The 89,300-nt window shown below is 42.1% G+C and carries 76 protein-coding genes and 1 riboswitch (1 of these 77 only partly in view); of the genes, 23 read left to right on the top strand and 53 right to left on the bottom strand.

Translation table 11 applies throughout. The annotated features are described in order from the left end of the window. The first annotated feature begins 405 nt into the window (after positions 1-405). Together ID165_RS26475 and scpA are read left to right on the top strand one after the other, a co-directional pair. Positions 406-1,812 carry a methylmalonyl-CoA mutase family protein gene (locus tag ID165_RS26475; protein ID WP_192348374.1) on the top strand — a complete coding sequence of 469 codons (1,407 nt, stop codon included), beginning with the start codon at positions 406-408 and terminating at the stop codon, positions 1,810-1,812. Next, positions 1,809-3,929 carry a methylmalonyl-CoA mutase gene (gene scpA, locus ID165_RS26470; protein WP_192348373.1) on the top strand — a complete coding sequence of 707 codons (2,121 nt, stop codon included), beginning with the start codon at positions 1,809-1,811 and terminating at the stop codon, positions 3,927-3,929. Before ID165_RS26475 ends, scpA begins: the two co-directional genes overlap by 4 nt. 171 nt (positions 3,930-4,100) lie before the next feature. Here scpA and ID165_RS26465 read toward each other — a convergent pair whose 3' ends face one another. Together ID165_RS26465 and ID165_RS26460 are read right to left on the bottom strand one after the other, a co-directional pair. After that, positions 4,101-4,565 carry an RES family NAD+ phosphorylase gene (locus ID165_RS26465; protein ID WP_192348372.1) on the bottom strand — a complete coding sequence of 155 codons (465 nt, stop codon included), beginning with the start codon at positions 4,563-4,565 and terminating at the stop codon, positions 4,101-4,103. Further along, entirely contained in the window at positions 4,562-4,990 is a 429-nt protein-coding gene (locus ID165_RS26460) for an antitoxin Xre-like helix-turn-helix domain-containing protein (RefSeq protein WP_192348371.1), read from the bottom strand. The genes ID165_RS26465 and ID165_RS26460 overlap by 4 nt, the downstream gene beginning before the upstream one ends. Positions 4,991-5,183: 193 nt before the next feature. On the opposite strand from ID165_RS26460, the gene ID165_RS26455 reads away from it, so the two are divergent. Continuing rightward, positions 5,184-6,437 (top strand): AGE family epimerase/isomerase, encoded by a 1,254-nt coding sequence (locus ID165_RS26455; RefSeq protein WP_225586911.1) that lies wholly within the window; start codon positions 5,184-5,186, stop codon positions 6,435-6,437. A gap of 141 nt (positions 6,438-6,578) precedes the next feature. Then, positions 6,579-8,477 (top strand): TIGR00341 family protein, encoded by a 1,899-nt coding sequence (locus ID165_RS26450; protein ID WP_192348369.1) that lies wholly within the window; start codon positions 6,579-6,581, stop codon positions 8,475-8,477. A gap of 5 nt (positions 8,478-8,482) precedes the next feature. Here ID165_RS26450 and ID165_RS26445 read toward each other — a convergent pair whose 3' ends face one another. Together ID165_RS26445 and ID165_RS26440 are read right to left on the bottom strand one after the other, a co-directional pair. Further along, positions 8,483-9,226 carry a diphthine--ammonia ligase gene (locus ID165_RS26445; RefSeq protein ID WP_192348368.1) on the bottom strand — a complete coding sequence of 248 codons (744 nt, stop codon included), beginning with the start codon at positions 9,224-9,226 and terminating at the stop codon, positions 8,483-8,485. A gap of 190 nt (positions 9,227-9,416) precedes the next feature. Next, positions 9,417-10,949, bottom strand: coding sequence for a M20/M25/M40 family metallo-hydrolase (locus ID165_RS26440; RefSeq protein WP_192348367.1), 1,533 nt, complete (start codon positions 10,947-10,949; stop codon positions 9,417-9,419). Between the two features lie 212 nt (positions 10,950-11,161). On the opposite strand from ID165_RS26440, the gene ID165_RS26435 reads away from it, so the two are divergent. Next, on the top strand, positions 11,162-11,359 hold the full coding sequence (locus tag ID165_RS26435; protein ID WP_192348366.1) for a hypothetical protein: 198 nt from the start codon (positions 11,162-11,164) through the stop codon (positions 11,357-11,359). Positions 11,360-11,527: 168 nt separating this feature from the next. On the opposite strand, the gene ID165_RS26430 is transcribed toward ID165_RS26435, so the two are convergent. The 6 genes from ID165_RS26430 to ID165_RS26405 all read right to left on the bottom strand — a co-directional run bounded on the left by ID165_RS26430 (position 11,528) and on the right by ID165_RS26405 (position 16,582). After that, positions 11,528-11,974 (bottom strand): DUF4440 domain-containing protein, encoded by a 447-nt coding sequence (locus ID165_RS26430; protein ID WP_192348365.1) that lies wholly within the window; start codon positions 11,972-11,974, stop codon positions 11,528-11,530. Between the two features lie 331 nt (positions 11,975-12,305). Next, complete coding sequence (locus ID165_RS26425) at positions 12,306-13,055, bottom strand: hypothetical protein (protein ID WP_192348364.1); 750 nt, start codon at positions 13,053-13,055, stop codon at positions 12,306-12,308. A 202-nt stretch (positions 13,056-13,257) separates the two neighbouring features. Then, the gene (locus ID165_RS26420; protein ID WP_192348363.1) at positions 13,258-13,578 is read right to left on the bottom strand and encodes a 2Fe-2S iron-sulfur cluster-binding protein; all 321 of its coding nucleotides are present in this window, start codon (positions 13,576-13,578) and stop codon (positions 13,258-13,260) included. Between the two features lie 15 nt (positions 13,579-13,593). After that, positions 13,594-14,598: an NAD(P)/FAD-dependent oxidoreductase gene (locus ID165_RS26415; RefSeq protein ID WP_192348362.1), complete on the bottom strand. Its 1,005-nt coding sequence runs from the start codon at positions 14,596-14,598 to the stop codon at positions 13,594-13,596. Positions 14,599-14,655: 57 nt separating this feature from the next. After that, positions 14,656-15,105, bottom strand: a complete 450-nt coding sequence (locus ID165_RS26410; protein ID WP_192348361.1) for a MarR family winged helix-turn-helix transcriptional regulator — start codon at positions 15,103-15,105, stop codon at positions 14,656-14,658. A 214-nt stretch (positions 15,106-15,319) separates the two neighbouring features. Continuing rightward, complete coding sequence (locus ID165_RS26405) at positions 15,320-16,582, bottom strand: replication-associated recombination protein A (protein ID WP_192348360.1); 1,263 nt, start codon at positions 16,580-16,582, stop codon at positions 15,320-15,322. A gap of 412 nt (positions 16,583-16,994) precedes the next feature. Here ID165_RS26405 and ID165_RS26400 point away from each other — a divergent pair, with 412 nt between their 5' ends. Further along, complete coding sequence (locus ID165_RS26400; RefSeq protein WP_192348359.1) at positions 16,995-21,257, top strand: gliding motility-associated C-terminal domain-containing protein; 4,263 nt, start codon at positions 16,995-16,997, stop codon at positions 21,255-21,257. 38 nt (positions 21,258-21,295) lie between these two features. On the opposite strand, the gene ID165_RS26395 is transcribed toward ID165_RS26400, so the two are convergent. From ID165_RS26395 to ID165_RS26310, 18 genes are all read right to left on the bottom strand, one after another. Then, positions 21,296-22,033 carry a GNAT family N-acetyltransferase gene (locus tag ID165_RS26395; protein ID WP_192348358.1) on the bottom strand — a complete coding sequence of 246 codons (738 nt, stop codon included), beginning with the start codon at positions 22,031-22,033 and terminating at the stop codon, positions 21,296-21,298. A 6-nt stretch (positions 22,034-22,039) separates the two neighbouring features. Then, complete coding sequence (locus ID165_RS26390; RefSeq protein ID WP_192348357.1) at positions 22,040-22,489, bottom strand: DMT family transporter; 450 nt, start codon at positions 22,487-22,489, stop codon at positions 22,040-22,042. A 208-nt stretch (positions 22,490-22,697) separates the two neighbouring features. Beyond that, a complete protein-coding gene (locus ID165_RS26385; RefSeq protein WP_225586910.1) occupies positions 22,698-23,342 on the bottom strand; it encodes a Crp/Fnr family transcriptional regulator in 645 nt (214 codons plus the stop codon). A gap of 310 nt (positions 23,343-23,652) precedes the next feature. Beyond that, on the bottom strand, positions 23,653-23,844 hold the full coding sequence (locus tag ID165_RS26380) for a CsbD family protein (RefSeq protein ID WP_192348356.1): 192 nt from the start codon (positions 23,842-23,844) through the stop codon (positions 23,653-23,655). Between the two features lie 461 nt (positions 23,845-24,305). After that, positions 24,306-26,645, bottom strand: coding sequence for a TonB-dependent receptor (locus ID165_RS26375; protein ID WP_192348355.1), 2,340 nt, complete (start codon positions 26,643-26,645; stop codon positions 24,306-24,308). A gap of 61 nt (positions 26,646-26,706) precedes the next feature. Beyond that, positions 26,707-27,960 carry a HAMP domain-containing sensor histidine kinase gene (locus tag ID165_RS26370; protein WP_192348354.1) on the bottom strand — a complete coding sequence of 418 codons (1,254 nt, stop codon included), beginning with the start codon at positions 27,958-27,960 and terminating at the stop codon, positions 26,707-26,709. After that, entirely contained in the window at positions 27,957-28,640 is a 684-nt protein-coding gene (locus ID165_RS26365) for a response regulator transcription factor (protein ID WP_192348353.1), read from the bottom strand. Before ID165_RS26365 ends, ID165_RS26370 begins: the two co-directional genes overlap by 4 nt. Before the next feature lie 243 nt (positions 28,641-28,883). Continuing rightward, positions 28,884-29,243, bottom strand: a complete 360-nt coding sequence (locus tag ID165_RS26360) for an iron chaperone (protein ID WP_192348352.1) — start codon at positions 29,241-29,243, stop codon at positions 28,884-28,886. Positions 29,244-29,603: 360 nt separating this feature from the next. Further along, positions 29,604-30,143 carry a hypothetical protein gene (locus ID165_RS26355; RefSeq protein ID WP_192348351.1) on the bottom strand — a complete coding sequence of 180 codons (540 nt, stop codon included), beginning with the start codon at positions 30,141-30,143 and terminating at the stop codon, positions 29,604-29,606. Between the two features lie 3 nt (positions 30,144-30,146). Then, complete coding sequence (locus ID165_RS26350; protein WP_192348350.1) at positions 30,147-30,656, bottom strand: outer membrane protein; 510 nt, start codon at positions 30,654-30,656, stop codon at positions 30,147-30,149. 161 nt (positions 30,657-30,817) lie between these two features. Continuing rightward, positions 30,818-31,654 carry a hypothetical protein gene (locus ID165_RS26345; protein WP_192348349.1) on the bottom strand — a complete coding sequence of 279 codons (837 nt, stop codon included), beginning with the start codon at positions 31,652-31,654 and terminating at the stop codon, positions 30,818-30,820. Positions 31,655-31,674: 20 nt separating this feature from the next. After that, the gene (locus tag ID165_RS26340) at positions 31,675-33,270 is read right to left on the bottom strand and encodes a hypothetical protein (RefSeq protein ID WP_192348348.1); all 1,596 of its coding nucleotides are present in this window, start codon (positions 33,268-33,270) and stop codon (positions 31,675-31,677) included. A gap of 237 nt (positions 33,271-33,507) precedes the next feature. Next, positions 33,508-34,302, bottom strand: coding sequence for a hypothetical protein (locus tag ID165_RS26335; protein WP_192348347.1), 795 nt, complete (start codon positions 34,300-34,302; stop codon positions 33,508-33,510). A 119-nt stretch (positions 34,303-34,421) separates the two neighbouring features. Beyond that, a complete protein-coding gene (locus tag ID165_RS26330; protein ID WP_192348346.1) occupies positions 34,422-35,024 on the bottom strand; it encodes a hypothetical protein in 603 nt (200 codons plus the stop codon). Between the two features lie 6 nt (positions 35,025-35,030). Beyond that, positions 35,031-35,537, bottom strand: a complete 507-nt coding sequence (locus ID165_RS26325; RefSeq protein ID WP_192348345.1) for a hypothetical protein — start codon at positions 35,535-35,537, stop codon at positions 35,031-35,033. A gap of 142 nt (positions 35,538-35,679) precedes the next feature. Then, on the bottom strand, positions 35,680-36,258 hold the full coding sequence (locus tag ID165_RS26320; RefSeq protein ID WP_192348344.1) for a hypothetical protein: 579 nt from the start codon (positions 36,256-36,258) through the stop codon (positions 35,680-35,682). After that, entirely contained in the window at positions 36,249-36,956 is a 708-nt protein-coding gene (locus ID165_RS26315; protein WP_192348343.1) for a hypothetical protein, read from the bottom strand. The genes ID165_RS26320 and ID165_RS26315 overlap by 10 nt, the downstream gene beginning before the upstream one ends. Positions 36,957-36,967: 11 nt before the next feature. Continuing rightward, positions 36,968-37,750 (bottom strand): DUF4412 domain-containing protein, encoded by a 783-nt coding sequence (locus tag ID165_RS26310; protein WP_192348342.1) that lies wholly within the window; start codon positions 37,748-37,750, stop codon positions 36,968-36,970. Positions 37,751-38,021: 271 nt separating this feature from the next. Here ID165_RS26310 and ID165_RS26305 point away from each other — a divergent pair, with 271 nt between their 5' ends. The 3 genes from ID165_RS26305 to ID165_RS26295 are packed head-to-tail and all read left to right on the top strand — an operon-like array spanning position 38,022 to position 45,540. Beyond that, entirely contained in the window at positions 38,022-38,576 is a 555-nt protein-coding gene (locus tag ID165_RS26305) for an RNA polymerase sigma factor (protein WP_192348341.1), read from the top strand. Continuing rightward, positions 38,576-39,325, top strand: coding sequence for a hypothetical protein (locus ID165_RS26300; protein ID WP_192348340.1), 750 nt, complete (start codon positions 38,576-38,578; stop codon positions 39,323-39,325). Before ID165_RS26305 ends, ID165_RS26300 begins: the two co-directional genes overlap by 1 nt. Positions 39,326-39,354: 29 nt before the next feature. Beyond that, on the top strand, positions 39,355-45,540 hold the full coding sequence (locus tag ID165_RS26295; protein ID WP_192348339.1) for a CHAT domain-containing protein: 6,186 nt from the start codon (positions 39,355-39,357) through the stop codon (positions 45,538-45,540). Positions 45,541-45,745: 205 nt separating this feature from the next. On the opposite strand, the gene ID165_RS26290 is transcribed toward ID165_RS26295, so the two are convergent. Next, entirely contained in the window at positions 45,746-46,174 is a 429-nt protein-coding gene (locus ID165_RS26290; protein WP_192348338.1) for a hypothetical protein, read from the bottom strand. 97 nt (positions 46,175-46,271) lie between these two features. Continuing rightward, on the bottom strand, positions 46,272-47,711 hold the full coding sequence (locus tag ID165_RS26285) for an OmpA family protein (protein ID WP_192348337.1): 1,440 nt from the start codon (positions 47,709-47,711) through the stop codon (positions 46,272-46,274). 287 nt (positions 47,712-47,998) lie between these two features. Between ID165_RS26285 and ID165_RS26280 the strand changes: the two genes are divergently transcribed. The 4 genes from ID165_RS26280 (at position 47,999) to ID165_RS26265 (ending at position 54,253) form a co-directional block, all read left to right on the top strand. Then, the gene (locus tag ID165_RS26280; protein WP_192348336.1) at positions 47,999-48,388 is read left to right on the top strand and encodes a hypothetical protein; all 390 of its coding nucleotides are present in this window, start codon (positions 47,999-48,001) and stop codon (positions 48,386-48,388) included. Positions 48,389-48,536: 148 nt separating this feature from the next. Further along, positions 48,537-49,625: an efflux RND transporter periplasmic adaptor subunit gene (locus ID165_RS26275; RefSeq protein WP_192348335.1), complete on the top strand. Its 1,089-nt coding sequence runs from the start codon at positions 48,537-48,539 to the stop codon at positions 49,623-49,625. A gap of 28 nt (positions 49,626-49,653) precedes the next feature. Further along, a complete protein-coding gene (locus ID165_RS26270) occupies positions 49,654-52,821 on the top strand; it encodes an efflux RND transporter permease subunit (protein WP_192348334.1) in 3,168 nt (1,055 codons plus the stop codon). Continuing rightward, positions 52,814-54,253: a TolC family protein gene (locus ID165_RS26265; RefSeq protein WP_192348333.1), complete on the top strand. Its 1,440-nt coding sequence runs from the start codon at positions 52,814-52,816 to the stop codon at positions 54,251-54,253. Before ID165_RS26270 ends, ID165_RS26265 begins: the two co-directional genes overlap by 8 nt. 90 nt (positions 54,254-54,343) lie before the next feature. Here the strand turns inward: ID165_RS26265 and ID165_RS26260 are convergent, their stop codons facing one another. The 6 genes from ID165_RS26260 to ID165_RS26235 all read right to left on the bottom strand — a co-directional run bounded on the left by ID165_RS26260 (position 54,344) and on the right by ID165_RS26235 (position 61,222). Beyond that, positions 54,344-55,456 (bottom strand): Fic family protein, encoded by a 1,113-nt coding sequence (locus tag ID165_RS26260; protein ID WP_192348332.1) that lies wholly within the window; start codon positions 55,454-55,456, stop codon positions 54,344-54,346. Positions 55,457-55,695: 239 nt separating this feature from the next. Next, positions 55,696-56,391, bottom strand: coding sequence for an ABC transporter ATP-binding protein (locus tag ID165_RS26255; RefSeq protein WP_192348331.1), 696 nt, complete (start codon positions 56,389-56,391; stop codon positions 55,696-55,698). Next, positions 56,388-57,881, bottom strand: a complete 1,494-nt coding sequence (locus tag ID165_RS26250; RefSeq protein ID WP_192348330.1) for a DUF5687 family protein — start codon at positions 57,879-57,881, stop codon at positions 56,388-56,390. Before ID165_RS26250 ends, ID165_RS26255 begins: the two co-directional genes overlap by 4 nt. A 187-nt stretch (positions 57,882-58,068) precedes the next feature. Beyond that, complete coding sequence (locus tag ID165_RS26245; RefSeq protein WP_192348329.1) at positions 58,069-59,040, bottom strand: ABC transporter ATP-binding protein; 972 nt, start codon at positions 59,038-59,040, stop codon at positions 58,069-58,071. A gap of 3 nt (positions 59,041-59,043) precedes the next feature. Beyond that, positions 59,044-60,075 carry an iron ABC transporter permease gene (locus ID165_RS26240; RefSeq protein WP_192348328.1) on the bottom strand — a complete coding sequence of 344 codons (1,032 nt, stop codon included), beginning with the start codon at positions 60,073-60,075 and terminating at the stop codon, positions 59,044-59,046. After that, positions 60,062-61,222 (bottom strand): ABC transporter substrate-binding protein, encoded by a 1,161-nt coding sequence (locus ID165_RS26235; RefSeq protein WP_225586909.1) that lies wholly within the window; start codon positions 61,220-61,222, stop codon positions 60,062-60,064. Before ID165_RS26235 ends, ID165_RS26240 begins: the two co-directional genes overlap by 14 nt. A 99-nt stretch (positions 61,223-61,321) precedes the next feature. Further along, positions 61,322-61,524, top strand: a riboswitch (cobalamin riboswitch). A gap of 115 nt (positions 61,525-61,639) precedes the next feature. Between ID165_RS26235 and ID165_RS26230 the strand changes: the two genes are divergently transcribed. The 3 genes from ID165_RS26230 to ID165_RS26220 all read left to right on the top strand — a co-directional run bounded on the left by ID165_RS26230 (position 61,640) and on the right by ID165_RS26220 (position 66,950). After that, positions 61,640-63,499, top strand: a complete 1,860-nt coding sequence (locus ID165_RS26230) for a TonB-dependent receptor (protein WP_192348327.1) — start codon at positions 61,640-61,642, stop codon at positions 63,497-63,499. A 131-nt stretch (positions 63,500-63,630) separates the two neighbouring features. After that, a complete protein-coding gene (locus ID165_RS26225; protein ID WP_192348326.1) occupies positions 63,631-64,680 on the top strand; it encodes a YncE family protein in 1,050 nt (349 codons plus the stop codon). Between the two features lie 485 nt (positions 64,681-65,165). Beyond that, positions 65,166-66,950 (top strand): carbohydrate-binding domain-containing protein, encoded by a 1,785-nt coding sequence (locus ID165_RS26220; RefSeq protein ID WP_192348325.1) that lies wholly within the window; start codon positions 65,166-65,168, stop codon positions 66,948-66,950. A gap of 77 nt (positions 66,951-67,027) precedes the next feature. Here the strand turns inward: ID165_RS26220 and ID165_RS26215 are convergent, their stop codons facing one another. From ID165_RS26215 to ID165_RS26205, 3 genes are read right to left on the bottom strand one after another with little or no spacing between them, the layout of a single operon-like run. Then, the gene (locus ID165_RS26215) at positions 67,028-67,768 is read right to left on the bottom strand and encodes a DUF4163 domain-containing protein (RefSeq protein WP_192348324.1); all 741 of its coding nucleotides are present in this window, start codon (positions 67,766-67,768) and stop codon (positions 67,028-67,030) included. Positions 67,769-67,771: 3 nt separating this feature from the next. Next, positions 67,772-68,767 (bottom strand): methylmalonyl Co-A mutase-associated GTPase MeaB, encoded by a 996-nt coding sequence (gene meaB, locus ID165_RS26210; protein WP_192348323.1) that lies wholly within the window; start codon positions 68,765-68,767, stop codon positions 67,772-67,774. Then, entirely contained in the window at positions 68,764-69,171 is a 408-nt protein-coding gene (locus tag ID165_RS26205) for a hypothetical protein (RefSeq protein ID WP_192348322.1), read from the bottom strand. Before ID165_RS26205 ends, meaB begins: the two co-directional genes overlap by 4 nt. A gap of 52 nt (positions 69,172-69,223) precedes the next feature. Between ID165_RS26205 and ID165_RS26200 the strand changes: the two genes are divergently transcribed. The 3 genes from ID165_RS26200 to ID165_RS26190 are packed head-to-tail and all read left to right on the top strand — an operon-like array spanning position 69,224 to position 70,853. Continuing rightward, a complete protein-coding gene (locus ID165_RS26200; RefSeq protein WP_192348321.1) occupies positions 69,224-69,760 on the top strand; it encodes a CopD family protein in 537 nt (178 codons plus the stop codon). A gap of 5 nt (positions 69,761-69,765) precedes the next feature. After that, positions 69,766-70,416, top strand: a complete 651-nt coding sequence (locus ID165_RS26195) for an SCO family protein (RefSeq protein ID WP_192348320.1) — start codon at positions 69,766-69,768, stop codon at positions 70,414-70,416. Further along, positions 70,413-70,853, top strand: coding sequence for a cytochrome c (locus ID165_RS26190; RefSeq protein ID WP_192348319.1), 441 nt, complete (start codon positions 70,413-70,415; stop codon positions 70,851-70,853). Before ID165_RS26195 ends, ID165_RS26190 begins: the two co-directional genes overlap by 4 nt. Here ID165_RS26190 and ID165_RS26185 read toward each other — a convergent pair whose 3' ends face one another. Continuing rightward, the gene (locus ID165_RS26185; protein ID WP_192348318.1) at positions 70,854-71,273 is read right to left on the bottom strand and encodes a hypothetical protein; all 420 of its coding nucleotides are present in this window, start codon (positions 71,271-71,273) and stop codon (positions 70,854-70,856) included. 218 nt (positions 71,274-71,491) lie between these two features. On the opposite strand from ID165_RS26185, the gene ID165_RS26180 reads away from it, so the two are divergent. Beyond that, the gene (locus ID165_RS26180) at positions 71,492-72,313 is read left to right on the top strand and encodes an aminotransferase class IV (RefSeq protein ID WP_192348317.1); all 822 of its coding nucleotides are present in this window, start codon (positions 71,492-71,494) and stop codon (positions 72,311-72,313) included. Positions 72,314-72,353: 40 nt separating this feature from the next. Here the strand turns inward: ID165_RS26180 and ID165_RS26175 are convergent, their stop codons facing one another. From ID165_RS26175 to ID165_RS26160, 4 genes are all read right to left on the bottom strand, one after another. Beyond that, positions 72,354-72,755, bottom strand: coding sequence for a hypothetical protein (locus ID165_RS26175; RefSeq protein WP_370539769.1), 402 nt, complete (start codon positions 72,753-72,755; stop codon positions 72,354-72,356). A gap of 66 nt (positions 72,756-72,821) precedes the next feature. Continuing rightward, positions 72,822-74,087 (bottom strand): ABC transporter permease, encoded by a 1,266-nt coding sequence (locus tag ID165_RS26170; RefSeq protein ID WP_192348315.1) that lies wholly within the window; start codon positions 74,085-74,087, stop codon positions 72,822-72,824. Then, the gene (locus ID165_RS26165; protein WP_192348314.1) at positions 74,084-74,716 is read right to left on the bottom strand and encodes an ABC transporter ATP-binding protein; all 633 of its coding nucleotides are present in this window, start codon (positions 74,714-74,716) and stop codon (positions 74,084-74,086) included. Before ID165_RS26165 ends, ID165_RS26170 begins: the two co-directional genes overlap by 4 nt. 2 nt (positions 74,717-74,718) lie before the next feature. Continuing rightward, complete coding sequence (locus tag ID165_RS26160; protein ID WP_192348313.1) at positions 74,719-75,894, bottom strand: ATP-binding protein; 1,176 nt, start codon at positions 75,892-75,894, stop codon at positions 74,719-74,721. 285 nt (positions 75,895-76,179) lie between these two features. On the opposite strand from ID165_RS26160, the gene sucD reads away from it, so the two are divergent. Beyond that, positions 76,180-77,061 carry a succinate--CoA ligase subunit alpha gene (sucD, locus tag ID165_RS26155; RefSeq protein WP_192348312.1) on the top strand — a complete coding sequence of 294 codons (882 nt, stop codon included), beginning with the start codon at positions 76,180-76,182 and terminating at the stop codon, positions 77,059-77,061. Between the two features lie 297 nt (positions 77,062-77,358). On the opposite strand, the gene ID165_RS26150 is transcribed toward sucD, so the two are convergent. Both ID165_RS26150 and ID165_RS26145 read right to left on the bottom strand, forming a co-directional pair. Then, positions 77,359-77,658, bottom strand: coding sequence for a helix-turn-helix domain-containing protein (locus tag ID165_RS26150; protein ID WP_225586908.1), 300 nt, complete (start codon positions 77,656-77,658; stop codon positions 77,359-77,361). Further along, a complete protein-coding gene (locus tag ID165_RS26145; RefSeq protein ID WP_192348311.1) occupies positions 77,639-77,968 on the bottom strand; it encodes a type II toxin-antitoxin system RelE/ParE family toxin in 330 nt (109 codons plus the stop codon). The genes ID165_RS26150 and ID165_RS26145 overlap by 20 nt, the downstream gene beginning before the upstream one ends. A gap of 180 nt (positions 77,969-78,148) precedes the next feature. Here ID165_RS26145 and ID165_RS26140 point away from each other — a divergent pair, with 180 nt between their 5' ends. After that, positions 78,149-79,780 (top strand): ABC-F family ATP-binding cassette domain-containing protein, encoded by a 1,632-nt coding sequence (locus ID165_RS26140; protein WP_192348310.1) that lies wholly within the window; start codon positions 78,149-78,151, stop codon positions 79,778-79,780. A gap of 489 nt (positions 79,781-80,269) precedes the next feature. On the opposite strand, the gene ID165_RS26135 is transcribed toward ID165_RS26140, so the two are convergent. From ID165_RS26135 to ID165_RS26125, 3 genes are read right to left on the bottom strand one after another with little or no spacing between them, the layout of a single operon-like run. Then, a complete protein-coding gene (locus ID165_RS26135) occupies positions 80,270-81,565 on the bottom strand; it encodes a TRAP transporter large permease (protein WP_192348309.1) in 1,296 nt (431 codons plus the stop codon). After that, positions 81,565-82,053, bottom strand: a complete 489-nt coding sequence (locus ID165_RS26130; protein ID WP_192348308.1) for a TRAP transporter small permease — start codon at positions 82,051-82,053, stop codon at positions 81,565-81,567. Before ID165_RS26130 ends, ID165_RS26135 begins: the two co-directional genes overlap by 1 nt. Before the next feature lie 23 nt (positions 82,054-82,076). Next, on the bottom strand, positions 82,077-83,063 hold the full coding sequence (locus tag ID165_RS26125; RefSeq protein ID WP_192348307.1) for a TRAP transporter substrate-binding protein: 987 nt from the start codon (positions 83,061-83,063) through the stop codon (positions 82,077-82,079). Between the two features lie 293 nt (positions 83,064-83,356). Here ID165_RS26125 and ID165_RS26120 point away from each other — a divergent pair, with 293 nt between their 5' ends. Further along, positions 83,357-85,003, top strand: a complete 1,647-nt coding sequence (locus ID165_RS26120) for a UxaA family hydrolase (protein ID WP_192348306.1) — start codon at positions 83,357-83,359, stop codon at positions 85,001-85,003. A gap of 33 nt (positions 85,004-85,036) precedes the next feature. On the opposite strand, the gene ID165_RS26115 is transcribed toward ID165_RS26120, so the two are convergent. From ID165_RS26115 to ID165_RS26100, 4 genes are all read right to left on the bottom strand, one after another. Next, entirely contained in the window at positions 85,037-86,077 is a 1,041-nt protein-coding gene (locus tag ID165_RS26115) for a Gfo/Idh/MocA family protein (protein WP_192348305.1), read from the bottom strand. Further along, entirely contained in the window at positions 86,074-87,087 is a 1,014-nt protein-coding gene (gene yiaK / locus ID165_RS26110; RefSeq protein ID WP_192348304.1) for a 3-dehydro-L-gulonate 2-dehydrogenase, read from the bottom strand. The genes ID165_RS26115 and yiaK overlap by 4 nt, the downstream gene beginning before the upstream one ends. A 74-nt stretch (positions 87,088-87,161) precedes the next feature. Then, complete coding sequence (locus tag ID165_RS26105; protein ID WP_192348303.1) at positions 87,162-87,545, bottom strand: VOC family protein; 384 nt, start codon at positions 87,543-87,545, stop codon at positions 87,162-87,164. A gap of 173 nt (positions 87,546-87,718) precedes the next feature. After that, positions 87,719-89,300, bottom strand: the 3' portion of a protein-coding gene (locus ID165_RS26100) for a pectinesterase family protein (protein ID WP_225586907.1). It continues 380 nt past the right edge of the window; only the last 1,582 of its 1,962 coding nucleotides appear in the window; the start codon falls outside the window, past its right edge — the gene reads right to left on this strand; it ends in the stop codon at positions 87,719-87,721.

Below are 89,300 nucleotides of genomic sequence, written 5' to 3'. Positions count from 1 at the left end.
TAGAGAAGATTTCTGAAAAACAAAGATTTTGCAGTAGGTGCAAGGGTGTCAAATTTGATGAAAATTAACTTAAATAAAAAATGGATTTCCTCTTGAAATATTGAGTTTTTGGACATCTACATATTTCCAACCGAAAGAAATTCTGTGACAAAATCCTTTTCGGTCCGAAGCATCCACATTCTTGGAATATAAAGGGCTTATTGGTCTATAATGGTAACTATTATAGTTTTCAATCTATTGAAAAGAAGTCTGAAACTAATCGGATTTTCAAAGCAGTTAATTTAGAATCTGGATTTCCCCGGCATTTTCCTAATTTTGATAAAGACCATTTTGATCAATAGCTAGCAATAAAGTAATGGTTTTTATTTACATAAACTCAAGTTCAGTGAAATTTTAAACCCAACTATGACAAATCAGGACTTCTATACTTTCACTCCAACCGGTAAAAACGACTGGATTGATCAGGTAAAACAAGACTTAAAAGGAAAGGATTTTGACAACACACTTACTTCCACACTTTGGGAGAAAATCAAAATTCAGCCATTCTATACTTCAGAAGACATAAAGGATCTTGCGCCGGAATATAAATTTCATCCTGCCCCGAAAATCCCTGGAATGTCATCCAGAATATGGACTAATTTGGTTTCTTTTTACCCTAAAAATGAAAAGTCCTCAAACGAGGAAATTCTGAACGCGCTTAAAAATGGAGCAGATGGACTTATCCTGCATCTGGAAGGAACCCAAAATCTAAATAGGATTCTCAAAGGAGTTCACACAGAATATATCACAACAATTTTCTCTCCTACGGCAGACACGGCTTTGTTTATCCAATTGATTCAAGAATGGATAGGATCTCTGAATTTGAAGCCTACTATGCTGAGGGGGGCCATTCATTGGAACCCCTGCGATGAGTTATTTGGAAGTGGAGAAAATTTCAATTCTGGAATTGATCTGGCAGCACAGGCAATAAATGACTTTAGGGAGTTTAGAGAGTTCTATCCGCTGACTATTGACTTATCCCGCTATACGAATGCAGGTGCAACCGGAATCCAAGAACTGACCTACGGTCTGGGAGAAGTCATTGAACTGATAGATAAGTTATCAAAGAAAGGCATCTCAGCTCGTCAAATGTTTGAAAATATGGCTTTCCATACCGCTATAGGCGATTCACATTTCGCAGAAATTGCGAAAGTGAAAGCTTTGCGTAAGCTGATCGTAGAGTTAGCAGGTAATTATGGTGTGCAAATAGACGTGGAAAACGTGTACATAATCGCTTCCACCGGTGTTTGGAGCAAATCCCTTATGGATAAAAACACCAGCCTGATTCGTCAGACCTATGAAGCAATGGCAGGAATCCTCGGAGGAGCAAATTCACTCTGGGTAAATCCTGCAGAAGGCAAAAATGCTTCCCTATTGGAAAAGAGAATTGCCCGGAATGTTTCTTCTATTCTAAAAGAGGAAAGTTATTTGGACAAGATCATGGATCCCGCAGCAGGATCATATTATCTGGAAGTGCTCCAAGCAGAGATCGAAAAAGCGGTGACTTCAGGTCTGCAAGAATTGGAAGAACATGGTGGTTGGCTGAAAAGCTTCGAAGACCGCACGCTACATGCTGAAATCCGGAAATCCCGTGAAGCTGCCCAAAAGAAAGTTTTGTCTGGTTCAGCGATAAAAGTTGGCACCAATAAATACCTCACCAAAGACAAGCTCGAAAACCAGCTACCTTTTGAACCTTTAACAGAGAAAGACTTTGAGTTACTTCCAAGTCGGATGACATACTTTGTGGAACAAAATAACCTGAACAACTTATGAGGCCGGAATTGAAAAATTGGAAATCATCGAAAATTCAGTCGGCCCAACCGGAAGATCAGCCCAACTGGGAGTCAGCTGAGCAAATTTCCATTCCCCCATCTTTCGATGCTCAACAGATCGCCAAGCTTTCTCATGTGAATTATGCGGCAGGAATTCCTCCTTATTTACGTGGACCATATAGTACCATGTATCGCATGCGACCTTGGACTATCCGTCAGTATGCGGGCTTTTCTACGGCCGAAGAATCCAACGCATTCTATAGAAAAAACTTAGCAGGAGGGCAAAAGGGACTTTCCGTAGCTTTTGACCTAGCGACTCACCGGGGATATGATTCTGATCATCCAAGAGTGGTTGGAGATGTAGGAAAAGCCGGCGTGGCAATAGACTCCGTCGAAGATATGAAGTTGCTTTTTGACCGGATCCCCCTGGATCAAATGTCTGTATCCATGACTATGAATGGAGCTGTGATTCCGATTTTAGCCTTCTATATAGTAGCTGCAGAAGAGCAGGGCGTAAAAACGGAACAGCTCAGTGGCACGATCCAGAATGATATTTTGAAAGAGTTTATGGTGCGAAACACCTATATCTATCCACCACAGTCGTCGATGAGGATTATCGCAGATATCTTCAAATTCACCTCGGTCCGAATGCCCCGGTTTAATTCGATCTCCGTTTCCGGCTATCACATGCAGGAAGCGGGAGCAACTGCAGACATAGAATTGGCCTATACGCTTGCTGATGGTCTGGAATATTTGAGGACAGGGATGAAAGCCGGTTTGGACATCGATGAGTTTGCTCCCCGCCTTTCATTTTTCTGGGGCATTGGAATGAACTATTTTATGGAAATCGCCAAAATGCGGGCAGGCCGCTTGCTGTGGGCAAAAATTGTAAAGCAATTCAATCCAAAATCTGACAAATCACTTGTGCTTCGAACACACTGTCAAACTTCCGGCTGGTCACTGACCGAACAAGATCCATATAATAATGTGACACGGACTGCTGTGGAAGGGCTAGCCGCCGTCATGGGACATACCCAATCCTTGCACACAAACTCTTTGGATGAAGCTATTGCTTTACCTACAGACTTCTCAGCAAGGATTGCCAGAAATACCCAGTTGGTTCTACAGGAAGAAACTGACATTACAAAAGTCGTTGATCCTTGGGGCGGATCGCATTATGTGGAGTTTTTGACAGATCAGTTAGTACGGCAGGCTTGGAAACTGATCGAAGAAGTAGAAGAACTGGGTGGAATGGCTAAAGCCATAGAAGAAGGATTGCCTAAACTCAGAATCGAAGAGGCGGCCGCCAAGAAGCAAGCCCGAATTGATAGTGGACGTGACATTATCGTAGGAGTGAACCGCTATCAAGTAGATGAAGAATCTGAAATTGAAGTTCGGGATGTCGATAATCAAGCTGTCCGGGAATCCCAAATTGTCAGATTGAAAAAAATCAAAGAATCCAGAAACCAAGAGAACGTGAATAAAAGCCTCGAAGCTCTTACTCAGGCAGCAAAATCAGGAGAGGGAAATCTACTTGAATTAGCGATTGATGCAGCTAGAAAAAGAGCTACTTTGGGAGAAATTTCAAATGCAATGGAAGAGGCATTCGGTCGACATCAAGCTCAGACCAAATCTATCACCGGAGTATATGCTGCAGAAGTGAAAAATCAAGACTCATTTAAAAAAGCAATCGCTTTATCTGACGAATTTGCAGAACTGGAAGGTCGTCGTCCAAGAATACTGGTAGCCAAAATGGGTCAAGACGGTCATGACCGCGGTGCAAAGATCATCGCAACCGGTTTTGCTGACATGGGTTTTGACGTGGATATAGGACCTCTTTTCCAGACTCCTGAAGAAGTGGCTCAACAAGCTATCGAAAACGACGTGCATATCGTCGGTGCTTCCTCGTTGGCAGCCGGCCACAAAACACTGGTTCCTCAATTGATCGAAGCATTGAAGGCACTGGGAAGACCGGATATTATGGTGGTAGCAGGAGGAGTAATTCCCGCAAAGGATTATCAATACTTAAAAGACGCCGGTGTATTTGCAGTTTTCGGCCCGGGAACGGTTCTATCAGAAGCTGCGATTGAGATTTTGGAGAAATTGATTGAAGAATGATCTTAATAGTTTTATATGTATATCCGCTTTTCTGCCAGTAAAGAGACTAAAGCATTATAGGATTTGGAAAACACTAGTGTCGAGGCCACTTCGGTCTTCTGTCATCGGTCTTCCTGCCGTTATACCAAAGAAAATGAGGCTACTGGCATCATTGCGGATAATCACATAATTTTATTTCAAAAACAACCGCACATCAAACTCAAATGGATCAATTGAAGTGATTTCCACCTCATTAAATCTTCGATGAGCAGGGTTAATCAAAAAGTTGAACTCTCCCAGTACGACCACAGACGGCACTTTGAATACCAAAAATTTATTCTCAGAAAGAAATTTATCTCCAATCTCTTGACTAGCATGTGAATGGGGAATTGATTTCCAATCTATAGGCAACTCAGTGATTTCAATTTCATCTATAGAAAGAATGCTATCAGGAACATTAATCTCCACAATTTCATAATCTCTGGGAATATTACCCAAGGGTGTATGGACTGCGATCTCTGCAGTGCACAGGGCCCTTGATTGGCTGGTATAAAGCACAGCCTTTCCTTTACTATTCCATCTCCCCCCTGCTAATTCTGCTCCTTTTCCCGATAAATCGTGCGAGAACTTCTTTTTGCTAAGACTAAAAACTCTCATGCCAAAACACCATATTCAATTCTAGTCAGCTCATCTTTCAAAAGGGTAATTCCAAAACTGCTGTCCAAAAAAGATTTTGGTTCTAAATCTCCCAAAGCCAAGCATGGCGTTTCAAGCCAATTCTGAAATTTTGACTTGTTGCCGAACACTTCCACACCTCTCTTTTGAAGTAATGCTATTTCGATTATCTTTTCTGATTGTAAAGAATCAAACGACTTTTGTTCTTTATGGTATCGTTGCATAGTACGCTCTGAGATGTGCAAATATTCTGACCATTCTGACAATGAAAAGGCGCTCTTTGATGCGAATTTGTCAAAATCTTCAAATGAAACACCTTGCCTGACTAGTGAAATTATGTTGTTTATAAACAAGTCATCAGTAGTATTATAAGCTACTTCCGGATCGAAAATGGCATATTGAGTCATGGCACGTCAATTAAAATTATACAATTGTCATTAATATAACGACAATTGTCTAGTTTAGTTCATGACAACCAGATTTTTATCACATAGAAACAAATTCTCCATGTCAATCAGATACTCATATCTTTTATTAGTGCCGGTATTCGTTGGATGTGTCCGAGCAGAAAAAAACGAAAAAATAATTATAGCAGATAAGATGGAGCATCATCTTAAAACGGAAGTGCTGGACAAATGGTATCCCCTGTCTATTGACACTGTGGACGGTGGTTTTCTGAGTAATTTCTCCTACGATTTTCAGCCTGCTGAAAAGCAGGAAAAGATGATTGTAACCCAATCCCGCCACGTATGGACGAATGCTAAAGCCTCCTTAAAATATCCTGAAACTGAGTACTACAAAGAAGGATCAAAGCATGGTTATGAATTCCTAAGGAATAAAATGTGGGACTCTGAAAATGGGGGATTTTATTGGCTGGTGGACAAGCAGGGAAACCACATGGGCGACCCTATGAAAACAGCCTATGGAAATGCTTTTGGAATTTTTGCCCTCGCCGCTTACTATGGGGCATCCGCTGATACATCTGCTTTGGAACTGGCTAAAAAAGCTTTTCACTGGCTAGATCATCATGCACATGATGCTATAAATGGAGGATATTACCAGCATTTAAATCCTGATGGAACCCCAATTTCCAGACCTGCTTCTGCCCCCTCAACTTCAGACTTAGGTTATAAAGATCAAAATAGCTCCATCCACATACTTGAAGCATTTACTGAATTGTATCAGGTATGGCCTGATCCGTTGGTAAGAGATCGATTGGAAGAAATGTTGATTCTAATCAGAGATCAAATCGTGAATAAAAAAGGCTACTTAGCGCTTTTTCTCTACCCTGATTGGAGACCTGTGACTTTCGCAGATTCCACTGAGGAAGTTATTCAAGCTCATCATCAATTGGATCATGTTTCATTTGGTCATGACGTGGAAACAGGATATTTGATGATAGAAGCATCAAAAACATTAGTTTGGAAAAATGACAGCACCACTCATAAAGTCGCTAAAAAAATGATCGATCATGCGTTGGAAAATGGCTGGGATAAAAATGCCGGCGGTTTTTATGATGAAGGCTATTATTTTGAGGACGGTTTCCGAATTACCCACGATACTAAAAACTGGTGGGCACAGGCAGAAGGAATGAATGCGCTTTTGCTTATGGCGGAGCTATATCCGGATGACACACAGGACTATTACGGGAAGTTTGTAAAACTCTGGAAATACACAGACACTTACTTAATTGATCATGAAAATGGTGGTTGGTATTCGGGCGGGCTGGATAAACAACCTGAGTTGAAAACTGTAGGAAAAGGCAATATATGGAAGGGAATCTATCATCATTACCGATCTTTGGATCATTGCATCGACCGCTTGAGGGAAATGAATGCGTATTCTGAGCAATAATATATATTGATGAAATTTATTTAATCAGCAGGCAAAAGACTTCGATCCCTATCAGTCTGATTACTAAAAGGCTAACATTTCAAGCAAAGTTGAAGACATAGACCCGCAATCATCCCAGTTTGGACATTATAAAATTCAATAATGAAGAAAATCACTTTTGTATATGATCCGGAAACAGAACAGGAAAAACTGGATGAGTTAGTAGAAAGGCTCGATCCTAAGCCTGAAAACCACGTCTCTTTTGCAGAACTTGACCCCACTGAGTATTCATCAGATGATTGGCTCGCCTGCTCTCTGCCGGACTTCCTTCTAAAAGAACTTGTTGAACTAGTAAAAGACAGTGAAGTCAACATAGGGCTGCTCCCCCACCCGAAGATGGAACAGGGAAAGAAAGGCTTTGGCATCAATGCCACACTGGAAAAAGCTTGGCAGGAAATTCAAGAAGCAGAGGGAATTCCTAATGTAGACCTGATGCAGGTAAATAAGGAGTTGACCTTTAACTCTTTGGTAATAGGATCCTCGCTTAGTATTCTATACACCAATTCTGCCAGTAATTTTTTTGAAGGGTTAAAAATCCGCTTCATGCAACTTCTGAAACTTTTCCGCAAGGTAAAACTCAAGCCCTACACAATTTCATACAAAAATGGCAGCAATGACGAAAAAACGATAAAAACTGCCGCGATGGGAATTCTCGCCGTGGCACATTGTGAAAGCAACTTGATTTTCCGAAGGGTAATTCAAGGATCGGGACTTGATGATGGACGGGTTCACCTCTTGATTTTGGCACCGAAAAGCCTATTTTCTCTTATCCAATTTGGGCTACAAAATCTATTTTTCCCTATCAAGGGAGGTGCTCTCCCACAGTTTGTAGGATACATTTCAACGAGTGAAGCTATAGTTTCCTCCTCAGAAACTATAGATTTTGCATTAGACGGCGAAGAAGGTAAAAAGAAAGAATTGACCATTAGCCTTGTAGAGAAAAAAGCCAAACTGCTCCTAGGAACATCTCTCATCAAAGCCGAAGAAATAAATGGACCCGCTGAAATCAACACCAATTTACTGCCGACAGGAAGGCTAAAAGAAGAACTGCTTCATTCCTATCTGCCTTGGGTTAGACATGCCACTACTGATGAATTTAAGGACTTATTTTCTCTACTGAGAAAAAACGCACAGACAGGTTCCAGCTATTTGGTTTTGATGGCTTTGTCGACCATGATTGCGACATTTGGGCTTTTCGGGGATTCAGCCCCTGTGGTGATTGGTGCGATGATTCTGGCTCCACTGATGGGGCCAATTATCTCCTTGGCCATGGGTGCACTTAGGCAAGATACGCTGCTGATAAAGAATAGTATGGTCACTATATTCTGGGGAATTGTATTGGGTTTGATATTTTCAATCCTAATCACTTGGATCACTCCACTTGAAGATCTCAATAATCAGATCACCGCCAGAATCCGTCCAAATCTCCTTGACTTAGGAATTGCCATTGCCTCAGGAATAGCGGGAGCCTATGCCTATTCAAAAGAAGAAATATCCAAAACGCTGGCTGGAGTTGCGATTTCGGTTGCTTTAGTACCACCCCTTGCTGTTGCAGGAATTGGTATTGGATGGTTAGATTGGAATGTGTTTTGGGGGGCGATGCTTTTGCTGGGAACAAACCTTGCAGGAATCGTGATGGCTGCCTCCCTGACTTTTCTTATGCTAGGCTTCAGTCCATTTCGGCTTGCCAAAAGAGGTTTGCTCATCAGCCTTGGAATTCTGATCGCTATCGCATTGCCGCTAGGCTTGACTTTCAATAAAATGGTGGAAGAAAACGAAATCATCCAAGGACTAAGCGGAAAAGAAATCCCACATGGCTTACTACGGCAAGTAAAAGTAGTCCAGATGCAACCGCTCAAATTATCTGTTACAATCCTATCAGAAAAAGCGCTCGATGAGCAGGATTTTTTAGAAATTCAGCAGGAAATCGAAGAAGAAATCGGACAATCTATAGCATTAGAGCTTACTCTGGGAGTAAAGATCGATAGTGTTGAAAAGTAAAATGTCTAAACAGGAATCAAATCACAATACCAAAATCCATACCTTGCGGGATCTTCTTTCTTATCGGAAAAACATTGGTCAGCATCATCTTCGCTTTTGGGTGCTTCGTATTTTCTGAGAACAATCTCTCCCTTTTTAAAATTTATAGGCTTGCTGAAAATCGGCCCATCATATACAAACGTGTGAAATTCGCCATTCTCTCCGCAGGGATCCACATCGTCGGGTAGATCTTTCAAAAATTCTTCGTCAATCACCCTCCCCACAAAGCTTTTATCCAAATACTTTTCATTCACGCAAGTAGTGATTGTCTTGAAACCCAAATCCAGAAATTCTCGAATCAGTAGATCTGTTGGTCGCTTCCAAAGAGGAAATACACCCTTTAAATCCAACTCCGCCAATTTACCCTCACGATAGGTTCTCAGATCTTCCAGAAAAATATCACCAAAAACAGAGGCAGTGATTCCTTCTTTCTTCAATCCGGAAAGCATATTCCGCATGGTTTCTTCATAGACAGCCATAGACGGCATATCGGGAACTTCCATTTTCACCAGAGGAATTCCAATATGTTCAGCTTGTGCTTCCAATAAGTCCACCCGAACGCCATGCATAGAGATCCGTTGATACTTCCCGCTGATACTCGTCAGCAAACAGGCAATTTCAAAGTCTTGTGACTGCTGTAATTTGTATAGGGTAAGTGCGGAATCTTTACCTCCGCTCCAATTGAAAATTGCTTTTTCTTTGGTCAACATTCCGGATTTTGTTTTGCTAAAAATAAAGGCAATTGAGCAGAATCAATGCTTCTTCCTAAACTAAAAAAGGAGATCTGTTTCAAAAACCGAAATTATTACATCAAGCGAAGTAGAAGTACACCTACATTCCGCAAAAAAACCGGATACAAATTGCTTCGTATCCGGTTACATTTGGTTGATTGTAGGTTATTTATTCAGTTTTTGTTAATTCTTTTCTGGGAAGAATCCCGTCTCTTTGGGCAGTATTGAACACAAAGGAAGCGATGACTACTGACATTTGCTTCAAATCATCCAACTCCAATCGCTCAAATGTGTCCATGTTGGTATGGTGGGTTCTCGTACGGTACTCGATAGGATCCTGAATAAACTGGAAGCCTGGGATACTTAAGGCATCAAAACTCTGGTGGTCTGTGCCCCCTGTGTTGCTGATCGTAATGGTACGGTCTTCTACAATATCATCCAGAGAAGTAAACCATTCATTGAAAATAGGTTCTACAGCTGCATTTCCCTGCAAATAAATCCCACGAATCCGTCCAGTTCCATTGTCAATATTGTAGTAGGCAGAAATCTTCTCATATTCAGGCTTTAATTCCATCGTCTCCCGGTCTCCGAAATGGTTTTTCACATAGCCTCTTGAGCCATGCAACCCCTGTTCTTCTCCACCCCAAAGCGCAATGCGAACCGTTCTTTTGGGCTGAAGACCAGTTGCTTTTAAAATCCTTACAGCTTCCATCATTACAATACAGCCGGCAGCATTATCAGTAGCCCCATTTGCCCCATGCCAGGAATCCAGGTGTCCACCAAGCATCACAACCTCTGACTTCAATGAAGGATCAGAACCGGGAATTTCTGCTATCACATTATAGCCTTGCAGATCTTCAGTTCTATACCGGGTCTTAACCTCTGCCTCTACCTCGACTTTCACCCCATTTTCGCTTAATCTTGCCATAAGATTCACATTTTCCGGCGCAGTTTCCAGTTCAGGGACACCGACAGGCGTATCTTTCAAATAGCCTCTTGGGCTACTTGTAAATAGCGTGCCATGACGACCATTAACCCCTTTGATGATCAATGCAGCACCTTCTTCAGCGATAAATAAATTGACTTTGGCAGCAAATTCACGTGCCGCCCTGAATTGGGCGAGCATTTCCGGCGTATAGCCGCTATTTCCCCGAGGTGTTGGATGCTCCATGCCATGCAATTGCTCGACAGTGTATCTGACCGCATCCGGTTCAAATGTTGGTTCCTGTGTGCCGGTAGGCTTGATGGCAATGATAGCCCCTTTGAGTTTGCCCTTGTATTCGGCAAAGTCCTCTTCCTTTTGGATATCCAAAAAAATAACTTTACCGCTTACTTCACCCTTCGTGCTTTCTGTCCAAGCCTTTGGAATGGCAATGAAAGGCATGTAATAGGGTTTAGTCATTGCGATGTAACTTTTCTCCATTTCCCAACCACGTCCAAACTCACCCCAAGGCTCTGCAGCAGCATTTTCCAAACCCCAATCCGACAATTGTTTGATGGCATATTCGGTAGCCCGCTCGTAACCTTCCGAGTTGCTAAGTCTTGGCCCTGCTTTATCCACTAGTTGAAATGCTATTTCCTCTACTTTGGAATTTCCCAAGCCTTCTTTTTTGATTTTTTCAATTGCCTCAAGATCTACTTCTTGGGCAAAAGTCATCCCAGCCAAAAGTAATGCCGGCAGGACAAATAATTTTCTATTCATAATATAGGGGTTCTGTATCGCTCAAAATGAGATAAAAATCTGTTTAAAATTAATCTTTCGGGTAAATTTAAACCAAAAAACAAAATCATTTTTGCTATACAAATAAAAATGCGTTTACTCGACATTTCTACTTTTAAAAAATTGGTTAGAAAAAAGAGCCTTCAATTGCAATAACACTGAGCTTTTCTAAACAGATCAGCACAAACCGCCTAATGAACATTTTAATAAATTACCTTAATCAGATGACCATGGAAATCCCAAAGTTTATTGGACAACGGCTGTCCGATCAAATTGGAAAACAAAAAGTTCTGATACTGTACGGAAGCAGAAGAACCGGCAAAACCACTATTATCGAAAATATCCTTGAGGACAATGAGCATGATTCACTTATGCTTTTGGAGGACGTATGACGGACAAGAAATTGATCTGCTCGAAATCAACAGCAATCAGCAAATACAGGCAATTGAATGTAAATGGGGAGCTTCAAAAGCGAAAATCCCGGCAGCTTTTGCAAAAGCTTATCCAAGTGCCAAATGGGCTGAAATAAATAAAGACAACGTCAGTGAATGGATAATAGATTATTCCCCCGTCGGAAGCATATTTCGGATAGCCGAAATTTTCCACTGTTCGGTTTCCGTCACCACTACGAAGGTACTCCACATCTTGCGAATAGTTCTATCGGCATTTTTGATCTCATAGCGGCAATCCACAATTGCAGCATCGGGATTGAGAAACCGGATAGACTCCACTTTTAGAATTCTATCACCTGGAATTGAGACAGAACTTTCATTCATTCCTTTTACGGCTTCGCCCAGTCCTTTGCGCCACTCACCGGAAGAAACGAGCTGATCAATATCCTCAGTCAAGATCTCTTTCAGCAATACAGTATCTCTTGTGTCCCGGGCTTTGGAATATGAACCGATCAAATCAATAATCTCTTGGGATTCTCCCTTTGTATTCAAAGGATTCTGGCAAAATGCCGCTGAGCTGATCAGGAGAAAGAATGGGAGAAGGAGGGTTTTCATTGCTATTTGGCATTGGTCACAATAACTCTTCAATTTGAAGTAATTTACACTTTTTCCCTAAAAACATTTGTGAGACAAACCCTATCTTCCTTGTAAACAAAAATAAATCCAGCTTCAGAAGAAGCAGGACAACTGTGTGAAAGGCAAGAAACTGGATACTTTTTTATCAAATTATTTAAAATTATATGTATATCAGCTTTTCTACCAATAACGGAAGAAAGGTGCCATAATATTCGAAAAACACTAGCGTCACGGCCACTTCTGTCACCCTTCATCGGTCTTCCGTCCAGTAAAACAAGGAAAATATGGCTACTGGAATCATTGCAGATAATCACATAAAATTATATTCATTAAGCATATACGAGCCACTCATTTGCCAATAATCATTTTCAATTACAAGGAAGAATTTTGCAAGTATAGGAATTGGATCCTCCGAGTAATAGTTATCTAAGATCCACTCAGATTCTTTAATTAATTTTAATATTTTCAGATCAATATCTTCCTGAAATCCTTCGATCACATTAACGTCTGTCCAATAGTTTAATCTGTCCAACTGTACTTCGAAAATTCCAATTTTAGGAATAGAGCCATTTGATTCTATTCTGGATAGCTTACTGAAAAAATCATTCTGATAAGTATCAACAGCAAACCTAGAAATATAACTAAGGTCATTCTCCTTAATTTTTCGAAGTATTTCCAATTCTAGAGGATACTTATCCATGTATTTGAGAGGGAACATTCTTGAACAATAACTCGTCATCGTCAAGCCATTCTCATATTTCTCTAGATAAACAAGAATCTCTTCGCCCTTGTGCATATAGACATTACACATGCCATCTGCTTTCTCTGGATCGAAAATGTAAAATTCTTTTAGACCCGAGCCTTTAAATTCTTCATACACATCCATTGTAATCCTCAATAAAGCTTCATCCTTTTCATAGGTCGAAACTCCAATGATTTTTCCGGAAATCACATTTGACGCGAACCTGTAAGAGTCTGCAAGCCTAGGATAAGAGCAACTACAAGCAATGGCCTTTGAAAAAACAGGCAGCAGAAAAAAGAAAGTGAACAGATATTTCATAATGCTCTAAAATAGCAAAAGCTACTCATCTCAAAATAGCATTAAGGATTTTTAAGACAACCCCTATGGTTTAACAAGTCCAGCTTCTGGAGAAGCAGGACAACTGTGACCTTTGCGATACCTTCGTGACCTTTGCGGTTATAAAAAATAAAGCCACCCATTGCTGAGTGGCTTTTTATATTTACGAGATATTTACGACTGCTTACTGATCTTCTCCGCGGAGCTTCAGAACAGCACCCTCCAATACATCTCCTATTCTAATTTGACAGGCCAACCTGGAAGTCGGATAATACTCCGGTAGATTTTCCAGCTGATCCAATTCAGGATCAGTAGCCTGTCCAAGCTCATCTTTACCTTCCAGCACTTCTATATGGCACGTGCCACATAGTGCCATGCCTCCACAGGTAGCCAAAATCGGATATTCGTATGCTTTTAGGATTTCCATCAGATTGAAGCCCATGTCATCCGGCGCTTCGCATTCTTGACGATTTCCATCCTGATCTTCTACAGTGAAATTAACCATGCTGCAAAACTACTATTAAAATGAATTTACACCATTGACAGTCGTGTATTTAAAGCTCAATTTTTGATCCGGGTACACATACTTAAAGGCAGAGTGCATCATAATCGCAGCTTCGTGGAATCCACAAAGTATCAGCTTCAACTTGCCCGGATAAGTATTGATATCACCGATCGCATAGATCCGCTCCACTCCGGTAGAGTAATCACGGGTATCTACTTCTATCGCATTTTTGTCGATGCTCAATCCCCAGTCGGCAATCGGCCCCAACTTAGGACTCAGCCCAAACAAAGGAATCAGGTAATCTGCCTCCAATTTTATTTCGATTTTGGATTTATCCACGAAAGTCACTGAATCCAATTTTCCGTTTCCTCCAAGTTCTTTGAGGTTTGCAGAAAGGATCAGATCAATTTTCCCATTATTTGCCAGATCAAATACTTTGGCCGCAGAATCAGGTGCTCCGCGGAAAGTTTCATTTCTGTGAACCAAGGTCACTCTTTTAGCCACTTTCGAAAGGAAAATAGTCCAATCCAAAGCAGAATCTCCACCACCCGCAAGAATGACATTCTTATCACGGAAGGTCTCCGGGTTCTTCACCATATAGGTAACTCCTTTACCTTCAAAAATCTCCAAATTCTCCACAACAGGCTTTCGAGGCTCGAAGCAACCCAAACCACCTGCTATGACAATTACCTGCGCATGGACTTTGGTTTTGTCGCTTGTCGTCACTATATAGGAACCATCTTCCTGCTTGTCCAGATGATCCACACGCTCACCCAAAGTGAACGTAGGAGAAAAAGGCTTAGCCTGCTCCATCAGATTGTCCACAAGATCCTGCGCATTCACTTCTGGATAGCCCGGAATATCATAAATAGGCTTCTGCGGATAGATTTCCGAAAGCTGGCCTCCCACCTGAGGCAGAGCATCGATGAGGTGGCAGCGCATTTTCAGCAAACCTGCTTCGAATACTGCAAATAGGCCTACTGGGCCGGCTCCGATAATACAAAGGTCTGTATGGATCATGGTGAATGAAAATTTGGGGATTCCCCTGGTTAAAAATTCTCTTTTTTGATTAACTACTTATTGGTCGAGTGATTCGCCATTTAGATTTTGGTAAATCGTATTTAGAATCCGCTTGAATTCTTCGAAATCACGGGGGCTCAAATTCTCCCACGCTTTCTCTCTAATCTGATGTATTTCAGGTCTCAAAGAAGAGACTTTGGATACTCCTGTCTCTGTCAAATGCAGCTGAAAGCTACGTCTGTCCTGAGGATGTGGCACACGTTCTACATAGCCTTTTTTGCAAAGCAAATCAATAATACGAGTAAGCGTAGGATGGTCCTTGAAAACCAAGTTTGCCAATTCCGTCTGACTTAGCACGTCGTTTTCTGACAGATTCTTCAATACCAACCACTGGTCAACAGTCACATCAAAATCGCCTGACTTGAACTGCTGCTGAGCATATTGCTTCACTTTTCGGGCTGTGCGGTCCAATAGAAATGAATACTTGGAATATTGCTCTTGTGTCATACCAATAGTTAGTGTGACAAATATATGAAAAATCTGAATGAAGAATACAATTCTCTATTATTTTTATGGGGTTTGTAGGTTTATAGCATTGATGATAAAAAAGATGAATGGCATTCCAAACTTCAGCATTCAACGTTTGCCATTCAGCATTCTTAATTAACCAATTGAAAATCAGAATAATTGAAAATTGAAAAATTTTGATTTCAGCTTTCCATCAATACCCATATTTCCCCTGCCACTTCGAACTTAAATATCTTCTAAGTTCATTTTCCCGTGCGTTTTCTCCAGGATCATAGAGTTTTAAACCTTTGATTTCATCAGGTAAAAACTCCTGGTTCACAAAATTACCGGAAAAGTCATGGGAATATTTATATGCTTTGCCATAGTTCAAATCCTTCATGAGTTTCGTTGGGGCATTGCGTAGATGAAGCGGTACAGACAAATCACCCTTTTCCCGAACCAAAGCCTGAGCCTGATTAATTGCCATATAGGCAGCATTGCTTTTCTGGGAACTCGCCAAATAAGTCACGCACTGCGAAAGAATAATCCTGGATTCAGGATAGCCTATAATCTTCACCGCTTCAAAACAATTTGTAGCCAAAAGCAAGGCATTGGGATTGGCATTTCCTATATCCTCAGACGCTAAGATCACCAAGCGTCTCGCTATAAACTTGACATCCTCTCCCCCTTCTATCATTCGTGCCAACCAGTATACGGCAGCATTGGGGTCCGAGCCGCGGATGGATTTGATAAAGGCAGAAATAATATCGTAGTGCTGCTCGCCGGACTTATCATAAAGCGCTACTTTCTGCTGTGCAATTTTCATGACTTTTTCGTCAGTTATCACACAGGGATCCTCATTGATCCCATCGATCACAATCTCCAGCAAATTCAACAGCTTACGCCCATCTCCACCCGAAATGCGCAGGAGTGCATCACTCTCTTTAAGTTTTACGTCAAGCTTTTTCAGTTCAGCATCTTTTTCCAATGCCTGACGAATCATTCCTTCCAGCTCAGCTTTGCCCAATGAATTCAATGTAAAAACCTGACATCTGGAAAGTAAGGCAGCATTGACTTCAAAGGATGGATTTTCTGTAGTGGCTCCGATCAGACGGATTACCCCCTTTTCCACTGCGCCCAGAAGCGCATCCTGCTGGGATTTATTGAATCGGTGAATTTCATCAATAAAAAGCACCACACCCTGCTGGAACTTTGCTTTCTCAATCACTTCCCGAATATCTTTCACACCGGAACTGATCGCGCTGAGGGTATAAAACGGTGCTTTGATTTCATTGGCTATAATATTGGCAATAGTCGTCTTCCCCACTCCGGGAGGCCCCCAGAGAATCAGAGACGGAACATTTCCTGATTTTATCGCTTTGAAAAGAAATGAGGTAGACGAAGACAAGTGCTCCTGTCCGATCAGGTCTTCTAATCGGGTGGGCCGCATTCGTTCTGCAAGGGGAGTATTATTCATTTGCTGGCTAGACTTACTTCTGCAAGATACTAGACAAAAGAGAAAGGCTCATAAAGGACTTTCTAAATTTGACAAAGCATGTCGTAAAGGGTTTTATCGTACAGTTATATCTGAAAAAGGAATGATTGTCAGAAAACCATAGACGATAAATAATACACTTTGTTTGGCATCTTTTCGCACTGTCTCCCACTGCAAAAACAATCCTTGAAACTAAGGTTGATTCTGATTCAATATCAGATTCAAGGCGATTATCCTCGTTTGAAATTTACTTTTTCATTGGCAGCGTTATAAATGTTATTATATTTTATGTCCTCTAAAGAAAAACTAAGTTTTAATTAAACCTCTATTTTTCCGATTGAAATTTATTTGCATATTTAGATGCCCATTTCCAACACTTTTCAATTGCCACTTCATGTTTTTCGGGAAATCTTCATTCCTACTATTCGTACTGACTTGCATAAGCCTGCTTGCTCTGGTCACTTCTACCAATGCACAAAATGACAATAGGGTACCCTTTCGGCATCGGGTAGGATACCCGGCACCTAAGAATAATATTTTTCATATCAGAGGTGATTTCACAACCATCGGCAACACCAACCTCACCATGGAAAATTACCAAGATGACGTGCAGAATGCAATGGAGGAAATGAAATTTGTAGACGTAGACGACGACCAAGAAACATTTAACTCTTCTTCCGCTACCCTCCTGTTTTCTGAGGAAAATGGAGCAGACCCAAACTGTTCCGAAATTCTATATGCAGGACTATATTGGTCAGGCAGGACTGAGCTTGGCAAAGGGTTGACCTTTGAGACAACCAAAAAAAATAAGCTTGCCCCAGTCACATTAGACAAAAAAGAGGCAGTAATCACCACTGCCGAAGAAGTAGATTATTTCCCCTACACCTTTAATATCTCTTATGCCTCTGACCACGATGATTTATACTTCCCCGTCTACGAACTTTTTTCTCATGACGGATCGCAAACTATAACTTTCCAGTTTGCGAATGATGGTACCATTCTATATAGTTTAGATCATCTGTATGGATTTATGTATGTTGAAGACTTAGAGGTTTCTACTTCAAATGGAAAATCTAAAGCCACTTTTAAGCCCATTACTTTTTCATTTGAAGGTCTATCTTTTTCCATCGGCGAATTGACTAGATCGGTACCTGCCATCGTAAATGAGACTGATGACACCAACAACTCTATCAAATTGGTCACCTCAGGCACCTACACACCTTATATTTATCAAACTGCACAATTCGACAGGCGGCGGGTAAAATTAAAAGCACCGGGCGCAACTGAATATGTAGAAGTGACTGCAGCGGGCAACGCCATACTTTTTCCACAGGAAGAGCTGGGCGAAATGTATGTAGGTTACGCCGATGTCACCCAACTCATCAGAAGCCATGGCAGTGGACAATATACAGTGGCAGATATTGCACTCACGGAAGGCATGTCAGACAATACCGGCTTTTACGGTCATTGGGGATTAATCGTAGTTTATCAAAATGCCAAAATGAACTTCCGTGATGTCACCATATTTGACGGATACACATTCGTAGAAGCTAAAAACGGAGCTGAGACAGTTGGTGAAATTGAAATAAAAGGATTTGGAACAGTAAAAGAAGGCCCTGTAAGCCTTAAGCTGGGGCTCATGGCCGGAGAAGGGGATAAACCCACTTCCGGGGATTTTCTGGAAATACTGGATCAAAAAGGGGTATGGACACGCTTGTCCCACCCCAAAAACACGCCCGACAATTTCTTTAATTCATCGATTTATACTCCTGTAAAGATGGCAGACGGAAGCTTAAAGGAGAATCCCAGAAACCCTTTTCTGAATAATAACACAGGAATAGACATCGTACAATGGGACATTCCCAATCCCCAAAATTCGATCATTGCAAATGATCAAACTTCAGCCCGTTTCAGGTATGGGACTAACCAAGACCTGTATACACTCTACTCATTAGCTTTTTCGGTTCTTTCTTATTCTCTAGAAATACAAGCCCACAACCAAATCATATCAATAGACGGAGAAATCCCGACTGATTCTCCATCCGCTAGACCCGGTGAGGAAATTACCTACCAAGTGGACATCAGAAATGCAGGTTCCGAAACCTCAGAACAAACCCGAATTGTCATTCCGGTTCCATATACTGCTATTTTCGTTAATGCAGAGGTGATACCCAACACCTATGGCAACGTGACATTCGATCCTAACCAGGGTTTGTCAGGAGCTATCATATGGGAGCTCGGCACTGTTCCTTTGACAGAAAATCCAGAAGAACTAATCGCTTCCCTACAATACACCTTGAAGCTAACGGAAGATTGCTTTGTACTTGCAAGCGATAATTGTGATGCAATAGTCTCCGTCAATGGCAGTATTTCGGGCATTGGAGGCATCTCCAAGCAAGCATATTCCGATATTCCCTTTATTAAAGGGTTTATGGATGATGACTGTTCCGGCTATGGAATCTACGGTCCTTTGGAAGTCCCTATCACAGGGAAAGCTGAATTTGCAGCGACCCATTGCTCCGGATTCGAATTATTTACCGACCTTACCCCTATTGACCTTCCTGAATTCTGTCTGGGAGACACTCCCGCTAATCTGGCCGAGCTTATCCTTCCCAGTGACGAAGGGTATCAAATCTATTTCTTTTCAGACGAGATGGGTGGCACACCCTTGCTGGATTATTATGTAAACACTTCTTTTGCAGGAACCGAAAGAGTGTGGGTATCCGAGGGTCCTATCGGCTCCTGTACAGGCATGCGGATACCGGTCGATTTAAATGTCAGACCCAGAGCTCCACAACCGATAACGGAAGATATAATTATGTGTATGGAACAGGCTTCCACACAATTCGATGTGGAAGCAACGCCTGGATTCACGGTATTTTATTATGAGGATAATGATCCTCTGACTTCACCGCTCTCCACTGCTCCCCATATTGACCTATCAGCACCGAAAGAGCTCTCTATATGGGTAAGTCAATTTAAAGAAGGCGAATGTGAGAGCTTTCGTAAGGAAGTTAAATTCCTAGTGGAAGACTGTAGCCTCAGACCTAAGATCCAGCTGTCTCTCACCGCAGATCCGGATAGTTATAGCGGGGAGCAAGAACTTATCACGTTTACCCTCGTGGTGAAAAACACCGGTGGGGTCAGACTGGAAAACATAGTGGTCAATGAACATCTAACCTACAACAACTGGAATATCCCGAATTTAAACCCCGCTGAAGAAAAGACTTTTACCTTCTCCTATAACGTAACCTTATGGGACTTACAATATGGCTTTATCTTACTTAACGCTAGCACAAATGGTGCAGACCGGTATGGCGAATTCGTCTATGACGATCAACTGTTAGAAGTACCGGGAGTTATTTTCTCACCCGGATTTTTAGAGTATGAGCTCGTTACATCCCCAGTAGCCTGCCAGTCAAACGGCATAGCACTTGGACCTATCACTATCTATTGGCAACAACTGCAGAGCGGCACATACACTATTCAAAACCTTGAAGACGGCAAAGAATACCATGGCAAATTTGAAAATAAAAACCAGATTCAACATCAAGTTCCTGCCGGAGATTACATGCTGGATATTTGGGATTCGGAAGGGCAGTCCCACTCAGTACCCGGAATAATCAGTATCGAAGAAAGAGGTGATGTAGAATTCTCAATTCCCGCTCAAGTAGAAGCATGTGGTGAATATTTGCTTGCCCCAGAGACTGGGCAAGAGCTGGTATTTACTCTTATAGCACCTGATGGATCTGTAATAAATCCTGATTACGATGGCTACTTTTCCATAATACAGACAGGAACTTACAAGATTACAGGAGCTGATCCTCAACAAGTGCTGTGCCCTGTGGAAAAACCCTTTCAATCAGACATTCTCCTCCCTGCACCGCTGGAGCTCGAAGTAATGCCTTACTGTAGCGAAGATACTTCCACTTCCATATTCTTAAAGGATGATGTAACTGAGCATGAAGTAAAATGGTTCAGCATCAATTCAGAAGGAGACGAACATCTTGATGCATTCGACAACAGTACAATGCTGATTGTGCAGGGAGAGGGCCTCTATCGTGTTACCATTACAGATAAGGATGGATGCAGGGTGGGGCTCGGCGAGATCCAGATTACACAATCTTTTACTGAGCCTCCCGCACTTAGCAGTCTGTACACGATCTGTGCAAAAAAGAATGTCTTGGCTGCTATAGAACCGGGAAGCAGATTTACTGAATACAGCTGGATTCTGGACGGAATTGAGGTTAGTGATTCTCCTGTATTTATCCCTACGCTGGCAGGCTCTTATAGCCTAATAGCAAAAGACTGGTTGGGATGTGACTTTTTTGCCGATTTTGAAGTGGAGATCAAATGTGACCCTGAGGTGATCCACCCTACCGCTATTCGACCGGGTGATCCAGAAAGAACCTTTGAAGTCTATCCTGATAATTTGACAGATGAGCTTGAGTTGTCTATCTATAATCGCTGGGGACAACTTATTTACTATTGTGAGGATAAAAATTTAAAAAACGAGGTGAAATCGTCCTGCATATGGGATGGAACATTTAATAATTCCGCAGCCCCTAATGGTTCGTATCTTGTGCTGGTCCGTATTAAGAACAGAGAACAAAACCTCATTATAGTCCGGAGGTCATCCGTTTTGGTGTTTGATTAATCTGACCAATGCGCTAATCCAATATTTTCCATAATTGTTTATTTGCCGGTTATCAATCTATAATTTGTCATTAGAAAATCTTCGGAAAAACCCATTTTTTGATAGATATTTTTTCCCATTGCAGAAGATTGAAGCGTCACAAATTCTACATGGTCATCGATGGCATTATTGATCAGATGTGCCATTACTTCTTCTGCCAAACCTTGCTTCCTGAACTCAGGAATAATCCCCAATCCGTGTACTCCCAATACATTTTCTGTTTTGTATGCGATAACTGTCCCGATTATCTGATCATTGAAGCGAACAAGGTAATAGGGAATTAAATGGCTGGTCTTATTGAGAATTTCTGCGGAGATTTTGTACCCGAAACTTCTTGGATATAATGCGCTCCAGTCAGTTACCTGACTCTCTTCCATCACTTTTTCCAGAGTTACACGATTGGAGTGATTGTGCTTATCCTGAAGCTTAAGAGACATTCCGATTTGCTCTGACTTCGTGCCAAAGCGAAATTGCTCAAAAATAGGATGAAGCTCGTTTTCAAAATCACTCCAATGGCTTAGGGTCAAGGGTATCGACGAGCTCCAAACAATTTCTATCGCTGTCTCCAACGTTTCTTCCGTAACTTCTGAAGTAAACCATACCCGATTGGGCCATTCAGAACCGGTGACTTGACAATGGCTTATAGTATTTTGAGAAAATTGCTTTTGAAATGAGTTTCCTATAGTTTCCCATAAGGAAATCAGGTTGTTGATATTTTTCTCTTTGACAGTATTCATTGTATGCTAGTTTGAGTTGATAAAAGCTATTCCTAAAATCATTGCGGATACCCCAATCATCTTTTTCAATGTGATGGGTTCGAAAGGTAAATTCAGCCAGCCGAAATGCCCCGCTACTACAGAAAATACAAGCTGCCCGCACAATCCCATAGAAATCATTTTAGAGATACCCAGTTTGGGAATTGTAAAATAGTACAAGGTAATTCCTATTATACTAAACAAGCCTCCGGCAAACCACAGATACCAAGGAACCTGTTTTGCTGTTTGGATAGTGGGTATATCTTTCGAAAAGAGCAAAACAAAGACGAAGGCAAACAGGACTCCGCTGATTGATGTCGAAATGGATGCAAGAATGGGTTTTTTAACCAACACACCCAATTGGGTGTTAAAACCTGCCTGTATAGCTAAGCAAACTCCGCCTATGAAAGCTATTATGGATAATAATGATTGATTCATATGGTAAAATTATCCCAAAGAATCCAAGGCACTCTTTACATATGTTGAGACGGACATTTTTTTTAGGCATATCCGATTTTAATCCGGGGAGTGACGTGAAATCAGCATGGGATTTATTCAATATGAATGCTATTTCTGTCCCGCCTGAATGTTAAAAAATAAAGCGAATTGACCTCATCCGATGGCTATCGGATAAGGTCAACCAGATTTACTTCAAATCTTTCCTTATTCTGCTCAATTGTGTGGGAGTAATTCCCAAATGCGATGCGATGTGCTGCAAGGGAATTCTCGTGTCTATGTTGGGATATCTATCCAAAAACTTTAAATATCTCGTTGTGGCATTTTCCATTACCAAGGAAATTTCCCGTTGTTCTTTATCAATTACCCAATTCTTTTCGAGGTAGGAAATGTAAAAATTTTTAACCTCATCGTTTTTGGAAATAAGCTCCTTGTATCGATAATAATCAACGCTTATCAGGGTGGTTTTTTCTATGGCCTGCAAGGTGAATTCAGAGGGAATCTTCAACAATGCCGATACAGTAGAACCCGCAAACTGCTTTTCCAAAAAGATATTCTTATTGTATGTATTCCCTTCACTATCTGTGAAAAAAGCTACTATGGCACCTTCACAGACAAAATGAATATGCTTCGCCACATCGCCAATATTTAGAAGTATTTGATCTTTTTTCAGCGTTTGAAAGTTAATAATAGCTTCAAACAAGGAAAATGACTCGTCAGAAAGCGGAGAATATCCCAGCACCGTTTCTTTAAACTCAGCTAAGTATTGATCAGTTATGCACACTTGTTTTTCACAGCTTGGTTTGATATTGCCCGATGATTTGTGGCTTTGCACTGGGGAAAGATTCCAGCTCTAAAGTTTAATCGAAAAGGTAAAGGTACACGTTGCATTTTCCTTCTGTCTAGAGTTAATCAGCCCAACTATTGTCAACACGCCCACCAATTGTACTTGCTCAGTGTAAAATTAGGTAATTTGATTCTGAACTATTCCTTTTATAGGAAAATGATAAAATGGAGATTTTGAACATAATTAGCTTCAGCCCTGCAATTAGCCCGTCTATATTCCTTTCGATATTATGATTCGGGCAAAAAAAAGGAAGGCTCGAAATTGAACCTTCCTTTTCTTACTTTTTATAGGTCTCGACTTAAAGGCCATCAATGAAACCTTTTACTTCTTCTTTAGTTTTTCCTGTTTTCTTTTGAATTTTCCCCAATAGTTCATCGGATTTCCCTTCGCTATACATCAAATCATCATCGGTCAAATCACCGTATTGCTGCTTTAATTTACCTTTGATTTCATTCCAGTTTCCTTTTACCTTATCTTCAAATGCGCTCATAATATTTATATTTTGATTAGTTGAATTTGTTAATCTGTAGGATGTAATTCCAATTTAATGCCAGCAAGACAAAACAGATCAACTCGATGCTAATTAAGCACTTACAAAAATCAAGCTTAACAGTTAAGCTCCATTAAGGCTTCCCGGTGGGGAATCCATTTCATTATCGGGGGAAAATAAACACATCCACTTGTGTTGGGGTAGAGATACATTTGTGCCTCATAGCTAGGTTGTCCAACGGGTATCTAATATAGGACATGCTGAAAAACACCGGTGGTAGATCAAAAGCTTTCATTTTGATGATTAACTTATTTTCCTCCGAACGGTTTTTTCAGCAAACCCTAATATTCAATGCTGCTATTGTCCCTGCCGCTTGGTTTTGTCTTTCGAACGTGCTTGCCCACTTTCCAATGACAGCCAGGATAGAAGTGCGAGACAGAAACTATTCCTCCAATTGGAAATCAGAAATTATAACGGGCAGTTACTAACATAATTCTCGTTTCCCGCTTTGCCCTGAATTCCTGTGAGAAAGTATTAGTGCGAGTCTCTCCCGCAAATCTGTCTGTATTAAACACGTCCCTAACACTAAGCAATACGCTTGCTTTATCGCTGAAGAACGACTTCTGAATACTTGCATCCATAGAATATCGTGCAAGGTCTCTTCCCTGGGCTTCTATTTCAGGAGAATCATAGTTACCAACCACCTGCAGGTTTATTCCTAACGGAAATTTGAAATCCTGAGTCAGCTTTGCATTCCATGAAAATCCGGAATTGGTAAATTCTTCGCCGATATTAGATCCATCTACTGCTATTCTGAACAGGGTGACCCCTCCATTCAACGAATACCAATCACTGACTTCAGCCACTCCTATAAATTCGACTCCATAGGATTGGGAGGACAGTAAATTGGCAGGTTGAGAATAGGAAATCCCATCCTCCACCAAGGTAATAAAGTCTAATTGCCCATTAACCTTTCTATAAAACAGGTTGGTGGCGAAGCTGGATTTGTCAAAATTAGCCAAGTGTCCCACTTCAAATGAATTGATCATTTCTGGCTCCAAATCGGGATTTCCCCGACGGATATTCAATGAGTCAGTAATGTCAGGAAAGGGATTCAATCTCCAGGCGGTAGGCCTATCGATTCTTCTGGAATAAGTGAATTTGAGTGAATGGTTGTCATCTAAATTATACATTCCCTGCACACTTGGGAACAGGTTAAAATAACGCTGCTGATTTTCCTCATCCGTATTCTTAAGATAAGTGTCCACCTGAGTATACTCTCCACGTAGGCCTAATGCGTACTCAAATTTTTTCACTGTAGAAGAAAAAATAGCATACCCTGCATGGATCTGATCCTGATAGAGAAACCGGTTACTTATTGACGGATCTTCTACAAACGATCCTTCAGCCTCTTCATATCTCAGGTATTGATAATCATTGTCAAATTTCCTGATATTAGATTTCAGTCCTGTCTCAAATTTCCCGGTTTCCCAAGGTTTGATGTAGTCTGCCTGAAGTACAGTTATATTTCTCACCTCATCAGTAAATGCCTGCTCTTGTCCTGAGAGATTCCCGGGAAGGGGAGCCAACGTATTGCCGAAGATCTCAATGTTCTGTGTTTTAAACTGATTTCGGTAGGAATGACTGGCGGTAAACCGAAGCAAATGACCTTTCCCTTCAAAATTATGTTCAAAAATCAAGGCATTGTCCAGTCCTTCATCAGTTTCATCTTCATTGTTTCTCCGGACGTAATCGAATGAGCCGTCCATACCTGCAGGATCCAAACTAGTAAGCTCCGAATACAGGGTATTGACCTGAAATTGATGACCATACTGATATACTCCCTCATAGCTCAACATACTATTCCCAAAGTAATAATCAGCCCCAAGGTTAAGATTGTGGCTTTTCTCCCGCTCAGACCCATTTGTATTCTGTGCAAGTCTTTCCTGATCTTCAAAGATTTCCCGTATTGAGCTTCTCTTGCTTACCCCTTTCCAGTTTCGATAATTATACCCCCCAAACACATTGAAAGTAGCATTACGATGATTAATCCTCCCTCCAATATTGGATCTTCCCCTAGTTCCATAAGTCCCTTCCACTCCCCCGTGGGTTCCTAGATCCTGTCCTTTTTTCAGTACAATATCGATTACTCCACCCTCCGCGGCGGCATCATAGCGGGCATTTGGATTGTTGATCACTTTGATTTCCTCTACTGCACTTGCCGGAAGCTGATCTAGGTTTTGAGTCAATGAGGAATTTCTTCCGTTGATTAAAATGTTGGTTCCATTACTTCCCCTAAGAGAAATAGCCCCGTCTTCGGACACTGATATGGAAGGAGTATTCCTAAGCACATCCAGCAAGGTGCCTCCGGCATTTGCCAGATTATTCTCAGGTGAAATAGTGATGCCCTCCAAACTTGAACGAACAGGCATTTTGCTGGTCTGAACAACTATCTCTTCCAGTTTTTCGGCTGTCCCGATCATCTCCAGATCACCCAGAGACACCTGGCCATCCACAGTCACATTCTCAACAACAAGATCTTCATAACCGATAAAGAATGCTTTAAGAACATATGAGCCTTTTTCCACTTCAAGTACAAACTTCCCATCCTCATCAGTATCAGTATAGGTAATGGGATCAGCAGCGGTAAGAGATTCAAATAATGCCACTTGAGCGAAACCAAGTGACTCATCTCTATCCCCATCTTTTAGTATTCCATGAAGCTGAAAAGTTTGCGCCCAGCCAATCAAGGGGATGCAAAAAAAGAATAGGAAAAGAATAGCTTTCGGGTATAAGTTCATTAGATGGATAGCTGGTTTTGACATAAGGATAGGGAAACAATCTATATCAAATTTGAAGTACCTAGCTAAATCGTATTTCTATGCAATGAAATGGCTCCTCAAAAGTATATTTCAAGCTGAAACCATAGTTTTTACAAATTTGATTTACAATCGCAAGCCCCAGTCCCACAGAATCTTGGCTATCACCATCTTTTCTGAATCGTTGAACCATTTCTTCAGGAGCATAAGAAGGTAACTTTCCTGTATTTTTTATTTCCAGCGTAGTATTGTCCAGATCTATTTGGATTTTCCCACCTTCTAAGTTATGCTTGATAGAATTACTCAGTAAATTATGAAGTAGAATTTCGGCCACATAGGGGTGAATAGGTAATTTTACTTCCTTTTTGATATTCCTGTTGAGGTGGATTGAATGGATCTCGATCACCTCCTCTAAATTCCTCAACATTTTTTCCAAGACCTCGCTGAAATCTATAGGTTTGGGAGATTCAAACTCCTCATTTTCCAGTTTAGCGAGGATGGCAAGAGATTTTACTATTTTTCTGATTCGCTCATTGTTATCAAATGCGGATTGGATCAATGCTGCCTGTTGCTCGTTTATAGTTTCATTCATAAGCAATTCCAATTTACCTCTCACCACTGCCGAGGGAGTTTGAATTTCATGGGAAAGATTCTCGGAAAACTCTTTGATCTTTCGGTAATCATTAAGCAATTTCTCAGACATTTTTTCCAGAAAACTATTCAATAAGTCAAATTCAAAAACACCGCTCTTTGAAAATTCCAACGGTTTATTTTTTTGAAAAGAAAATTGCTGCAGCCGGTTTAAGCTTTGATGGAAAGGATTGAATATTTTTTTGGAAACGGCGCGCAGAAAAAAGCCGATAAACAACAATTGAGCAAAAAACACGGTTAGCATGGTAATCACAATAGTCTCGGTGATATCATCTGCTTCGATCACCAGATTATAATAGGATATTCTATAATGGTTGCCATTGATCTTAAACGAACGACTGGCTTTCAGCTGAGTCTCGTTTCTGTTCATCGGATCATGATAAGCCAATGTGTCTCTCAGCCAAATCTCCTCGAGAGGCCATTCCATGGGAATCTCTTTGATCTCAAGTCTATCATATACCAGTTTCTCTACCGGAGCACCCTGTTCTATCCTATTGGCATATGATTCAATTTGCCTGTTAAGTTCCATCCCCAACTCAAAGTCTATCTCAGCTCCAAGCTTTTCATAGATTACTATTGTCCCTATCAGCAAAGCTGCTACGGTAATTCCCAGAAACCAAAGGCTGACAATGTTTATTAGTTTCATGAGACAGTAGTATCAAATTTATACCCAAGTCCATACACCGTGTTAATGTAATCCTTGCCACCGGCAGCAGATATTTTCTTTCTCAGATTTTTAACGTGCTGATATACAAAATCAAAGTTTGAGAGATCATCTGTATAATCCCCCCACAAGTGATGTGCAATGGCATTCTTTCCCACTACTCTGTCTTTATTAGTCAAGAAGAAAAGAAGCAGATCGTACTCCTTCTTGGTAAGGTCTAATATATGGTTATGGATCAAAACCTGAAACTGTGAGTTGACCACTGTAATCTCATTGAATATCAACTCATCAAACCCCTGCATTTTAGTTCTTCGGTAAACGGCTTTTAGCCTTGCCAGGAGCTCTGACAAATGAAAAGGCTTCGCCAAATAATCATCAGCCCCCTGATCCAATCCGGACAATTTATCATCCAAGGATCCCTTGGCTGAAATGATGATAACTGTTGAATCCAATTTGCTTGACTTAATCATTTCCAGAAGCTCAAGACCACTTCCGTCAGGCAGCATCAAATCAAGCACAATACAGTCGTACCCGTAACTCAGTATTTTATCTTGCGCTTCAAAAAGAGAACTCGCACATTCACATCTGATTCCTTCATGAAGCAGGTAATTATTGATATTTTGGGTCAGTTCCGGATTATCTTCTACTAGTAAAATCTTCATGAATCAACTTTTCAAGGATTATTTAATAAGCATTACATTATACTATTTCCGTAAAAAGCTAGGCATTTCTCTTGAAGCAATTCTGAAGTTGTGCTACTCTATCAAGTAAAAATTAACCTTACCGTATATAACTTAACTAAGGCAAGTAATTGAAACACCCTTGATTTCAACATCAAACTAGTCTAAACAATTGACTTAAAAAAAACAAAGCGCTATAAACTTAAGGATTGCCAAACTCTAATTTCACCCCACTTCATTTAGCCTGGCTTGTTCTTTAATCAGTCGTACTAGTTCAGTCTTTGGGACTTTTTGGCCTGGCTTAATCTGAATAGTTTTCTTACCGGTCTTATATCCTTTTCCATGAAGTACTTCACGTACTTCATCATCCAATGCATCAATCCCAAAGCTCACGTGCTTTTTGGCGGCATCAAATCCTGCAAGAATCCCGTGATAGTTATATATGGGAACATTCCAGCTTATTCGGCCTTCCGCCTTCGGAATTGCGGAATTTATGATCTCAACGAGTTCGTACATGATCCCCTGAAATTCCTGAGGTGCGGAATCTATGTATCCTTCAATTGTGGTAGGTTTTGTGTCCTTCATCTATTGAATGGGATAGGTAGTCCCAATTTAAGCAGACAAAGGATTTAAAAAAATAGGAGCGGCAGAAAACATTTGAGAACTTCCTATTCACACACGCTTGAAGTCGTTCGCCCACTTAAGGCTCTCTGCAATCAGGGGATACGAAAAGACATTTTCTGATTCGTTTATTACGGCTAAAATTTTTCTTTTGGCAAGCGTATTTCCCATGGTTAAATCAAGGTCTGTTTGAAAGCAACACGGCTTCAATAAGTCAATGAGGCCTTGCAGATGTAATGTTATTGCAAGTCCATATATAAAGTATTCAGGCCGGGATGAACATAAAAAAACCCGACCTGATTAACCAAAAGGCAAATAAAATAGTTAGAAATATCGCTTAATAGATATCTCGCCGGTTCCGGATATCTTATTGCTATCACTATCAAAATCCTCTGCTCTTTGAAACTGGCAGTTGAAACTGAATTCCCCCATTGCCAACCCTGTGGAAGCTCCCACGCCGGGTGTTTCCTGATAATTCAGCCCAGTAGCTGAAACACTTCCCGAAACACTTCCAAACCGGGTAAAAATATCTGTTCCGGGAGGTGTAATCACAATAAATCCCCCATCAGCCTCGTCTGATTCAGGATCACGGATTGGCAATACTGTATTGCCTTGCATCATTACCTGAACCAGCATTTCAAAATCCCCATCCACAATATTAAAAGTAATCATCCTATAAGCCGGGTCGCCGGGGATATCAATGTATTGTGCTATCAATTCTTCATTGGGAATAGTGCCTGAATAAGACTCCCCATTTGACAAATTGACATGGTAGGTATGTTCTTGGGGAACTTCAGATCCGCTTCCACAGGAAATAAGACCTAAAAGCATCAAAGCTGAAATAAACAAACTTAGTGTCCTCATAGCTCAAAAGTTGAATTTCATCCCACCTGCCAATACCAATCGGTCGAAGTCACTAATAATGTATTTCACTTCAGCGAAGGGGAGAAAGCTCTTTGCCAAATCAAAATTTACACCTGCTCCCAAATTTAGTCCGATCCTTCCTTCACTGACTGAAAAATCTGTAGTACCCCCAATGATGGATAGGTCTGTTTTTACTTTCATCTGGGTATAATTTAATCCTCCAAGTCCGTACAATTGAATCATCCCCTCCTCAAGCAGCATATAATTCAAATTGCCATTGATTTCAAAGGCACTGGTTTTCACAATTGTTTCATCTTTTGGGAAATAAAAAGAAAAGCTTGGCGAAATGATCATTTTCTCAGCAATTGGAAATTCTGCAATCGCCCCGATGCCCAATGAATTGATGTTGGTTCCGTAGATCAGTTGTCCACCGATCCGCTTGGAATCCTGAGCCGAAACTTGGTCTATTCCTGCGATTAGTGTAATCACAAAAACAATTAGTAATTTTTTCATTTGATTGTAATTGGTAAATGATAGATAAAACAAGGTCATATGCGACCGTCTTTAGTTAGTATAGAAAAAGAAAAAAAGGTAAACGATGTTATTGAAATTTAGTTATAAAAAAACCTTCCCAATTTCACAAATCGGGAAGGTAATGCTCTGAGAATACTTACTTAATAGCAGTCCCCGAATAGCTCAATAGATTCGCACAAAGTTGAAGAAGAGAGGCCGCCGTCGGAATTTCTAGTCCTCAACGTGTAATCTTTGATGGGTGCCCAGTAGGTGGTCGGATCAACTGTTTCCAGTTTCATTTTGCTCCAATACACTTGACCTTTAGCGTCAGTATAGGATGATTCCATCTTTGTCACCAGCTGATCATACCCCAGCCCGAAAGTTTGTCCTAGGATCTCTGGTAACCGAAGCTCTTTTGCCTGCTGATTAAACAAGTAGATCAATCGTGTATCAAAATCTACTGTAGCGAGGTGGATTTTTTCTGAAGCATTGGCATCTTTGAGTTTCCTCACTTCATATGCTTTGCTCTCCAGTCCCGCTATTACTTCATTGGACTCAGGAATAGCAGTAAACTCGATGTACTCGTCCTTGGAAGGGATAGCAATAAGATTATCGTTAGGCTCCAGATATACCGAGTCCACCGTGACTACCCTGCCGTTGCCCGGACCTTCGGCTTCTGTCCCAAAGGTCAGGTAACTGCCATCAGGCTGGGCAATGACATAGTGGATCATCTCGTCTTCCCTACCCCATGCGGCATGGTCAAAAAGGAAGCGCTTGCTACAGGTACTGTAATAGATCCACACTTCCCCAGACCTACCCGTGTGATCCGAATAGGAGTAAATAATAGCCTGATCAAAATAGAGTCCGCCCTCTTCGCTGTCGTAGGTGGTGAGATCTATATCTTGTGCATTAGTGAAGGCTCCCCATACCATAGCCCCTCCTAAGAAAGCCAGCTGCTTAACCCTATTTATCCAAAGATTTTTTAAAGAGTTGTTCATTAAATGATTGAAAAGAATGGTTATTCAACGATTTCTACAGTAAATGCCACAAAAGTCACTAAGAATGGCCCTTTAGTAACACTAGCTATAAAATAAATAGGATTTTTGCTGATCCTTTTTTCATGCATCACATAGTTGATCCTTTTTTCATCTTCTGTTAATTTACTTTCCAGTCCCAATTCATGGAGATAAACTTTTCTGCGCATGTTTCCAAAAGTGATGTCTCCTGTACCGGCCGCGTTAGACAAGTGGACACTGACTTGTATTCCCACTCTCTGATCTTTGCCCTCCAGAGCTGCCCTTGGAACTTCAAACTCCCTTTTGTAACCTACTTCTATTAAGAATTCCCCTGTGTGTGTATTGTTCTGGGGCTTGGGAAATTCAGCATCTTTGGCAAACTTATAGAAGCCGTATCCACTTCCTTTCCCACGACCCCATGCCAAGTTGTTCTTTTTTTCGAAGTAATAACTCTTATATCCTTTCGAAACAGGTCTTGATTTTGGAGCATCAAATACACGGTCGGAAAGATTACCAACGCTCTTCACTGGAGTTGTAGAAGATGATGTTTCTAAAGTAGCTTTAATACTACCTGTTCCATAAATCGCCCTATCGAAAGAAGAGTAGAAAGCCTGAGTTGAATTAAGTGCAGATTTAGGCCATTCGAAGGAATCATTAACATAGATAAACTTATACTCCACCCTCACCTTTACCGTAGCACTTAGCTTCTTACTCTCCCGCTCTGCTTCCGCCTGGCTGATTTTGATCATTTTGTATCCCAATTTTGGAGCTACGAGATACGTGCCATTGCTCCCGATTGCAATCCGACCGTTGGCTTTGGTATTCTTGGTGTTATTTTCATAGATCGGATCAAACATCACGGTTACATCATCCTCATTGGTCTCATATCCAAACAGCCTTCCTTCTGTAGAACCGATACCATAGGCATTCCCCAAGATCAGTGCTTCTCCATAAGCCTTGCTTCTGTCTTTGCTGTCAGGAAAATTCCTAACATTCACAAAGAGGTTCCTTTTCGTGCCGCTAGCATCGGTCATACCTTCGATGCGGTAATAGCCCCCAATGTTTCTAGCTGTTTTCTTAGGTGTCGTCGCCATCTGAACTCCTACTTTGGGTGTCCCTGTAGCTTTCTGGACTACCGTACCACTTCCTGTAGAAAATGCGCCTTTTTGAAGTGATGTCGCTGCTTGAGCTTTATTTGCCTGCTGGCTCGTTAAGGTTTGATTCTTGAATATGGGGCCTCCATAAAAGCGCGCACCTTTGGTGCTCTCGTGCATAAACATGGTGGCATTATCATTGGCTCTGATGAAAATCCTGAATTTCTGATCCAAAGAAGCCCATTGGTTTTTGTCATATTTCAGTGTACCCGTGACTTCCTTATTAGCCATGGTACCCGTAAGCGTAGCCCTCATATTTTCTTTTTTGTGAATAATCTCTCCGGTGATCGTACTTCCATTTTGGGTCAAATGGTACTCGATATTAGGATCCACTTTTGATTTGTCATTCACCATAGATGCATTCCATACGCCGGTGAAATTTTGCGCCTGCGACCATCCTGCCAAGAAAAGTAGGATTAGCTGTATATAAATTTGTTTTTTCATCTGTTTATATTTTGTTTTAAGAGGTCAGATGGAATCTCGCCAGGTGAATAATCATCCCTCTGTGCCGTCTTCGGCATGCTCGATTTCATGTGTTTCTAATTTGTTTTTCAGTGGCCATATAGCCTGTCCCGATTTTTCATCGGGAGAATCTCGCATACATTATAATCATCCCAGTGTGTGACTTTTGAGTCATGCTCGATTCCATGATTTATTATTTTGGATAAAAGTTTAGATGACTTAATCTTCGCTTAATAGTCGATTCACCAAGTGCTTTGCCCCAGTGGAAGTCAGCACCGGTAATTTAGAATCGGTACGTACTCCTCCCCACTCAGTCCATTCGGTCTGTAATCCCCATCTGTAAGTTCCTTCAAATTTGGTTTCACTCATTCGTGTGATCTTGAAGTAACCGTCCCCTTGGGTAGCAGAGGTGAATTCACCTTCCACTTCATTACCCTCAAAATCGATTATCTGAATAACACCGGTATCTTTAAAATCCCCGACCACAAATACATTTCCAGTAACTATATCATTGATCTGGATCAATCTGATCATTCCCTGATGCGTCTTCCAGGTCCCTGTCCATGAGCCCTTCCCGAAGAAGGGTTCGTTGCCCTGTTCTGCACTATCATTAGCGCAATCAAAAGCCAGGGTAGGTCTTGTTTTTCCTTTTCGTGTACCTACCGCTTTTCTGTCATTTGGGGCTTTTCCAAAGTATATTTCTGAAGCATCGGCATTGTCTCGGGTGAAGTAAAAAACCAGCCTTTCCTTTTTGCCATTGCAATAGGTAAGCTGCCCATCCACCTTTCCTGTGCTTTTTTCGTAAGCACCCTCGAAATCTGCCAGTTTTTCCTTACTCGGTTTAGCATATATGCCTTCTACTTTTGTAGATGGGAGGTTCTGGAGCAAGCGAAGTTCATTCCCAATATCCAGAGTAAATATTCCGGTGGCCTGGACTGGAAATGTCTGCGCAGAAACAAAGCTGCTTAAGGCCATCAGAACTGACAGAACGAGAGTTTTGATGTAGTTATTCATGTTGTGTGTAGTTTGGAAAGGCCGTAGGAATCCCGGGCATAGAATGATCATATACCTCAGATCTATTTTCCGTGATTAAAATTGATTGTTTTGTAAAAGCTCTGGTTAAGATTAAGCCTCTACCGTGGGTCGAAGCCTTTTACCCAGCCTTTGATCTTGACTTTTTCTCCCGAAGTAGCTTCGGTAAAATCCCCCTCAAACTCAGCTTCTATATCCAGGATTGGATACTCATCTTTAGTGATCTGATCCACCCAAGATTTTTTGTTTTTAGATACTATTTGGTAAGAGCCGCTATCGGACAAGAAAACATATTTTTTATCGTTTTTCTCCACCTTCAGCTCTATAAAAGAATTCTCTCCAAAGGGGTTTGCTTCTGCCTTGAGCGGGCTGATCTTATCACCATCCCAGATCATTCTAAAGGTACTGTTGCCCTGTGGCGGATCTACGAAACCAACTGTGGATGCGCTGATTTCTCTGTTCTCGTTCCATCTGGAATCAATGCCTCCCTGTGCATACACCGGAGTGGTGAACGTTTGCCCGTCCAGCGAACCGCCGGAGATTTTGAAGGAATAGAAGGATTTGCTTTTTAGCTTCTCCTTGTCAATTCCCAAGTCTTTGGCAACTTTCTCCAGTGCCTGATCTTCGTTTGAGGCACCACAGGCAAAAGCGAGTAGTAATATGCCCGCAAGCAGTATTATCCGGTTAACTATGTTTGATTTCATAAATAGCTATTGAATGTTAAATGAAAATGTTGCCGGTCGGATCTGCCCCTTTGATTCTAACGGTCTGGCAAGTAGTTTGACCTGATAGCTTCCCTGAGCAAGTTTGCCTGGAGTCTCTTTCATTGTAGCCCGGCTTTTCTCATTATAGCTCAGCATGGAAATAAAGTCAAAACCTTCAGTTCCGATGATCATGTCTCCGGGGATGTAAGGCATGGGGTTTCTGGAAGTTTTTCCTACCAGTTTACCATTATGGTATACTTCGGTAATAAACTCAAAAAAGATAATTTCCCTACCTTCTTTGGATTTGATTCCGTCTCCCTGAAAGGAAAACAAGATGGGGTATCTTTCTTTCCTGAAATCGATGAATAGATCTATAAGGTTGTCCGACTTGGTTTCCAGCTTCAGTTCAGAGCTTTTTCCTACAGTAATAGCTCCTTTGACAGTTTGGGCTTCGGATTCTACAGAAAACAGGCCGATCCATACCAACATGATTGTACTTATTAGTGTTTTCATATGATTATAATTTGAGTTTAACCGTGTTGAATTCATATTTTTTAGTGGTTTCATTTTTTTAAAATTTGATCATCAATATTTTAATCATTCAATGCAGAATTCTTTTTTAAGACCTCTCAACCGCTACTGAATCAGTTGGTTTTCACATATCAAATTGCTGGTAGTTGATTGCTTTTACCTTACCGGAAAATGGCACCCAATGCTCAGGGCTATCTACGGCCTCTTCTTCGCCCAACTTTCCTTCGAATTCCAAGACAAATTCATTCGGTGTCCAGCTGATCACTTTTAGCTTTCCTTCCATGATGTTTTGCGGGAAAGAATGGTCGTACTTAATCTGCCCAGACTCCCGATCTGGGGCAAACTTCCCAAATGCAATAAAAAACACATCGCCTGCTTCACTGTATCCGTGGAATAACCCCGGCTCATCGAATATCAGCTCTTCTGGTCTCCGCTTGGAAATATCCTTGCCGGCAAATGTCAAGGTCACACTTTGCCCTTCACCATCCATTAGTGTAAACAGCAATTGATTAGGATAAGCTGTTAATGTTGAATAGGCCATTTTGGTAGAGTCAAACACCGTTTGACCGCCCACTTTGAGATAGGCTATATTCTCTATAGCAGTGGTATTTACCCGAACTTCAGGATCTAAATCAGCCAATGGACGTAAACTCTGGCACATGATTACAACCAGTAGGTTGCAAAGCCAAATCATCAGTTGCATACTCCTGCCACTTTATCAGCCAACTTCCTGGCCAGTTCAATACTTTTCCCCTCATCCACAGATCCGTAAGGCCCTACCTGGGCGCTGAGCGAGAGCAATACCTCACCTACCACAACATATACTCCAAAGCCTTTCCTGTTGTAAACCGCATAATCAGCCTTTGTATCCAATGGGATATAGGCGTTCTGCTGCATATCCATGACCGTGTTTTGAAGAGTTCTATTGGAGGATGCATTGGCATTGGAATCTTTGGATTTTTCAAGCTCATCATTGATTAGTTTATTCAATTTTGCTGCTTCTTCGGGAGTTTTGTCACGGTAGGTGTTTCTCGTATAGTCCACGACCAGATTTGGAATATCCTTATTCTTATCTGTTCGCTTAAGTCGAAGTTTCTCCGCCGTCTCCATTTCATCAAATCCTATGAAATGGATGACACCATCTTCCTTCCAGGAATATCGATACATATGTCTTGGTTCATAATGGTCTGGTTTGATCGGATTGCCGTTGGCCAAATCTTTGATTAATTCTTCGGTGAAAAATTTCCCTTCATTTTCACCCGTATAGTCCATCAGACAGGAATCATTCACTTTTTTGGAGCTGGTATTGTTACCCAAGAGACTTTTCTCCTCAGTAGATGAACTGCACATAGATGCCGCAAGGAGCAGTAGCAGATTGAATGCGATCGCAAGTAGTTTCATGATTCAGCGGTTTAAAAGGCCATCCCATTCTTGTATTGACTCATATCTATCACTTGCTCGATCTCGCCAAGTTGTGTTACTTTCATATGAGAAGTGACTTTACCTTTCTTGTCAAAAGCCGTCATTTCCATCATAAATCCCTGCATTTTTTCCGGTAAGGGCACAGACTTTTTAGAATAAGATCCGAGGGATTTGGCAAAGGCGGTCTGATCAAACTTCACTTCAGGAGCCATCCAAAATTCTCCTTTCAAATCTTCATCCTCCATGATGTATTTGGTAGCGGTGTAGCCCAAAATCGTTTTGGTTTCGTTAGTCTTGACTAGTTGAGGCATGCTTTCATCCACCTGTTCATCAGCGGCATTGCCAAACATTCCCATCATGGAGGTGGACATAGCTGAATAGGTTTTGTCCTTGGGATTGAGTGTCACCATTACATCGCTGTCGAGGTCATAAATTATGAGCATACCGGCCGTTTCCATCCCAAAATAGCTCTTAGCCACATTGTACTTCCATACTTGGGTCATAGGTTTCCCCTTTTCCATATTCATTTCCATGGTGACTTGAAAATCAAAACTGTACTCGGAAGGAGCTTTAAAATCCTTAGACTGCCCCATCATACCGGCTAAGTCTAGTCCCCCCATCCCTTTTCCTTCATTGGATTGGTTATCTCCTGAAATGGCTTTGGTTGCCATCTGGTCTTTGAGTTTCTTCAAGACTTGGGATTGTCCTTCGATTACCATAAAAAACAGGCAGAAACACAATGGGTAAATCTTGGAATTAAAATATCTTTTCATAGCATTTGATTTTTGATTGCTATGACTTAGTCTGTTGTGATGAAAAATGGTAAACAAAAGGCACAAAAAACTTTTTATAAAAAACTTCTATCGCCCCTTAAGATGCTGCTGCGATCTGCTTTACGCATTAAGTGCATTTTTCACTTCCTTCGATCTATATTGTCTAACCTTAAACTCATCACAACTAACACACTGATCTTGAACTAAGTGTATGTATAAAGAAAAATTATATATATGTTTACCTAATTACAATTTTTAAGACTAAACGTAAATGAGTGATATTCTTATAGAAAGGCTAAAGTCCGGGGATAAGGCGGCACTGGGAGAAGTATACAAATTATACAGGGAGCCATTTCTACAGTTTGCAAAGCGTTATCACCAGGATGTAGAACTTCTACATGACATCTATCAGGATGTAAGCATAGCCTTATTCGACAGAGCTGTAAGCGGAAAACTCGAACTGGAAAAAAGCAGCATTAAAACCTACCTCTTTTCCATGGGTAAATTCATGCTGTTTACCAAACTGAAAAAAGAACGCCCCAACTTTGAATTAAAAGAAGATCAGGAATGGAATCAGGGAATGTATGAAGAAGCCAAACTCTTTATAGAAGAACCTGATTCAAGGGTGACTTTCCTAGGGAGATCACTGGCCAATCTCGGGGAAAAATGCCGAAAAATCCTGGAGCTTTATTACTACGAAAACAAAAGCATGAAGGAAATCCAGCAGATAATGGATTATAATCACCCGGACGTGGTCAAAAGCCATAAATCCCGATGCATGAAGACACTCAAGGAGTCGTTTAAACACAAAAAATTTGAATATTGATGGAAGGTAATGAACTGCTTGACCGCTTCTTTAAGGGAAAGCTGACTGAGGAGGAAAAACTGAGATTTGAGAATTTACTTCAGTCAGATGAGAATCTGAGGGAGGAATTCGAGTTTCAGCAAACTGCACGTGAAGCGATCGTGAGAAATAAGCACCGTGAGCTGAAGGACTACTTGCAGGAGGTTGATCAAGAGCTAGACTCAAAATCTAAAACAGGTAAAATTCTACCGTGGATACCACTTTGGAAGATTGCCGCAGGATTTGTGTTAGTCTTAGGGGCAACATTTTTATTTCTGAAACTCAACGATTCGAAAACAGATTCCAAAGATCCGGATTCATTTCTCGCCTATTACAATGCGTATCCCAATGTAGTATCTCCCATCACGCGCGGAGAAGAATTCAATCCCGAAGACCAAGAGAAAGCTGCTTTCATAGCTTATGAAAGCAAAAACTATCGCCTTTCTGACAGTTTGTTCACTAGTATTTTGCCGTATCAAACTGATTATGTCCATTTCTATAAAGGCATCTCCAAGTTTGAACTGGGACAATACGACAGTGCAATCCATTATTTTGACAATTACCTATATAGCGACGGTATACAACTACGGGATCAGGCCAAGTGGTACATGGCATTGAGCTTTCTGGTAAAAGGTGACACGATCAAAGGAAAAGAAGAAATGATCCGCCTTAGAAAAAGTAGTGGCTATAAAATGGATGAGGTGGAGCGGATTCTGTTGAGTTTGGATTGACAATTCTACGCGTTAACTCTTTAAATACTATGATCAGATTTTTAGTAATTTTTATTCTCCTATATTCTTCGAACCAGCAGGCACAAGCACTTCAACAATCTACCGTTGACAGTACAGAATACTGGCAGAAGTCAAACCTTCTGGACACCACAGCCGTCCATCTTTCCAGACAAAAAATTGATACGGAAGAGGCTAGGGAAACTTTTAACTCTCTTGCATCCTATTTTGAAAAGGTAAAAGCAACGGATCGTCTCGCCTATACTTATACTCAATTGGGAACAAGTTTTCACCGCCAAAACAAACTGGATTCGGCTGATTTTTATCATGCAAAAGCAAATGTAGTATTGGACAATAACCCCTCCACCAATATGCGATTGGTCAATATGGTGCGGAGTACCTATGCTGTGGTGTTGGCAGGAAAAAACGAGTACAATAAGTCCGCATCGTTCTTCTTGAAATCACTCAACTTCCTCAAAGAAAACAATCAGGATAACCAAAATAGCGGGCACATTGCGCGAACTTATAACAATGTAGCAACAGTCTATAAAAGCATCAATGACAACGACCAATCCTTGCGCTATTATGATAGTTGTCTGGTAATCCTGCGGCAGGACAAGGCAGAAATGAATACCATGATCGGAGAGATGGTGCATTCGAATATTGCATTGATCTATAGTATTCTCGGGGTTCACGAAGAAGCCATCAACCATCTTAAGCAATCTGAAACCATCCGAAACAATATCCCGGAGCAGTACACCCATATTATGGATAGATTTCCTTTGGATTTGATATTCGCCGATGTTTATTCCACACGAAACCACAGTCCAGAGGATGGCAGAATAGCCTTATCCTACTTAAAAAGAAATTACGATGAATTTCAAAAAAAGTACCCTGACGACCCCAAATTACTGGAGTTTTACAATGAATTCACCAACGCATACCTTGTAGCAGGAGATTATGACTCAGCACTGGTATTTGCAGAAAAGGCAGAGAAATTCCAATTAGCTGCATATGGAGAAGATCGTCCCCATCTCGCCGATACCTATTTGAAATATGCCAAAATTTATAAGGCAAAGGAAGATCTACCCCAACAGTTAGTGTATCGGGCAAAAGCCATAGAGCAGTTTGAGAAAAGTCAGGATAATATTCGGGATTCCTATGGTCTATTGCTTTTTGATCAGGCAGAGTATGAACTACAACAGAACAACCCAACTTCTGCGGAGGAACAGATTCAGAAAGCTACCCGTCTATTTTTGGGGATTGAAGGAAAACCCATAACCTACAATCCATCATTCCAAGAACTATCAGGCAAAGATTTTCTCACGGATTTTTTCTCCCGAAAAGGCTATTTGTTGACAAGATTTTATGAGATCAATCAAGATCAAAGCTACCTGGACGCTGCATTGGACTCATACATTCTATCCATTCGACAAGCTTTGAAAACCAAGCAGGGGATCTATAGCCTTCGCTCCAAATCCAATATTTATGCTTCTAACTATGATCTGGCACAGGAGGCAATTTTGGTCAGTAATCAGCTTTACGACCTCACGAAGAGTAGTGAATACCTGACTAAAAGTATTCTCTTATCCGATTTTTCAAAATCACTGCCTCTAAGGGAATCCTTCTTCACAGCCAGCCTGGATGTGACCGGTATTCCTCAAGAGCTATTGGATAAAGAATATGAGCTTAAATCAAAATTGCTGGAATTTGAAGCGGTAGGCTATCAGGATACAGAGCAGCAAAGCGGAGACTTAACGGAGGAATTCTATCTGGTGAATCCCAAAAATGAGGCTTATTTCCAGACAAAAGCTGACTTAGAGATGTTGATATCCTCCTATAAGAAAGACTATCCAAACTACTACGCTATTAAATACGGTGAAGTCTATGGTGTAGAAAATAAACTGCTCCCGGCAACGCTACCTTTGAGTATCAGCAAGTCAGACCATCTTCTGATCCAATACCAGGATTTTGGATCTTACTATTTGGCCTTCTATACTTTCAAAGGCAAATCAAACTATTTGAAAATCCAAAATACGCCTGCCCTTAAAAAGGAAACGCAGGGATTTTTAAGTTCTATCCAATCGAAAACCAATGATTTCAAAAATCATGGATATAACTTGTTCGAAATCCTTCTCAAGCCGATTTTGGATCAGTTTAATGCCGACAAAGTAATCATCATCCCGGATGGTGATTTGGCATTGTTGCCTTTCGAAGCCTTTCTGAGCGAACCCGCCAAGCCAGCCCAGAGTCTAAAGGATTTACCCTATTTGATTAAGCATTACCAGATTTCTTATCATTACTCCGCTTTTTTATTAAACAAGAACCGAAAGAAGATAAAACCTGAGAAAGAGGTGAAATTTCTAGGCATAGCTCCGGCGTATTCCGGATTTCAGAATGAGGTTCGTAATGCCTCAAATGAAGTTACCAGAGCTACTTTCGCATCCCTACCCAACAATACTGCGGAAGTCAGGGAAATAGCTGAAGGATTCAATTCAACAATTCTGCTTGCTACAGATGCACTGGAAAGCAGGTTCAAAGAAAGTGCCGCCACCGCAGATATCATACATCTTGCGGCGCATAGCCAAATAAACAATACTAATCCGCTGCTTTCCAGTCTGGTGATGCAGGAAGACGAAGCAGAGGATGGCTTCCTCCACAGTTTCGAATTGTTCAACCTTCAATTAACCGCCGATCTGGTCACGCTATCAGCCTGTAATTCAGGCATAGGAGACTATCAAAAAGGGGAAGGGATTATGAGTCTTGCCAGAGGTTTTATGTATGCCAATATATCAAATGTACTCATGAGCATCTGGGCAGTTCCTGACCTCTCCACCAAAACTTTAATGACTGGTTTTTACAACCAAATAAAAAAAGGGGATTCGTACGAATCGGCAATCCGCCATTCGAAGCTGGATTATATCGCCAATTCAGATGAAAACACAGCACATCCCTATTACTGGGGAGCATTTATCTATGCGGGTGATGTAGCGGAGGATCGCGGACGGAAGGGCTGGTGGATTGTGGGAGCAGTATTAGCTCTAGCGTTGTTAAGTTATTATACTATCAAAAGAAACAGAGGCTTTGCCGTCATTCTACTCTTGATAATGGCTTCTTGTGGAACTGAAAAAGAGCTAGAGACTGACACTCAAAAAGAGTCTGAATCTCTCGCCGAAAGCATATTGGATCTATATGGTGATTCGGCATGGGGCGTCTTTTCAAAAAAAGCTGACTCGCTTCAGAAGCTAGGGTTGCATACCGAATCTGTTTCCTTTAGAGATAGCGCATTGGAGTCCTACACAGACGGGGTGACTGAAATCCGGAATTATCTGCAGGTAAAAAGAAATCACTCTTTGGCTCTTTCGTACAATTACGCAGCGGAAGGCATTCCCCTTTTGGCATCCGCTTATGAGCTGATGGACAGCACTAATCTTCCTTTGGAAGAGAAGATCTCCCTCCTCAATACCTACTATCATTTTCTTGGATACAACGGAAAATGGCCCGAGGCGCTTCCGGTAGCCAAAAAAATCCACAGAACCCTTATTACCACAGCCGATCCTGACCCGGAAAGTTTATCGAGTGTTCTTTTTGATATTGCCTATATCCAAAACAAAATAGGCAATTACCCGGAAGCTGTGGAATTTTATGAGCAGGCGCTTGACAAGCAAATTTCTTTCTATGGAGAAAGCCACCAAGAGGTAGGACTAACTTATAACAATCTGGCATTTAACTATGGCTTACTGGGCCTGGCAAATAAGCAGTACCAAACTTATCAAAAAGCGGTAAAAGCCTGGGAAGAAGCTGAGGAATTGGACCAAAGCTATCTGATGACGGTTTACGGGAATTTGATCAATTGGAATTTACGGTATGGTGACCTCAATGAAGCGGAAGGATTATTGGCTAAAATCAGAGAACTAGTTGTCAATAAAGATGAAAATTGGGGGAAGAAAAATCAGTTGATTTCCCAGAAAAAAGATGATCCGAACCTCCACTTGATGTTGAATTATTGGAACAAACACTTACATGTACTGACACAAAAAGGGCAATTGGATGAGGCCATCAGCTACAGAGATTCAATCGCATCTCTGGTCTCATCAATAGACCAATCCCGAATTCAAGAGTTCCTAAAATATCTGATCAGTTCTGAGGAAGAATTGGCAGAACTCCATTTTTTGAAAGGGGACCTTGATGGTGCGATTTCCTACTATGAAAAAGCATTGAAAATTAAAGACAGCCACGGGCACTCCTCTTTAGTAGCTGACACGTATGCAAAACTGTCCTTGATTTATCTAGATAAAAACAACCCTGCGAGTGCCGAAAAATATATTGATTCTGCCATGTCCGTCTCCCAGCATAAGGGAGAAGTGATTGACTATATTATTATTGCAGCTAAAATCTCCAACGCAAAACATGATCTAAAAAGCGCAAAACACTACGGAAGTAAGACATTGGCAATGTTGACTGGATCAGATAGTCTGTCTAACTCACCGCAGTCTATTCGGTTAGTCGATTTTGGTGGACGGGTACATTCAAATTACATCTCAGGACTGACCATCGTTGGAGAAACTTATCTTTCGCTTTTTGACAGTACGGCTTCATCCCACGATTTGGAAACCGCGAAGCATCTTTTTCAATTGGCCATGGAAATGCTGGACAGCTATTACCTGGGTGGTGCATATACTGATGCCTTAGCATCGCTGCAGTCAAAGATCCAGCATGGGTTGTTGGAATGCCATCTTAGATCAGAACATCCGGAAGACGAGGTCGCTCTAAGCCAGTTATTGGGTGTCTTGGAAAACAATAGGAGCAGTCAGGATTGGAAGAAGTTCATGAAAAATGCACGCCAAACAGCCATTCTTGTTCCCGATTCTATTCAACAGAAGGAAGATGAGCACCGCAAACTGATTGTCCACTACAAAGAACAGTTGCTAAGCCTGCAAAAAGATTCCGCTCAGATCGGGCAGCTGGACTTCTTGAGATCCAAGCTCCATCATCATGAGCAAGAGCTCGGGATTCTGGAGCGTATGTTGGAAGGACTCACTCCCCAATATCTGAGACTGAGTCAAAGCAATGTAAAACTATCCCATGTTCAAGAGGCAATAGACAAGCAAACGACCCTTCTGAGATATCTAGTGACAGACTCTACTGCTTATCTGTTTGAAATTTCGAAGGACAAAATCCTCCTGCATAGCCTCGGCTCTACCTCCAAGCTAAGATCTTTAGTATCCATGGCAATGGATCGATTGAAGAGTAGAGATATAGCTTTTTATGAATCTTCCACGGAGTTGTTTGCATATCTCCTTCCTGATGGAATAGATTCTGATTTCCAGAGGCAATTATTGATCATTCCCGATGATATAGTAAACTATGTGCCTTTTGAAGCGCTGACACCAACCGGTAAGCCCGACGGATTTCTGGTAACACAGCATGACATCAGCTACTCCGGTTCGCTACCGCTCTGGTTGCTACAGGAAGGAATGGAAAAAAACAGCACTGCTTCCTTTGCTGCATTTGCTCCGCAATATTCCACTACTCAGGAAAAAGAATTGCTACGGGGCAATTCAGCCATTGATTTACCGGGTGCCGCCTCAGAAGCTATCCGGATTTCCGAATTACTGGAAGGTGAAATCCATCAGGGAGATAAGCTGGATAAGGGTTTCTTCATAGCAAAAGCCAAAGATTATTCAATTTTGCATCTTGCCATGCATGCAGAAGTCAACGACCTTGAAGGAGAGCAATCCAGTTTTGTATTTGCCGATGACAGTAGGCTTCATGCTTATGAACTTTATAATATGCGGCTTCAGGCGGATCTCGCTACCTTGAGTGCTTGCAATACAGGATATGGCCCGATCAAGAAAGGTGAAGGGGTAAAAAGTTTGGCCACCGCATTTTCATATGCCGGCGTACCAAGCTTGATCATGGGACTTTGGCAACTCCCCGATCAAAGTTCAGAATCGCTTATGGTCTCTTTTTATCAATCTTTATTGGAAGGAAATAAAAAAAACACTTCACTGGCCAATGCTAAGCGGGAATATCTAAAAGCCAATCCGGATGCGGAGCTGAGTCATCCATTTTACTGGGCAGGGCTGGTGGTCTCCGGCAATACCGATCCTATCAGGCACGCTGGAATACCCAATTGGATGATAGCAATTGCCTTACTTTTAATCGTGGGGGGAATAGGAATTAGCTGGAGAGTCAGAGCTAAAAGGACCAGTTAACAACTAACTAAAACATACACGCTTAGATAAAAGGCAAAGCTGGTTGATTCTAGTCTAAGACTGAAACACAAATACCACTTTGACACAGAAGCTGTTGAGATAAAAGCCAGATAAAATTGCCTTTGACAGAAATAAAGAAAAGCACCAAGGTTACCCCTGATGCTCCTCCTAACTATTTTCCAAAGTTATATACTGGGATTTTAGATCACCTCACCAACACCACTATCCCAAACTCTTCTTCGTCAAAAGTAAGCTTTGCGGAACTGTTACTGATTTTTTCCAGAGTGGCATTTCCCAGCTCACTTTCCATTCTATTCCCTGTAATCAAGTAATTTACATCCACTCCCAAGCCGTCATTCAGCACTGCTGCACAATAAGTGCTGTTTCCATCACTTGCAGTTGCACGGGGATTGACATTAAGTACTCCACCTGCCATGAAATTATAGGTAGTTTCGCGATTGCAATCATCGATAATTTCGGGCTCACCAGACAACGTGAAAATCTCAGAGATGGTCCATTCTCCCATCATAAACTGGGAATAATCAGTGACAGGCTCCTCCTTTTCTTTGCAATTGGATAAAATCAGGAGAGTTGATAAACTTAACAGCGCAACTACTATTTTTTTATTTTTCATTGGTTTTAAAAGTTATTTACAATAATCACTTAAGGTTGATTAGGCGAACATGTATAATTTGAACATCGGAGCTTAGATCTATTGGAAGATAATGGAATCAGTTAAGGATAAACTCAACCCGTCTGTTATTCGCTTTGCCTGTCGGTGTATTGTTCTCAGCTACTGGCTCCGTAGCACCTTTTCCGGACGTTTCCATAGTATTGCTTACACCAAATTCATTTTGCAATGCCATCCTTACAGCAGCTGCACGTTCCTCAGAGAGACGCTGGTTCAGTTCCGCTGATCCATCGCTATCGGTATGCCCGATGATTGACACGGCTTTACCAGATTCGGATTTCAAAGCATCTGCGATTTCTTTAAGAATAGCATAGGATTCAGGTTTGATATCCGCCGAACCTGAGTTGAACGTAATTGCAGAGGTACTGTAAGTCCCACTGTCCAGAAGTTTGTTTCGGGTATCCGGTTGTCCTACCGCATATCGGATATTGCTGAGGTAGTAATTGTCCCCATCAGCAGAATTTGCAACAAAGAAGCGGGCGCTGCTGAGTTTTACATCTTTCTGAAATGCTGCTGTCAGATCAAGTACTTTCTCTTCATTGGCAAATACCTGAACACGCCTGCCCATACGGGAAATAGAGATATGGATTGGTTTGTTGGCTCCTTCGGCATTGATCAGGTGCTTAGCATTGAAATCATTTCTGAAATTCAATCCCTTTTCGGTATGAACTGCTTTCTTAGCAATTATATAGGGGCCACCGTCATGACTGTTGCCAGAAAACTGAATTCCCAAATAGTTGTCCGATAATTTCTGTAGATTAAAATAATCCCCATTTCCATTCCAGCCAATATTTGCTTCAGGGTTGACGATATCCGTGAAGACCAACATTAGGTTTCGGGAAGAACTAAATGTCCCAAAATCAAAGTCATACATCAGGTCAAACTCCAAGGTGAAGTTTTCAGGAAAATCTTTCAAATACTCTGGAATAAAGTTTCCGGAGGTTTTGCTAAACCATACCCAGTTGCCTTCCAAGCTGTCAAAACTGACAATTTCCGCCGTTCCTGTGGTAATCCATGAAGCAGGTAGATCCCCTACTTTGTCCTGCATAAAATCATCATAAGCGATGATTTCTTCACCCTGCACAAAGGAAAATTTGGTATATTTAGACAAACTCGGGGAACCTTCTGAGTGCATCTCCGAATCCATCTCCCCCCGGCTTTGCTCATCCACCCAATCTTCAGCGCCATACTCACCGTTCATCCCCTGCCCATCGTCAGAATCCATCCCACTAGACTGATTATCATTGTTGTTTTTATTCTTTTTACCTTTTTTAGTAAAAATCCCCTTTACTCCATTGACGATCCCGTCTCCAACAGATTCAATGGTTTCATCCACTGTCCGCTCGGCTTTATTGGTGGTAGATTCCTTTGCACGCTCTACTACTCTTTCCTTTATTTGTGCGCGGATCGGAGAAACAAATCCCCCTACAAGCAGGATAGCAGCTGTCCATACTATCTTCTTTATCCTTAAAATGTACATAGCATATTTTCGTCTAGTTAAACTTGATTCTGCTACTTAGTCTTGGATAAATAAAAAAGGTAAACAAATAAATTACCGGGTCTGTGGGGAGATAAGCCGATACACCAACCTTTTATAATGGTGTTCAACTGTTTGAAAACAGTCTTACCTCAGATTAACAGGTAGCTAGACTAGTCAATCCAAATTGACAACCCCATAAGGGGAGAATTTGTAGTTCATCCCAATTTCACAAAAATTAATAAGCTTCTCTTGTCTATCAATTGTAGATTGTATTATTTCGCACTCTAATGACACAATTGATAACCAGACTTATACTAGCACTATCTATCCTCTTCTCAAGTGGATATAGTCAAGTATATGCCTTGGATGATGTGTCCGCTACGGATTCCGGTTTGTTTAGCTCAAACGGCCACCACGAATCCGTAATCAAAAAAGGTTCTGCAGGTCATACATCGGAGAATGAGAACTTAAACATCTTCGAAATCGAAGAGAAGGACGACGCTCTTGTCCCCTTCAAGAAATTCGTAGAATACAGCAACTACTTTACTGCTATTTTTTGTACCCTTTTATTGGGCTACCTATTTCATATCGCAAACATCCGCTTGCTTTACCGTGGGCGCTTTTCAACTATTTCGCCAAATCGATTACATCTTGTAATTCAGGTTTTCCGAATATAATAACATCCAATAGGCTTCCCTTTTTGCCTATACCACTGTTTACTTACTGCTCTTGACAACCTAGCGAATAGCTATTAGAGCTTACGTGTATCTGCTATACACTCCCAAAATCACCCAAAAGCAATATTCGTTTCTAAAAAATCAACCTATGAAAAATCAAATTTTCATGCTCTTAAGCCTGTGTGGCACTTTGTGGATTTCAAGCTGCAATTCACACGGAGAGGAGCATAAAGAGAGTGAAACCACTTTTCTGGTAACCGGCCCTCTTACCATGGACACATTAATCACCAAAGATTATGTCTCCCAAATACATTCTATCCAACATATAGAGCTGCGCGCCCAAGAAAGAGGCTACCTGCAGAAGATCTATGTAGATGAAGGCCAACTCGTTAAAAAAGGGCAGCTTTTGTTCAAAATTATGCCCAAGCTCTATGAAGCGGAACAGCAAAGTGCGGCAGCAGAAGTTGAGTTTGCTGAGATCGAATATCAAAACACCAAAACTTTAGCTGACAGAAACATTGTCGCCCCCAACGAATTGGCTATGGCAAAAGCCAAATTGGCGAAAGCAAAAGCGGAACTGTCTCTTGCAGAAGTTCATTTGCAATTCACAGAGATCAGAGCCCCTTTCGATGGAATTATCGGTCGGTTCCGTGTAAGAGAAGGGAGTTTGCTGGATGAAGGAGAATTGCTTTCTGAATTTTCAGACAACAGCAAGATGTGGGTTTATTACAATGTGCCGGAAGCAGAATACCTGGAATACCAAGCAGAAGTAAAGAGTGATGATGATGTAATAGTCAACCTTCTGATGGCAAACAACAAGTATTTCAGCTATCCCGGTGTAGTGGAGACAATTGAGGCGGATTTTAACAACGAGACTGGAAATATTGCATTCAGAGCTACATTCCCGAATCCAGACGGGCTATTAAGACATGGAGAGACAGGCAATATAGAAATGAGAATTCCACTCAAGGATGCGTTGCTAATTCCTCAAAAAGCAACTTTTGAAGTACTGGATAAGAAATACGTATATGTCGTGGACGAAGAAAATAAAATCCGCTCCAGAGAGGTAACTATCGCAGCCGAACTTCCGCACATTTATGCCATTTCGGGTGGGTTGGAAAAGACTGATAAGATCCTTTTGGAAGGTCTTCGACTGGTTAGGGAAAATGACGAAATCCATTACGATTTCGTCCAGCCGCACACCGCCTTGTCTCAGTTAGACTTGTATGCAGAGTAGTCAGTTCTCCTAAAAACCAGAAGAAAAAATGTTTACTACATTCATAAAAAGACCGGTTTTTGCGATTGTGATTTCAATCATGATCGTATTTATAGGTTCGCTTGCCATTAAGCAGCTCCCTATATCCCAGTTCCCTCAGATTGCTCCTACTACTGTGAGTATTTTCATAGCATATCCTGGATCAAGTGCAGATGTGTTGGTGAAATCAACCCTAATTACACTGGAAAACTCCATCAACGGGGTAGAAGGCATGCGCTACATGGCTACAGATGCTACCAGTGCGGGCGAAGCAACGCTCAATATCATCTTCGAACCGGGTACAGATCCCAATCAGGCCGTTATTCGGGTCAAGACTAGGGTAGATCAGGTAATGCCTCTCCTACCCGAACTTGTACAGAGAGAAGGTGTCGTAATTACACCTATTCAGCCAAGTATGCTGATGTATGTCAATCTGTATTCCACAAGTGAAAACATGGATGAAAAATTCCTGTACAATTATGCTAACGTGAATATGATCCCTGAAATCAACAGGATAAAAGGAGTAGCAAGATCACAGATATTAGGTAGCCGAACCTACGCTATGCGTGTTTGGCTAAATCCCGATCGCATGCGTGCCTACAACGTCTCTGTGGAAGAAGTCATGGAAGCATTGGGAGATCAGAGTATTGTAGGACGCCCGGGTAGAATTGGACAAAGTTCAGGTATTGCCGCACAGTCACTTGAATATGTACTTACTTATAAGGGGCGGTTTAGCAAACCGGAAGAATATGACAACATCATTATCCGCGCAAACGCAGAAGGTGAGAGTATCAAACTGAAAGACATTGCCAAAACCGAATTGGGAAGTGAATTCTTTGATATTTATTCCAATTTGGATGGCCACCCATCTGCTGCGATAGTACTGAAGCAAAACTATGGCAGTAATGCAAGTGACGTAATCGAAGAAGTAAAAGCAGAATTGGAAATAATGAAAGCTTCCTTTCCTCCAGGAATGGATTACAAAATCAGCTATGACGTATCCCGGTTCTTGGATGCATCTACCGAACAGGTGATCCATACGCTTCGGGATGCTTTTATTCTGGTGGCCTTGGTTGTATTTATCTTTTTAGGGGATTGGCGTTCTACCTTGATCCCCATCATAGCGGTGCCCGTATCGTTGATAGGAGCATTTTTTGTCCTTCAGATGTTCGGACTATCTATCAATATCATTACACTCTTTGCCTTGGTGCTCGCGATCGGTATTGTGGTGGATGATGCGATCGTAGTGGTGGAAGCCGTACATGCCAAAATGGAGGAGTTCCCTTATTTGACTCCCTATCAAGCTGTAAAACGGGTACTTGGTGAAATCAGTGGAGCAATCATCGCCATCACTGCGGTAATGGTCTCTGTGTTCTTGCCCATCTCATTTATGAGTGGTCCAGTGGGCACATTCTATCGGCAGTTTTCCATCACCATGGCCAGTTCCATAGTGATTTCCGCCATCATTGCGTTGACGCTTACTCCTGTGCTATGTGCCATGCTTTTGAAAAACAATCATGGGAAAGAGAAGAAGAGAAATCTACTGACGAAAGGGCTGGATAGTTTCAATAGCGGTTTTGATAAATTGACCGGGAAATATGTAAGCTTGCTCAGATCCATGGTAAGTAGAAGGTGGCTTACATTCGCCATCCTTTTACTCTTCGGTGTAGGGATCGTTTTCGAAAACCAAATTTTGCCTTCGGGATTTATTCCAAGTGAGGATCAAGGAACCATCTATGCCATTATCCAAACACCTCCCGGTGCCACACTGGAAAGAACCAATCAAGTTTCGCAGAAGCTACAGAAAATCTGTGAAGAGATAGACGGTGTAGAATCTGTTTCTTCTTTGGCGGGCTACGAAATCATGACTGAAGGACGTGGCTCCAATGCCGGTACTTGTTTGATCAACCTAAAACCATGGAGCGAAAGAAAGCACAGTGTGAAAGAAATCATGGAAGAACTTGAAGAAGAATCCAAAGGTCTTGGTGCAGTGATAGAATTCTTCGAGCCACCGGCAATCCCGGGGTTTGGTTCGTCAGGAGGATTCTCTATGAGGCTTTTAGACCAGACCACAACAACTGATTATCAAGAGTTTGACAAGATCAACAAACAATTCATGGATGACTTGGCCAAGCGAAAAGAGATCACCGGCCTATTTACCTTCTTTGCGGCAAACTATCCCCAATACGAATTGGAAATCGACAACGACAAAGCTATGCAGAAAGGTGTATCCATAGGAAAAGCGATGGAGAACTTAAACATCCTTATCGGAAGTACATACGAGCAGGGATTTATCCGATTTGGCAGATTCTTCAAAGTCTATGTACAGTCAGACCCTGCCTTTAGGAGACTTCCTTCCGATGTCTTGAATCTGTTTGTGAAAAATGAAGCAGGGGAAATGGTTCCTTATTCAGCTTTCATGAGCATGAAGAAAACTCAGGGACCAAATGAAGTAACCCGCTTCAACATGTACAATTCCTCATCCATCCGTGGACTTCCGGCACCGGGGTATACGACTGCTGATGCGATTCAGGCAATCAGAGAAGTATCTACCCAGACGCTTCCAAAGGGCTACGACATTGCCTGGGAAGGACTCTCATATGACGAATCCAACAGAGGAAATGAAGCGCTTTATGTATTCTTGATCGTACTGGTATTCGTGTATTTCGTGTTGGCAGCACAGTATGAAAGCTTCATTATTCCGCTTGCCGTGGTTTTCTCGCTTCCTGCGGGAGTATTTGGCTCCTTCTTCTTGCTAAAATTGATGGGACTGGACAACGACATTTATGCACAGATTGGCCTCATTATGCTAGTCGGCTTATTGGGTAAAAACGCTGTGTTGATTGTGGAATTTGCAGTTCAGAAACGTCAGGAAGGAATGAGCATTTTTGAAGCGGCAATAGAAGGGGCCAAAGTCCGTTTCCGCCCAATCCTAATGACGTCATTCGCCTTTATCGCAGGTTTGATCCCATTGATTATGGCATCTGGTGCAGGGGCAATCGGCAACCATACCATCGGAGCTTCTGCCCTTGGAGGTATGCTATTCGGTACTGTATTCGGGGTAATTATTGTCCCGGGACTGTACTTCATATTTGGCAGTCTGGCAGATGGTCGCCATCTGATCATGAATGAAGATGAAAGTCCATTATCCGAACCAAAACACCAATCACATGCTTAAGCAAACAATAAATATCTGCCTGGTTTCAATCACTATGGCTTTAGCCGTGACTGGGTGCAAAACCCCGGAGTTGATACAGAAAGACATAAATAACACAGTACCTGAGCGCTATACAGACAGTACTCAGGACACTACAAACACTGCGTCAGAAATAAAATGGCAAGAATATTTTGCTGATCCGTACCTAAAGGCGCTGATCGACACTGCGCTAACCAACAACCAGGAACTGAATATCACTTTGCAGGAAATACAGATCGCCCAAAACGAAGTGAGAGTCCGCAAGGGCGAGATTTTACCATCAGTGGGGATCGGTGCCGGAGCAGGAGTAGACAAAGTAGGCCGCTATACCAGCCAGGGGGCTAATGATGCCAATACGGACATTAAGCCAGGTAAAGAGTTCCCCGACCCTTTACAAGACTATATGCTGGGAGCCTATGCTACCTGGGAAGTTGATATTTGGCACAAGCTAAGAAATGCCAAAAAGGCCGCAATGACACGGTATTTGGCAAGTGTGGAAGGCAAAAACTTCATGGTGACCAATCTGGTCTCCGAGATTGCTAATTCTTATTACGAATTGCTGGCACTGGACAATGAACTGGCTATAGTAAAGCAGAATATTGAGATTCAAAATAATGCCCTAGAGATCGTGAAATACCAGAAAGATGCAGCCCGGGTGACGGAGCTGGCGGTTCGTAGATTTCAAGCGCAGGTACTCAATACCCGAAGTCTTCAATATGGTATTCAACAAGATATTATAGAGGTAGAAAATCGAATAAACTTCTTGGTTGGTAGATTTCCGCAGCGGGTAGAGAGAAATTCAGACGCATTTGGAGATCTGATCCCTGAATCCATTAATGCGGGAATTCCTTCCCAGCTACTGGCAAACCGGCCTGATATCAGACAGGCCGAACTCGAATTGGCTGCTTCTAAAATTGATATCTCGGTGGCAAAGGCCGACTTCTATCCTTCGCTGGCAATCACAGCCGGACTAGGATTCAACGCATTTAATCCCAGCTACATTTTCACAGCACCTGAATCTCTGATCTATTCTGCTGCAGGTGAATTGGTAGCTCCGCTGATCAATAGAAATGCTATAAAAGCAAGATACATGACAGCAAATGCCAAGCAGATTCAGGCTATCTATGACTATGAAAGAGCAATCTTGAACGCATACATAGAAGTAGCCAATCAACTCTCCAATATCCAAAATCTGGATCAAACCTATAATCTGAAGTCGCAGGAAGTTCAGGCACTTACATCTTCCGTTGACATTTCAAATGAATTATTCAAGTCTGCAAGAGCAGATTACATGGAAGTACTTTTGACACAGAGAGATGCACTGGAATCCAAATTCGAATTGATCGAGACTAAGATGAAACAAATGAATGCCAAGGTAAATATATACCAAGCCCTTGGCGGTGGTTGGAAATAAATTGGTTGATTAAAGGTTGAACGGCTATCCATTCAATGGTATGGATAGCAATGTGGAAAGTCCCTCCGAGCGTTTGGAGGGACTTTTTTTTCAATCTCCCAAAATGCTGACAAGCTCTTCATTCACGTAATACACTTCTTTGCCGTCTTTTTTAGGGAAAAGAATTTTTGCCTCAACCAACTCAGAGAAATACTTCGTCAACGTTGTTCTTGAACTCACTCCCATCAATTCCCCTAGCGTTTTGGGTTTAAGATACGGCTGGGAAAAAACCAGTTCATTGACCTCTTTCGAATACCATTTGATTTTTGATTTCCCATACTCAAGTGTGGCATTCATTTGGACAATAATTTGACGGATCAAATCCTCCGTGAGAATAGAAGTCTTCTCCACCGCTTCCAGCATAAATAAGATCCAAGTCTTCCAGTCAGCCCGTTGTGTAACTCCACCTAGATGGTAATAATAGTCTTCCTTGTAGGTGATGATATATTTTGACAGATACAGCACGGGAAGATCAAGTAGTTTTTTATTGACCAAATAGAGCTGATTCAATATTCTGCCCGTTCGGCCATTTCCATCTGCAAATGGGTGAATCGCTTCGAATTGATAGTGGGAAATGCACATTTTCAGCAGCGGATCAGTCGGGAAATCATCGTCATTCCCGAGATATTCCGTCCAGTTATCCATCAAGTCCTGAAGCAGCTTCTCTCCCCTGGGTGGAGTGTAAACTGTCTCACCCGACCGAAACTCACTATTCCCCCGCTTGATAATCGTCTGCGTGGCAGGAGATCTAAAACCTGCATTCGTATTTTTCACTTCTCTGAATACTCCCAAGATCACATCTTGATTAATGCTAGACTTATCTTTCATGGTTGCATATCCTTCCCAGAGTGCTTCTCTATACCGCAGCACTTCCTTTGTCGCCGAATCCGCTCTTTCCTCTTGAATCAAGTCTGAAACTGCTTTGTACAATTCATCTTCTGTAGTGAAAATATTCTCAATAGCAGTAGAGCTCTTGGCCTCCTGAAGGGCGATGGTATTTACCAGCATCGTTGGATTTGGCAAGCGAAGTACGCTGGCATTCACAGAAGCCAGTGCTCTTGATGAAGTAACCAGTTTTTTTAGAATCGTAATATCTTCTTCCACTTCCCTGGATAGAGGAAGTAAAGGCAAGTCATTAAAGGGAATATTTCGATCGTAAGGCATAGAACACGTTCTTTATCGTGTCCAAATTTACCGATTATATGAACATGAAAAAATAAACGTGTTCATATTTCACATAAATCTGGACACATACTGATTATGCGTCCATTTGCTGAAAATATATCGACTATATGTCCAGATTCTACCAAATTATGAACACGTATACAAAACCTGTCCAGAAAAACTCACCTGTTCTACAACATATTCATTTTTTGATATAAAGTGAACATGTTATCAACGAATCAGCCTGTAAAATAAGCATCCAGCTCGGTCAGCATCGCGGATTTATCTCTCAGGTCATTGATGATCTTGCCTTTTTCAAGTAAGACAATACGATTACAAATATCCGTCACATGGTTCAAATCATGGCTGGATATCAAGAAGGTAACCTGAGAATTCTCCTTTTCCTGAAGGATCAGCTTCTTCAACCGGATCTGAGAGCTGGGATCCAAGTTCTCAAATGGCTCATCTAGAAACACTACCTCAGGATTTCCCATCAGGGCAGCCGCGATCCCCACTTTCTTCAAATTACCTTTCGATAGATCACGGATATATTTCTTCTTCCCCACGATCTCATCATTGAACAGCTCTGTAAACTTGCTCAGATGAAGCTGCAAATCTGCTTCGGATAGGCCATATATTTTACGAAGCGTCTGGAAATATTCATCGGCGGTCAGGTAAGACAATAGCATATGCTCGTCCAAGTATGCTCCAGTGGTGGACTTCCAGTCTTCTGATTTACTTACGTCCTTAGAATCAATCTCTACCCTTCCTTGCGAGGCTCTTACAAGATCGAGCATAATTCTAAACAAAGTCGTCTTGCCAGCGCCATTGTTTCCAACCAATCCAAAGCACTCAGATTTGGGAATGGTCAGATTGGCCACATCGAGGACTACGGCTTCCTTGTATTGTTTTTTGAGATCAGTAACTTGGATCATAACTCTTGACGGAATGAAGATGAAATTTCGTATCGGTTTTTCAATACCCGATTTACATTAATAGTTGAAAGCTTGTTGAAGAATAAGATTCCCACCACGCCTATGGTTCCCAGAGCCAGCAGTCCCACATAGGAATTGAAAAGCAGGGCAAAAGGAACGTATATCACATAGGGAGCAACCATCATCGGGATAATCATCAAAAACTGGGCTGCTCCCACCCCTTCGTAATTGAACATTGCCCCCTTATTCAGATCCATTGGTTTTGGCTTCCAAATAGCCAGATAGATAATCAAATGAATCAGAATACCCGCATTGAACAGGAAGGTGGCCAAGTGGATCAATAAGAATTTCCACCCAAAATAAACATAAGGAATAGACAGCAAAAAGCATAACAGGGAGATGGATAGCAGCAGCAAGTATTTCCCTTTTACCAGATTTTTTACACCATCTTTTCGATTAAGGAAAAAATCAAAATAACCAGAATTCCAGCTTAAGAACAGCTGTCCATACTGGATCATGAATATTCCTGTAATAAAAATCCCCACAAAAATAAAGATGAAACTAAACCCGCCATCTCCAGTATTATTATACTGAGGATTATCGTAGAAAATCATCCCATACAATAAGAAAAAGGCACTCAGCATCAAGAAACTTCTGCTCTTTTTGTGCCGTATGATCAGCTTCCACTCCAGATTGGCAAGCTCTCCAGCCATTCCAAATCTCGAAAAGAATCCAACCGATTGATTGACAAACCGAGCCTCCTCTTCCTTCGCCAAATCCTCCAGATAAGCATTGTTCAGATAATAAGAGAAAGCGAGATAATACCCCACTAAGCAAACGATCAGCATCGCAGCCAAGGGAAGAAAACTACTCATGGCAAATGTGAAAAACGGAGCTACCAGTTCTCCCAGATTGAACCAGCCCATATAAGTCGACCCACCGCCCAACAGAAGGACGATAAATACAATCACTACACCGATCAGGCTGTCCTCAAAACGCTGTTTGAACCAAAGCATAAACCAATGCAAAGACCAACTGATCAACACTACCGTTCCCAACCAGGTCACCGCCCCCGAAACGCTGTACTCAGCAGCTATTTCGGTAAATGCAAAAGGAGTAAAAAGCACCAAAGCAATGACGCTTAGCATAGAAAAGAACGATCTTCCCAGCAGCATATGCATGATTTTTTTCTTCGAAATGGGAAGATGCAACAGACTTTCCAACTCAATGACAGGAAGTTGCTGTAGAAAATATCTATACATAAACTCCACCAAAAAGAAGAAAATCAAACCCGAATTCAGCACCTGAATAGGGTCTTGGCCTTCGGCAAGTTCTGCCAAAATTCTACTAAGGAAAATCCCTGCCATCAACAGGTATCCCAAAAGCATAACTGCCAGAAAACCGAGAAAAATAGCTACCATCAGGCTTTTGGCAAATGCCGTAGATCGGAAGCTTTTTAGGAGTTCCAGACGGATCAGTTCAACTAGCATACGATTTCAAAGTAATTAAAAGTCTAAATTTCAACCCAAAATATAAAAAAAACCTTCAGAAAATACCGTATTGGGGCTTACTAAATCTGTTTTCTAGAAATCTTCTGCTTTTTTTGGAACCATCTCAAGATTTTTAAACTGTGAATCTCTGCAAAAATCTCCGTGCCCCCGTTGCTAAAAAAGAAGGTTAGTCATGCATCAAAAAGTCCAAAAACCCTTCTACACTATGGAATTTTTTGCCCATGTATTTGAGGTAAAAAGGATCGCTTTTCACTTCAACAGCTTCTGCCAACTCCTTGAAACCAGCCTTTTCAAGTGCTTTTGAAACCCAAGTCACCAATTCTTTTGGGCCAAAAATCTCAAATTTCAACTCTTCCCCTTTCGATTCAATTCTCCCTTTTGCCACACTAAACCGAAAATTCTCTCCGGGCAATAACTGATTGATTTGCCCGGAAATCACCAAATCCTCCGGTAAACCTGAAATCAGTGGTGTGCCACAATTGAGTAACCAAAATCTATCGGCTGTTTCCAGTGCAATCTCCAAATCATGTGTCACCACCAGAATTGACTTTCCCTGACTCTTGGAAATATCCCTTAGCAAGTGCATGATTTCATAGCGATTCACCAAATCCAGATGAGCGGTGGGTTCATCCAATACCATCACCTTTCCATCTTGTGCCAGCGCCCTGGCGATCAATGCTTTTTGCCGCTGACCATCGCTTATTTCGGAAAGTCTCTCATCACGCAGGTAATCTATTTTCGTAGCCTCAAGTGCGTTTTCAACTACTTTTCGATCACCGTCAGTCAGCTTTCCCGTCCAATTTGTATGAGGAATCCGCCCCATCGCCACCAATTGACCCACTGTCATATTACCGGGTAGAAAAGGTTCAGTCAGTACCACTGAAAGCCCTTTGGCCAAGACTTCCTTAGCGTAGGACAAAACAGGTTTTCCATTCAGCAACACTTCCCCTTTGAATGGCTGCAACTGTCCCAAAACAGCTTTTACCAAAGTTGATTTCCCTACCCCGTTCGGCCCAAGCAAGCAGGTCATTTCACCTGCCAAAAGCTCAAAATTCAATCCACTCAAAATCTCTTTCTGAACTTTCCCTTTGGTATATCCTAGACTGAGATTTTTACCTATGATTGATGTCTGCTTCATAGCCTAAAATTCTTTGCTGAAATTTTTTCGAAGCACCAAACTAATCACTATCGGGGCTCCGACCAGTGATGTCACTGCATTGATAGGCAGCGTCTGAGCCGATCCAGGCATCTGACCCATAGCATCGCACAAGAGTAACAAACTTGCTCCAATCAGCCCTGAAGCAGGAAAAAGAATCCGGTGATCTGAAGTCTTACAAACCATCCTTGCCAAGTGTGGTACTGCAATCCCTATAAATGCAATTGGTCCGCAAAAGGCCGTAATACTTCCGGCAAGTAAGCCTGTGCTGAGAATCATCAACCAACGTAGACGATCAGGGTTGATCCCCATACTTTTCGCATAGCTTTCACCCAGAAGCATTCCATTGTACGATTTGACCGAAGCAATCACGGGAATAATCCCTATAAACATCACCAGTCCCAACGCCCAGACCTGATTCCAAACCAAGCCACCCAGACTACCCATCGACCACATGGTAAAAAGCTTCAATGCTTCCGCTCCCGAAAAATAGGAAAGAACAGAAATAATCGCAGATACAGTAGATCCAAACATCAAACCGACAATCAGAAGAGTCATGCTATCTTTGACCTTCCATGCTGCGAAACTCACGGTGAGTAATACCAAACTTGCCCCTAATGAGCCTGCAATCGCAATTGCCCAAGGATTGATAGCTCCGCCAAAAGTGGACAATCCAAAGGCCGATCCGGCCAACATCAATATCGCCACGCCAAGCCCAGCTCCTGAACTAATTCCCAACACATAAGGGCCTGCAAGTGGGTTTCTGAAAAAAGTCTGCATCTGAAGACCACTGATGCTGAGTCCTATCCCTGCAAAAATTGCGACTAAAGCTTTGGGAATTCTATAGTTCAGAATAATCTGCTCGCGCGATGCCTTTGTCCATTCACCGGTAAAAACCCCAGAAAGAATTTCACTTGGAGAAATAGACACCGACCCCAAGCTGACATTAAGCAGAAAGCTCATAAGCAACAAAATCAGCGTGGCAGAAAGAAGAATAAGTGGACTACTTTTTTGCATCGAGTTGTTTATAAAAATACAACTGATAATCTGAAAGTAATTCAGGATGAAGGATTTTGATCAGATCTTTGAGGATCAGATCCGGCCGCATGTATCCCAGCTCAAAATATTCCAGTCCACCCGCTCTCCCCCGCTTCTGCGTATAAGAAAACACATTTCCTGACTGATAAGCTCTAAAAGCTTTGTAGCGTGGCTCCGACTCACCCATAGCCTGCAAATCAGGAAAATCAGCAGAACCTATCCAGAAATCAGCTTCCAGTGCATTTTCAAGGACAAACTCATAATTCAACTGTGCGCTTCCTGTTCCTTTCTGATCTGAAAAAATATAATTCCCCCCCGCATTTTCGAGGATATTCGCTCCCCAGCTCTCGCTCCCCGGAGCATACCAAACATCCTCATAAAGCACGCCGCTAAGGACAGAAGGGCGAAGCGAATCAATAATCAAATCACTCAATTTCTCAGCTTCCAAATAGTCTTTTTCAACCTTATCAAAAGCCACTACAGCTTCCTCATATTTCCCCAACAGTACACCCGTAAACTTGATCCACTCAGCTCTCCCAAGCGGATGCTGCTCCACATATTCTCCATTGATCACGGCGGGAATCTTGGCTTGCTCCAGCAAATCCAAGTACTTCAGATCATCACCCTGAGTAGAAATCATAATCCAATCAGGATCCAAATCAATTACCATTTCTGTATTTGCCGAAGGCCCCGCCCCCAAGTCCTCCACTCGTCCGGCATCAATTTGTTCCCATGTTTTCTCCGAAGAAATCAATTCCAAATTCGGAAACCCAATCAATTTTTCTGTCACATTCAGTATATCCAGATGTGGAATGTGGGTGGTCGATGTAAGGATTATTTTTCCCACCGGGAGTTGAATGACTGCGTCGAAATCACCTTCAGGTTTTTCGGTATTTTCTTCCAAAACCAAGTAGGTAAATACCCTGTCAGTACCAGCCCATGCCTGAGTCACTTCCAACTCCCAAAGACCATTCCCACGTGAAATTGTAAATCCTGAAGCATAGCTCAAGTCTATTTTTCCCGGTTTGCCCTCATACGTTGCATTCTTCTCATTACATCCTGATAAAGAAAACATTACAAACAACAAAAAAGAGGCGAATAAGGCACTAAACAAGACGTTTTTCACAGGATTTCTTGATGATTTTGAAATCCAAAATAAGCCCGGGATTTTGCCACTTCCAAAATTTGTCTCTAAAGAGATTTTTTTTCTAAGCTTCAACCATCTACTTTTGCAGCCGAAATTGGTTCCCAATCTCGTATAAGAGCTCTTGGGATTAAAAGGGAATTTGGTGTAATACCAAAGCTGTCCCCGCAACTGTAAGCCGAGCGGAATTTTCCGCAAATTTGTCAAAACAGCCATTGTCCTGAAGACGAGAAGGCGACAAATCCAGGCAAGCCAGGAGACCTGCCCATTTCTGTTGATTCTGTGCTTTCGGAGGAAAAGCGACGAAGAAAGTACCTGAATCGGCAGTAAGCCGATTCCGATCCCTTCTTCCCATTTCTCTACAAGCCCGAATCGAATTTACTACTAATTCGATCAGGCATGACTTTGCTTTTGTGGGTTTACACATTTGTCGGCTTTAGCCCGATCAGTCAGGATACGATTCCCTTGGCTGAGGTGGAAGTCTATGCACCGGCTTTGGATAAATTTGCCCAAGGACAGAAAGTAATCAATTGGACAAAAAATGAATTGGTGGCTTACCAAGGCCGCTCACTGGGTGATATCCTTCAAGAGCGATCCCCGGTTTTTGTACGGCAATATGGTGCGGGAATGATAGCCTCCCCTTCCTTTCGCGGCACTTCAGCAGGCCATACGGCAGTATTCTGGAATGGACTGCCGATCAACAGCCCCTCTCTCGGACAAAGCGACCTGTCCATTTTACCTATTTCCTCCATCGATCAGGTAAGTGTACAGTTTGGAAATGCCGGAGCACTTTTTGGAAATGAAGCCATAGGTGGAAGTATTCACCTAGGCACTGGCTCTGAATTTGGAAAAGGGCTTCAAGCAGGAATTTCACAGCAAATCGGCAGCTTTGGTCTACTCAAAACCAGTGGATTTGCAGGTTTCTCATCGGAAAATTTCAGCAGCAAGACAAAAATCTATCGAGAATTTTCAAAGAATAATTTCCCCTACAAAGACCTAGGTCAATTCGGCACCCCGGAAGTGAAAGAAGACCATGCTCAAGTAGAGCAGATTGGAATTGTTCAGGATCTGGCATGGAATCTTAGCAGGACTCACCAGCTCAAAACCGCTTTCTGGTGGAATAAAACAAATAGGGAAGTCCAGCCGGTAATGGGTTCGCAAACCAAGGACAGGCAGGAAGATCAGGCCTTCAGGGCGGTCATAGATTTCTTTCATTTTGAGGAGAAGTCGATATGGAATCTGAAAACAGGGATTGTCCGAAACGAGCAGCTCTTCAATGCCAGCCAAAACAACAGCACACAATACTTTCTTGGGGGAGACTGGGATCAAGAGGTTTCCGGCAAATGGTCCTCAAGACTAGGTGCGAGATACACGCTGACAAAAGGAGATTTGAGCACCTATCAAGCGGATGATAAACGTATCGAATTATATCAAAGCACGAAATTCTCCGCTACGGACAAGCTATCTTTTGCCTTAAACCTCCGTCAGTTGGTTTATTCCGGCACTTTCGCGCCTTTCACTCCAAATCTGGGGGCTGAGTGGAGCTTTTGGAATGCAGGTTCCCAAACCTTACAGTTGAAAACATCCCTGGGAAAAGGCTTCAAAGTCCCCACGCTGAATGACAGATTTTGGAATCCCGGCGGAAACCCCGACCTGCTTCCTGAAGAAAGTCTTAGCGGTGAAATTGGCTTGACTTGGAGCAATAATGGAAAACTCAACTGGAATCAAGGATTGACCTATTACAAAATGTCCGTGGACAATTGGATCATTTGGCTACCTAAAGGAAGTTTCTGGACTCCTGAAAATATCAAAAAAGTCAGCAGCCAAGGATTGGAATATCAAGGTAATTTGGCAGGCAATTTTCTCTCTTGGGAATGGGAATTGACGACTTCATACACCTACTCCAAAGCGATAACGACCAAAGGTCAAAACGAAAATGATCAGTCCGTAGGAAAGCAGCTTCCTTACTCACCGCAACACCAAGCCAATGGTAAAGTTCAGGTAAAGAAATCGGGATTCACCACCTCCATTGGAACCTATTTCGTGGGCGAAAGATCCGTCACTGCTGACAATCCCCGCATGATGTCCTCATTTCAGCTCTTCAATTTCGGGATGGGCTATGACAGACTTGAGCTTGGAAAAGTTCACTTCCCCGTAAGTTTTCAAATCAACAATCTACTCAATACCGACTATCAAGTACTCTATCTAAGAGCAATGCCGGGAAGATCTTATCAATTCAACTTATCTATATTATTATGAAATCGAGCTTGCCTGAGGCCAGACAGGCATATAGTAAGCTACATACGGAGGTATAATTATCGTAATGCAGGCTCAGTACCGTTTCCTTTGTCGCGGGACAGGCTATAACCTAAAAACTAAATTACAAACATATGAAATTAAAACAACTACTCTGGGCGTCCGCCTTGCTTTCAGTCTCTTTTGGCTGCTCTGACAGCGGCGAAGAAAAACCTTTAGGCAAGTATGACAATGGCATTCTGATCATGAACGAAGGCAGTTTCGGAACCAATGACGGTGAAGTATTTCACCTGAATCCAAACACGGAAGAACTTCTTCCCAATATTTTCGAAGCAGAGAATTCCCGTCCTTTTGCCGGTTTGATCGAGGATATGATACTTGAAGGGGACAGGTTGTATTTGGTCGCCAACACAGGTAAAGTAGAAATTGTAAATCCCGGTGATTTCAAAAGCCGTGGAGCGGTGGCAGCAGAATTGGATCAACCACGATCTCTGGCTGTAAATGGAAGCAAACTTTTCATCAGTGACTATGGGCCTTATGATGACAACTATGGCACCCCGGATTCTTATATTGCTGTAGTGAACGGGCTTGATGGTGGGGTAGTTTCAAAGAAAATTGCTGTTTCTAATAAACCTGAAGCTCTTTACTCTCACGGAAACTATATTTTAGTGACTGGTTCTGAAGAAAATAAAATTGAAATCATTGACGCAACTCAGGAGGCGGTAATTACCACCATCGATCTGGATGCCTCTCCAAAGCAGTTCTATGCGGAAGACGGCATACTTTGGATTTATGCCACAACAAGTGAAGAGGTCATATTCTACACTTTAAATCTTAGCAGCCTTACTTTAGGAAATACTTATTCTATTCCCGTTGCTAACGCCACTAAAAGCATTGCTTTCGATGGCGATGATGAAATGTACATTTTGACTAGTTCGGGATACCCAGCTTACAATGATGCTGTATATTCAATTGACATCCAAGGAAACACTGCTACGGCTATGGAACTGATGACTGGCTCGGGATTCTACGGAATTGGTTATGATGATAACTTAGATCAAATCTATGTTGCCAACTCCAATGCCTTCCAAGGAAATGGAACTGTAACCGTTCTTTCCGAAACAGGGGCTGTGATCAGAAGTTTTGAAGTAGGAAGGGGACCGTCAGGATTCTTATTTTACTGAAATTGAGAAATTACAAGATTATAAAATTGAACAATTAGCGGCTAGTAAAAATAAAGTTTAGCTTTCCGCTTGCCTTGTAATTGAAAAAGCCGCTAAGAAATCGTTCTTAGCGGCTTTTTCAATTAGATTTTTAAAAATATAAACCCACAAAAAGACGGGAAATTGAACGCATATGAATTCAAGTGGAATCCTGATGCTAAATTCTCAATTCCATCTGCATTCAGAGAAACCTATAATGCAGACTATAAATTAGTACATAGGGAAAACTTTAGGGAATTTATCCGTTAACGCTAAATCTACCCGCTCTTTCAGCAGCATTACTTTCTCTAATTATTTGACGACCCCAACCTTATTTTTTCCATTCGTCGCAGAAATCACCATGTACATCGCATACTTCATTCCGGGTTGAATCATCCCTTTGATATTCACCGTTGTTTTTCAGCAAAGAAGCAACAAGGTAAGGAACACGCAACATCAACTAACTCATGAATTTCAGAAAACTAATCTACCTCATAGCCATAATGCTTTCGACAGTGATGATGGCTTGCCAAAGCGAAGATGACGTAGCCATTGGGATGGATGACTCGGATTCCTCAGAAGCTCCGGTTAACTCCTACTATTTTGCGGCAACAATCGCCGAAGTCATGGAGGCCAACGAGTCTGACCATGAAGAAACCGGTGATGATAATTATGATGCCGCTTCCGCCACAATCATCCAATTTAGCGGCAATTCTATAGAAATAACCGGAGAAGGAGTCATGGTCTCAGGAACCGTCGCCACGATTAACTCAGCAGGGACATATTTAGTAAGTGGCATGTTGGATGAAGGCCAACTTGCAGTGAAAACCGAAGATGAGGGAGCTGTAAAAATAGTGCTTAACAATGCCCACATAAATAATGCTCGCAGTGCCCCTTTTTATGCGGTCAATGCAGAAAAAGTTATAATTTTCCTTCCAGATGGCACAGAAAACACATTCACAGATGCAGAAGAATACATCTACGAAAATGAAGACGATGACGAGCCTAATGCAGCTTTTTTCAGTGACACTGATCTTTCATTCTATGGATCGGGAAAAATCACGATAAACTCAAACTATAATGATGGCATTACAAGTAAAGATGGCTTGATTATAGGCGGGGGAAATTTCACTGTAAACAGTACCGATGACGGAATTCGGGGAAAAGATTATCTGGTGATTAGTGATGGAAATTTCAAGATCAATTCAGTCGGTGATGCCTTTAAGTCTGATGATGATGACGAAGAGAGGGGATATATTCTGATTTCCGGAGGGACTTTTGACATAACCACCACCGAAGGAGATGGCTTTACAGCAGAGTCTGACTTGATGATTTCCAATGGCACTTTTACAATTCTCACAGCCGGAGGAAGTAGCAACTACACTGGTGATGCTTCCACCAAAGGCTTGAAAGCGGGAGTTAACAATCTTCTCGAAGGAGGCATTTTCCAAATCAATTCTGCTGATGATGCTATTCATTCCAATGGAAGTATTGCCATACAAGCAGGAACATTTACAATCGCTACAGGCGATGACGGAATTCACGCAGATGAAGAACTTACTATCAACGGAGGCCAAATAACTATTTCAGAATCATATGAAGGCTTAGAAGCAAACCTAATCACTGTCAATGATGGTACAATTCACCTAGTGTCCAGCGACGACGGAGTCAATGCCGCTGGAGGAAATGACAGCTCAGGCACCAGACCGGGGCAAGGCCCCCCCTTTCAATCCAGCATTGATAGTTACATCTACTTTCAAGGTGGCGATATAGTAGTCGAGGCTGGAGGCGATGGCATAGACGCAAACGGCTCCATTTCAATGACAGCAGGTACGGTTCTCGTACATGGCCCGACTTCCGGAGCAAATGGCCCACTCGACTATGATGGGAATTTCCAAATTTCCGGAGGCTTGCTTATCGCTGCCGGCACATCAAATATGGCCCAGGCGCCAAGTTCATCTTCTGAGCAAAACGCAATTTTAGTGTTCCTAAATCAACAAACTGCAAATACAGTATTCGCAGTACTGGATGAAAATAACAATCCAATACTCGCTTTCGCACCAAGCATATCCTATTCTTCCGTGACTTTTTCTTCACCGGACTTGATGGACGGCGGATCTTATGAAATCTATGTGGGAGGCACAGCCAGCGGAACCGAAAAAGACGGTCTTTATTCAGATGTAGCCTATTCTGGGGGCACGAAGTTAAACTCCTTCATTGTGTCTAGCACTATTACTACGCTAAACAGATAATAATGTAAAAGGGTTTATTATTAGAAAACCAGGGCTTTCCTTCACCCTGGCTTTTTCGTTTTTATTAAATTCAAAACTCACAAATCACGAACTATACCTTTGACTTCTTCGAAACTAAACTCCAACTCTGTATAGCCCAATACATACGGGCCTATTTCATATGGAATATAAGTCAGTATGAATTTGCCCTCTTCGTACCCCATAGCATTAGGTAGAAAAAAACCCGTTTCCGGCAAGAAAAAACGACCATCATTCTTGAGCTCTACTCCTTCTTCCACTTCATGATATTTTCGAAATGCTGCTTCTGCCAACTGCAGCATTTTTCCTTTATCCAAGATCACCTGATCCACACCAAGAGACTCGCCGGTTAGCTTCTCAAAATTCATGTAGTAAACGCTGGAATTGGGATGGGCGCCGCCCGAAAAGTTGTATTCTGAAAACTTGAAACTAAGTATATTATCGGATTCGTAAGTCAATTTCACCTCAAGCTCTACCTTCCATTCTCCTGGTGCCCCGGGAAAGTCAATTTTAAATTTCTCATACGAATCCAAGAAATCATTTGCCGCAGAGTCAAGGTTGTCAAACTTCTTGTCCTGATGAAAATAAACCAATAGTTGATTTTCTATCTTTTTATTCAGTATGGAATCAGCAGAAATATTTTCGACTACCGGCCAACTCGCTTCAACCTTGGCACAATCACTGTCCACACATCGTTCGGACGAAAAAGTCTTTGTACTCAACGATAGCTTTCCTTCCCTTGTCTCTGACTTGCTACAGGCAAAACAAAGTACTACCGCTATAACTACTATATATTTCATTCTTTATTTTTTGGTGGATTGGGAAAAAGCATCAATCAAATCCCTAGCCAAAGACAGGGGACTGAGTTCACCATTTTCAACCCGTTTACGATTTTGATTAAGCATTTCTTGCACTTTCCCGTGCTCCAAAAACAATATCCCAAACAAGAACTGCAGGTTTTCATCCAGCCAATTCAATCGCTGTGAAGCTCGATTCTCATCCCAAAAGCCCGAGTCTTTCATTTTCGCGACATAGGATTGGATCGTTTTCCAAACTTCATCTAGACCATCTCCCGTTATGGAGGAAGCTGTCAGCACGGGTGTTGACCAATTATTATTTCCCTGTGGAAAAAGGTGGAGGGCATTTTCATAAGCTGATTTTGCCTTCTTGGCAGTTGCCCGATTAGCTCCGTCAGCCTTATGGATCACTACACCATCCGCCATTTCCATTATGCCTTTTTTGATCCCCTGAAGCTCATCTCCCGCTCCAGCCAGCATAAGCAAAAGAAAGAAGTCCACCATCCCTTTTACGGAAGTTTCCGATTGCCCCACTCCCACTGTTTCGATCAGAATCACCTCAAAACCTGCAGCTTCACAAAGCAACATAGCCTCCCTGGTCTTAGCACTTACACCTCCCAGAGTTGCTCCGGTAGGACTGGGTCGAATAAAAGCCCGCTTGTCACCTGCTAATTTCTCCATTCGGGTTTTGTCTCCAAGAATACTGCCTTTACTTTTTTGACTGGAGGGATCCACCGCCAAAACAGCCACAGATTTCCCTTCGTCTATCAGCATTTTGCCAAAAGCCTCTATAAAGCTACTTTTTCCAACTCCAGGAACTCCTGTGATCCCTATTCTAATAGACTTGCCTGTAAGTGGCAAGATCTCTTGTACCAAATCAGAAGCCAATGCCACATCACTTTCCAGCATACTTTCAGCAAGCGTAATGGCCTGGCTCAGTTTAGTCCTATTGCCTGAAAGAACCCCTTCTTTATATTCCTGTAGCGTAAGACGTTTTCTCATTTCGGATATCCGTCAGTAAAACTCACTTCACCCATTGGGCTTTTCCGGTAGGTGGCGATCACATAAGGCTGTCTTGCTTTGGCAAAATAGGGATCGGTAGGAGATAAGCTGATCTCCTGATCCATCTCATCCGAGAAAAAGAAAACCATTGTCTTTCCGTATTTGGTATGCGGCATAGCATCTCCGTATTCCCGCATCCATTCTTTGGAATTATCCAAAGCTTTTACCGCATATACCCGTACTACCGGACCGGTATTGTTTTCATTTCTATAGTTTGACAATTCTTCATATTTCCCCTCAAATCGCTCGATTCCCGGTTGAGACAGCGAATCCATTGAGATATAAATTACAAGTCCCGCCACAACTACGGCGATAATCCGGAAAATGATCTTAGAGCTTTTCAAAAACTAGTGTGGTTATAAAGTTTAGACCTTAATTTAGCCGAAAATTCCGAGAATGACTTTCGAGTACATCAAAGCACTTCACATCATTTTTGTAGTAACCTGGTTTGCAGGACTATTTTATATCGTCCGGTTATTCATCTACCAGACCGAGGCTATGGAGCGACCGGAGGCTGAGCGGAAAATCCTCAAACCCCAACTGGATATGATGGCATCACGTCTTTGGTATATCATCACATGGCCATCTGCAGTGCTCACCTTAATTTTCGGTACATTAGTATTGAGCCAGCGGATGGGTTATCTGGAAATGGGTTTTATGCATGCCAAATTGGGATTTGTAATCTTGCTCTACTGCTATCATGGCTGGTGTCACAAACTCTTCAAAGAACTTCAAACAGGGCGAACTCGGTGGACTTCCACACAGTTGAGAATATGGAACGAAGCCTCCACCTTATTACTATTTGCTATTGTATTTCTGATCGTTCTGAAAAATACCTTGAGCATGGTGTGGGGTTTGGTTGGACTGATTGCGCTTGGTGTGACCCTGATGCTTGCCATCAGGTTGTATAAAAAATTTAGAAATAAATCTTAATCATTATGAACAGGATATTATCTATTCTTGGTCTAGCTCTGATACCATTCTTATTCTCAGGATGCTTTTCATCAGGAGAAAAAAACACACCGCTTCCAAAACTTGGAAATTGGCATATAGATGAAAAAACAGTAGACGGGAAGGTAATTCAAGATACCGTTTACCACCAAATTGCTGACTTCTCCTTTACTAATCAAGATGGTGAAACAATAACCAAGACTTCGGTGGAAGGAAAGGTGTATGTAGCAGATTTCTTTTTCACGACCTGCCCGACCATATGCCCTATTATGAAGAAGGAAATGCTTCGGGTTTACGAAGAATATGCAGACAATCCGGACTTCAAAATCCTGAGTCACTCCATTGATCCAACGCATGACACCCAGGAAGTGTTGAAAGATTATGCTTACAAATTGGGCATTGAGGATGCTGAAACCTGGAACTTCCTGACAGGTGATGCTGAGAAAATTTATGAAATAGGGCAGACCAGTTACATGACCACCGCACAGGAAGATCAGGCTGCAGCAGGAGGATTTCTTCACAGTGGCGCTTTTGTATTAGTCGATCAAAATGGTCATATCCGTGGTGTCTACGATGGTACTAAAACAGATCAAGTAGATCAGCTCATCTCTGATATACCAAAGTTATTGGGCAAATGAAAAAGTACCTGATGATCCTTCTATTAGCGGCTGCATGCAGCCCAAAGAGCTCTACGGAGGAGAATACCCTCGCTCAAATAGAAGACCCCGAGGTGATGAAATATGCTGTGGAAGGCAAAACTATCTACGAAAATCACTGTGGAAACTGTCACCAAAACGATGGACTGGGACTTGGAAAATTGATTCCGCCTTTGCGGGATTCGGATTATTTTCAAGAAAGTGTACACCGTGCCGTTTGGATCATGAAACATGGGCAGGAAGGGGAAATTTTGGTTAACGGTCAGATTTACAACCAACCCATGCCGGCGAGCCCACAACTGACTTCTTTGGAAATCTCCCAAATCAGTACCTACCTCTACAATATCTGGGGAATGAAAGAAGGGAAAATCACTTCAAAGCAGGTGGAAAAATATCTGCAGCAAAAACCGGAGTTCTGATTATTTAAGCAGCTTATCCGCTTTGGCGATAGCTTCTTTCACATCTTTATTCACTTTAGTGATCATATCCATTTGCCCATCAAGGTAGGTTTTGAGTTCTTCATCGCTCAATTCACCGTCCTCAGTCTCATACTGGTGCATCCAGTCAAACATCCCTTCATAAGCAAGGTTAAGGTCGTAGGCAAGTGCTTTATGCTCCTCAATTGATGCCGAATCTACCGGGTCTTGATTTTCCAATTCTTCTACCTTTTCCAACGCTTTACGCTGTAGGGATTTTAGCTGGCCCATTTTAGGCATCACTTCGTCATGTACAGCTATCACATCGGATCTTAGCTGTGCATTCTCATCAGTGCCACCCGGGCCACAGGCTGTTACGAATAAAACGGAAACAGAAATTAAAAACAGAAATAGGCGCTTCATGCTAACTCAATTTATTCAATGCAAAGTTACTGTTTTATCTAGATATAATAGGATCAAGTAAGATGATACACAAAGGTGATTTATTCAGGCAGAGCTGTTAATTTTAAACAACAAAAACACCAACACTATGAAATCGAGCATGTCGAGAGCGACACACACTGGGATGATTATAAGCCATGCGAGATTCCATATGACCATTGAAAATCAATTATAAACATATGAAACCATTTTGCTTTGCCGACGGGCAAATTATTTCTACCGAAAAAGCCAGCATTCACCCGATGGATTTGGGACTGATAAGAGGATATGGGATTTTCGATTTTTTCCGAACAGTAAATTTCAAACCGCTTTTTCTGGATAATTACTTGGATCGTTTTTTTGCCTCGGCAGAGAAAACATTTCTTCCACTGGACTATTCCCGAGCTGAGTTGAAAGCAGTAATCCAGGATTTGATAGAGAAAAACCATCTCAAAGAAGGTGGTATCCGAATGGTTTTGAGTGGAGGTATTTCATCCAACCACTTTTCGCCTGCCAAGGGAAAGCTGTTCATCTTCGCTGAATCACTGATTTTCCCTGCCCAAGAGAAGTATGAAAAGGGGATAAAACTACTCTCTCTGGAATACGTAAGACCGATTGCAGATATCAAGACAACGAATTATGCACTCTCCGTATGGGATAGCATGCGCTGGAAAGATGCCGGTGCAGAAGACGTGTTGTACCATATGAATGGCATCATCAGTGAGAGCTCGCGAAGTAATTTTTTCATCGTAAAAGATGGAATAATCAGCACTCCTGATGCTCATGTACTGATGGGAATTACCCGTAAGCATATAATAGAATTGGCAGGAGACGTACAAATCAGACCTGTCAGCTTACAGGAAGCCCTAAATGCAGATGAGGCATTCATCACAAGTACCACAAAAGTACTTCTTCCCGTAACTCAAATCGATGAACGCGAAATAGGCAATGGAAAGCCCGGACAGATCTCACTTGATCTTCTGGATAAATTCCGTGCAATGGAAAAAGAAATCTGTTACTAAATAGGGAATTACTCCGGTGAATTGGGAGGAAAGAAACCTCCTAATTCACCAACGTTCCGTTTGTCAAAATATACATCAGTTTCTCAGGATCCTTACTATTCAGCGTAAGTGTTCCTCTCACACGAACCCTATTTGAAGTATATTTGATAGGTGAAGCCATATCCACCTCCATCACGGTCTCAGGGCCTCCAGAGCCACAGAAGAAACATTCCGCCAAAGGTAAACTAGACAATATAATGTGATCCGGTTTGAACATACCCTCGAAAGGAATGATATACCCATCTGCCTCCACTACCTTGCCTTCCAGCTTGGTGATGTTTTCAGAGAATACCGGGACATAAAGCTCTCCATATTCATCTTCAGAAATTTTATAGGTAACCTCCGAAAGGTTTTTCCAGACATTGGTACTTTGCGCCAAAACTGACATTTGTGCCAAAATCATTACCAGAACTGCCAAAAGACCTATTTTTAATTTTCTCATATATTCGGGTTTTAAATCAGCCACTAGTTAAGCCTTTGTCAACTGCTTTGCAATACTTGTTTGATAAGCAGCAAGAGCAGGGATAATAGATGACAAAACTCCCACCGCTAACGCATACACTACTATCCAAAGTTCTTCCTTCAAGAAAATCCACGGCTGCAGACTGCTCACCACGCCCTGCTCACTCTGGGAAATAATCAACGACAGAAAGCCGTGACCAAGCAAAATACCCAGTGCTGCGCCCATGAAAGTCAGCATAATTCCTTCAAGAAAGATCAACAATACTAGCTGGACTCTAGATGCTCCGATAGCACGAAGAATTGCCAGATCATACTTTCTTTCTTTGAGTGAAGTATACAGTGCAATAAAAATCCCAAGTCCTGAAATCCCGATGATCACCACGGCAAGTCCTTGCAATAGCGTGATCCCCACTCCAAGCAGTTCGAATAGTCTGGCCATCTCAAAAGAAGGAGAGGCCGCTTGCATAGATGTACCTGAATTAATCAGGCGGGGAAGCTGAATCGCCGCCATCGGATTCCTGTATTGTATCAAAAGTGTGGTTAATTCTCTAGCCTGATCAGAGGCAGGAAATCCTTTCGCAGCAACTGATTCCTGAAAGCCAATGCCAGAATGCTCTGAGTGATCCTCAGTAGCATCCGCATGCTCTTCGGGTTCTTCATCATCGTGCGTGAACCAAATGGATTCCACACTTGTCAGAATTAAGCGGTCCAGTACATTTCCCGCGGGCTCTAACACCCCTACCACTTTGAATTTATTTTCATCGTGCTCATGGCTGCCTTCGCTTATCCCATGGCTTCCCACGAATTCATCTCCTTTCTTATAACCTATCTTTTTTGCGACCTCCGCTCCCAGCACCACTTCAAATGGTTTTTCCCAAAGCTTTCCATCTTGCAGTTGGGCATCATAAAGTGCCGGATAGTCATGATTTGTCCCTACAATCCGAAAACCTTGGTAGTTATCACCCAAAGCCATAGGAATGATATTCTTCACTAATCGGTTTCCGGAAAGCTTCTGCGCTTCTTCCATGGAGATATTCCCTGTGGGAAAATCAATATGGTAAACACCTGCCAGAATCAATTGCAAAGGGCTTCCTTTTGCACCGACTACCAGATCAATCCCCGCAGCATCCCGATTCATTTTCTTCTCAAACTGATCTTGCATAAGTACCAGAACCGTGATGATGGCCAATCCAAGGGCAAGCAACAACACATTTAGCCCTGTAGAAAGTGGTCTAAATGTTAAATATTTCCAACTTAGCTTAACTAAATTCATGGTGTTCTAACTTCTACAAAATTGGAAACATGTGCCTTGACACGCTGATCATGGGTAACTATGATTAATGCTGCACCGATTTTTACCGCCTGAGTTTTCAAAAGCGTAATGACTTTCTCCGTATTTTCATCATCCAAGCTGGAAGTAGGCTCATCTGCCATAATTAATTTTGGGCCATTGACCAATGCCCTCGCAATGGACACACGCTGTGCCTCTCCTTCACTTAGAGTCAGTACAGAAGATTTTGCCTTTTCTCCCAAACCCAATTCTTTCAATAACTGATCAATATTCTGTCCCTTTTTCTTTCCTAGAAAATGAGCCATTTGAAGATTCTCTTTGACATTCAAGGCTGCAAGAAGATGGGGCTTTTGGAAAACTATCCCAATCTCTTTTCCGCGAAACAAATCCAATGCTTGCCCTTTCATGGAAGTAATACGCTTTCCTGCCAGCTTCACCTCACCTGCCTCAGGCTTAAGCAGTCCTGCCAGCAAATTCAACAGTGTGGTTTTTCCTGATCCTGACTTTCCAAGTACAAGCAAACTCTCGCCAGGCTCCAACACGATATCCGGAAAAATCAACGCCTGGTGGCCGGGATGACTGTATTTTAAATTTCTTGATTCAAAGAGCATAGTCAGTTTACCGGAATCACCAACCTGAAGGTGGTGCCTTTTTTAGAATTGCTTTCAAAACTAATATCGCCTCTCAGTACATCAACACATTTTTTGACTATGGAAAGTCCCAAGCCGGATCCATCTACGGCTCCTACATTTTTTGCTCTGAAAAAACGGTCAAAAAGCTGGTTTTGTTCTGACTCCGGAATTCCTATTCCAAAGTCTTTAATTGTTCCTATCAGTTTATTGTCAGCATATTCCAATTTGAAAATTACCTCCTGTCCTTCCTTTGAGTACTTAATACTGTTTGAAAGCAAGTTTTCGAAAACCTGGTACAGCAACTCGCTATCCGAAGTAATTACCTTGGGAAGATTCACCATTTCAGATTTGATCTTCACGCCGTTTTCTATACCTGCATTTACTGTATCAAGCACCTCTTTGACAAATGCTCCCAAAAACATCTTTTTAGGCCTGAACTCAATTTTATTCGCATCTGCCTTACCGAAAAACAGCACACTCGTAAGCAGGTTATTAAGAGCTCTCACCGAATGTTCGATTTTGGAGGCATGCTTTGTGATCTTCTGCCTCATGGGATGATCCTTTTCGGAATAGATCTGAAGCAATTGAGCTGAGCTCAAAATGGACGTGAGAGGAGTTTTAAAGCCATGAGAAACATTCAAAACGATTCTGGATTTCAATTCATTGATTTCCCGCTCTTTTTCCAATGCCTTGGTGAGTTCTCTATTGGCATTGTAAAGCTCCTCGGTACGCTGCTTTACTTTTTCCTCCAACTCATTATTAAGCTTTTGGAGTTCTTTTTCTTTACGGTCTTTGTAGATAGCCAATTCGATCACCATGTTCAATTCACGAATGTTGAAAGGCTTAATCACATAAGCACTTGGATTGGTTCCCACCACTTTATTAAGCGTCTCTGCATCAGAGCTTGCACTTAGGTACACTACAGGGACACCGTATGTCTCATTAATGATTTCGGTGGTTTTAATCCCATCAAGTTCACCTGACAAGTTGATATCCATCATCACTATATCAGCATGATTCTCAGATAAAATATCCAGTGCTTTTTCTCCTGAATCCGCTATTCCAAGAATTTCGTGCCTATTCTTCTCCAAGGCTCGCTGCAGCAGTAGCGCTGACACAGGATCATCTTCAACGATGAGGATTTTAAGGCTGAACATAGATCAAATGTAAGTTACAAATCAAAATTTAGTCGAAAATATAAAAAATATAGATCTCCCAAGTTTAAATCAACTCATTTGCTTCTTATACACGCATCTTATCCGCACTTAATTCATCAGTACTGTCCTTCAAGACGTTGCTACATCTTCCCCATTTCATTCACCATCCATCCCGGGAATCCTGACTTTCTCAAAGATTCACCGAATTCCCGGCATATTGTTCTTCTTTTCTTTTGTGGGCGGTGGGTTTATTATATTTTTGTGCCAAACTATAGAAATCGCATCATGAGTGTACTAGTAAATAAAAATTCCAAGGTAATCGTACAAGGGTTCACCGGGTCTGAGGGTTCTTTTCACGCACAGCAAATGATCGAATACGGTACCAACGTAGTCGGCGGTGTAACTCCAGGTAAAGGAGGCTCGACTCATTTGGAAAAGCCTGTTTTCAATTCTGTAGAAGAAGCTGTTCAAAAAACCGGTGCAGATACCTCCATCATTTTCGTTCCACCGGCATTTGCTGCTGATGCGATCATGGAAGCAGCTGATGCAGGTATCAAAGTCATCATCGCTATCACAGAGGGTATTCCTGTAGCGGATATGATGAGAGCCAAACCATATATTATAGAAAGAGGAGCTACGCTAATCGGCCCCAACTGCCCAGGCGTAATCACTCCGGGAGAAGCGAAAGTAGGCATCATGCCAGGCTTCGTATTCAAATCAGGAAGAATCGGCATCGTATCCAAATCAGGAACACTGACATACGAAGCTGCTGATCAGGTAGCCAAAGCAGGTCTTGGGGTATCTACTGCTATCGGTATCGGTGGTGACCCGATCATCGGAACCTCTACCAAGCAAGCTGTACAGTTGCTAATGGAAGATCCTGAAACTGACGCGATCGTGATGATCGGTGAGATCGGAGGAAACTACGAGGCTGAAGCTGCGAAGTGGATCAAAGAAAACGGCAACAAAAAACCTGTAGTAGGTTTCATCGCCGGCCAGACTGCTCCTGCCGGACGTCGAATGGGCCATGCAGGTGCGATCATCGGTGGAGCAGACGATACCGCAGCTGCCAAGATGAGAATTATGAGAGAAAACGGAATCCACGTAGTAGATTCTCCGGCTGAGATCGGAGCTACCATGGCACAGGCTTTGGGTGTGAATGCATAATATTTGTTGGGTGCCTGCCCGCCGTGGCGGGTCGGGTGACCGATGTCCGATGCCTGAAAGCCGCTTCGATTAAGTTCGGGGCGGTTTTTTGTTTTTTAGAAGCTAGATGTAAGACATAAGTAGCAAGATTCCTTACCTGCTAATTATTGTTTCAAAGCCTTGATTGCTATTTGCCCATCCTGAAAAACGATTCCGGTCGATAAGAAACTCCTTCCCTTCAGTTCTATCTTGTGTTTATAAGACCCACCTTTTTTGAGCTGAAGACAAATAACCAGGCAGAACTACAAAGTCCTGCATTTACAATTCAACCGTAATATGTAGCTTCCCTCCTAATCCTTCCTCAATCACTTTTTTGAGAGTGGACACACGGATATCACTTACCGCCCTTTCGATCTTTGAAATATACGTACGCTTAACGTTTAGCCTTTGGGCCAACTCCTCTTGAGTAATATCGGCTTTCGCTCTAGCGTCTTTCACCAGCTCTGCAATCATAAAGGCCTGTGCCTTTTCTTCAAAGCCTCTTCTGGATTCGCTTCCAATTTGACCATATTTCTGATCAAAATGTTCATTGATTGTCTTAGGACTCTTTTTCATCATAATACTCCTTTCTAAGTCTAATTGCTCTTTCTATTTCTACTTTGGGCGTTTTCTGACTTTTCTTTTGAAATCCATTTAACAGAATGACCAGTTTTCCATCATCAAAAAAACATGATACCCGATATATGTCACTTCCTACTTTTACCCTAATCTCATAAACACCATCTTCAATATGCTTGAAGAACTTTTGAGGAATGTACTGAACATTCATCACAATACTCAGGACATAATCTATTTTGTCTTTGACAGACTTGCTCTGATCATTATAAAAATCCCAGAAATAGTCTCGATAAACTTCGATTGTCCTCATTTCCTTAAAGCATAAAAGTAACTAATTGGTTTCTTTTTATTAGAAAAACATTTAATCAAATGAAAACAATTGATATTCATATAGTCTGCAAACGGTAGATGTCTGAGTTCCAATTCCCCACAGCGAACACGTTTTTTCAATCCTCAATTTCTTACCTTTGCCGCTTCACTTCCAAGACTTATGATTTCAGTAGATAACGTAGCCGTCATCCATAGCGGTTCCACACTCTTTAGCAATATTTCCTTTGCCATCAATGAAACCGACAAAATAGCCCTTATGGGTAAAAACGGTGCGGGCAAATCTACACTCCTAAAGATTATCGCAGGTCAGACCAAGCCCAGTTCGGGTTCTGTATCTGCTCCAAAAGACTTTGTGGTAGCTTATCTCCCACAGCATCTACTGACATCGGATGATTGCTCTGTGATGGATGAAACTTCCAAAGCATTCGCCTCCTACCTGAATATGAAGACGGAGATCGAACGGATCAATGAGGAATTGACCGTGAGAACTGACTACGAATCCGATGAATACTACAAGCTAATCGAGCAGGTATCTGAGCTTTCGGAGAAATTCTATGCCATAGAGGAAGTGAACTATGAAGCAGAAGTAGAGAAAGTATTACTTGGTTTGGGTTTCGAAAGAGCAGACTTGACCCGTTCTACTTCAGAGTTTTCCGGAGGTTGGAGAATGCGAATCGAGTTGGCTAAAATACTTTTGCAAAAGCCTGACCTGATCCTCCTCGATGAGCCTACCAACCACCTGGACATCGAGTCGATTCAATGGCTGGAAGACTTTCTTCTGAACAAGGCCAAAGCTGTGGTGGTGATTTCCCACGATAGAGCCTTTGTGGATAATATTACCACACGTACCATAGAGATCACTATGGGGCGTATGTACGATTACAAAGCAAAATACAGCCACTACCTTGAACTCCGAAGAGAACGTCGCGAGCAACAGCAAAAGCAATACGAAGAACAACAAGCTACCATAGCAGATATCCAAGGCTTTATTGACCGCTTCAAAGGGACCTATTCCAAAACACTCCAAGTACAATCCCGGGTGAAAATGCTGGAGAAAATGGAAATCATCGAGGTGGATGAAGTAGATAGCTCCGCCTTGAAACTCCGCTTCCCTCCTTCTCCCAGATCAGGCAATTACCCTGTGATCGTAGAGGATATGAGCAAAAGCTACGACGAGCATGTAGTCTTCAAGAATGCTTCCATGACTATAGAACGGGGACAGAAGGTTTCCTTTGTCGGCAAAAACGGGGAAGGTAAATCCACCATGATCAAGGCGATTATGGGAGAAATTGATTTTGAAGGCAAATGCGAGCTGGGACACAATTCCATGATCGGCTATTTCGCGCAGAATCAAGCTTCCCTCTTGGATGAAAGCCTGACAATCTTCGAAACCATCGATCATATAGCAGTAGGCGAAGTACGTACCAAAGTGAAGGATATTTTGGGTGCATTTATGTTCAAAGGCGACGATATCAACAAGAAGGTAAAGGTGCTTTCCGGCGGAGAAAAAACACGGCTGGCGATGATCAAATTGCTTTTGGAACCAGTGAATTTGCTTATTCTCGATGAGCCTACGAATCATCTGGACATGAAGACCAAGGATATCATCAAGGATGCATTGAAAGCCTTTGACGGTACGCTAATCATCGTATCCCACGATAGAGACTTCTTGGATGGATTGGTCACTAAAGTATTTGAATTTGGAAACAAGCGGGTGAAAGAGCACTTCGAAGATATCAATGGCTTCTTGAGAAATAAAAAGATTGAGAATTTGAAGGAAGTGGAGAGGTAGTTTGATGTCGGATGTCGGATGTCGGATGTCGGATGTCGGATGTCGGATGTCGGATGTCGGATGTCGGATGTCGGATGTCGGATGTCGGATGTCGGATAAAGCGAACTCAAGATATTGACAAAAGTTTCAAAAAGTAGAAATTAAGTTGATCACTTATTCCATGGCCATTTCGCAGGGTTTAGCGAAGTGTTGAAAATTGAATAGACCACAATAACATTTCCTTCAATTGCATAAAAAATCAGGTAAGGAAATCCTTTTAACGGGCAACTTCTAAAAGGTATTTTCTTATATGGATAAATTTGAGTTCTTTCTCATTTTTAGGATTTACAATTATAGAGTCCATAATTATTCTAGAAGTAAAGATTGTATGCTCAATTTACGTAAATCTCCACCTAAAGATCAAAAAAGCCAAAACGAAAAAACGGCAGTTTTACGACTGCCGTTTTTTCGTTTTGTATTAAAATCGGGCATCCGACATCAAACAACTCATTACACTCCAAATACCCTAGGAAGCCACATCGTAATTTCCGGGAATAGCATAATCAAGATCAACGCCAACACCATTGCAAAGTAGAATGGCAGCATAGGCTTCATAATTTTCTGTATCGTGGTATTTGCTACCCCTACACCAATAAAGAGGATAGAGCCCACTGGCGGTGTACAAAGTCCAATACATAGGTTGAGCACCATCATAATACCAAAGTGTACCGGATCCACTCCCAATGCTGTCACCACAGGCAAGAAAATAGGAGTGAAAATCAATACTGCCGGAGTCATATCCATAAATATCCCAACGAATAGCAAGAGTACATTAATCATAATAAGGATAACAAAAATATTATCGCTCAATCCCAGCAGGGCATTGGAGATATTTTGGGGAATTTCTTCACTCGACATCACCCAGGACATGGCCATGGAAGTTGCGATCAACAGCATCACTACTGCGGTGGTTTCTGCAGACTTCAACAATACCGAAGGCAAATCTTTCACTTTTAACTCTCGATAGATCATCGATAATACCAATGAATAAACCACTGCAATAGCCGAGGCTTCTGTTGCGGTAAACACACCTCCGATAATTCCCCCTATCACTACGATTAGTAGAAATAAACTAGGGACAGCCCTCCAGAATGTAGTTAGAATAACACCAAAAGATGAACTATCTCCTGCCGGAAGCTTATGGATTTTCACCATAATCGCTGCAGTCACCATTAGCAAAACCCCGACTAGCAATCCCGGCAAATACCCCGCAACAAATAATGCCGCAACAGAAACTCCACCCGAAGCAAGTGAATAAACGATCAAAACATTGGACGGTGGAATAATCAAACCAGTAGTGGAAGAAGTGATATTCACTGCCGCTCCAAGTTCTTTGGGATACCCTTCTTTCTCCATCCTCTTGCCCAAAATACCTCCCATGGAAGACGCAGCAGCTACCGCAGACCCAGCAATCGCTCCCATCAACATCGCTGCAATAATATTCACGTGAAGCAATCCTCCACGCATTCTGCCTGTGAGTGCTTTGGCAAATTCTATCAATCGATTAGCGATACCTCCCCTATTCATCAATTCACCCGCAAGAATAAAAAAAGGAATTGCCAATAGGGAAAAACTATCCAATCCTGTCCCCATACGCTGTGCGATCGTAGTGATAGCCGGCATGGTCTGAACCGTCACCATCAACGTCAGCATGCTGGAAAGCCCTAAACTCCATGCTACAGGAACTCCTATTCCCAAGAAGAACAAAAAGGAAAGCACTAATACTAATACGCTCAAAACCTCCATTACACAGCAGCTTTAACAGTGGTCAAAAATTTAATCGAAACTAGTTGGTAATACATCACCAATATCCCGCTAAAAGGGATGATCCCGTATATATAAGCTAGTGGAACCTGCAGCACAGCAGACTTCTGCTCCAAAATAAAAGTCAGGTAAACAAGGTTTGAACCGCCAATAACCATTACGACAAGCGCAAAGATCAAAATGCAGCAATTAATCAATATCATTAATTTATCCTGTGCTTTTTCCTCCAGTTTAGTCAGGAGAATATCAATTGCCAAGTGTTCGTTTTTACCGGCTACATATGCTGCTCCGAGCATTCCCACCCAGATCAACATGTAACGGGACAGTTCGTCTGTAAATGAACTGGGATTTTGAAAAATGTAGCGGGAAACCACCTGCCAGGTCACATTGAGCACCATAAGTGCCATCAAGACGACCAGAAAATGGGCTATCCATTTATCCAGATTTAGCTTGGTTTGGGGTGAAAACATAGGTTTGATAGTTGGGTTAATAGTTATTTTACGGCGCGGATTTCCTCCACTATTTTATAGATTTCAGGTTGTTGGACTTTGAGATCAACGTACATCGGCTCTACTGCTGCCCGAAATGCCTCCTTATCCGGATAGCTGATAGTAACTCCTGCTTTTTCGAGTTCATGTAAGGACTCCTCAGTAGCTTCAGCCCAGATTTTGTATTCGTAAGTAGCAGATTCATCCGCTGCCTCCTGCAGCCATTGCTGCTCCTGCTCATTAAGGCTTTCCCATACCTTGGTGCTGACAATCATCACATCAGGCAATGCGGTGTGCTCATCTATACTATAAAACTTACAGACTTCGTAATGCTTGGAAGTATAAAGACTTGGCGCATTGTTCTCTGCCCCATCCACAATCCCCTGCTGTAAAGCAGTATAAAGCTCTCCATAAGAAACCGGGGTTGGTGAACCTCCTAGGCTTTTTACCATATTGGAAGCTGTATTACTTTCCATCACCCTGATCTTGAGTCCTGTAAGGTCAGCTGGTACTTCTACAGGTTTGCTTTTGGTATAAAAACTCCGCTTGCCTGCATCATAATAGCAAAGTCCGCGTAGAAGATATTTTTCAGGATCAAGCAGGAGTTTTTTGCCTATCTCTCCATTTAAAACCGCCAGCTGGTGTTCATCATCACGAAAAAGATAAGGCATTCCAAAGACCTGCATCGTGGGCGCAAATCCTTCGAGCGCAGCTGAGGAAACCTTCGTCATTCCCAAGCTTCCAATCTGCAGGAGTTCTACCAGCTCGCGTTCACTTCCCAGCTGTTGATTGGGATATATTCTCACCACCATTTTACCACCGGATTTCTCCTCTACTTTTTTGGCCAAAAAAAGCATGGCTTCATGCACAGGGTGGGTGATGCCAAGGCCGTGGCCCAGCTTAATAATTCGCTTTTCTGCCACTCCCTGACACGAAAATAAAAGCGTCAGGACTATACAAAAAGATAGGATTGGAAGTTTTTTGATTGCCATGGGTTTATTGAACATAAAACATACTACACAATAATAGGTTTTTCTAAGCTGATATTTCAGGTCGATCTACGGAAACGATTTAGGCTGTATGATAAATGGCATTTCAATGCCCGAAACAGAAATCCATGTGCTTCCCCATTACTTCCCAAGTCTGGGATAGCACCGGATTATCAAACATGCATTTCAATTTTGACATGCCGCAACAATAATTTTAATTTTACTAATCATTTTCGTTATTGCATAACAATTACTTCCTTTGCGCAATCGATTGCGCAATATAATGAATAATTCCAATGAACCATAAAACATTACAAATTCATACTAAGGACAATGTTTTGGTCGCTTTGCAGGATCTGGTAGCAGGCGATATAGTTGAGCATAACGGCTTAAAAATCACCCTTAAAGACAATGTTCCCGCTAAACACAAGTTCGCAGTCAATGAATTGAACAAAGGCGACCAGGTCTTTATGTATGGTGGAATTGTAGGCAAAGCCCTATCTACTATCCCTTCAGGCGGGGTGCTCAGCACCCTGAACGTAACCCACGAAGCTGAAGATTTTGGAAAAAAATCCGGAGATTACCATTGGGACGCACCCAATATTGACAAATTCAAAGACAAAACTTTTATGGGTTTTCACCGACCGGATGGCCAGGTAGGAACTGGTAATTATTGGCTGGTAATTCCGATGGTTTTCTGCGAAAATAGAAACGTGGATATTATCAAAGACGCTTTCCTCGAAGAGCTTGGTTTCGGCAAGCCCAATCCATTTAAGAAAATGGTAAGAGAAATGGCTAATCTTTATAAGTCAGGCCAAACCAATTCGTTCGACACTGTTTCTGTAGAAACCCTTGTAGAAAAAAATGATGAACGACTTTTTGAAAATATAGATGGAATCAAATTCCTCAATCATCAGGTAGGCTGCGGTGGCACCAGAACGGATTCTCAGGCTCTTTGTGCGCTGATCGCCGGCTATATCAACAATCCCAATGTAGCCGGAGCAACGATTTTAAGTCTGGGTTGCCAAAATGCCCAGTCTTCTTACATGGAAGAAAAGCTTCGCAAAATCAATCCTGACTTTAAGAAGACCCTGATCATCCTAGAACAACAAGTAGAAGGAACCGAGCAGCAGTTGCTCACGAGAGCCATCAAAGAAACATTTATCGGTATGGCAGAAGCCAATACGCAAATCAGACAACCGGCTCCATTGAGCAAATTGGTAGTTGGACTGGAATGCGGCGGATCTGATGGATTCTCCGGAATCTCTGCAAATCCTGCCGTAGGCTATGCTGCTGATTTGGTAGTGGCCTTGGGTGGAACGGCTATTCTCTCAGAGTTTCCGGAGCTTTGCGGGGTGGAACAAGAACTGATCAACCGTTGCGTTTCCGATGATAAGGCAGAGCGTTTTTCCTCTTTGATGCGTGCCTATGCAGGTGCTGCAGAGGCGGCAGGTTCGGGCTTCGATATGAATCCAAGTCCAGGGAATATCAAGGACGGACTGATCACAGACGCAATGAAGTCTTCCGGTGCAGCCAAAAAAGGTGGCACTTCGCCGGTAACTGATGTGCTAGACTATGGTGAATACGTAAGCATACCGGGTTTGAATTTGCTTTGCACTCCCGGAAATGATGTGGAAAGTACCACCGCTATGGCGGGAGCCGGAGCCAATATGATTCTTTTCACTACCGGTCTGGGCACACCTACCGGAAATCCTGTGACTCCTGTGATCAAAGTCTCCTCCAATCACAAACTAACCGAGCGGATGCCTGACATCATCGACATCAATACAGGCTATGTAATCTCCGGAGAGAAAAATATCCAACAGATGGGCGAAGAAATTCTGGAGAAAGTAATCAGAGTAGCCAGCGGAGAAGAAAAATCCAAAGCGATGCTACTCGGCCAAGATGATTTTATCCCTTGGAAGAGAGGCGTGTCCCTTTAACCTAAAATATGCAATAGCAATTTTATTCCGGATCTAAGAATGATCAAAAAACGGGAGTTCCACTTCCTTCTCAAGTTCTGATGACTTATAAATGGCCCGGATCAGCTCGACTGATTTTCGGGCCATATTTCCTTCCACCAATACCGGCTCATTTTTCTCCACAGCATTCAAATAATGTTCCCACTGGGCCTTGTGAAGTGCATGCCCGATAGCCATGGGATCGGCAGCTCCCGAACCTGAATTTGTATCAGTTAAAATCGGCTCATTTTCTTCACCCTGAATACTCCATTGAATCAATTTGCCCGCTTCCAAAACTGCACTTCCATTCTTTCCAAAAATCTCCAAACGCTCAGCCAAACCCGGATACAAAGCTGTGGAAGCGGTAATATTCCCCAGCGCCCTATTCTCAAAAGTCACAAGCGCAGCTCCCAAATCCTCCCCTTCTATCGGATGAACCGCAGTCTTGACTTTAGCAAAAACAGACTTCACATCTCCCATCACATCCAGCAACAGGTCAATCGTATGGATACCTTGGTTCATAAATGCTCCTCCTCCATCTCCTTTCAGCGTACCTTTCCAGGAACTACTGCTGTAATACTCCGGAGCCCTGTACCAATTCACATGCGCATTGCCCATGAGAAGCTTACCGAATTTACCGGCTTGAACCGCCGTTTTGAGCTTTATATAATCCGCAGAAAACCGGTTCTGAAAAATAACGCCAAGCTTGACCCCATTCTTGTCACAAGCATCAATTAACTGATCCGCCCTACCAAGGTTTATTTCAATTGGCTTTTCTATCAACAGGTGCTTCCCTGCTTTTGCTGCCAGTAATCCTGCATCCATATGATGCCCGCTTGCCGTACAAATGCATACAATATCGAGTTCGGGATGAGTCAAAAAAGCAGAGAGATCAGAATAAGTATCAATGCCAAATTTCTCCTGAGTGACCTTGGCTCTCTCGGACGAACTGCTGCATAGTGCCACCAATTCAGCATTTTCGATTTCAGCGATTGCATCTGCATGCTTCCCGGTAATTGCCCCTGTTCCTACTATTCCAATTTTTAATTGCCTCATGATTTCAGTTCGTTTTGAAGTTGCTCCCAGAGTTGCTGTGAAATAGGAACTCCATTGTCAAGATTTTTATTTCGGGTCTCTAATGTATGCTCTCCCGGGTACCGAATTGATTTCCCGTCAAAAGTTGCTGAATTTTTCAGGTCTTCGATCAAAGCATCCGACTTGGTTTCTATCCAGTCATGAAATTGGAGTTTGATAGGATCGAAGCAAAGAAAGACCTGGGAGACAGCACTTTCTTCCCCAGACTTGCCCACTTCAAAGGAAGCATTTCCGCCGGAAAGTATAGCTGCAAGAAGATCCAAGACCATACTGAGACCGGATCCTTTCCAAAGGCCTATCGGTAATCCCAGAAAATTAGCAAGAACAGTTTGGGGATCCTTGGTCAAATTCCCCTCGTCGTCAAACCCTGCTTCATAATCCATTTGCTCACCTTTAGCTTTGGCTATGCTCAGCTTTCCATAAGCGAATTGGGAAAACGCCATATCCAACACCACAGGCCCTTTTTCTCTGGGAATAGCAATTACAAGTGGATTATTGCCAATTTTCGGTTCGCTTCCTCCCCAAGCCGGCATATTTGGGATGGTATTGGTAAAGCAAATCCCGATACAGCCGGCCTCCACAGCTTGCCAACCAAAATTCCCACCCCGCATCCAGTGATTGGTATTCTGCAAAGTGACGCAGCTGATCCCAAATTCTTTGGAAAGACGAATCGCCCGGGACATGGCAAACTCCGCATTGAGATTTCCCACTCCCTGCTGACCATCCCATCGCTCAAACATTCCGAGTTGACTTAGGATGACGGGCTCCTTGTCAGGATAGACCAATCCTTTTTTGATAAAGTCAAGAAAAAGAAAGAAACGGTTCACACCATGTGAGCGCACCCCGTCCAGATCGGCTTTGGCAAAAAGTAGTGCACACTGCTGTGCCCGCTCCTCCGCCAATCCATACTTAAGTAATATTTCCTTTAGCGTTGTGCTGACTTGCCCGAAAGGGATTTGAATATCAACCATTGAAAAATCGAATTTAAACCATGATATCCTCTAAGATAAAATCTATGCAGCAATTATGCCCCATTTGACACAAACTATATCATGGGAGTAGCACGCTTGCACAGTTGCAATGCCAATCCCCAAGGATCCTTTACCATCACAAGATGGGATCCATCAGGCAAAATATCATCAGAAATCAACTTGGCCCCCGCTTCGACCAAGCGGTCTCTATCTGCATTGGGATCCTCCGAGACCAATGCCAAATGCACTGCCAAAGGATGTAGTTTTTCAAAATCCAGTGTTTCACCTTTAGGATTGGAATAAATCTCGATCATCACTGTGCCGCTGTCATCAGCCAAAAACGTCATGTATGGAGGCTCAGCCATTTTCTTGACCACCTTCAATCCTAAGTTCTCCTCATACCAAAGAGAGGCGGCAGAAGCATTACTCACATTTAGTGCAAAATGTTCAAATTTCATTTTCGATTAATCTTTTGTTCAACTTATAATTTTTGAAATTACATTCTCTTATCGACTTTATGGATTTTAAAAGAATAAGGTGCGGCAAAACCACACCTATTCTCAATTTTAATAACCCAATACATATGCATTATCATTACTAACCCTTTCTTACATATCTACAAACTATCGTACTAATCAAACACCTTTTCTAAAAATGCAGCCATTGTATTTACCGTTAAGTTATACCAAGGTTCGTACAACCAAAATGGATGCGGTGCATCCGGAAAAGTATGCATTTCTGAATAAACTTCTCTTTCATCCAGTTTACCAATCAACTCATCTCTACCTGCATGAAATCTTGGGTATTGGGAATTGATGAAAAGCATGGGTTTTAAATCCGGAGATTTCAGATATAAAGGAGATGCAGCATCCCAAACCTCCAGCTTTTGCCCATATGTCCCGCCTAGCCATTCCGACGCAACTTGCCCTTCGGCAGATTCCGGATGATGAAATGCCAATACTCCATCCATATCAATAATTGCCTGAACTTCTGAAGAGGAGGTTAACTCCGTCGCTCCTTCATATTCCGGCGTATTTGTCATTCCCACCAAAGCTGCAATCTGCCCACCTGCTGAACTACCCGAAATAACCATTCGGGATGAATCCAATCCGAATTCATCCGCATGCACTTTCATCCAGCGAATTGCTTCTTTCACATCATTGATTGCAGCAGGATATTGCGCCTCCGGCGAAAGTCTATACTCAACCACTGCCGTCACGAATCCCCGCTCTGCCAAGGCAATTGCCATCGGAATCTGAAGTTCCTTATCTCCGGATTTCCATCCTCCACCATGAATCATCACAATTGCCGGACGCAGCGATTCCGCGTTCTTTGGAGAAAAGACATCCAATTTCAGTTCTCTACTTCCAAGTTTTTTATAAACATGGCCTTTACTTTGAGTTACTGACTCGCTGGACTGAATTTCAACAGCTTTGATCTGAGGGAAATTCTTCACATCCTTTTTCCAAGCATCTTCCAGATTGAAGGAACTGTCTTTAACATACCCAAACCAGCGATTGCCGTAATAATCAGCATCCTTTGTTTTGCCGGAGAAAATCAGATCATTGCTATACTTTTTACTGTCTTCCTCACTTAATTGATAAGACCAGTCCACTCTACCGGCTGGATTTGCACCCGGTCCTGAACTTCCCAATTCTGCATAGAAAACAGTCTGCTCCGCATTCTTCCTGCTCCAGTTATTCCAGCCATCTGCAACTATATGAGACCCCATTTCAGTAGTGATGAAAACCGTTTGTGCAAAATCTCTCCAGGGTCTTCCTAGGTAAACTTTCGTCACTCCGGCTGCTGCCGTGAGTTTACAGTCTTTGAACACATATCCATAGTCCACCCACTCAGGTGTAGAGGCCGCAGTGATATAAGAATCGGCTTTAGAGAGAATCTCACAGTTTTCAAAAAGTGCAGTCGCTGAGCCAAAGATAAAATCAGTGGTTCCCTCAATGTAACAATTTTTATAAAGCTGACGGGAATTTTCCCCGGATGCAAACATGGTATCCTGGTTTCCCAAAAAGCGGCAATTCTCAAATACCAAACGATCTCCCTCAGCATGAAGAGCCACAGCTTGCCCTACATTTCCGGCGGAATTTTCAATGGTTAGATTTTTAAAAGTCAGAGAACTTCCCAGAACTTTCAAAGTATAAGTTTCAAAAGTCCCCATGTTGTCCTTCAAAGCGTAATCATCGTAAGTGATGATG

The organism is Algoriphagus sp. Y33, assembly GCF_014838715.1.
In the GTDB taxonomy this organism is placed as follows: Bacteria; Bacteroidota; Bacteroidia; order Cytophagales; family Cyclobacteriaceae; genus Algoriphagus.
This window is presented reverse-complemented; position numbering and strand designations above follow the sequence as displayed.

Coding starts and splice junctions, on each gene's coding strand:
- ID165_RS26475 (WP_192348374.1), top strand. CDS start 406: ATGACAAATCAGGACTTCTATACTTTCACTCCAACCGGTAAAAACGAC.
- scpA (WP_192348373.1), top strand. CDS start 1,809: ATGAGGCCGGAATTGAAAAATTGGAAATCATCGAAAATTCAGTCGGCC.
- ID165_RS26465 (WP_192348372.1), bottom strand. CDS start 4,565: ATGAGAGTTTTTAGTCTTAGCAAAAAGAAGTTCTCGCACGATTTATCG.
- ID165_RS26460 (WP_192348371.1), bottom strand. CDS start 4,990: ATGACTCAATATGCCATTTTCGATCCGGAAGTAGCTTATAATACTACT.
- ID165_RS26455 (WP_225586911.1), top strand. CDS start 5,184: ATGGAGCATCATCTTAAAACGGAAGTGCTGGACAAATGGTATCCCCTG.
- ID165_RS26450 (WP_192348369.1), top strand. CDS start 6,579: ATGAAGAAAATCACTTTTGTATATGATCCGGAAACAGAACAGGAAAAA.
- ID165_RS26445 (WP_192348368.1), bottom strand. CDS start 9,226: ATGTTGACCAAAGAAAAAGCAATTTTCAATTGGAGCGGAGGTAAAGAT.
- ID165_RS26440 (WP_192348367.1), bottom strand. CDS start 10,949: ATGAATAGAAAATTATTTGTCCTGCCGGCATTACTTTTGGCTGGGATG.
- ID165_RS26435 (WP_192348366.1), top strand. CDS start 11,162: ATGAACATTTTAATAAATTACCTTAATCAGATGACCATGGAAATCCCA.
- ID165_RS26430 (WP_192348365.1), bottom strand. CDS start 11,974: ATGAAAACCCTCCTTCTCCCATTCTTTCTCCTGATCAGCTCAGCGGCA.
- ID165_RS26425 (WP_192348364.1), bottom strand. CDS start 13,055: ATGAAATATCTGTTCACTTTCTTTTTTCTGCTGCCTGTTTTTTCAAAG.
- ID165_RS26420 (WP_192348363.1), bottom strand. CDS start 13,578: ATGGTTAATTTCACTGTAGAAGATCAGGATGGAAATCGTCAAGAATGC.
- ID165_RS26415 (WP_192348362.1), bottom strand. CDS start 14,598: ATGATCCATACAGACCTTTGTATTATCGGAGCCGGCCCAGTAGGCCTA.
- ID165_RS26410 (WP_192348361.1), bottom strand. CDS start 15,105: ATGACACAAGAGCAATATTCCAAGTATTCATTTCTATTGGACCGCACA.
- ID165_RS26405 (WP_192348360.1), bottom strand. CDS start 16,582: ATGAATAATACTCCCCTTGCAGAACGAATGCGGCCCACCCGATTAGAA.
- ID165_RS26400 (WP_192348359.1), top strand. CDS start 16,995: ATGTTTTTCGGGAAATCTTCATTCCTACTATTCGTACTGACTTGCATA.
- ID165_RS26395 (WP_192348358.1), bottom strand. CDS start 22,033: ATGAATACTGTCAAAGAGAAAAATATCAACAACCTGATTTCCTTATGG.
- ID165_RS26390 (WP_192348357.1), bottom strand. CDS start 22,489: ATGAATCAATCATTATTATCCATAATAGCTTTCATAGGCGGAGTTTGC.
- ID165_RS26380 (WP_192348356.1), bottom strand. CDS start 23,844: ATGAGCGCATTTGAAGATAAGGTAAAAGGAAACTGGAATGAAATCAAA.
- ID165_RS26375 (WP_192348355.1), bottom strand. CDS start 26,645: ATGAACTTATACCCGAAAGCTATTCTTTTCCTATTCTTTTTTTGCATC.
- ID165_RS26370 (WP_192348354.1), bottom strand. CDS start 27,960: ATGAAACTAATAAACATTGTCAGCCTTTGGTTTCTGGGAATTACCGTA.
- ID165_RS26365 (WP_192348353.1), bottom strand. CDS start 28,640: ATGAAGATTTTACTAGTAGAAGATAATCCGGAACTGACCCAAAATATC.
- ID165_RS26360 (WP_192348352.1), bottom strand. CDS start 29,243: ATGAAGGACACAAAACCTACCACAATTGAAGGATACATAGATTCCGCA.
- ID165_RS26355 (WP_192348351.1), bottom strand. CDS start 30,143: ATGAGGACACTAAGTTTGTTTATTTCAGCTTTGATGCTTTTAGGTCTT.
- ID165_RS26350 (WP_192348350.1), bottom strand. CDS start 30,656: ATGAAAAAATTACTAATTGTTTTTGTGATTACACTAATCGCAGGAATA.
- ID165_RS26345 (WP_192348349.1), bottom strand. CDS start 31,654: ATGAACAACTCTTTAAAAAATCTTTGGATAAATAGGGTTAAGCAGCTG.
- ID165_RS26340 (WP_192348348.1), bottom strand. CDS start 33,270: ATGAAAAAACAAATTTATATACAGCTAATCCTACTTTTCTTGGCAGGA.
- ID165_RS26335 (WP_192348347.1), bottom strand. CDS start 34,302: ATGAATAACTACATCAAAACTCTCGTTCTGTCAGTTCTGATGGCCTTA.
- ID165_RS26330 (WP_192348346.1), bottom strand. CDS start 35,024: ATGAAATCAAACATAGTTAACCGGATAATACTGCTTGCGGGCATATTA.
- ID165_RS26325 (WP_192348345.1), bottom strand. CDS start 35,537: ATGAAAACACTAATAAGTACAATCATGTTGGTATGGATCGGCCTGTTT.
- ID165_RS26320 (WP_192348344.1), bottom strand. CDS start 36,258: ATGCAACTGATGATTTGGCTTTGCAACCTACTGGTTGTAATCATGTGC.
- ID165_RS26315 (WP_192348343.1), bottom strand. CDS start 36,956: ATGAAACTACTTGCGATCGCATTCAATCTGCTACTGCTCCTTGCGGCA.
- ID165_RS26310 (WP_192348342.1), bottom strand. CDS start 37,750: ATGAAAAGATATTTTAATTCCAAGATTTACCCATTGTGTTTCTGCCTG.
- ID165_RS26305 (WP_192348341.1), top strand. CDS start 38,022: ATGAGTGATATTCTTATAGAAAGGCTAAAGTCCGGGGATAAGGCGGCA.
- ID165_RS26300 (WP_192348340.1), top strand. CDS start 38,576: ATGGAAGGTAATGAACTGCTTGACCGCTTCTTTAAGGGAAAGCTGACT.
- ID165_RS26295 (WP_192348339.1), top strand. CDS start 39,355: ATGATCAGATTTTTAGTAATTTTTATTCTCCTATATTCTTCGAACCAG.
- ID165_RS26290 (WP_192348338.1), bottom strand. CDS start 46,174: ATGAAAAATAAAAAAATAGTAGTTGCGCTGTTAAGTTTATCAACTCTC.
- ID165_RS26285 (WP_192348337.1), bottom strand. CDS start 47,711: ATGTACATTTTAAGGATAAAGAAGATAGTATGGACAGCTGCTATCCTG.
- ID165_RS26280 (WP_192348336.1), top strand. CDS start 47,999: ATGACACAATTGATAACCAGACTTATACTAGCACTATCTATCCTCTTC.
- ID165_RS26275 (WP_192348335.1), top strand. CDS start 48,537: ATGAAAAATCAAATTTTCATGCTCTTAAGCCTGTGTGGCACTTTGTGG.
- ID165_RS26270 (WP_192348334.1), top strand. CDS start 49,654: ATGTTTACTACATTCATAAAAAGACCGGTTTTTGCGATTGTGATTTCA.
- ID165_RS26265 (WP_192348333.1), top strand. CDS start 52,814: ATGCTTAAGCAAACAATAAATATCTGCCTGGTTTCAATCACTATGGCT.
- ID165_RS26260 (WP_192348332.1), bottom strand. CDS start 55,456: ATGCCTTACGATCGAAATATTCCCTTTAATGACTTGCCTTTACTTCCT.
- ID165_RS26255 (WP_192348331.1), bottom strand. CDS start 56,391: ATGATCCAAGTTACTGATCTCAAAAAACAATACAAGGAAGCCGTAGTC.
- ID165_RS26250 (WP_192348330.1), bottom strand. CDS start 57,881: ATGCTAGTTGAACTGATCCGTCTGGAACTCCTAAAAAGCTTCCGATCT.
- ID165_RS26245 (WP_192348329.1), bottom strand. CDS start 59,040: ATGAAGCAGACATCAATCATAGGTAAAAATCTCAGTCTAGGATATACC.
- ID165_RS26240 (WP_192348328.1), bottom strand. CDS start 60,075: ATGCAAAAAAGTAGTCCACTTATTCTTCTTTCTGCCACGCTGATTTTG.
- ID165_RS26230 (WP_192348327.1), top strand. CDS start 61,640: ATGACTTTGCTTTTGTGGGTTTACACATTTGTCGGCTTTAGCCCGATC.
- ID165_RS26225 (WP_192348326.1), top strand. CDS start 63,631: ATGAAATTAAAACAACTACTCTGGGCGTCCGCCTTGCTTTCAGTCTCT.
- ID165_RS26220 (WP_192348325.1), top strand. CDS start 65,166: ATGAATTTCAGAAAACTAATCTACCTCATAGCCATAATGCTTTCGACA.
- ID165_RS26215 (WP_192348324.1), bottom strand. CDS start 67,768: ATGAAATATATAGTAGTTATAGCGGTAGTACTTTGTTTTGCCTGTAGC.
- meaB (WP_192348323.1), bottom strand. CDS start 68,767: ATGAGAAAACGTCTTACGCTACAGGAATATAAAGAAGGGGTTCTTTCA.
- ID165_RS26200 (WP_192348321.1), top strand. CDS start 69,224: ATGACTTTCGAGTACATCAAAGCACTTCACATCATTTTTGTAGTAACC.
- ID165_RS26195 (WP_192348320.1), top strand. CDS start 69,766: ATGAACAGGATATTATCTATTCTTGGTCTAGCTCTGATACCATTCTTA.
- ID165_RS26190 (WP_192348319.1), top strand. CDS start 70,413: ATGAAAAAGTACCTGATGATCCTTCTATTAGCGGCTGCATGCAGCCCA.
- ID165_RS26185 (WP_192348318.1), bottom strand. CDS start 71,273: ATGAAGCGCCTATTTCTGTTTTTAATTTCTGTTTCCGTTTTATTCGTA.
- ID165_RS26180 (WP_192348317.1), top strand. CDS start 71,492: ATGAAACCATTTTGCTTTGCCGACGGGCAAATTATTTCTACCGAAAAA.
- ID165_RS26175 (WP_370539769.1), bottom strand. CDS start 72,755: ATGATTTTGGCACAAATGTCAGTTTTGGCGCAAAGTACCAATGTCTGG.
- ID165_RS26170 (WP_192348315.1), bottom strand. CDS start 74,087: ATGAATTTAGTTAAGCTAAGTTGGAAATATTTAACATTTAGACCACTT.
- ID165_RS26165 (WP_192348314.1), bottom strand. CDS start 74,716: ATGCTCTTTGAATCAAGAAATTTAAAATACAGTCATCCCGGCCACCAG.
- ID165_RS26160 (WP_192348313.1), bottom strand. CDS start 75,894: ATGTTCAGCCTTAAAATCCTCATCGTTGAAGATGATCCTGTGTCAGCG.
- sucD (WP_192348312.1), top strand. CDS start 76,180: ATGAGTGTACTAGTAAATAAAAATTCCAAGGTAATCGTACAAGGGTTC.
- ID165_RS26150 (WP_225586908.1), bottom strand. CDS start 77,658: ATGATGAAAAAGAGTCCTAAGACAATCAATGAACATTTTGATCAGAAA.
- ID165_RS26145 (WP_192348311.1), bottom strand. CDS start 77,968: ATGAGGACAATCGAAGTTTATCGAGACTATTTCTGGGATTTTTATAAT.
- ID165_RS26140 (WP_192348310.1), top strand. CDS start 78,149: ATGATTTCAGTAGATAACGTAGCCGTCATCCATAGCGGTTCCACACTC.
- ID165_RS26135 (WP_192348309.1), bottom strand. CDS start 81,565: ATGGAGGTTTTGAGCGTATTAGTATTAGTGCTTTCCTTTTTGTTCTTC.
- ID165_RS26130 (WP_192348308.1), bottom strand. CDS start 82,053: ATGTTTTCACCCCAAACCAAGCTAAATCTGGATAAATGGATAGCCCAT.
- ID165_RS26125 (WP_192348307.1), bottom strand. CDS start 83,063: ATGGCAATCAAAAAACTTCCAATCCTATCTTTTTGTATAGTCCTGACG.
- ID165_RS26120 (WP_192348306.1), top strand. CDS start 83,357: ATGAACCATAAAACATTACAAATTCATACTAAGGACAATGTTTTGGTC.
- ID165_RS26115 (WP_192348305.1), bottom strand. CDS start 86,077: ATGAGGCAATTAAAAATTGGAATAGTAGGAACAGGGGCAATTACCGGG.
- yiaK (WP_192348304.1), bottom strand. CDS start 87,087: ATGGTTGATATTCAAATCCCTTTCGGGCAAGTCAGCACAACGCTAAAG.
- ID165_RS26105 (WP_192348303.1), bottom strand. CDS start 87,545: ATGAAATTTGAACATTTTGCACTAAATGTGAGTAATGCTTCTGCCGCC.